The organism is Pseudomonas sp. V98_8 (assembly GCF_029967975.1).
Classification (GTDB): domain Bacteria; phylum Pseudomonadota; class Gammaproteobacteria; order Pseudomonadales; family Pseudomonadaceae; genus Aquipseudomonas; species Aquipseudomonas umsongensis.
Genome location: NZ_JASCAE010000003.1, coordinates 1 through 106313, shown reverse-complemented (window position 1 = coordinate 106313; position 106313 = coordinate 1). Strand labels below are relative to the sequence as shown.

At 57.8% G+C, this 106313-nt stretch carries 133 protein-coding genes and 1 tRNA gene (1 of these 134 running past the window's edge); 50 read left to right on the top strand and 84 right to left on the bottom strand.

Annotated features, from left to right (window positions below; all coding sequences use genetic code 11):
* From QLG10_RS03550 to QLG10_RS03530, 5 genes are all read right to left on the bottom strand, one after another.
* Window positions 1–91: the 5' portion of a hypothetical protein gene (locus QLG10_RS03550; RefSeq protein WP_110753792.1), read on the bottom strand. 137 nt of this gene lie to the left of the window's left edge; only the first 91 of its 228 coding nucleotides appear in the window; its start codon is at window positions 89–91; the stop codon falls past the left edge of the window.
* Between the two features lie 303 nt (window positions 92–394).
* Window positions 395–877, bottom strand: a complete 483-nt coding sequence (locus QLG10_RS03545) for a DUF6130 family protein (RefSeq protein ID WP_282485529.1) — start codon at window positions 875–877, stop codon at window positions 395–397.
* A gap of 12 nt (window positions 878–889) precedes the next feature.
* Complete coding sequence (locus QLG10_RS03540; protein WP_110753796.1) at window positions 890–1564, bottom strand: NAD(P)-binding domain-containing protein; 675 nt, start codon at window positions 1562–1564, stop codon at window positions 890–892.
* Window positions 1565–1782: 218 nt separating this feature from the next.
* The gene (locus tag QLG10_RS03535; protein WP_282485528.1) at window positions 1783–2304 is read right to left on the bottom strand and encodes a hypothetical protein; all 522 of its coding nucleotides are present in this window, start codon (window positions 2302–2304) and stop codon (window positions 1783–1785) included.
* Between the two features lie 93 nt (window positions 2305–2397).
* Window positions 2398–2868 carry an anti-virulence regulator CigR family protein gene (locus tag QLG10_RS03530; RefSeq protein ID WP_188263561.1) on the bottom strand — a complete coding sequence of 157 codons (471 nt, stop codon included), beginning with the start codon at window positions 2866–2868 and terminating at the stop codon, window positions 2398–2400.
* Window positions 2869–3033: 165 nt separating this feature from the next.
* Between QLG10_RS03530 and QLG10_RS03525 the strand changes: the two genes are divergently transcribed.
* Complete coding sequence (locus QLG10_RS03525) at window positions 3034–3768, top strand: metallophosphoesterase (RefSeq protein WP_188263562.1); 735 nt, start codon at window positions 3034–3036, stop codon at window positions 3766–3768.
* Between the two features lie 92 nt (window positions 3769–3860).
* Window positions 3861–4130: a hypothetical protein gene (locus tag QLG10_RS03520; RefSeq protein ID WP_248678362.1), complete on the top strand. Its 270-nt coding sequence runs from the start codon at window positions 3861–3863 to the stop codon at window positions 4128–4130.
* A gap of 69 nt (window positions 4131–4199) precedes the next feature.
* Here QLG10_RS03520 and QLG10_RS03515 read toward each other — a convergent pair whose 3' ends face one another.
* Entirely contained in the window at window positions 4200–4379 is a 180-nt protein-coding gene (locus QLG10_RS03515; RefSeq protein ID WP_248678361.1) for a hypothetical protein, read from the bottom strand.
* Between the two features lie 150 nt (window positions 4380–4529).
* Here QLG10_RS03515 and QLG10_RS03510 point away from each other — a divergent pair, with 150 nt between their 5' ends.
* Window positions 4530–4733, top strand: a complete 204-nt coding sequence (locus QLG10_RS03510; RefSeq protein WP_033044641.1) for a hypothetical protein — start codon at window positions 4530–4532, stop codon at window positions 4731–4733.
* 326 nt (window positions 4734–5059) lie between these two features.
* Here the strand turns inward: QLG10_RS03510 and QLG10_RS03505 are convergent, their stop codons facing one another.
* Complete coding sequence (locus tag QLG10_RS03505) at window positions 5060–6739, bottom strand: arylsulfatase (protein WP_282485527.1); 1680 nt, start codon at window positions 6737–6739, stop codon at window positions 5060–5062.
* 281 nt (window positions 6740–7020) lie between these two features.
* Here QLG10_RS03505 and QLG10_RS03500 point away from each other — a divergent pair, with 281 nt between their 5' ends.
* Window positions 7021–8031 carry an AraC family transcriptional regulator gene (locus tag QLG10_RS03500; protein ID WP_248678359.1) on the top strand — a complete coding sequence of 337 codons (1011 nt, stop codon included), beginning with the start codon at window positions 7021–7023 and terminating at the stop codon, window positions 8029–8031.
* 74 nt (window positions 8032–8105) lie between these two features.
* Here the strand turns inward: QLG10_RS03500 and QLG10_RS03495 are convergent, their stop codons facing one another.
* Both QLG10_RS03495 and pobA read right to left on the bottom strand, forming a co-directional pair.
* On the bottom strand, window positions 8106–9383 hold the full coding sequence (locus tag QLG10_RS03495; protein WP_110753812.1) for an OprD family porin: 1278 nt from the start codon (window positions 9381–9383) through the stop codon (window positions 8106–8108).
* A gap of 125 nt (window positions 9384–9508) precedes the next feature.
* Window positions 9509–10696 (bottom strand): 4-hydroxybenzoate 3-monooxygenase, encoded by a 1188-nt coding sequence (gene pobA / locus QLG10_RS03490; protein ID WP_110753814.1) that lies wholly within the window; start codon window positions 10694–10696, stop codon window positions 9509–9511.
* Between the two features lie 202 nt (window positions 10697–10898).
* On the opposite strand from pobA, the gene QLG10_RS03485 reads away from it, so the two are divergent.
* Window positions 10899–11783 carry a helix-turn-helix domain-containing protein gene (locus QLG10_RS03485; RefSeq protein WP_110753816.1) on the top strand — a complete coding sequence of 295 codons (885 nt, stop codon included), beginning with the start codon at window positions 10899–10901 and terminating at the stop codon, window positions 11781–11783.
* A 202-nt stretch (window positions 11784–11985) separates the two neighbouring features.
* Window positions 11986–12921 carry a transporter gene (locus tag QLG10_RS03480; protein ID WP_110753818.1) on the top strand — a complete coding sequence of 312 codons (936 nt, stop codon included), beginning with the start codon at window positions 11986–11988 and terminating at the stop codon, window positions 12919–12921.
* 63 nt (window positions 12922–12984) lie between these two features.
* Here QLG10_RS03480 and QLG10_RS03475 read toward each other — a convergent pair whose 3' ends face one another.
* Window positions 12985–14832, bottom strand: coding sequence for a sigma-54-dependent Fis family transcriptional regulator (locus tag QLG10_RS03475; protein ID WP_110753820.1), 1848 nt, complete (start codon window positions 14830–14832; stop codon window positions 12985–12987).
* A 345-nt stretch (window positions 14833–15177) separates the two neighbouring features.
* On the opposite strand from QLG10_RS03475, the gene pchA reads away from it, so the two are divergent.
* From pchA to QLG10_RS03415, 12 genes are all read left to right on the top strand, one after another.
* A complete protein-coding gene (pchA, locus tag QLG10_RS03470; protein ID WP_282485526.1) occupies window positions 15178–16662 on the top strand; it encodes a 4-hydroxybenzaldehyde dehydrogenase in 1485 nt (494 codons plus the stop codon).
* 53 nt (window positions 16663–16715) lie between these two features.
* Window positions 16716–17051, top strand: coding sequence for a cytochrome c (locus QLG10_RS03465; RefSeq protein ID WP_110753944.1), 336 nt, complete (start codon window positions 16716–16718; stop codon window positions 17049–17051).
* A 10-nt stretch (window positions 17052–17061) separates the two neighbouring features.
* Entirely contained in the window at window positions 17062–17754 is a 693-nt protein-coding gene (locus tag QLG10_RS03460) for a hypothetical protein (RefSeq protein WP_188263565.1), read from the top strand.
* Window positions 17755–17767: 13 nt separating this feature from the next.
* Complete coding sequence (locus QLG10_RS03455; protein ID WP_110753826.1) at window positions 17768–19336, top strand: FAD-binding oxidoreductase; 1569 nt, start codon at window positions 17768–17770, stop codon at window positions 19334–19336.
* A gap of 59 nt (window positions 19337–19395) precedes the next feature.
* The gene (locus tag QLG10_RS03450; RefSeq protein ID WP_110753828.1) at window positions 19396–19767 is read left to right on the top strand and encodes a cytochrome c family protein; all 372 of its coding nucleotides are present in this window, start codon (window positions 19396–19398) and stop codon (window positions 19765–19767) included.
* Between the two features lie 161 nt (window positions 19768–19928).
* On the top strand, window positions 19929–20327 hold the full coding sequence (locus tag QLG10_RS03445) for a hypothetical protein (protein ID WP_110753830.1): 399 nt from the start codon (window positions 19929–19931) through the stop codon (window positions 20325–20327).
* 107 nt (window positions 20328–20434) lie between these two features.
* Window positions 20435–20830: a hypothetical protein gene (locus QLG10_RS03440; RefSeq protein WP_020800240.1), complete on the top strand. Its 396-nt coding sequence runs from the start codon at window positions 20435–20437 to the stop codon at window positions 20828–20830.
* Window positions 20831–20980: 150 nt separating this feature from the next.
* Window positions 20981–21664 (top strand): isoprenylcysteine carboxylmethyltransferase family protein, encoded by a 684-nt coding sequence (locus QLG10_RS03435; protein WP_282485525.1) that lies wholly within the window; start codon window positions 20981–20983, stop codon window positions 21662–21664.
* Complete coding sequence (locus tag QLG10_RS03430; RefSeq protein WP_110753836.1) at window positions 21661–21930, top strand: DUF5676 family membrane protein; 270 nt, start codon at window positions 21661–21663, stop codon at window positions 21928–21930. The genes QLG10_RS03435 and QLG10_RS03430 overlap by 4 nt, the downstream gene beginning before the upstream one ends.
* 26 nt (window positions 21931–21956) lie before the next feature.
* Window positions 21957–24128 carry a heavy metal translocating P-type ATPase gene (locus QLG10_RS03425; RefSeq protein ID WP_282485623.1) on the top strand — a complete coding sequence of 724 codons (2172 nt, stop codon included), beginning with the start codon at window positions 21957–21959 and terminating at the stop codon, window positions 24126–24128.
* Window positions 24128–24346 carry a hypothetical protein gene (locus QLG10_RS03420; RefSeq protein WP_033039556.1) on the top strand — a complete coding sequence of 73 codons (219 nt, stop codon included), beginning with the start codon at window positions 24128–24130 and terminating at the stop codon, window positions 24344–24346. Before QLG10_RS03425 ends, QLG10_RS03420 begins: the two co-directional genes overlap by 1 nt.
* A 156-nt stretch (window positions 24347–24502) precedes the next feature.
* On the top strand, window positions 24503–24817 hold the full coding sequence (locus tag QLG10_RS03415) for a DUF2933 domain-containing protein (RefSeq protein ID WP_080725277.1): 315 nt from the start codon (window positions 24503–24505) through the stop codon (window positions 24815–24817).
* 135 nt (window positions 24818–24952) lie between these two features.
* On the opposite strand, the gene QLG10_RS03410 is transcribed toward QLG10_RS03415, so the two are convergent.
* A complete protein-coding gene (locus tag QLG10_RS03410) occupies window positions 24953–25597 on the bottom strand; it encodes a DUF2268 domain-containing putative Zn-dependent protease (protein WP_282485524.1) in 645 nt (214 codons plus the stop codon).
* A 186-nt stretch (window positions 25598–25783) separates the two neighbouring features.
* Between QLG10_RS03410 and QLG10_RS03405 the strand changes: the two genes are divergently transcribed.
* The 3 genes from QLG10_RS03405 (at window position 25784) to QLG10_RS03395 (ending at window position 27425) form a co-directional block, all read left to right on the top strand.
* Entirely contained in the window at window positions 25784–26218 is a 435-nt protein-coding gene (locus QLG10_RS03405; RefSeq protein ID WP_188263568.1) for a YeeE/YedE family protein, read from the top strand.
* A gap of 2 nt (window positions 26219–26220) precedes the next feature.
* A complete protein-coding gene (locus QLG10_RS03400; protein ID WP_188263569.1) occupies window positions 26221–26640 on the top strand; it encodes a DUF6691 family protein in 420 nt (139 codons plus the stop codon).
* A gap of 257 nt (window positions 26641–26897) precedes the next feature.
* Entirely contained in the window at window positions 26898–27425 is a 528-nt protein-coding gene (locus tag QLG10_RS03395; protein ID WP_282485523.1) for a hypothetical protein, read from the top strand.
* A gap of 178 nt (window positions 27426–27603) precedes the next feature.
* On the opposite strand, the gene QLG10_RS03390 is transcribed toward QLG10_RS03395, so the two are convergent.
* The 11 genes from QLG10_RS03390 to QLG10_RS03340 all read right to left on the bottom strand — a co-directional run bounded on the left by QLG10_RS03390 (window position 27604) and on the right by QLG10_RS03340 (window position 36579).
* Window positions 27604–27918, bottom strand: a complete 315-nt coding sequence (locus tag QLG10_RS03390; RefSeq protein ID WP_223193986.1) for a hypothetical protein — start codon at window positions 27916–27918, stop codon at window positions 27604–27606.
* A 19-nt stretch (window positions 27919–27937) separates the two neighbouring features.
* Window positions 27938–28138, bottom strand: a complete 201-nt coding sequence (locus QLG10_RS03385; RefSeq protein ID WP_110753849.1) for a hypothetical protein — start codon at window positions 28136–28138, stop codon at window positions 27938–27940.
* Between the two features lie 284 nt (window positions 28139–28422).
* Complete coding sequence (locus QLG10_RS03380; protein WP_110753852.1) at window positions 28423–28641, bottom strand: hypothetical protein; 219 nt, start codon at window positions 28639–28641, stop codon at window positions 28423–28425.
* Between the two features lie 336 nt (window positions 28642–28977).
* On the bottom strand, window positions 28978–29724 hold the full coding sequence (locus QLG10_RS03375; RefSeq protein ID WP_282485522.1) for a fumarylacetoacetate hydrolase family protein: 747 nt from the start codon (window positions 29722–29724) through the stop codon (window positions 28978–28980).
* The gene (gene hydA, locus QLG10_RS03370; RefSeq protein WP_188263571.1) at window positions 29721–31157 is read right to left on the bottom strand and encodes a dihydropyrimidinase; all 1437 of its coding nucleotides are present in this window, start codon (window positions 31155–31157) and stop codon (window positions 29721–29723) included. Before hydA ends, QLG10_RS03375 begins: the two co-directional genes overlap by 4 nt.
* 51 nt (window positions 31158–31208) lie before the next feature.
* Complete coding sequence (locus tag QLG10_RS03365; protein ID WP_188263572.1) at window positions 31209–32105, bottom strand: allantoinase PuuE; 897 nt, start codon at window positions 32103–32105, stop codon at window positions 31209–31211.
* 53 nt (window positions 32106–32158) lie between these two features.
* A complete protein-coding gene (locus QLG10_RS03360; RefSeq protein ID WP_110753858.1) occupies window positions 32159–33037 on the bottom strand; it encodes a MurR/RpiR family transcriptional regulator in 879 nt (292 codons plus the stop codon).
* A 36-nt stretch (window positions 33038–33073) separates the two neighbouring features.
* Window positions 33074–34309, bottom strand: coding sequence for a cysteine desulfurase-like protein (locus QLG10_RS03355; protein ID WP_110753860.1), 1236 nt, complete (start codon window positions 34307–34309; stop codon window positions 33074–33076).
* A 20-nt stretch (window positions 34310–34329) separates the two neighbouring features.
* Window positions 34330–35064 carry an amino acid ABC transporter ATP-binding protein gene (locus tag QLG10_RS03350; protein ID WP_020799004.1) on the bottom strand — a complete coding sequence of 245 codons (735 nt, stop codon included), beginning with the start codon at window positions 35062–35064 and terminating at the stop codon, window positions 34330–34332.
* Complete coding sequence (locus QLG10_RS03345; protein ID WP_020799005.1) at window positions 35061–35738, bottom strand: amino acid ABC transporter permease; 678 nt, start codon at window positions 35736–35738, stop codon at window positions 35061–35063. The genes QLG10_RS03350 and QLG10_RS03345 overlap by 4 nt, the downstream gene beginning before the upstream one ends.
* Before the next feature lie 64 nt (window positions 35739–35802).
* A complete protein-coding gene (locus QLG10_RS03340; protein ID WP_282485521.1) occupies window positions 35803–36579 on the bottom strand; it encodes a transporter substrate-binding domain-containing protein in 777 nt (258 codons plus the stop codon).
* Window positions 36580–37347: 768 nt separating this feature from the next.
* Here QLG10_RS03340 and QLG10_RS03335 point away from each other — a divergent pair.
* Complete coding sequence (locus tag QLG10_RS03335) at window positions 37348–37557, top strand: hypothetical protein (protein ID WP_282485520.1); 210 nt, start codon at window positions 37348–37350, stop codon at window positions 37555–37557.
* A gap of 60 nt (window positions 37558–37617) precedes the next feature.
* On the opposite strand, the gene QLG10_RS03330 is transcribed toward QLG10_RS03335, so the two are convergent.
* Window positions 37618–38325, bottom strand: coding sequence for a hypothetical protein (locus QLG10_RS03330; protein ID WP_282485519.1), 708 nt, complete (start codon window positions 38323–38325; stop codon window positions 37618–37620).
* A 162-nt stretch (window positions 38326–38487) separates the two neighbouring features.
* On the opposite strand from QLG10_RS03330, the gene QLG10_RS03325 reads away from it, so the two are divergent.
* Window positions 38488–38808, top strand: a complete 321-nt coding sequence (locus tag QLG10_RS03325; RefSeq protein ID WP_282485518.1) for a hypothetical protein — start codon at window positions 38488–38490, stop codon at window positions 38806–38808.
* A 2-nt stretch (window positions 38809–38810) separates the two neighbouring features.
* Window positions 38811–39506: an SOS response-associated peptidase family protein gene (locus QLG10_RS03320; RefSeq protein WP_282485517.1), complete on the top strand. Its 696-nt coding sequence runs from the start codon at window positions 38811–38813 to the stop codon at window positions 39504–39506.
* Here the strand turns inward: QLG10_RS03320 and QLG10_RS03315 are convergent.
* Window positions 39503–39733 (bottom strand): hypothetical protein, encoded by a 231-nt coding sequence (locus QLG10_RS03315; protein ID WP_282485516.1) that lies wholly within the window; start codon window positions 39731–39733, stop codon window positions 39503–39505. The genes QLG10_RS03320 and QLG10_RS03315 overlap by 4 nt on opposite strands.
* Before the next feature lie 226 nt (window positions 39734–39959).
* Here QLG10_RS03315 and QLG10_RS03310 point away from each other — a divergent pair, with 226 nt between their 5' ends.
* Window positions 39960–40478: a hypothetical protein gene (locus QLG10_RS03310; protein ID WP_282485515.1), complete on the top strand. Its 519-nt coding sequence runs from the start codon at window positions 39960–39962 to the stop codon at window positions 40476–40478.
* A 93-nt stretch (window positions 40479–40571) separates the two neighbouring features.
* Here the strand turns inward: QLG10_RS03310 and QLG10_RS03305 are convergent, their stop codons facing one another.
* Window positions 40572–41198 (bottom strand): glycoside hydrolase family 19 protein, encoded by a 627-nt coding sequence (locus tag QLG10_RS03305; protein WP_282485514.1) that lies wholly within the window; start codon window positions 41196–41198, stop codon window positions 40572–40574.
* 161 nt (window positions 41199–41359) lie between these two features.
* On the opposite strand from QLG10_RS03305, the gene QLG10_RS03300 reads away from it, so the two are divergent.
* Window positions 41360–42607 (top strand): tetratricopeptide repeat protein, encoded by a 1248-nt coding sequence (locus tag QLG10_RS03300; RefSeq protein ID WP_282485513.1) that lies wholly within the window; start codon window positions 41360–41362, stop codon window positions 42605–42607.
* Between the two features lie 36 nt (window positions 42608–42643).
* Here the strand turns inward: QLG10_RS03300 and QLG10_RS03295 are convergent, their stop codons facing one another.
* The 33 genes from QLG10_RS03295 to QLG10_RS03135 form a co-directional block, all read right to left on the bottom strand.
* The gene (locus QLG10_RS03295; RefSeq protein ID WP_282485512.1) at window positions 42644–43384 is read right to left on the bottom strand and encodes a hypothetical protein; all 741 of its coding nucleotides are present in this window, start codon (window positions 43382–43384) and stop codon (window positions 42644–42646) included.
* A 14-nt stretch (window positions 43385–43398) separates the two neighbouring features.
* A complete protein-coding gene (locus tag QLG10_RS03290) occupies window positions 43399–45303 on the bottom strand; it encodes a hypothetical protein (RefSeq protein WP_282485511.1) in 1905 nt (634 codons plus the stop codon).
* 68 nt (window positions 45304–45371) lie between these two features.
* The gene (locus QLG10_RS03285) at window positions 45372–45848 is read right to left on the bottom strand and encodes a hypothetical protein (protein WP_282485510.1); all 477 of its coding nucleotides are present in this window, start codon (window positions 45846–45848) and stop codon (window positions 45372–45374) included.
* Window positions 45849–45860: 12 nt separating this feature from the next.
* A complete protein-coding gene (locus QLG10_RS03280) occupies window positions 45861–48968 on the bottom strand; it encodes a host specificity factor TipJ family phage tail protein (protein WP_282485509.1) in 3108 nt (1035 codons plus the stop codon).
* Window positions 48910–49341, bottom strand: a complete 432-nt coding sequence (locus QLG10_RS03275) for a hypothetical protein (RefSeq protein WP_282485508.1) — start codon at window positions 49339–49341, stop codon at window positions 48910–48912. Before QLG10_RS03275 ends, QLG10_RS03280 begins: the two co-directional genes overlap by 59 nt.
* Window positions 49342–49827 carry a DUF1833 family protein gene (locus tag QLG10_RS03270; RefSeq protein ID WP_282485507.1) on the bottom strand — a complete coding sequence of 162 codons (486 nt, stop codon included), beginning with the start codon at window positions 49825–49827 and terminating at the stop codon, window positions 49342–49344.
* Window positions 49824–52223 carry a phage tail tape measure C-terminal domain-containing protein gene (locus QLG10_RS03265; RefSeq protein WP_282485506.1) on the bottom strand — a complete coding sequence of 800 codons (2400 nt, stop codon included), beginning with the start codon at window positions 52221–52223 and terminating at the stop codon, window positions 49824–49826. Before QLG10_RS03265 ends, QLG10_RS03270 begins: the two co-directional genes overlap by 4 nt.
* A 30-nt stretch (window positions 52224–52253) precedes the next feature.
* Window positions 52254–52415 (bottom strand): hypothetical protein, encoded by a 162-nt coding sequence (locus QLG10_RS03260; RefSeq protein WP_282485505.1) that lies wholly within the window; start codon window positions 52413–52415, stop codon window positions 52254–52256.
* A 62-nt stretch (window positions 52416–52477) separates the two neighbouring features.
* Complete coding sequence (locus QLG10_RS03255) at window positions 52478–52948, bottom strand: phage tail assembly chaperone family protein, TAC (RefSeq protein WP_282485504.1); 471 nt, start codon at window positions 52946–52948, stop codon at window positions 52478–52480.
* A gap of 8 nt (window positions 52949–52956) precedes the next feature.
* Window positions 52957–53451 (bottom strand): phage tail tube protein, encoded by a 495-nt coding sequence (locus tag QLG10_RS03250; RefSeq protein WP_282485503.1) that lies wholly within the window; start codon window positions 53449–53451, stop codon window positions 52957–52959.
* Between the two features lie 62 nt (window positions 53452–53513).
* Entirely contained in the window at window positions 53514–53882 is a 369-nt protein-coding gene (locus QLG10_RS03245; protein WP_282485502.1) for a DUF3168 domain-containing protein, read from the bottom strand.
* Window positions 53882–54367, bottom strand: coding sequence for an HK97-gp10 family putative phage morphogenesis protein (locus QLG10_RS03240; RefSeq protein ID WP_282485501.1), 486 nt, complete (start codon window positions 54365–54367; stop codon window positions 53882–53884). The genes QLG10_RS03245 and QLG10_RS03240 overlap by 1 nt, the downstream gene beginning before the upstream one ends.
* Window positions 54360–54698, bottom strand: a complete 339-nt coding sequence (locus QLG10_RS03235) for a phage head closure protein (protein ID WP_282485500.1) — start codon at window positions 54696–54698, stop codon at window positions 54360–54362. Before QLG10_RS03235 ends, QLG10_RS03240 begins: the two co-directional genes overlap by 8 nt.
* Window positions 54698–55174, bottom strand: a complete 477-nt coding sequence (locus tag QLG10_RS03230; RefSeq protein WP_282485499.1) for a head-tail connector protein — start codon at window positions 55172–55174, stop codon at window positions 54698–54700. Before QLG10_RS03230 ends, QLG10_RS03235 begins: the two co-directional genes overlap by 1 nt.
* A 6-nt stretch (window positions 55175–55180) precedes the next feature.
* Window positions 55181–55432: a hypothetical protein gene (locus QLG10_RS03225; protein WP_282485498.1), complete on the bottom strand. Its 252-nt coding sequence runs from the start codon at window positions 55430–55432 to the stop codon at window positions 55181–55183.
* 44 nt (window positions 55433–55476) lie between these two features.
* Window positions 55477–56685: a phage major capsid protein gene (locus QLG10_RS03220; RefSeq protein WP_282485497.1), complete on the bottom strand. Its 1209-nt coding sequence runs from the start codon at window positions 56683–56685 to the stop codon at window positions 55477–55479.
* A gap of 12 nt (window positions 56686–56697) precedes the next feature.
* Window positions 56698–57570, bottom strand: coding sequence for a head maturation protease, ClpP-related (locus QLG10_RS03215; protein ID WP_282485496.1), 873 nt, complete (start codon window positions 57568–57570; stop codon window positions 56698–56700).
* A gap of 3 nt (window positions 57571–57573) precedes the next feature.
* The gene (locus QLG10_RS03210; RefSeq protein WP_282485495.1) at window positions 57574–58872 is read right to left on the bottom strand and encodes a phage portal protein; all 1299 of its coding nucleotides are present in this window, start codon (window positions 58870–58872) and stop codon (window positions 57574–57576) included.
* Window positions 58872–60596 carry a terminase large subunit gene (locus QLG10_RS03205; protein ID WP_282485494.1) on the bottom strand — a complete coding sequence of 575 codons (1725 nt, stop codon included), beginning with the start codon at window positions 60594–60596 and terminating at the stop codon, window positions 58872–58874. Before QLG10_RS03205 ends, QLG10_RS03210 begins: the two co-directional genes overlap by 1 nt.
* Window positions 60597–61082: a phage terminase small subunit P27 family gene (locus tag QLG10_RS03200; protein WP_282485493.1), complete on the bottom strand. Its 486-nt coding sequence runs from the start codon at window positions 61080–61082 to the stop codon at window positions 60597–60599. It abuts the gene before it with no gap.
* Window positions 61083–61241: 159 nt separating this feature from the next.
* On the bottom strand, window positions 61242–61616 hold the full coding sequence (locus tag QLG10_RS03195) for an HNH endonuclease (protein ID WP_282485492.1): 375 nt from the start codon (window positions 61614–61616) through the stop codon (window positions 61242–61244).
* On the bottom strand, window positions 61607–61786 hold the full coding sequence (locus QLG10_RS03190) for a hypothetical protein (RefSeq protein WP_282485491.1): 180 nt from the start codon (window positions 61784–61786) through the stop codon (window positions 61607–61609). The genes QLG10_RS03195 and QLG10_RS03190 overlap by 10 nt, the downstream gene beginning before the upstream one ends.
* Before the next feature lie 69 nt (window positions 61787–61855).
* Window positions 61856–62050, bottom strand: a complete 195-nt coding sequence (locus QLG10_RS03185) for a hypothetical protein (protein WP_282485490.1) — start codon at window positions 62048–62050, stop codon at window positions 61856–61858.
* Window positions 62051–62053: 3 nt separating this feature from the next.
* A complete protein-coding gene (locus QLG10_RS03180) occupies window positions 62054–62383 on the bottom strand; it encodes a phage holin, lambda family (RefSeq protein ID WP_282485489.1) in 330 nt (109 codons plus the stop codon).
* Window positions 62384–62814: 431 nt separating this feature from the next.
* Entirely contained in the window at window positions 62815–63378 is a 564-nt protein-coding gene (locus tag QLG10_RS03175) for a hypothetical protein (RefSeq protein WP_282485488.1), read from the bottom strand.
* Window positions 63379–63381: 3 nt separating this feature from the next.
* Window positions 63382–63531, bottom strand: coding sequence for a hypothetical protein (locus QLG10_RS03170; RefSeq protein WP_282485487.1), 150 nt, complete (start codon window positions 63529–63531; stop codon window positions 63382–63384).
* Window positions 63532–63698: 167 nt separating this feature from the next.
* Window positions 63699–64979, bottom strand: a complete 1281-nt coding sequence (locus QLG10_RS03165) for a site-specific integrase (RefSeq protein WP_282485486.1) — start codon at window positions 64977–64979, stop codon at window positions 63699–63701.
* Window positions 64976–65407, bottom strand: coding sequence for a VRR-NUC domain-containing protein (locus QLG10_RS03160; RefSeq protein ID WP_282485485.1), 432 nt, complete (start codon window positions 65405–65407; stop codon window positions 64976–64978). The genes QLG10_RS03165 and QLG10_RS03160 overlap by 4 nt, the downstream gene beginning before the upstream one ends.
* A gap of 112 nt (window positions 65408–65519) precedes the next feature.
* Window positions 65520–65723, bottom strand: coding sequence for a hypothetical protein (locus QLG10_RS03155; RefSeq protein WP_282485484.1), 204 nt, complete (start codon window positions 65721–65723; stop codon window positions 65520–65522).
* Window positions 65716–66399, bottom strand: coding sequence for a replication protein P (locus QLG10_RS03150; RefSeq protein ID WP_282485483.1), 684 nt, complete (start codon window positions 66397–66399; stop codon window positions 65716–65718). Before QLG10_RS03150 ends, QLG10_RS03155 begins: the two co-directional genes overlap by 8 nt.
* Window positions 66396–67148, bottom strand: coding sequence for a DnaT-like ssDNA-binding domain-containing protein (locus QLG10_RS03145; RefSeq protein ID WP_282485482.1), 753 nt, complete (start codon window positions 67146–67148; stop codon window positions 66396–66398). Before QLG10_RS03145 ends, QLG10_RS03150 begins: the two co-directional genes overlap by 4 nt.
* A complete protein-coding gene (locus tag QLG10_RS03140) occupies window positions 67148–67852 on the bottom strand; it encodes a phage antirepressor KilAC domain-containing protein (protein ID WP_282485481.1) in 705 nt (234 codons plus the stop codon). Before QLG10_RS03140 ends, QLG10_RS03145 begins: the two co-directional genes overlap by 1 nt.
* A 385-nt stretch (window positions 67853–68237) precedes the next feature.
* Entirely contained in the window at window positions 68238–68498 is a 261-nt protein-coding gene (locus QLG10_RS03135; RefSeq protein ID WP_282485480.1) for a hypothetical protein, read from the bottom strand.
* 112 nt (window positions 68499–68610) lie between these two features.
* Between QLG10_RS03135 and QLG10_RS03130 the strand changes: the two genes are divergently transcribed.
* Entirely contained in the window at window positions 68611–69459 is an 849-nt protein-coding gene (locus QLG10_RS03130) for a S24 family peptidase (RefSeq protein WP_282485621.1), read from the top strand.
* A gap of 51 nt (window positions 69460–69510) precedes the next feature.
* Here QLG10_RS03130 and QLG10_RS03125 read toward each other — a convergent pair whose 3' ends face one another.
* Window positions 69511–69831 (bottom strand): DUF1654 domain-containing protein, encoded by a 321-nt coding sequence (locus QLG10_RS03125; protein ID WP_282485479.1) that lies wholly within the window; start codon window positions 69829–69831, stop codon window positions 69511–69513.
* A gap of 475 nt (window positions 69832–70306) precedes the next feature.
* On the opposite strand from QLG10_RS03125, the gene QLG10_RS03120 reads away from it, so the two are divergent.
* The 6 genes from QLG10_RS03120 (at window position 70307) to QLG10_RS03095 (ending at window position 72943) form a co-directional block, all read left to right on the top strand.
* A complete protein-coding gene (locus QLG10_RS03120) occupies window positions 70307–70690 on the top strand; it encodes a helix-turn-helix transcriptional regulator (protein WP_282485478.1) in 384 nt (127 codons plus the stop codon).
* A gap of 14 nt (window positions 70691–70704) precedes the next feature.
* Window positions 70705–70866 (top strand): hypothetical protein, encoded by a 162-nt coding sequence (locus QLG10_RS03115; RefSeq protein WP_282485477.1) that lies wholly within the window; start codon window positions 70705–70707, stop codon window positions 70864–70866.
* A 105-nt stretch (window positions 70867–70971) separates the two neighbouring features.
* A complete protein-coding gene (locus QLG10_RS03110) occupies window positions 70972–71646 on the top strand; it encodes a polysaccharide lyase family 7 protein (RefSeq protein ID WP_282485476.1) in 675 nt (224 codons plus the stop codon).
* A 314-nt stretch (window positions 71647–71960) separates the two neighbouring features.
* Entirely contained in the window at window positions 71961–72242 is a 282-nt protein-coding gene (locus QLG10_RS03105) for a hypothetical protein (protein ID WP_282485475.1), read from the top strand.
* On the top strand, window positions 72239–72553 hold the full coding sequence (locus QLG10_RS03100; protein ID WP_282485474.1) for a hypothetical protein: 315 nt from the start codon (window positions 72239–72241) through the stop codon (window positions 72551–72553). The genes QLG10_RS03105 and QLG10_RS03100 overlap by 4 nt, the downstream gene beginning before the upstream one ends.
* 81 nt (window positions 72554–72634) lie before the next feature.
* A complete protein-coding gene (locus QLG10_RS03095; RefSeq protein WP_282485473.1) occupies window positions 72635–72943 on the top strand; it encodes a hypothetical protein in 309 nt (102 codons plus the stop codon).
* A gap of 9 nt (window positions 72944–72952) precedes the next feature.
* Here QLG10_RS03095 and QLG10_RS03090 read toward each other — a convergent pair whose 3' ends face one another.
* Window positions 72953–73705, bottom strand: coding sequence for a DUF4145 domain-containing protein (locus QLG10_RS03090; protein WP_282485472.1), 753 nt, complete (start codon window positions 73703–73705; stop codon window positions 72953–72955).
* Between the two features lie 98 nt (window positions 73706–73803).
* On the opposite strand from QLG10_RS03090, the gene QLG10_RS03085 reads away from it, so the two are divergent.
* The gene (locus QLG10_RS03085) at window positions 73804–74673 is read left to right on the top strand and encodes a hypothetical protein (RefSeq protein ID WP_282485471.1); all 870 of its coding nucleotides are present in this window, start codon (window positions 73804–73806) and stop codon (window positions 74671–74673) included.
* Between the two features lie 46 nt (window positions 74674–74719).
* Here the strand turns inward: QLG10_RS03085 and QLG10_RS03080 are convergent, their stop codons facing one another.
* Complete coding sequence (locus QLG10_RS03080; RefSeq protein WP_282485470.1) at window positions 74720–74881, bottom strand: hypothetical protein; 162 nt, start codon at window positions 74879–74881, stop codon at window positions 74720–74722.
* An 85-nt stretch (window positions 74882–74966) separates the two neighbouring features.
* Here QLG10_RS03080 and QLG10_RS03075 point away from each other — a divergent pair, with 85 nt between their 5' ends.
* The 3 genes from QLG10_RS03075 to QLG10_RS03065 all read left to right on the top strand — a co-directional run bounded on the left by QLG10_RS03075 (window position 74967) and on the right by QLG10_RS03065 (window position 77779).
* The gene (locus tag QLG10_RS03075; protein ID WP_282485469.1) at window positions 74967–76772 is read left to right on the top strand and encodes a DNA cytosine methyltransferase; all 1806 of its coding nucleotides are present in this window, start codon (window positions 74967–74969) and stop codon (window positions 76770–76772) included.
* Window positions 76773–77045: 273 nt separating this feature from the next.
* Complete coding sequence (locus QLG10_RS03070) at window positions 77046–77480, top strand: hypothetical protein (protein ID WP_282485468.1); 435 nt, start codon at window positions 77046–77048, stop codon at window positions 77478–77480.
* A 2-nt stretch (window positions 77481–77482) separates the two neighbouring features.
* Window positions 77483–77779 carry a hypothetical protein gene (locus tag QLG10_RS03065; protein ID WP_282485467.1) on the top strand — a complete coding sequence of 99 codons (297 nt, stop codon included), beginning with the start codon at window positions 77483–77485 and terminating at the stop codon, window positions 77777–77779.
* A gap of 95 nt (window positions 77780–77874) precedes the next feature.
* Here QLG10_RS03065 and QLG10_RS03060 read toward each other — a convergent pair whose 3' ends face one another.
* The gene (locus QLG10_RS03060) at window positions 77875–78177 is read right to left on the bottom strand and encodes a hypothetical protein (RefSeq protein WP_349016949.1); all 303 of its coding nucleotides are present in this window, start codon (window positions 78175–78177) and stop codon (window positions 77875–77877) included.
* Window positions 78178–78249: 72 nt separating this feature from the next.
* On the opposite strand from QLG10_RS03060, the gene QLG10_RS03055 reads away from it, so the two are divergent.
* The 3 genes from QLG10_RS03055 (at window position 78250) to QLG10_RS03045 (ending at window position 80269) form a co-directional block, all read left to right on the top strand.
* Entirely contained in the window at window positions 78250–78576 is a 327-nt protein-coding gene (locus QLG10_RS03055) for a hypothetical protein (protein WP_282485466.1), read from the top strand.
* Window positions 78577–78800: 224 nt separating this feature from the next.
* Window positions 78801–79220 carry a hypothetical protein gene (locus QLG10_RS03050; RefSeq protein ID WP_282485465.1) on the top strand — a complete coding sequence of 140 codons (420 nt, stop codon included), beginning with the start codon at window positions 78801–78803 and terminating at the stop codon, window positions 79218–79220.
* Window positions 79106–80269: a tyrosine-type recombinase/integrase gene (locus tag QLG10_RS03045; RefSeq protein WP_282485617.1), complete on the top strand. Its 1164-nt coding sequence runs from the start codon at window positions 79106–79108 to the stop codon at window positions 80267–80269. Before QLG10_RS03050 ends, QLG10_RS03045 begins: the two co-directional genes overlap by 115 nt.
* Window positions 80270–80347: 78 nt before the next feature.
* Here QLG10_RS03045 and QLG10_RS03040 read toward each other — a convergent pair.
* The 9 genes from QLG10_RS03040 to thrS all read right to left on the bottom strand — a co-directional run bounded on the left by QLG10_RS03040 (window position 80348) and on the right by thrS (window position 87804).
* Window positions 80348–80424 (bottom strand) — tRNA-Pro (locus QLG10_RS03040).
* An 89-nt stretch (window positions 80425–80513) separates the two neighbouring features.
* On the bottom strand, window positions 80514–80870 hold the full coding sequence (locus QLG10_RS03035) for a MerR family transcriptional regulator (protein ID WP_003179985.1): 357 nt from the start codon (window positions 80868–80870) through the stop codon (window positions 80514–80516).
* A complete protein-coding gene (ihfA, locus tag QLG10_RS03030) occupies window positions 80851–81153 on the bottom strand; it encodes an integration host factor subunit alpha (protein WP_002553164.1) in 303 nt (100 codons plus the stop codon). Before ihfA ends, QLG10_RS03035 begins: the two co-directional genes overlap by 20 nt.
* Before the next feature lie 3 nt (window positions 81154–81156).
* The gene (gene pheT / locus QLG10_RS03025) at window positions 81157–83538 is read right to left on the bottom strand and encodes a phenylalanine--tRNA ligase subunit beta (protein ID WP_282485464.1); all 2382 of its coding nucleotides are present in this window, start codon (window positions 83536–83538) and stop codon (window positions 81157–81159) included.
* 26 nt (window positions 83539–83564) lie between these two features.
* The gene (gene pheS / locus QLG10_RS03020) at window positions 83565–84581 is read right to left on the bottom strand and encodes a phenylalanine--tRNA ligase subunit alpha (RefSeq protein WP_020799067.1); all 1017 of its coding nucleotides are present in this window, start codon (window positions 84579–84581) and stop codon (window positions 83565–83567) included.
* A 109-nt stretch (window positions 84582–84690) separates the two neighbouring features.
* Window positions 84691–85047: a 50S ribosomal protein L20 gene (gene rplT / locus QLG10_RS03015; RefSeq protein ID WP_007905879.1), complete on the bottom strand. Its 357-nt coding sequence runs from the start codon at window positions 85045–85047 to the stop codon at window positions 84691–84693.
* Window positions 85048–85075: 28 nt separating this feature from the next.
* Complete coding sequence (gene rpmI, locus QLG10_RS03010; RefSeq protein ID WP_002553160.1) at window positions 85076–85270, bottom strand: 50S ribosomal protein L35; 195 nt, start codon at window positions 85268–85270, stop codon at window positions 85076–85078.
* 60 nt (window positions 85271–85330) lie between these two features.
* Window positions 85331–85882 (bottom strand): translation initiation factor IF-3, encoded by a 552-nt coding sequence (gene infC, locus QLG10_RS03005; RefSeq protein ID WP_172435703.1) that lies wholly within the window; start codon window positions 85880–85882, stop codon window positions 85331–85333.
* Window positions 85882–87804, bottom strand: a complete 1923-nt coding sequence (thrS, locus tag QLG10_RS03000) for a threonine--tRNA ligase (protein ID WP_282485463.1) — start codon at window positions 87802–87804, stop codon at window positions 85882–85884. The genes infC and thrS overlap by 1 nt, the downstream gene beginning before the upstream one ends.
* 374 nt (window positions 87805–88178) lie before the next feature.
* On the opposite strand from thrS, the gene QLG10_RS02995 reads away from it, so the two are divergent.
* Window positions 88179–88481 (top strand): hypothetical protein, encoded by a 303-nt coding sequence (locus QLG10_RS02995; RefSeq protein WP_020799069.1) that lies wholly within the window; start codon window positions 88179–88181, stop codon window positions 88479–88481.
* Window positions 88482–88773: 292 nt separating this feature from the next.
* Window positions 88774–88986: a cold-shock protein gene (locus QLG10_RS02990; protein WP_003179963.1), complete on the top strand. Its 213-nt coding sequence runs from the start codon at window positions 88774–88776 to the stop codon at window positions 88984–88986.
* A gap of 70 nt (window positions 88987–89056) precedes the next feature.
* Here QLG10_RS02990 and QLG10_RS02985 read toward each other — a convergent pair whose 3' ends face one another.
* Both QLG10_RS02985 and QLG10_RS02980 read right to left on the bottom strand, forming a co-directional pair.
* Window positions 89057–89374: an I78 family peptidase inhibitor gene (locus QLG10_RS02985; RefSeq protein ID WP_110753868.1), complete on the bottom strand. Its 318-nt coding sequence runs from the start codon at window positions 89372–89374 to the stop codon at window positions 89057–89059.
* A 166-nt stretch (window positions 89375–89540) separates the two neighbouring features.
* Window positions 89541–89846 carry a hypothetical protein gene (locus QLG10_RS02980; protein WP_020799071.1) on the bottom strand — a complete coding sequence of 102 codons (306 nt, stop codon included), beginning with the start codon at window positions 89844–89846 and terminating at the stop codon, window positions 89541–89543.
* Window positions 89847–89980: 134 nt separating this feature from the next.
* Here QLG10_RS02980 and QLG10_RS02975 point away from each other — a divergent pair, with 134 nt between their 5' ends.
* Window positions 89981–90175, top strand: coding sequence for a hypothetical protein (locus QLG10_RS02975; RefSeq protein ID WP_020799072.1), 195 nt, complete (start codon window positions 89981–89983; stop codon window positions 90173–90175).
* Window positions 90176–90241: 66 nt separating this feature from the next.
* Here QLG10_RS02975 and QLG10_RS02970 read toward each other — a convergent pair whose 3' ends face one another.
* The 8 genes from QLG10_RS02970 to QLG10_RS02935 all read right to left on the bottom strand — a co-directional run bounded on the left by QLG10_RS02970 (window position 90242) and on the right by QLG10_RS02935 (window position 97737).
* The gene (locus QLG10_RS02970; RefSeq protein WP_282485462.1) at window positions 90242–91210 is read right to left on the bottom strand and encodes a nucleoside hydrolase; all 969 of its coding nucleotides are present in this window, start codon (window positions 91208–91210) and stop codon (window positions 90242–90244) included.
* Window positions 91210–91614 carry a D-ribose pyranase gene (gene rbsD, locus QLG10_RS02965; RefSeq protein ID WP_110753873.1) on the bottom strand — a complete coding sequence of 135 codons (405 nt, stop codon included), beginning with the start codon at window positions 91612–91614 and terminating at the stop codon, window positions 91210–91212. Before rbsD ends, QLG10_RS02970 begins: the two co-directional genes overlap by 1 nt.
* The gene (gene rbsK, locus QLG10_RS02960; RefSeq protein WP_110753875.1) at window positions 91611–92528 is read right to left on the bottom strand and encodes a ribokinase; all 918 of its coding nucleotides are present in this window, start codon (window positions 92526–92528) and stop codon (window positions 91611–91613) included. Before rbsK ends, rbsD begins: the two co-directional genes overlap by 4 nt.
* A 58-nt stretch (window positions 92529–92586) precedes the next feature.
* Window positions 92587–93606, bottom strand: coding sequence for a LacI family DNA-binding transcriptional regulator (locus QLG10_RS02955; RefSeq protein WP_282485461.1), 1020 nt, complete (start codon window positions 93604–93606; stop codon window positions 92587–92589).
* 3 nt (window positions 93607–93609) lie between these two features.
* A complete protein-coding gene (locus QLG10_RS02950) occupies window positions 93610–94587 on the bottom strand; it encodes an ABC transporter permease (RefSeq protein WP_282485460.1) in 978 nt (325 codons plus the stop codon).
* Window positions 94584–96137 (bottom strand): sugar ABC transporter ATP-binding protein, encoded by a 1554-nt coding sequence (locus tag QLG10_RS02945; RefSeq protein WP_282485459.1) that lies wholly within the window; start codon window positions 96135–96137, stop codon window positions 94584–94586. Before QLG10_RS02945 ends, QLG10_RS02950 begins: the two co-directional genes overlap by 4 nt.
* A gap of 53 nt (window positions 96138–96190) precedes the next feature.
* Window positions 96191–97147, bottom strand: coding sequence for a sugar ABC transporter substrate-binding protein (locus QLG10_RS02940; RefSeq protein WP_110753884.1), 957 nt, complete (start codon window positions 97145–97147; stop codon window positions 96191–96193).
* A 158-nt stretch (window positions 97148–97305) separates the two neighbouring features.
* A complete protein-coding gene (locus tag QLG10_RS02935) occupies window positions 97306–97737 on the bottom strand; it encodes a hypothetical protein (protein ID WP_110753886.1) in 432 nt (143 codons plus the stop codon).
* 326 nt (window positions 97738–98063) lie between these two features.
* Between QLG10_RS02935 and QLG10_RS02930 the strand changes: the two genes are divergently transcribed.
* The 3 genes from QLG10_RS02930 (at window position 98064) to QLG10_RS02920 (ending at window position 100271) form a co-directional block, all read left to right on the top strand.
* Window positions 98064–99152: an asparaginase gene (locus QLG10_RS02930; RefSeq protein ID WP_110753888.1), complete on the top strand. Its 1089-nt coding sequence runs from the start codon at window positions 98064–98066 to the stop codon at window positions 99150–99152.
* A 134-nt stretch (window positions 99153–99286) separates the two neighbouring features.
* Entirely contained in the window at window positions 99287–99577 is a 291-nt protein-coding gene (locus QLG10_RS02925) for a DUF1654 domain-containing protein (RefSeq protein WP_282485458.1), read from the top strand.
* A 4-nt stretch (window positions 99578–99581) separates the two neighbouring features.
* Window positions 99582–100271 (top strand): endonuclease I family protein, encoded by a 690-nt coding sequence (locus QLG10_RS02920; RefSeq protein WP_282485457.1) that lies wholly within the window; start codon window positions 99582–99584, stop codon window positions 100269–100271.
* 70 nt (window positions 100272–100341) lie between these two features.
* On the opposite strand, the gene QLG10_RS02915 is transcribed toward QLG10_RS02920, so the two are convergent.
* Window positions 100342–100707, bottom strand: a complete 366-nt coding sequence (locus tag QLG10_RS02915) for an SPOR domain-containing protein (RefSeq protein WP_110753892.1) — start codon at window positions 100705–100707, stop codon at window positions 100342–100344.
* Between the two features lie 251 nt (window positions 100708–100958).
* Between QLG10_RS02915 and csrA the strand changes: the two genes are divergently transcribed.
* On the top strand, window positions 100959–101150 hold the full coding sequence (gene csrA / locus QLG10_RS02910) for a carbon storage regulator CsrA (protein WP_008057174.1): 192 nt from the start codon (window positions 100959–100961) through the stop codon (window positions 101148–101150).
* Between the two features lie 95 nt (window positions 101151–101245).
* Here the strand turns inward: csrA and QLG10_RS02905 are convergent, their stop codons facing one another.
* Window positions 101246–101701 (bottom strand): DUF2214 family protein, encoded by a 456-nt coding sequence (locus QLG10_RS02905; RefSeq protein WP_110753894.1) that lies wholly within the window; start codon window positions 101699–101701, stop codon window positions 101246–101248.
* A 182-nt stretch (window positions 101702–101883) separates the two neighbouring features.
* On the opposite strand from QLG10_RS02905, the gene QLG10_RS02900 reads away from it, so the two are divergent.
* A complete protein-coding gene (locus QLG10_RS02900; protein ID WP_110753896.1) occupies window positions 101884–102636 on the top strand; it encodes a carbonic anhydrase in 753 nt (250 codons plus the stop codon).
* 62 nt (window positions 102637–102698) lie between these two features.
* Here QLG10_RS02900 and QLG10_RS02895 read toward each other — a convergent pair whose 3' ends face one another.
* On the bottom strand, window positions 102699–102893 hold the full coding sequence (locus QLG10_RS02895; protein WP_020799087.1) for a hypothetical protein: 195 nt from the start codon (window positions 102891–102893) through the stop codon (window positions 102699–102701).
* A gap of 591 nt (window positions 102894–103484) precedes the next feature.
* On the opposite strand from QLG10_RS02895, the gene QLG10_RS02890 reads away from it, so the two are divergent.
* Together QLG10_RS02890 and QLG10_RS02885 are read left to right on the top strand one after the other, a co-directional pair.
* The gene (locus tag QLG10_RS02890; protein ID WP_282485456.1) at window positions 103485–104441 is read left to right on the top strand and encodes a site-specific integrase; all 957 of its coding nucleotides are present in this window, start codon (window positions 103485–103487) and stop codon (window positions 104439–104441) included.
* Between the two features lie 700 nt (window positions 104442–105141).
* On the top strand, window positions 105142–106041 hold the full coding sequence (locus QLG10_RS02885; RefSeq protein WP_282485455.1) for a helix-turn-helix domain-containing protein: 900 nt from the start codon (window positions 105142–105144) through the stop codon (window positions 106039–106041).
* Window positions 106042–106313: the final 272 nt, after the last annotated feature.

Genomic DNA, 106313 nt, shown 5'->3' with positions numbered 1-106313 from the left:
CATACCTTTCTCCATCTTCCCAGTGAGGTCCGCAGCCTCCCAGCAAGAGCAGGCTGGAAAGGGCCAGGGTCATCATTACTGCGCGATTCATTTGAGCATCCTGAAGGTCGGAGGGTGAGAGGGTTCTGGCCAGGAAAAATTCCGCACGGCGTTGAACCCCAGACTATGACCATTCAGTAACTCAATGATTCCGTTGGCAAATACAACTGGCGGGAAGGCTTCGACAGCGGAACGCGGAGCGTCCCTGGCGGCAAGGCTAAAGCGCGGTGCCCCCTGCAGGAGCGAGCATGCTCCGGGCGGCGTTCCGACGATGGTCGTCAACGATGACGATGGCTATTTGAATGCAATGACGGACAGGCTCAGGGCGTGAGGCGGCCATGACCGGGCTCGAGCTTCACTGCTGTTTTGCTGCGTGACCATCGTCTGCGTGAGAGCCAGCCATTGGCTCCTTCTGCGGCACTGTAAAGCTCACTGTCGTACGGGTGAGGATCTTGTGCGTCGGGTCGGCCACTTCAAGCAGAACCTTGTGGGCGCCGGGGGTCAGTCCGACCAGGATGATCGGGTCTTCACTGGTGTGCGCCCACGTACCTTTCCAGTCGTCGACAGTCACGTGAAGGTGGCCCAGTCGTGGAGATACATCGGCAGCCGCCTTACCGAATACCGGCATGATCCTGGCGTGCTCTGTTCGATACTGGATAATGACGACGCCGCGGGCGAGCGGCTCAGGAAGCGGCGGATAAGCAATGAGCCTTGGCGTCGTCTCGGATTCCAATGGCAGGATTGCCGGTGGGTGATCGGTGTCGGCCGCCCCTTGACCGAGCGCTGCCGTGCAAGACAACACACTCCAGGCGATGGCCAACAGATTTGCGGAAGCCATGGTGGATTTCTCCTAAAGACCGACTTTGCGCTTGAGTTCGGCTTCGTTCCAAAGGCCGCTGAGCGGGCCGCCCGGCAACCCTTCATTGGCTCGCGCCAGCGGGAAAATAACCGGTAAAAAACCAGCGTCGCGCACCAACCGGGCACCCATGTCCCGTGCCTCGGCGTCGTCGGCGAACACGGGAATCGCCTTGTCTTTGCCCGACTGGTCTTTCATTGAAGCGTAGCCTATGGCATTGAACGCCCGCACCAGGCGTATTCCGGGCAGATATTGCTGGTCCGCGGAGGCGACTCCCATCTCCAGCGCCTTGCGCCCGACCTCTGCGTCACGGCCGCCGAACGGGTTGCTGGTGCTCAACACTACCTTGCCGTCCAACTTGCCCTGGACCTGTTCGGACAGCTCTGGCATCGCGCCATAGGGAACACTCAACACGATCACATCGCCCCATGTGGCGGCATCGCTCACCGAGCCCGCCTGAGCGTTGGGGCCAGCGCTATTGACCAGATCCGTCAGCTCCTCGGGGTGGCGCGAGGAAAACATGACCGAGTGCCCGGCCTTTACCCAGAGCGTACCCAGCGTACCGCCAACGTTACCGGAGCCGATGACGCCGATCTTCAGGGGATCCGCCATAGCCGGGCTGACGCACATGACCATGCCGGCGAACATCAAAAAGAGAATTCTGGACATACGCTGTGCTCCTGCGTTGGAAAGCAGTCTCCTCTCCACACGGAAAGAGCCTGCAACACCAAGGTGAAGACTAGCTGCTTATTGTTATTGCTGATCCTCGAGAGCGCTCGGTAAAACCCTTAACGATCTGCATCGCAAAAAAAATCCCGGAAACAGACGTCTCCGGGATTTTTTTAGAAGCCTGGCCGCTAGAAAGTCGCTTGCCTGGCAATTTCTGCTCAGTGGGATTTTTTTGGTGCGCCGGCTTTACTCAAACCTTTCGAGTTGTGATCACCCGGCGTCGATTCCGAAATGGCCCTGGCCTTGTCCAAGCCGCGCGTATCTTTGGAGTGTGCGATGCCTGAAGTCGTGGTGCCGTGGCCATTGTCACTATTACGATCACTGCCGTAGTGATTGCCACTGACGCCATGGTCGCGAACGGCCTTGCCAGCATGATCACTGCTCAAACCCTCGCCGTGCCCGTTACTGCCAGCATGACCCGAACCACTGTGGCCGGCACCGTTACCGCCGCCATTACCACCGCCATGGCCACCGCCGTTTCCGCCGCCATTTCCGCCGCCATTTCCGCCGCCGTGGCCACCACCACCACCACCACCACCACCACCACCACCACCACCACCACCACCTTCTTTCGCATAGGCGGCGTTCATGATGGACAGATCAACGGGGAGTAACGGGGCGGCTGCAAGCATCAGGGCGCATGACATTACAGCAACGAGACTCTTGTTTTTTAAAAGCATGATTGCTTCCGTGAGGGTTGATTACGCGTACCTTATGACGCGTAATCCCCCTGACAGTTCAAGTCCCGCGACGGACGGAGGCGCCAGCAGGAATCAATCAAAAGCGCCGTTAAGCACTTCATAGATCAGACCGGTAGCGATCGCCACCAGTATCAAGTCAGTGCCCGCCTGCTGCCATTCATACCCGTCATAATGCGGCAGCCTGCCGGTCAGCCGGCCATCGAGCTTTTTGGCAATCCCCGGCGGAAGCGGTTTACCGCGGGCGAGGTTCTTTTGAATGCCGGGAGGTAACGCAGGTCCAGGGGCCCAGTAGTCCCGATACCCGTCCACAATGCCAAGAATGTTTGCCCGGTTGATGCTTGGGCCATTATCCCAATCACCGCCCCCTGAATGCTTTCCCTTGTTGCCCTGGTTGCCCTGGTTGCCATGCTCCTGGCTGTTTTGCGAATTGCCCTTTGTGTTTCCTTGCCCCTTGCCATTACCAGGATCGGCCAATGCCAGCGTCGAGGCACAAACCAATGCAACACAGGCAATAGCGGCAACAAACGAGCGATATCTGAACATATCCGTTCTCTCAGAAAGGAAGTACCCCTGGAATGTATACGCTTCGCGGCGAAGCCATGCCAAATTTCAAGCAAACGGTTGTGACACGGCCCACAACCCTGGCGCATGCTTAAGCGGTGATCGACCAGCAACAAAGCAACATGTTCTGCCGTACCGGAGTACCCCATGACCACAACTATCGAGGTGCCGCGCATCCAGCGCTTTGCTGCAAACACTGCGGGTCGGGATTTCGCGGCAGGTGACATTCACGGGCACTTCAGCCGATTGCAAGCCACGCTGGATGCGGCTGGTTTCGATCCTGTTGTCGACCGGCTGTTCAGCGTCGGAGATTTGATTGATCGTGGACCTGAATGCCGGGACGCACTGGACTGGCTTGCCAAGCCATGGTTTCACCCCGTGCGCGGCAACCATGACGATTTCGTGGTGCACTTCGACACCTGCGACGTCTTTAGCTGGATCTGCAACGGCGGGTCCTGGTTCACCGGTCTATCGCCACCTGAGCAGCAAGCGTTCGCGCTGCAATTCGCCGAACTACCGATTGCTATCGAGATCGAGACGCCAGACGGATTGGTCGGGATTATTCACGCCGATTGCCCAGTGTCGTCATGGGACCAACTTCGCGCCGAACTGCAATTGCCTGAAAGTGACAAGCAGCTGCGAGCCGTACTGCTGCGCTGCATGTGGTCACGAACCCGGATTCAGGCCGGCGATACCCGCGCCGTCCATGGACTTCGCGCCCTGGTGGTCGGGCATACGCCACTCAGGCAGCCTGTGGTGCTGGGCAATGTGTACCACATCGACACCGCGGGCTGGCTGGACGGTTATTTCACACTGCTGGATCTCACCACCTTGCAGTGCATCCCGCCAATCGACCCGGAACCCGGTTTCGACTGGGCCTGACGCGCCGTTCGTCCAAAGCCCGGCACTCGCGATGCGCCGCTGTCTCTCATGTAAAAGCACGGACATCCCGCGCCTCAGAACGGAGAGCCAGCATGGACATTGACGAAAATGCACTGGGCAACATGTCACAGCAGGACGTAACGCGTACAACGGACAACGAAACCGGCCACGATCCCCGCAAAGATCAGCCGCAGGTGCCGCTGCCGCCGAACGATGAAGCGCCTGTCGATGACGATATGACAGATGTGGCGGTCAATAACTCGGTGTCGAGCGAGCATCCGCAAGCAGGCACAAGCGCTCAGGACGAAAATGACATGGAGGCTCGCGGCTTACCCGCGAGCGACCCTGAATCAGGTGCCTGAATCAGTCAGGTTCATTCCAGTTGCCCGCTCAGTGCGGGCTTTCTTTTTTCTCGAATTTACCTGCCATGATCAGTCGTCTTCTTGATCTATCTGATCCAGATAGTCAAGGTCATCATCCTCTTCTTCTTCATCTTCTTCATCGTCAAGAATGCCTTGAGCGTCTTGTTCAACCCATGCTTCTTCATCGTGGAATTCATGATCGAGCAGATGGTCGTGCTCGGGTTCTGGAATATCAATCTCATCGCTCATCTACATTTCCTGCATTGGCTGAACTGCGCATAGGGTACTGTAACTGCTGCAGCGCCTGTAACGGCGCGTTCGATGATCGCCAACCATTGCTCACTTGTTTTTGTCAGGATGATTGCGCATTGTCATTCCATCACTTCAGAAATATTGAGCATGTCAAAGAAGCAGCAGACAAACACCCCTCCAGCCACCGCTGCGGATATTGAACGATCTATCCAGGCCCTGAACAAAATGGCTGAACGACTATGGGGAGATGGCCGGGAAGCTGAGGCCAAAGCCCTTCTCGATGCCCTGGACGCCTTAAACCGGGCGCTCGACCGAATCAGGATTGGAGAGAGTCGCAAGACGCTCCATTGAGAGAACGCCGGGCTTCACGTGATGGCCACACTCCCGTCACGCCTTCGTAACACTTGGCAAGCACACTGCAGTCAGCCAAAGGGATTTGGCCACATGATTGGAAAGCCCGACCCAGTGTCGGGCTTTTTCTTTTGCGGTGAGATGATCGTTCCCGGCGGCATTCCCACGCAGAGCGTCGGAACGATCAGATCCCGGACAGACCTGCAATCAGGTCGACTGTCAAGCCGCCTCGCTCTGGCTTTTGATTTTCTCCCCCTACTTGCCGGTATTGCCATTGTTCAGTTTCACGTTGTCGCCGCTCACATAGCGGGTTTCAGGGCACCCTCTCACTTGAAACAATATTCATAGAGGCACGTCTCGAACCCATACTTGAGGTCGAACTTGCCATCGAGCACGTTGTTTTCATTCGCGTACTGCTCCCACGCAACCAACATTTCCTTCATTTTTACCGGCTCGGCCTGGGACAGGTCGCGGCTTTCGGTAGGGTCGGTCTTGAGGTTGTACAGCTGCCAGTTGGCGGTGCCGTAAGGTGGGTTGACCAGGGTGATTTTCCAATCGCCCTTGCGCAGCGCCTTGCGGCCGAACAATTCCCAGCCAATCTGACGTTCGGCCATTGCTTGACCTTCCAGCAACGGGCGCATGCTCTTGCCACTGATGGTTTGCACCGGGCGGCCGTGGAATGTTCTGCCCAGTGGCGGTACGCCGGCGAGGTCCAGCAAGGTCGGCATCAGGTCCATCACATGGACCATGTCTTTATTGACGGTGCCTTGCAGGTGGGTCTTTTTCAGCATTTTCGCGCTGATGATCGCCGGCGCACGAATTCCGCCCTCGTTGGTGAAGCCCTTGAACAGTGGGTACGGAGTGGAACTGACTTGGGCCCACTGTGCGCCATAGTCGGCATACGAGCCTTTGTGACCGAGATTCTTCAGGCTGTTATCGAACTCGCTGGCGAACCACTCCTTGTTGCCTGGCAGGTCAAGCGGGCTGTTGCCGTCGGCACCGTTGTCGGAGATAAACACAATGAAGGTGTTATCCAGCTTGCCGGTTTTCTCCAGGTACTGGAGCAGTCGACCGATGTGATAGTCCATGTTGGACACCATCGCCGCATAGATCTCCATGTTGCGCGCCTCACGTTTTCGCTGCTCATCGCTCAACTGGCTCCAGTCTGGAAGCCCCTTGGCCATGGGTGTGTTGGCCGTCGTATCCGCCGCGACGATACCCAGCTGTTTCTGGCGCTCCAGGCGTGCCTGGCGGATCGGTTCATAGCCTGCGTCGTATCGGCCCTTGTATTTATCCAGCCAGTCATCCGGAGCATGCAGCGGCCAATGCGGGGCGGTATAGGACAAGACGGCCATGAACGGCTTGTTGCTGGCTTTGTCGGCTTCGATGTAGTCAATCAGCCGATTGGTGTAGAACTCACTGGAATAGAACCCCTTGGGCACTTCCACCTGTTTGCCGTCTTCGCGATAAATCGCTTTCGGGTCTTTCGCGATGATGGCGTGCTGGTCATCGAAATGACTGGCGCCGCCTTGTACCAGAATGAAGGAGCGGTCAAAACCACGTGCCTTCGGGCTGGTTTCTTCGGTGCGACCCAGGTGCCACTTACCGGTGGTATAAGTGTTGTAGCCCGCGTCCTGAAGCACTTGCCCGACCGTGACCATGCGTTCGTTCAAGTAACCTTCGTAGCCAGGCCTGCCTTGCTGGAACGGCTGAAGCAGCTCGCCCATGTTGCCCAGGCCAGCCACGTGGCTGTCGGCACCGGAGAGCATCATCGACCGAGTCGGCGAACAGGTGGGGGCCGTATGGAAGTTGCCCAGGCGCACACCGTCCCGGGCAAGCGAGTCAAGGCTCGGGGTGCTGATTTCACCGCCGAAACTGCCCAGGTCGCTGTAACCCAGGTCATCGGCGACAATTATCAGGAAGTTCGGGCGCTCGTCTGCGGCCATGGCTGCGGGGCTGCAAACGGCAACCATCAGGACAAGCATCAGATGGGTCATCCAGCTCATACGGGCGGTTCCTCAGTTGTTATTATTGGTTGAGCCAGGAGTATGCAGAGGGCCTGACGCGGGCCGCTAACGCGGTTGCGCAAGCGCTTATCCAGCCGCGCCGTTATTTGCCCCGACAGCTAGGGAACCGGTCAGCCGTCGTTCATCATCCCTGCATTGGCGGGGGCACGGGACACCCGCTGTCGAGCCTGTTGTCCATGTACCGCAACAACAGCACCGTTGATACAGCACTCATTAACCAGACGGGGCAACCCGGACAAACAAGAATAAAGGTTACGCTGATGAATACGCCCTCTATCAGCGGCCCGCCTCCTTCAAGGAGCGAGGCCTGCCATGCCAGGAATATTCCGTTTGCAGCGGAACCGATACTGCGCTCGCGCAATATCGAAGATGCCGAGGCGCTGCTCAACAACCATCTTGAAGAACGTCGGATCAGCCTCGGAAGACAAGGAACCCTGGACATTGCTTTCACCTTGCAGACCTTGCCGCAGATGAAGTTGTTCGGGGCGCAATGGGGCGGTGAGGTGCGCGTGAGCTCCAGCCCCTTGAACAGCTGGCATGGGATTTTACCCTTGCAAGGTACGATCAGCAGTCGACCCGATGGCCTGCAAGCCAATGGCGGAGAGCTTCTGGTATTCAGTCCTGGGCATGAGGTGGATGTCATCTGGCATGAAGGGGCCAAGGCGATCGTCATTGCCCTGGATGCTGCATTACTGCTCGATCACCTGGAGCGCCACCATCAGACCCACGAGCTGCGGCTCCCGACCCGGACACTGTTGTTCGATAGCAACCATCGCGCCCTGCAGAGCCTTGGCAGCTTGCTGCGCCTGGTGGACAGCGAAACCGGCAACGCCTCGGGGCTGCTGGCAAACCCAACCAGCCAGTCTCATGTGCAGCACCTGTTTTGCGAGAACCTGCTGCAACTGATCCCCAGCTTGCATACGGAGCCACAACGTCGCCTCTTGCCGGGCACCGTGAAACGGGTGGTCGATTTTATTCATGCCCATCTCGACCAGCCACTGGACATCACGCAGCTGGTAGCCATCAGCGGTACCAGCCGACGCAGCCTGGAACAGGCGTTTCGCAATGGCCTGGGCACCAGCCCGCAACGCTATATCCAGAGTTGCCGGCTACAGGCGATTCGCAAAATACTGCTGAGGCACCAACCGGGAGACCTGCAGTTATCAGCGCTGGCGTTTCACTGGGGTTTTGCGCAACCCAGCCACTTCACCGCGGCCTACAAGCAGGCCTTTGGTGAGTTGCCATCGCAGACACTGGCCAGGCCGGCGTGAGGTTTTTCGTCGATTGCGTCCATACGTAGTCATGTCGGCCAGGTCGCTCCAGGCAGAGCGACCGCCACCATGACCTACCAGAATTTCCAGGTATAGGTGGTCATCACTCGGTTTTCATCATAGTCATTGCCATGCTTGAACTGGGCGTTGATGTTCCGCCATTCCATGCCCACATTCTTCAAGGGCCCACTCTGGATCACATACGCCAGAAACAGATCCCGCTCGCTTTCAGCGCTGTCGCTGAGGTCCCCACCGCGATCGATGCCCGTGCCGCGCAGGTAACGGGTGGTCAAGGTCAAGCCGGGCACGCCCATGGCCGCGAAATCATAGTCGTATCGCGCCTGCCAGGAACTCTCGTTGGGTTTGATGAAGGCCACGGCCGACCAGTTCACCAGATAAGGCTGCGGAGCGAAGCCATTCAGGGTCGGGAACGTGCTGTCACCCAACATGCGTTGATAACCCACGCCAACACCATGCCCTCCCTTCTTCAAGGTAATCATGGCGCCATAGGAGTGGTTGTCGATTTCGCCGTACAGGGCCTGACCCGCTTCCTTGTTGTTGAAGTAGCGCAAATCGGTCTTCAGGCGATAGCCGCCACCCAGGTCCGAGTTGAGCGTGAGGCCCAGGTAATGTTGCCGGTAAATATCCTCCAGCTGCCCGTAAAAGTAGCTGGCCGAAAGGTTGGGACCGAAGGCGTAGGTGGCACCGGCAAAGTCCAGTCCGTCGCTGGTGTAGCGCGGCCCGCCTGGTTTGGTGAACAGGTACATCTTTTCCCTGTTGGAGGATTCACGGCTGCTGATCTCGGTGAATCGCCCGCCAGTCAGGGTCAGGTTGTCTATCTCGTTGGACTTGACCAGTACACCATGGAAGGTCGTCACCAACTGCCGTGAGTCGTCCTGGAAGGCCACCGGCAACGTCGGCCGATGTTCACCGACTTTCAGCTCGGTCTTCGAAAAGCGAACTTTGCCGGTCAGTGCCGCCCGGCCGTAATCCTTGGCCTGCTCCCGGCTGCTTTGGCTATAGGGCAAGACACTGTCCGGACCACGACCGCCGCCACCGTCAAGGCGATAGGCGTATTGCGCGGCCGCATCGAGACCGAACGCCAGCGGACCCTGGGTGTAACCGGAGGTAAAGCGCAGATCAAAACCCTGGCTCCAACTACCATCGCGCGATGTTCTCGGGTTATCGCCCTTGAAGTCGCGGTCGACATAAAAGTTGCGCAATCCCAGGTTCATCTGGCTGTCTTCGACAAAGTCAGCTTGCGCAGCCAACGGCATCATCACGCCAATCAGCCCCATGGCCTTCAGGTTTTTTGCAGCAGAGTAAGCGGACCGCGGCACAGCCGCGTGCATAGGATTCATGGACACCTCTACACATTTTTATTGTTGTTGTAGAGGTTCAGTATCCGCAGTCAGCCCACAGGCCGTTATCGTCTGCGCGTGACGACTAGCTGCGCAGCGCAGGTATTGCAGGTGTTCTACTCGATAGCTTCGTAGGGCAGCCCCACGTAGTTTTCGGCAATGTTGACCAAGCCTGCGTGGGAGTTGAAGAAATACTCGCGGTCGGCCTGCTGCATCTTCTGGTCCCACGCGTCCTTGTGCTCGCCGAAGTCGTGCAGCAGGTTGGTCATGAACCAGCTGAAACGCTCTCCCTTCCAGACACGACGCAGTGCCAGCTCGGAGTATTTTTCCAGCAGGTCGGTACGCCCCTCCCGGTACACCTTGACCAGGATGCGATACAGGTAGGACACGTCCGAGGCGGCCAGATTCAAGCCCTTGGCACCGGTTGGCGGCACGATGTGGGCGGCGTCGCCGAGCAGGAACAACTTGCCGTACTGCATCGGCTCGACCACGTAGCTGCGCAGCGGCGCGATGCTTTTCTCCAGCGAAGGGCCGGTCACCAGCTTGTCCGCCACTTCGTGCGGCAGACGTGCCTTGAGTTCACCCCAGAAACGCTCATCGGACCATTCTTCGACCTTGTCGGTTAACGGCACTTGCAGGTAGTAACGGCTGCGGGTCAGCGAGCGTTGACTGCACAACACGAAACCCCGGTCGTGGTGGGCGTAGATCAACTCGTGGTTGACCGGTGGCGTGTCGGACAGCAGTCCCAGCCAGCCGAAGGGATATACGCGCTCGTAGTGGGTAAGCACCTCGGCAGGAATGCTCTTGCGGGCGACCCCGTGGAAGCCGTCGCAACCGGCGATGTAGTCGCAGTCGATTCGGTGGGTTTGGCCATCTTTCTCGTAGGTGACGTAGGGGCTGTCGCCCTTCATGTCGTGGGGCTGCACGTTTTCGACCGAATAGATGATCGGGGCACCCAGGGCGCTACGGGCCTCCATCAGATCGCGCGTGACTTCGGTCTGCCCATAGACCATGACAGTCTTGCCACCGGTCAATGTCTTGAGGTCGACATGAATACGCTTGCCGGCCACCAGCAACTCGACGCCCTCGTGGACCAGGCCTTCGGCATCCATGCGTTCGGATACACCCGCTTCGCGCAGCAGGTCGACGGTGCCTTGCTCCAGCACCCCGGCACGAATTCGGCTGAGGACATAGTCCGGTGTCTGGCGTTCGACGATGACGTTGTCGATACCGGCGTTATGCAGTAATTGGCCGAGCAGGAGTCCGGAAGGACCAGCACCGATAATAGCAACCTGAGTTTTCATTATTTTAATCTCTGATAGGCGATCACCAACCGCTTGCAAATGGCGGTCGGATTATTTTTTTTGTTTACCTCCTGCATTTTTACTGATGAAACATGCAATAAAAGGTGATTTTTCGGGATAAAATTGCACTTTTACAAATTTGGTTCGATTATCGAACGACCACACACACTGTGCATTTCCGTCCTCAAGGGTGCCGAACACGATGAAAAACAGTGTCAATAACATCCCGGTGTTCAAGCTGTATGGTGAAAACAAGGCGTGGTCCACCCCGGACTTGCTGCACTGTGAATCCATACCCAAACGCAGCAGCCTGCACCATTGGGAGATCAAGCCGCACCGCCATGCCGACCTGTTCCAGTTGCTCTATGTGCAACGCGGCCAGGCCGTGGTCGAGATCGAGGGCAAGCGCAGTGACGTACTGGAAGCGGCCATCCAGGTGATTCCCCCGCTGACCGTGCATGGTTTTCAGTTCTCGGAAAAAATCGAGGGTTATGTGCTCACCCTCGGCGCGCCACTGGTGGCCAAACTGGAGTCGCAACTGGGCGCGCCGTTGACCGTCCTGGCGTCTTGCGGGTGCTACCCGGTTGGGCGAGATCGTCGTTACATCAACACCCTGTTTGCCGCCCTGCTTGAAGAATACGAAAGCAGCGCACCGGCGCGCGATGTGCTGATGCACTCATTGGTCAGTGTGCTGATGGTCTGGACCAGCCGCCACAGTCAACTCAGCACGCCGCCGAGCAATCGTGGCGAACGCGACCAGCACTTGCTCAGCCGCTTTATCAAGTTGGTAGAGCAGCATTACCGCGAGCATCTGTCGGTGGAGGTGTTCGCTCAGCGCATCGGTGTCTCCAGCGTGCACCTGAACACCCTGTGCCGCGAACTGGCCGGGCAAACCGCGCTGCAGATCATTCACCAGCGCCTGCTGCTGGAAGCCAAGCGTAATCTGACGTACACCAACATGAGCATCAACCAGTTGTCCGACAGCCTGGGCTTCAGTGACCCGACCTATTTTTCACGCTTCTTTCGCCGTCTCGCTGGCCAGACACCGAATACCTTCCGCCACGGCATCGAGCAAAGCGGCGCGTGAACCGTCACGAACTTTGCGCACTCAGTCGAATTTTCTTAACAAGAAGCGTCACAGGTCGCGGCAACCATTAGCAACGACAATCCATCTTATTGATTTAAAAGGAATAATAATAAAATCCAAGCTGGCACAATAGTTGAGTATGGACAACCTTGCGCAGGCAACAACTGCGGTTCACCACTCATAACAATAAGGTTGTCCTCCCATGCATCACAGACTCCCCCGTTGCACGCCCCTTTCGCTCAGCGCAGCCCTGTTGTTGGCCGGCAGCGCCTCACTGGCCCAGGCTACCGAAGGCGGTGTGTCGTCCTGGCCGCTGGGCATTGAAATCTACGGCATGGGTATCCTGCCGCCGCCTGGCACCTACGGTCAGGTTTTCGTCGGCGACTACCTGGCCGATACCCTTCGCGACAACGCGGGCGACAAGGTGGCTGACATCGACCTGCGCGTCACCACCATTGTGCCTCGGTTCATCTGGGTCACCGAACAGCAGGTCCTGGGTGGCAGCCTGGGTTTCCACGCCTTGCTACCGCTCAATGACATGCGGCTGAACATCAAGAACGGCCCGCACGACCACAAGCGCGGCATCGGCGACGCTCACCTCGGCCCGGTGGTCGGGTTCCACCACAGTGACAAGTTCCACACCGCGGTGGGTATCGACTTCGTTCTGCCCACCGCCAGCGAATATGACAAGAACGACCTGATCAACCTCGGCACCAACTATTACACCGCACAAGCGGTGTATGCCATGACCTACATGGACCCCGAGGGTCTCAACGCCGATGTGCGCCTGATGTACGATTACAACTTCGAAAACCAGGACACCCACTATCAGTCCGGCCGCGAGCTGCACGCCGACTACACCCTTGGCTGGGGTTTGGGCAATGGCTGGGTCCTCGGCGTCGGTGGCCACGCTTACAAGCAGGTGAGCGATGACCAGTGCAGCGCTTCCCACTGCGCCGCCGCCGCCCAGGTCGATGCCGCCGATGGCAATCGCGGCAGCTCCTTCTCCATCGGCCCGGCCGTGCAATACGCCAGCCGGGACGGCTGGTTCCTCAGCGCCAAATGGCAGGATGAATCCGGTGTACGCAACCGTACCGATGGCCAGGCCTATTGGCTGAAGTTCACTGTCCCGCTCTGAGACTGTCGCCCACAAAAATGCCCCGTGAGCATCGAGCCCCGGGGCATTGGGTTCAGCCCGGTACTAGCTTCCCTTGAGACGATAGCTGACCTGGGCGCGACTCATGCCAAGCATCTGCGCCGCCGCGGTGATGTTGCCACCGGAGCGTTCCATGGCCAGGCGTACCAGGTGCAGTTCGATTTCCGCCAAGGGTGTATTGAGCACCCGTTGGCTTCCGGAAACGAAGGCCTGCAGACCTTCCAATACCGGCTCGCGTAGTGCGTCTGTGGTACCGCCCTCTTCGAGGGGAGACCCTGCCTTGCCGGCCCCCTCATCACGGCGTTCGCCAGCCGACAAGCGCCCCTCTGGCGTCAGGCCGATGGCCATTGCCATCAACGGCGCGCCAATCTCGGCCAGATGCACGATGTCAATGACCTCGCCATCACCGGCGGATATCACGCCACGCTCGATCAGGTTCTGCAGTTCACGAATATTGCCGGGAAACCGGTAAGTCAGCAGTGCGTTGACCAGTCTGGTGCTGAAGCCCGCCAGCCGACGTCCGTGGCGCTGGCTGAAATGACGCAGGAAGTAGCTCATCAGCAGGGGAATATCTTCGCGGCGCTCGCGCAACGGTGGCAGATGAATAGGGAACACATTCAGTCGATAGAACAAGTCTTCACGAAAACGTCCCGCCTCAACTTCGCGACGCAGGTCCAGGTTAGTCGCGGCGATGACCCGTACATCCACCCGGATCGGCGCCGTGCCACCGACGCGCTCGATTTCACCTTCCTGCAAGGCACGCAAAATCTTGCTCTGCGCACTGAAGCTCAACGTCGCTATTTCGTCGAGGAACAGCGTCCCGCCATGGGCCCGTTCGAAACGACCGGGACGCGAACGCTCAGCACCGGTAAAGGCACCACGCTCGACTCCGAACAGTTCGGCCTCCACCAGGTTTTCCGGCAAGGTCGCGCAGTTGAGCGCCACCAGCGGCTTGTGCTGCCTCGAACTGGATTGGTACAGCGAGCGGGCGAACAACTCTTTGCCGACCCCTGATTCTCCGGTCAACAACACCGTCGCCTGGGTCGGTGCGACGCGTTGCAGCAATTGAGTGGCAACCACGAACGCCGCCGAAATGCCCACCAGCGGTTTGCCATCGGCGGGCTCCTCCAGTTCGGCAACGGTGGTTTCGGTGCCCGAGGCGTAAGTGCTGCGACTGAGGAAGTCGCTCGGGTCCAGATACGCCAGGTCGGCATCGATGTCGTCCCACTGATCGGCCGGTTTGCCAACGATACGGCAGGCCGGATGCCCCATCGAGCGGCACTCCTGCTCGCGAAAGACGACCAGGCGGCCGAGCAACGACGAGGCGTAACCGCTGGCATAACCGATCTCCATCCAACAGGCCGGTTCGCCGCCCAGGCCATAGGCTGCAATGTGCTCGTCGTCTTCGAGTGAGTTGTGCCAGAGGAACTCGGAATAGAAGTGACCAACGCCCGAGTCGATTTCGAAGCGCACCACCTCGACATTGACCATGCCTTCGAGCATGTGCAGCCGTGGACCGGCGCTGTACAGGCTGGTGTCATCACCGTCCGGCCATTGCTCGCTGACCTGGGCAGCGTCACGCGCGCCGGCTTGCCAGCCGATACGCGTAAGCAGGCCACGTGCCTTGTCGAACCCCAGCGCCTCGATCAGCTCGCGGCGGATGGCCCCGAACGCAGAACCTTGCAGCAGCATCATGCGCTGGCCACACAACCACACGCTGCCATCTTGAGGAGCGAAGGCCACCGTTTCCGCCAACTGCTCAGCGGTGGGAAAGCCGCTGCTGCCGAACTGGCTGGCGCGGTCGACGATCAGGCGCTTCTGCCGGCCAAGCATCTGCTTGAGAAAATCCTCACCGGCAGAGCGACCAGTCTTGGTGTGCGTAGTACGAGTCATGGGCAGTCAACAAGAGGCAGGTAGGTAACCTGTGAGTATGCCCCGCCCTCCAGCGGGGTCAATCCGCTAGCGATCGACTCCACGACTCCTTGTCGTCCGTCTGCTCGATAACCGCACAGTTTCTGGTGACGCCCACTTAGGCGTCGAGCTTTCAACAGCGTGCGATTTTCTCTGCATAAATTTGCGCACAACGGCCTTCCAGTCGGCGCCAGAGGCAGGATTCAGCGCGACCACAATGTAACTTAACCTATTGTTTATTAAGGAAAATCACCCAACAAACAGACATGGCACGATAAATGTTAACAGGCACCTCTGCACATAAATAAAAAAAGAGGTGACCTCGTCATGACCACTACCCCTTTCGTTCGCCCTGCCTACCACAACCTTGAATTGCAGCCACTCGCCGGACAATGGCGCGCCGGCAGCGCCGGTCGAACGTTGGACGTGTTCGACCCTTTCACTCAGACACGCTTGCTGCAGATCACCCAGGCCAATCGCGAAGACCTCGATGCCGCCTACCGCAAGGCGCGCGTCACTCAGCTCGATTGGGCCACCAAAGGGCCGGCCGAACGGGGCCAGGTGCTGCTCAACGCGGTGAAAATCTTCGACGAGCGTCGTGAAGAAATCATCGACTGGATCATCCGCGAGTCCGGCAGTACGCGCATCAAGGCGCAGATCGAATGGGGCGCCGCGCGCGCCATCACCCTGGAGTCAGCCAGCCTGCCCAGCCGCGTGCATGGGCGCATTCTTGCCTCCAACATCCCCGGCAAGGAAAGCCGCGTCTACCGAACTCCCCTGGGTGTGATCGGTGTGATCAGCCCGTGGAATTTCCCCTTGCACCTGACCGCACGTTCCCTCGCACCGGCCCTGGCGCTGGGCAACGCCGTAGTGGTCAAGCCGGCCAGCGACACCCCCGTCACCGGCGGCCTGTTGCTGGCGCGCATCTTCGAGGAAGCCGGCTTGCCATCTGGCGTGCTCAGTGTCGTCGTCGGCTCCGGCGCGGAAATCGGCGACGCCTTTGTCGAGCACCCGGTCCCGGCGTTCATCTCCTTCACCGGCTCGACCCAGGTCGGCCGCAACATCGGCCGCATCGCCAGCGGCGGTGAGCATCTGAAACACGTTGCCCTGGAACTGGGTGGAAACAGTCCGTTCGTGGTCCTGGCCGATGCCGACGTCGAACAGGCCGTCAGTGCCGCCGTGGTGGGCAAATTCCTCCACCAGGGGCAAATCTGCATGGCGATAAACCGCATCATCGTCGAACAGCCGCTGCTGGAAACCTTCACCCGGCGATTCGTCGAGCGAGTCAAGGCGCTGCCCTACGGCGACCCGAACAAAGCTGAAACGGTGATAGGCCCGGTGATCAACAGCAAGCAAATGGCGGGCCTGCAAGAGAAGATCGCCACGGCCCAAGCCGAAGGCGCCACGCTGCTGGTCGGCGGTGAAGCCGACGGCAACGTCCTGCCGCCGCACGTGTTCGGCAACGTCACCGCCGACATGGACATCGCCCATGAAGAAATCTTTGGCCCTCTGGTCGGCATTCAGTCTGCCCGGGACGCCGAGCATGCCCTGGAACTGGCCAACAGCAGCGAATACGGACTCTCCAGCGCCGTATTCACCTCCAGCCTGGAGCGCGGCGTGCAGTTCGCCCGACGCATCCACGCCGGTATGACCCACGTCAACGACATCCCGGTCAATGACGAACCCAATGCGCCGTTCGGCGGTGAGAAGAACTCCGGTCTCGGTCGCTTCAACGGCGACTGGGCGATCGACGAGTTCACCACTGACCACTGGATCACCTTGCAACATGCGCCAAGGGCGTATCCGTTCTGAGCTGCATGAAGCCTCCCATGAACCCACCTGCCAATAAGAAAATGGAGTACGAAATGTCTTCACTCCTCAACAGCTCAGCTGTGAAACGGACCCTGTCTGCCTGCCTTGCCCTGCCCTTGATCGTGCTGGCTGGTCACGCCGCCGCCGATGGCGACGGCGTCTGGAAAGGCGGGGAAAACGTCTATGCCAAGGTGTGCGGCCACTGCCACGAAAAACAGGTCGGCCCGCAAATCACCGGCCGCCAGCTGCCTGCGCAGTACATCACCGCCATTGTGCGCAATGGATTTCGTGCCATGCCGGCCTTCCCTGCCTCGTTCATCGACGATAACTCGCTGCAACAGGTCGCCGAGTACATTTCCAAAACGCCTGCCCCGGCGGCCAAGCCTTGAGGAGCCTGCCATGAACGTCGAACGTCGCACGGTACTGAAGGGCTTGGCATTGAGCAGCCTGGCCGGCATGGCCGTGACCAGCTCCGGCCTGAGCATGGCCGGCAGTGTTCTGGGCGCTCAAGCCCAGCCTGTCTTGCCGACCCTGGTCCTTGTCAACAATGAGGTGGCCGAGTCGGTCTTCCTCCAGGGCATCAACGCCAGCCAGGGGGGCAAGCACGTCAAGGTCCAGCGTACCGACCTCAGCCTGGACTTCATCCTGGGCTTTGAAAAACGCCTGCGTAGCGGCCAACCGCAACGCATCATCGGCCTGGTCGACGATGCCAGTGCCGCACTGATTGTCGACCTGGCGCGCAGCGCTGGCGCGCGCGTGCAGTGGCTCGGCCAGCACCGCGCCACGCCCCACGCTTCACAGCACCGTCTGCTCAGCGCCGAAGCCGCCAGCGGCTGCGCCCCCCAACTGGGCCTGAGCCTGAACGCCTGTGGCAGCGGCTTCAGCCTGACCGAACAGCGTATGCACAGCCTGCAAGCGCCGTTGCAAGCGTCTGCCACCGCCCGCAACAGAGACAGCTCAGACCAATGGGCCGCCACGCTGGGCTACACCCTTGCAGCCCTTGGCACCACCAGCGACCGGCAGGCACCACTGATTGCCCGCCGCCCCGTGCCGCTTACCGGCAATTTCGTTTCGTTTTCGATCGAGGCTTGAAGGAGCTAATCCAATGACTGAGCAAAACAACAAGACCCTGCTCCCGCGCGGCGTCGACAGCGCAAACTTCGAGCAAGCCATCGCCAAGTTCCGCAAACTGCTGGGCGATGACAACGTCCTGGTCAAAGACGATCAACTGATCCCCTACGCCAAGATCATGATGGCCGTGGACAATGCCGGGCACACGCCGTCTGCCGCCGTCACCGCCACCACCGTCGAACAGGTGCAGGGCGTGGTGAAGATCTGCAACGAACACAAGATCCCGGTGTGGACTATCTCCACAGGTCGCAACTTCGGTTACGGCTCGGCAGCACCAGGCCAGCGCGGACAGATCATTCTCGACCTGAAGAAGATGAACAAAATCCTCCACGTCGACCCTGAACTGTGTACCGCCCTGGTCGAGCCGGGCGTGACCTATCAGCAGCTCTACGACTACATCCAGGAACACAACCTGCCCTTGATGCTGTCGTTCTCCGCACCGTCGGCCATCGCCGGCCCCTTGGGCAACACCATGGATCGCGGCGTGGGTTACACCCCCTACGGCGAACACTTCCTGATGCAGTGCGGCATGGAGGTTGTGCTGGCCAACGGCGATGTTTACCGCACCGGCATGGGCGGCGTAAAAGGCGACAACGCCTGGCAGGTATTCAAGTGGGGCTATGGCCCGACCCTGGATGGCATGTTCACCCAGGCCAACTACGGTATCTGCACGAAGATGGGCTTCTGGCTGATGCCAAAACCTCCGGTTTTCAAACCGTTCGAGATCAAGTTCGAGAACGAATCGGACATCGCCGAGATCGTCGAATTCATCCGCCCGTTGCGCATTGCCCAAGTCATTCCCAATTCGGTAGTGATCGCTGGCGTACTCTGGGAAGCCTCCACCTGCAACACCCGCCGCTCCGACTACACCAGCGAGCCGGGCGCGACCCCCGACGCGATCCTCAAGCAAATCCAGAAAGACAAGAACCTCGGCGCCTGGAACGTCTACGCCGCGCTGTATGGCACCAAGGAGCAGGTCGACGTCAACTGGAACATCGTCACCGGCGCCCTCAAGCAACTGGGCAAAGGCCGGATCGTCACCCAGGAAGAAGCGGGTGATACCCAGCCGTTCAAGTACCGCGCCCAATTGATGTCCGGCGTGCCTAACCTGCAGGAATTCGGCCTGTACAACTGGCGTGGCGGTGGCGGCTCGATGTGGTTCGCACCGGTGAGCCAGGCCCGGGGCAGCGAGTGCGACAAACAGCAGGCCCTGGCCAAGAAGACCCTCAACAAACACGGCCTGGACTACGTCGGCGAGTTCATCGTCGGCTGGCGCGACATGCACCACGTCATCGACGTTTTATATGACCGCACCAACCCCGAAGAGACCCAGCGCGCGAACGCCTGCTTCGCCGAGTTGCTGGATGTGTTCGAGAAGGAAGGCTACGCCGTCTACCGCGTCAATACCGCCTTCCAGGATCGAGTCGCGCAGAGCTACGGCCCGGTCAAACGCAAGCTTGAACATGCCATCAAGCGTGCGCTGGACCCGAACAACATCCTGGCGCCGGGCAAGTCGGGCATCGACCTCGCCAACTCATTCTGATTGCGCTTGCGGCTCCGCCAGGACTGTCCTGGCGGGGCCTTTTATTGACGGGGAACACAATGACCTACACACAATTCCTGGTGGCCGGCGCGCTGGTGCTGGCCGCCCCTCTGACACTGGCCCAAGGCGACGTCGCTCAGGGCCAAGCCCTGTTCAAGACTCAGTGCGGCTTCTGCCACAGCCCCGAAACGGGCAAGAACCTGATGGGGCCGAGCCTGCACGGCGTATTCGATCGCACCAGCGCCCAGGCCCCAGCCTTTACCTATTCCGCCGCCCTGCAAGGCGCCAGCCTGAAGTGGGATGACGCCAATCTGGACAAGTGGCTGACCAGTCCTGCCAGCCTGGTGCCGGGCAATGTGATGATGTTTGCCGGCCAGGCCGATAGGCAGAGTCGTCAGGATCTGATTGCCTATTTGAAGAGTTTGAGGTGAGTAAATTAAGCGTCGGGTCATACATCTGGGCATTGCTCCCATCCCGGTGCTGGCGTTGTTGGGCTTCACAAGTGACCTGAGTTTGATTTGGATCAAACTCTCCATTGCTTTGCCAGCTAGACTGAAGATCAACACGACGTAACAAGTCGAGGTTGTACTTCATGTACTGGTTCCATCGTCACCGCCGCAGCCTATTGCACCTTACCCTTGCGGTATGGGTGCTGGCTGTGGCCGTGATGGCAATCCAGGGGTGTCTGGCACAGCCGATACACAATTTGGCCGCCCCACACACTATCGAGCAGTATGTGGTGGATGGTCATGCGCTCCACGCCAATGGTTGCCTTCAAAACTGTGAAGACACTGCCACGGCGATAAAACCTTCATTGCAGACGCCAGCAGCGGATCCTGTCCACTGGGCGGCCCTGTTACTGCTAACAGCGGCAGTCCTGATATTGGTGCTTGATTCTGAGCAAAAATCCTCTCTGGCCACCCTTGTACTAAAACGTCCCGCGCCACCAAAAAGCCCGGTACGGCTGACATTCGTCCGTTTCAACGATTAGCCCCCCCCTGCTTCAGAGTGGCAGAGCACAGGGTTGCTCTGCCCTGCTGCGGCGCTTTTTCGCGACCAAGCCATTCTACTTATCCCTCACAATCTCAGGAGTTCATCATGCAAGTGCATTCTAAATGGGTTCTGGCTGCCGTCCTGGCTAGCAGTGCATTCATGGTCTCTGCCGAGGATGCCCATCACCCGGCCGACTCAACCGTGAGCACTGCACCGGCATCGACGGCCGTGAACAATGCCATGACCGAGCAAATGCAAAAAATGCAGGCCGCACATGACAAAGCGGCAGCGGCTGAAACGCCAGCTGAGCGCCAGGCCGCCTTGCAAGAAGGCATGAAAGCGATGAAGGACAGCATGTCCATGATGAGCAAGGAACACAGTGCAATGGGTTGCATGGGCATGTCTGGTGCGAAGGACGGCGCAGGCAAAGGAATGATGGACATGATGATGCAGATGATGGACCAGCAGTCGTCCATGATGGAAATGCCAATGAAAAAGTAAATGTGCGGTGGAGCCGCAGGTACAGAGCGCCTTACCCTGCTTGCAACTAGCAGCCTGCCCATCTGTGCAACTGTTTATGCCCCACGACCAAGGTGATCATCAGCAAAGGCACGAACGGTAAACACACCAGGCAAGTGAGGAGTACCAACCATGAGCCATACTGAATCGGCCTACGGTCTCTGGTCGCTGGTCATTATCAACTCATTAGTGTTTATCTTGTTCGCCTTCAGCTTCACCCGGCCCAAGACGCGCCGCGATTGGCGCTCCTTTGGCATGTTCTCGGCGTTCCTGGTGGCACTGTTTACCGAAATGTACGGTTTCCCGCTGACTATCTACCTGTTGATGCCCTGGCTCGCACGTAACTTCCCTGGCATCGACTTACTCTCGCACGACGCTGGGCATCTGCTCGAAACACTGATGGGCTGGAAGGTCAATCCGCATTGGGGGCCATTCCACATTTTCAGCAACCTGCTGATCGCTGGCGGCTTCTGGTTATTGGCAGCCGCCTGGCGTGTGCTCTACGAGGCCCAAGGTACTGGACAGCTAGCGGTCGACGGGCCCTATGCGCGGATCCGTCACCCGCAGTACGTCGGTTTCGTGCTGATCATGTTTGGCTTTTTGTTGCAATGGCCCACGTTGATCACCTTGGTAATGTTCCCAATTCTCCTACTGGTCTACATCAAGCTGGCGAAGCGGGAAGAACAGGAGATGCTTGCACGATTCGGCGATGCCTACCGCACTTACCGTGAACGGACACAGGCATTCCTGCCTTGGTCAGCCCGCCGCAGTCCCTCCCCTACTGGCGCCCCTCCGAACTCAGGAAAACAGCCATGAACGCCCCCTGGAAAACCGGCATTTCCTTGGCCCTGACCATGGCCATTTCCTACAGCATCTGTGCGCTGCTCTATGCGCTATGGCCGGTGCAGGGAATCGCCTTTCTCAACGCCTTGTTCCATGGACTCGACTTCGGTCGCCTGCAAGCTCCGCAAGACTACGGTGTGGCGACTTTCGTCGGGCCGCTGCTGGTCTTGAGTGTATGGGGAGCGATGGTCGGCACCTTGTTTGCGTGGTTGTCCGCCAAGTTCCATGGCAGGCCTTGATAGGCGCTTCGAATCAGGAGGCCGTGATGAACCAATCACACATGCAGCACCAACAGGCGCTGGCATCAGGAAAAATGGCAAAAGATCCGATCTGCGGGATGATGGTGGACAAGACCACCGCGTTGTCACGAGAACGTGGCGGGCGCAGCTATTACTTTTGCAGCGATACCTGCCTGCGCACCTTCGAGTCGCCGGAAAATGAACTGAAGGCGATGAAAACCCGCGTGACTATCGCCCTGACCGGGGTACTGGCCTTGGCACTGCTGCGTGCAGGCGCCTTCATTGCACTCGCCGCTGGTGCCACACTGCTGACTTGGGCGCCGATTCCGTCACTCCCCTGGTTCACATGGGGTATATGGCTATTCCTGCTGGTAACACCGGTGCAGTTCATCGGTGGCTGGGGTTTCTATAAGGGGGCGTGGAACGCCATTCGCACCCTAAACATCAACATGGATTTTCTGATCGCCCTCGGCACGTCGGTCGCCTATTTCTACAGTGTCGCGGTGTTGTTCTTTCCGGACGTCCTGCCGGTCAAGGTGTCCGAACGTGACGTCTATTTCGAGGTGTCGGCGGTCATCATCGCCTTCGTGCTGCTGGGCAGGTACATGGAGGAGATCATCAAGACACAATCCTCAGCCGCAGTACGACGCCTACTTGATCTCAAGCCTGCGATTGCGCACGTGATTCGTGATGGACGGGAGGTCGACTTGCCCGCTGAAAACGTCATGGTCGGCGAGTTTCTGGTGGTCAAGCCTGGCGAGAAGATCCCCACCGATGGCGATGTCAGTGAGGGTCAGTCAACGGTCGATGAGTCCATGCTGACCGGCGAGTCGATGCCGGTCGACAAACACCCGGGCAGCCCGGTAATCGGAGGTACGCTCAATGGCAGTGGCGTGCTCACTTTCAAGGCGAGCAGGATAGGTGCCGACACCGCACTGGCGCAGATTATCAAGATGGTCGAGGAGGCGCAGACCAGTACGGCACAGATCCAGCGGTTGGCTGACCAGGTTACCGGCTACTTTGTGCCAGCAGTGGTGGCGGTCGCGTTGTTGGCCCTTGTCGGCTGGTCTCTTGTGGGGAATTTCCCGCAGGGGTTATTGGCCTTTATCGCGGTCCTGATCATTTCCTGCCCCTGCGCATTGGGCGTGGCGACGCCCGCCGCGTTAATGGTCGGTGTTGGCAAGGGCGCCGATAACGGCATCCTTATCCGTGGCGGTGAAGTATTAGAGCGGGCTGAAAAACTGAGTACGGTAGTGTTCGACAAAACCGGCACCATTACCCGAGGAGAACCCAACGTAACCGATGTGATCCCGCTTGGTACCGCGATGGAAAACGAGGTCTTGATGCTCGCCGCCGCCGTGGAGTCCGGTTCAGAACATCCGCTCGGCGCAGCGATAGTGCGCGCCGCACGGCATCGCGGCATCAGCCTGCCGAAGGCGACCGGCATCAGTGGGATCGCCGGTCACGGCATCGAAGGCAGTATCGACAGTCGCAAAATCTGGCTGGGCAACCGACGTTTGTTCGCCCGCCAAGGTATTTCGACCGAGGCTGCCGAGGAGCACCTCATCGGCCTGGAAGCCGATGGCAAGACCGCGATGCTGGTCGGGGTCGACGACCGCTTGCTCGGGGTAATTGCTGTGGCCGATACCATAAAACCTGAAGCGCCTGAAGCCGTTGCGGCATTGCAGGCCAGCGCCATCAAGGTCGTGCTACTGAGCGGCGACAACCACCGGACTGCCGAAGCGGTCGCGCGGCAGGTCGGCATCGAGCGAGTGATTGCCGAGGTCTTGCCCGACGACAAGGCCGCAATGATCCGTCAATTGCAAAGCGAAGGGCAGGTCGTGGCCATGGTTGGCGACGGTGTCAACGATGCACCTGCCCTGGCCACCGCTGACATCGGCATCGCCATCGGCTCGGGTTCCGATGTCGCCAAGGAAACTGGCGGCATCATCCTGCTCAAGAACGATGTACGCGACGTGGTCACCGCGATCAAGCTGTCGCGCGCAACCATGGTCAAGATTAAACAGAACCTGTTCTGGGCATTCATCTACAACAGTATCGGCATTCCAATTGCGGCCTTTGGCCTGCTTAATCCCATCATCGCTGCCGCCGCTATGGCGCTCAGTTCCTTGTCGGTAATCGCCAACTCCGCGCTGCTGAAACGTGCCCGTATTGGCTTGAGTCAGGAGGTTACATAATGAATCGCGAAGTTCTGATTATCTGCCTCCTGGTGAGTGTTGTGGGCATCGCCACCGTGCTTTACCTGCTGGGGTTGACCGGAAAATCGTTTGTCATAGCAGCGATTTTCCTGCTGTGCCCGGTCGTGGTCGGGGTGCAACTTTTCCGAGGTGTCCGCCAATTCGACAAGGACATGGCCGGGGTCAATCGGCAACTGAAAAGGAAGAATCTGCCTTGATACTTTATGCGACTCACCACCCTGAATTTCCGACGCATTTGACACGTAAACCGATGCTCTGGCTCGCTATGCTCACACCTACGATAGCGCTTCAGCAAAATTGGAAGTGGCCTTGCGTCATGACCCTCTCTCCCGTTCCCTGCAAGGAGTGCCATCATGAATCAACATAACTTGCCCCAGCACCGCGCAAGGGGCACCCACTGGTACTTTTTAGGCTTCCTGGCCATCGCCGGCTATTTCCTGTTTGCCGAGCACAGGGCTCACGTCCTTCCCTATCTGCCATTCCTACTGTTACTGGCCTGTCCACTGATGCATTTTTTCATGCATCGTGGGCATGGCGGACATAAACACGGTGAGAGTAATGAACATGCCAATTGCTGTGGACATCAGCACACCAGCGCTCGCAATGGCCAAGAGGCGCACGATGGTCTACCCGATAATCAGACGAAATATCCCGATCGCCCTGCATGACGATTCAACGTCTGTGCGTAATGCCATGAAGCCAGGTGCGCAGAGCCAGGGCGTCGGCTTGAACGCCTGGTTAGATGCACAATACGAGGCGTGTCCACAGTTCGAAGATCGATTGATGACCTAAGCCCGAACGTTTTAGATAACTGCGAGCACTCCACGAAACGCTTCGGCCTCCATCTCCACGAGACTGGAAGATGTACTGCCCTCATGCTCCAGCAGGAATCGTTTGACGAGATGAAATCCAAGGGAATAGCCCAACCATCTTGGGAGGTCAGATGCACCGAAGAACCACGCGTCGTGGCCATAATCCTTGCGACTCCAGTAGCTTGCCGCCATTGCGACATGGCGTCGAATGTCAGACACATCGAGGCGCTCCCATGGTTCAGGTAAACCACCACAGACTTCCTGCGCAAAAGCGCCTGCCAGCCCCTCCGAAACAAGCGCTTCACCTAAAGACGATCCATAACCTGGCCCATCCCATCGGGCGGCATGGTGTAGCTCATGTGCAAACATTCGTTCGAGCGACGCTTCTTGGTTGGCTCTGAAAATGTCACTTGCAGGATCTACGGTCAAAAAAATAAGGCCTGGTTCCGGCGCATATCCCAGATGCCCCTTTTCTGGAATGACATGAGTGCCAGCTTTCACGATCACATCAAGTGGGCGCAACGGCATCAACGCACTTGCCTTTGCGTAGGTTGCTAACAGGCGGGTGTGAAGCCAATCACGGTGATCGATAAGCGCGCCGCGCGCATCGATGAAATGGAAATTTATGGATGTCATTATCATGCCTCCTTGCATAAATCCTTGGGTAACGCGATAAGTCGTCAACTAGATTGCGCTGATCAGCCCTGTTCCGACCGACCGAGTTGAGTTCGTTTATTGATCAGTACGAAAATGCGAGATCGATCCAAACATTAACACTTAGCACCCTTCGCTTCTGTCTACGTTTTGCGCCGGAGAAACTTCATGACTATCGACTGGCTCAACTTCACCCCCTGGTCATCCCTCGCAGGCGGCGCCTTGATCGGCTTGGCGGCCAGTCTGTTCGTGGTCGCCAACGGGCGTATTGCAGGCATAAGCGGTCTGATCGGCAGTCTTTTACAGCGTAGAAGCGAGGGGGTGAGTGAGAAAGCACTGTTTCTCCTGGGCCTGCTCATCGCGCCGCTGCTATGGGGCTTGTTCGCCACGCTGCCGCGAATTGAGTTCCACAGTGGCGGGTTCGGACTGGTGGTTGCCGGTGCATTGGTGGGCATCGGCACACGGTACGGTTCCGGTTGCACCAGTGGCCATGGGGTGTGCGGCATATCGCGCTTGTCGCGGCGATCGATGGTTGCCACCGCGTGCTTCATGTTCAGTGGTTTCGCCACGGTGTATGTCTTGCGTCATCTGCTGGGGGGCTGATCATGATCAAACTGAGCGCATTCATTGCCGGCTTGCTGTTCGGCTTCGGCCTTCTGTTGGCAGGCATGGCCAACCCGGGAAAAGTATTGGCGTTCCTGGATCTGACCGGTGCCTGGGATCCTTCCCTGGCGCTGGTCATGGTTGGCGCGATTGGTGTCGCCATTGGCCCCCTGACCTGGGCACGCCGACAATCCAGCTCGCTGCTGGGACGGCCAATGCAGCTACCGGTCAAGCGTGAACTGGACCCGCGCCTGGTTGGCGGCAGCCTGTTATTCGGCATTGGTTGGGGAATAGCCGGGATCTGTCCAGGTCCTGCTGTAGTCATACTGTTGACCGGGCACTGGCAAGCCATCGTATTCATGTTAGCCATGCTGGCGGGAATGCTGTTGTTCACTGCGCTGGAGTCCCGACGCAGCCATTGATCGGTTGGTTGCCCATGAAAGGTCGATGACGCGGGCACTGCTGCAGCGTTGGCTGGCGGGAAGATGCGTTTGCCAAAGAACCCCTTCGGTATCTGATAAATATCAAGGTTGTTTTTGACAGGCCTGTTAACTAGTGAGGGGTCACAGGCGATCGTCATGCTGAAATCCGTGATGTTGGCGAATACGGGCTAACGCACATTCCGCAAACGGTTAACTCAGAATCGGGTTCAGCTCACCCCCACCCAAGGCAGCCAGACATGAAAAATAGCAAATTGGCCGTGCTTTTCTTCGTCGCATCCCTAACCCCCGCTTGGGCCCTGGCAGCCGAGCCATCTCAACCGACCCAGACGCAGAAGCAGACGCCGAATGTTGCCGAGTTCGATAAACAGATGGCTCAGGCGCAAGACACCTTCAAGAAGATGCAGGCACAGATGGAGAAAATCCAGCAAACCCAGGATCCCCAGCAACGGCAGAAGCTCCTTCAGGAGCATTGGAAAACGATGCAACACGGGATGAGCATGATGAATGGCATGTGGGGGCCGGGAATGATGGGAAGCGCAGGTGGTGGCATGATGGGCAAAGAACACATGATGGGTGGCGACCACATGATGGGTGCTGACCACACGATGGGCTGGCACGACTACTCGAACCTGACCCCGGAGCAAAAGAGTCAACGCCAGTACATGATGGAAAGGTACACCGGGATGCAACAAATGATGATGGATCACATGATGTGGCATCAGAACTACATGCAGGGACAGCCGCCAGCCAAGCCCGGGCAGTAAGAACTCCAAAATTACAGCTGCATCGGCGAACCGCTGCGTCCCGGCTATCTCGGCCCTTAGCGGTTCGACGGCAGCAACCTCTGGAGTTACGCCACAGCGGTCAGGACGGCTGTGCGCGAGCAGGCTGGTGCCCTTCCCGTCTTTCGCCAGACTGTCGCAAAAGCAACATGAAGTGAATCTAAACGTCGATCAAGCGGGGTGCCTGGTGCGAATCGATGATTGGAATCATGCCAGATCCCTGATGATCCGCGATCCACTTCCGGGCCAGCTCCACGTCAAAGTGCCAGCCGTGGGCTTTTATCAGCACAAGCGCCGCACCGGTGATTCGATAATGCCCGCACTTCGGACAGGCCCTCTCCAGATAATCCTCATCAGCATCAATTGCCGTTGCAGGCCCGTTGCAAATCAAGCAAGTCATGAGCTTCACCTGTTTGGCTGATTGCTCAAATGTAGCTGAACTCAACACCTGATCTTCACGGCGTCTGTCGTTCATTTTAGGCTATGCCTTGCGTTCAAATGTACGCCTTGGGGACTGGCTGATTGAGGAAAGAGTTCCAGACCTCAAAAGCATCGCGATGCCTCTGAACGGCCAGATCCCAATCGATCCCCGCCGTGTCTCGTGAAGAGACCAGCAGCATCATGCTTGTAGTTGAAGCATCCAACTCAAGCAGCAGCTTGTACGTAGCAAGTCTGAACTCGTCGTTGAATGTCATAACTTATTTCCTCGAGCGTCACGCACTATCGAATGCTGATGCGAAGGCCCTTAAAGGGTGGAGTACTGCCTGAGTCATGGTCTCACCAGGGCGAGAAAGACAAACATCCACGAAAAACATCGTGCCCTACTCTCTGTATACACCTCGAATAGCGTTCGCAGGCGAAACAACCGCGCTATGTGCATCGCAAGATCGAGGCGCAGATGAAAGCCTCAAGGAAAACGACGTCAGGCTGCTGGAAAACTAAGGAGTACTTCATGGCTCAACTACAAGGAGCCATAAATTCAGGCAACTTTTAATGAGTCGACATGCACTCGCCCATCAGCCATGAGCTGAAGATACTCTCGCCATTTTTGGAAGGCTTGCTGCTGCCTGGTGGAGGCCGCGAGCCACTCTGCGCCACCAATTAGCTCGACCGAGATGGCCATCATCTGCTCAATAGCAAGATCAAGTTCATTTGCGAGCTCACGCCCATTCGGCAAATCGAGGATTAGCGGTCGCATAAGGAACCTTTCTTTTTTTGGGCTACTTCATCGACTTGCCAATTGGCTGATCGTGCGTAAGCACTGACGAACGGTTAACTTCCCCCCTCTCAACTCAATGCCGACCGCCATGCGCGACATAGGGCATTCAATGAAAAAAAATCATCAAGATGGCTCTGTCTCATAAGAACTTGGCAGAGGTCAGCAATCGAACTTAGGTTTTAAAACTGGAACGGGGTCAAAGCCGCCCGACTTCGGCAAGCCCAGTTCCAGCCAAGCCAGGCCCTTAGGTGGCCGGGATAGCCCCGTGCAGGGTCGCAGCTGTCGGCCAAAAGGGGCCAAAAGCGACCTTTAAAATCAAGTCGACAAGACAACCCGCCCTATTCCGGCAAACTCGACTTCCACTTGCATCCCGGCCGATGCCCAGTAGATACCGGTCCAGCTACCACAAGCCACCAGGTCACCGGCTCGCAAAGGGTTGCCCAGTGCCGCAGCGTGACGCGCCAACCACGGCAGCGAACTCAGCGGCTCACCGAATGGATGGCTGCCAACGCCGACAAACTCAGGCTTTCCGTCTACCACCAACACCGCCTGTTGTCTTGACCAATCCGGCATTTTCCCCAGCGTTTGCGGTGCACCGAGTACCAGCGCGCGGTTGAGTTGCTGGTCGGCCAGCCGAAGCAGTGGCGCGGCCTGAGCGCCCTGCAGCCAGCGCGTACCACACAGTTCGATGCCCGGCATCCAGACATCGACCGCCGCACGGGCCATGGCCAGATCCGTGTGCTGGTCGAGGTCGCGCGACAGGCGCACGATCAGCTCTCCCTCGATCCCGAAACCAAAGGCATCGCCCGGCGGAACCTGCCAACCGCAGGGGTGTATCGCCATTGCCGGTACCCCGGCGGCGCTGATCAGCCCTCCCGGTGCGCCGCCCAGTTTCCAGGCCGCTGGCGGCCCGTCGGCGAACCAGCCGAGGGCATTCGCGACCTGATGCTGCACGGCATAGGCTTGGGCTTCGTTAGCCAGTTCCATGGTTGGCAACGGTTGCTGGCGCCCCTCACGCCAACCACGAATCAGGGCGGCGGCGACCTGCGCGACCGCACTCACAATGGCAACTCAGTCTTGCGTCGGCGCAGTTGCGCCGGCGCCGGGCGCTCGCACGGCAGAAACCGGCCCCGCCCCGCCTCACCGCGCGGCTCGCCGTCCCAGACCACCTCACCGCGAGACAGGGTCATGGCCGGCCAGGCGCTCAGCGTCATGCCGGCGTAAGGCGTGTAATCGACGTTGTGGTGCAGCATTTCGTTGCACAGGTGCACCGGCTTTCCTTCGTTCCAGATCACCAGGTCGGCATCGGCACCAATAGCGATGCTGCCCTTGCGCGGGTACAACCCATACATCTTGGCGGCATTAGTGGAGGTCAGCGCAACAAAGCTTTGCGGGGTAATGCGCCCGCAACGCACGCCTTCGGACCAGAGCAATGCCATGCGGGTTTCGACACCGGGAATGCCGTTGGCGATCTGGTCGAACGACACTTCTTCACCGTGAGCCTTCTTGCCATCAGGGCCATCGAAGCGAAAGGGTGCGTGGTCTGACGAGAAAATCTCGAAAGAACCGTTCTCCAGGCCATCCCAGATCACCTGCTGGTTGGCGGCATCGCGCGGCGGCGGGCTGCAGACGCACTTGGCACCTTCGAAGCTGTCGTCACACCCCAGCGAGGCGGCGGTCAGGAACAGGTACTGCGGGCAGGTTTCGGCGTACACCTTCAACCCCTGACTCTGGGCCCAGCGAATCTGCTCAACGGCCTCGCGACCCGACACATGCACGATCAGGATCGGCACATCCACCAGCTCGGCAAGGGCGATGGCGCGATGGGTCGCTTCGCGCTCCACCAGCATCGGCCGCGACGCGGCGTGGTAGCGTGGCGCAGTCAGCCCGGCCGCCAGCAGCCGCTCGGTCAGCCAGGCGATGCAATCGCTGTTCTCGGCGTGGAGCATCACCATGGCGCCCTCGCGGCGCGCGACCGACAACGTCTCGAGAATCTCCCGGTCGCCCAGCTTCAGCGCATCGTAGGTCATGTAGATCTTGAACGATGTATAGCCTTCAGCAATCAAGGCCGGCAGTTCTTCACGCAGCACCTTCGGCGTGGGATCGGTGACGATCAGGTGAAAGGCATAATCGATCACCGGCTTGTTCCCCGCCCGACGATGGTAGTCATCGACGGCAGAGCGCAAGCTTTCGCCCTTCTGCTGACAGGCGAACGGGATGACGGTGGTGGTGCCACCGCAGGCCGCCGAGACCGTGCCGCTGAAGAAGTCGTCGGCCATCACCGAGCCGTCGCCGGTCGGCTGGTCGAGGTGCACGTGGCTGTCGATGCCACCGGGGGTGACATGCCGGCCTGCCGCGTCGATTTCCTGGTGACCTGGCGGCAGGTCCAGGCCAAGGGAGACGATGCGCCCATCCCGAATACCGATATCGCTGGTAAACGTGTCCGCGGCGGTCACCACCCGGGCGTTGCGAATCACCGTATCAAAAGATTGCATATCAGGCCGCCTTGAAATGACTGTGGTTGAGCGAGCGTGATTGCCACGCAATCAACCGCGCTCAAGCCAGGCACGGGCGATCTCTTCTCGCGTGGCAAACCAGACACCACCGTATTGCCTGGCATACTCGATGAATTGCTTGATCGCCCTGACCCGCCCGGGACGGCCTACCATGCGTGGGTGCAGCCCGATCGACATCATCCGTGGCCCTTCAGCGGATTCCTCGTAAAGGACTTCAAAGCTTTCTTTCATGTACTCGAAAAAGTCCGATGCCTGGGAAAGCCCCGGAGAATTCCAGTAGCGGAAATCGTTCACATCGGCGGTGTAGGGCACCACGAGGTGCCGCTTGCCCTCGACCTCGACGAAGTAGGGAACATCGTCGTTATAGGCATCGGAGTCGTAAAGGAAACCGCCCTCCTCGGCGACCAGGCGGCGGGTGTTGACGCTGGCGCCATAGCGGCAATACCAACCAACAGGACGCTTGCCACAGGTGCGCACGAAGGACTCGATGGCCAAGCGCATGTGTTCACGTTCCTGCTCTTCAGTCAGGCGAAACACTTCCTCCCAGCGATACCCGTGACTGCAAATTTCGTGACCACCGGCCACTGCAGCGCGAGCAACATCGGGATTCTGCTCAAAGGCCACAGCGCAGGCATGAAACGTTGCCCTTACCGATTGCTGATCGAGCATATCCAGAATTCGCCAGATACCCACGCGCGAGCCGTACTCATACATGGACTCCATCGCCAGATTACGTGTGCCGTCGGGTATTGAATAGCTACCCCATTCGGTCATGGACTCCTGGTCCGGGTCGCCCATGGCGAGCGAGCGTTCGGAGCCTTCTTCGTAGTTGATCACCAGGCTGATGGCCAATCGTGCGCCATTCGGCCAGGTGCCTTGCGGGCGTTTTCTACCGTAACCCACTAAATCGCGTGCAGGTGAAACCATCGGGATTGTCTCCTGAAGTGACGGGTTAAAAAGTACGTAGCGAAGGTAGCGACTTAGCAGTCGATCTCTTTCAGTCGGTCATGACTGAAGGTGCTATCCGATTGCCACTCGCTAAAGGCCAGCCCCATGGCCAGGGATTGCGCAATACAGAACGACGCGGTAAGCGAACGAAAGCCCAGCAGTTCAGCGTCGTTAACCTCAATCACGGTATCGGCCATCTGCCCGATGGGGCTCAGAACGCTGTCAGTGATCGCCACCAGCGTCACGCCTGCCTGGCGCGCCTGGCGACAAGCCTCAACGGTGTCATTGGCGTACGGCGGAAAGCTCACAGCTATCAATAAATCATCATCGGCAATGGCGCTGACCTGCTCAGGCAAGGTGCCGCCAGCACCGCTGATGTGCACGGTTCTGCGGCCCACACGACTCAATGCATAGCTCAGATACGCCGCCACCGGAAAGGCGCGACGCATGCCGATAACGAAGGTGGTTCGCGCCACTTGCAGATGAGCGATGGCCGCTTCGATATTGGCCTGCTCCCCCCCTTCAGCCAGGTGTTCCAGGGAAACGATATTGGCCTGACTGAATTCGCGCAAAATCGCGCCGACGTCACTCGGGTCCTCCAGCAACGTCTCACCGCCGTAGTGTCGAATGCGTTCACTGCGTTCGCTGTGGGAGTCGGCAGCCTGTTGCAGCGGTGCACGGAACAGCCGCTGCAAATCCTTGAAACCTGCAAAGCCAAGGGCCTGAGCCAGCCGGATATAAGCGGTAGGCGCGATACTCGAACGTTTACCCAGTTCGGCTACCGTGCTGAGTGCGATCTCATGCGGGTTGTCGATCAGGAATCGGGCAGCATCGCGCAAGCGACCGGTCAGGTGTTCGTGCTGTGCCGCTATACAGTCACGCAGCTCTGCAAGGGTTTCAGGTAAGGCCATGATGAAGGCTCGTCAAATTAGAAGGGTGTAGGCCTGTCAACGCAACGCATCGATTGCTTGATCCAGCGCAGTGATAAGACGGTCGACTTCTTCCAGCGTGTTGTAATGCGCCAACGACACTCGCACTACCCCGCCGAACCGGTCAAGCCCGAGGGCTTCGATAAGCCGCCGCGCATAGAAGTCACCAAAGCGAATGCCGATCCGGTGCTCATCCACCCTGCGCACAATGGCCTCCGACTGAACCCCCTCAACCACGAAACTGATCGTAGGTACCCGATTGCGGATATGTGCCTTGCCAATGATGCGAACGCCCTCGCGCTGGCGCAAAAACGCCAGCAAGCGCTCGGCGAGCAAATCTTCCTGCACCTCGAAGGCATCGAACGCAGCCTGCATGCACTTGCGCTCGCTGCCTTGGGCGCCAAGACGGGTGCTGATGTCGAGCAGGTAGTCGGTGATACCGATGCAACCGAATGACAACTCGTAGTTGACGTTGCCCGGCTGCAATTTGTAAGGCACCACGTCCTGGCCGATGAAAAAGTGGTTCAGGCTCGGCAATTCAAGCAACAGATGACGACGCCCCCAGAGCACGGCAAAGTGCGGGCCGAACGTTTTATAGAAGCTGTAGACGTAGAAATCGGCACCGCTGGCCTGCACATCCACCAGTCGGTGTGGCGCATAAGCGACGGCGTCCACGCACAACCTGGCGCCCACTGCATGGACACGCCGCGCCACTTCGGCGACCGGATTGACTGAACCAAGAATATTCGAGGTGTGGGTCATCGCCACATAGCGGGTATTGTCATTCAACAGAACCTGCAGGTCATCCAGTTCGAGTTCACAAGTGTCGGGATTGACTTGCCACACGCGCAAGGTCGCGCCACGGCTTTCGCACAACTTGACCCATGGACCGATGTTCGCTTCATGATCGCAATTGGTGACGATGATTTCATCGCCCGGGACGATTGACGGGGCGATGGCGCGACACAGGATTTGCAACAGGTGGGTGGTCGAGCCGCCCATGATTACTTCTTCGGGATGCTCGGCGTTGATCAATTGCATGACCGAGTGACGTGCCTGCATCACTCGCTCGCCAGCGTCGACGGAAGCCTGGTAGGACGCGCCCAGTTGCACACTGTTGTTAAGCAAGTAATCGCTGACCCTTTGCGCCACGGTGCTCAGCACCATCGAACCACCGGCGTTATCCATGTAGGCAAAACCACCGGCCAGACCTGGAAATTGCTTGCGAACGTAATCGATATCGAGAGGATTCACTCTACTTTCTCCAGCCGGATTCAGTGATGCAGGATGGCCTGCAGGAACGCTTGTGTGCGTGTTTCCTTAGGTGCGGTAAAAAACGGTTCAGGGATGTTCTGCTCAACAATGCGTCCGCTTTCCATGAAAATGACCCGATCGGCGACCCGACGGGCAAAGCCCATTTCATGAGTGACCACGACCATCGTGACACCGGAGCGAGCGAGGTTTTGCATGACATCGAGCACCTCGCCAACCATTTCCGGGTCCAGCGCGGAAGTTGGTTCATCGAACAGAATCGCCCGAGGCTCCATGGCCATGGTGCGGGCGATTGCCACACGCTGTTGTTGGCCGCCAGACAGTTGGCTGGGGTATTTGTGCGCATGATCGGCCATGCCGACCTTGACCAATAATTCCTTGGCCCGGGCATGGGCATCACGCCGACTCAAGCCCCGCACCCGGATCGGCGCCAGCGACACATTGTCGAGAACACTGAGGTGCGGGTAGAGGTTGAAGCTTTGAAACACCATGCCGACTTCGCTGCGAATGGCGGCGAGTCGCGGGCCGTTTTCGACCCGTTCGCCTGCCACACGGATATGGCCTTGCTGATAGTCTTCAAGCAGATTGATGCAGCGGATCAAGGTCGATTTCCCCGAGCCGGACGGGCCAAGAATGACTACCACTTCACCTTCTTCAACCTGCAGGTTGATATCACTCAACGCTTTGAAGCTGCCGTAGTACTTGTCTAGCTTTTCGATGTCGATCAACGTGCTCATGCGGTTTTTCCTCCCGAGGCATTACGACGCTCAACCCAGCTGACCATTTGCACCAACGGCAACAGCAGCAACAGGTACAGCAAGGCAGCCCCTACCAGCGGTGTCGGGTTGGCAGCCAACGCCTGCGCCTGGGTGGCCTGCTTCAACAAGTCAGGCATTGCGACCACCGAGGCAAGCGCCGTGTCTTTCATGACGTTGATGCAATTGCTCGTCATGGGCGGCATTACGATGCGTATGGCCTGGGGTAAAACGACGTCGCGCATGGTGTTGAAAAAACTCATGCCTTGAGATGCCGAGGCTTCAAACTGGCCACGGGGAATCGCCTCGATACCCGACCGAAAAATCTCCGCGCTGTAAGCGCAGGACACAAGCGAGAGCGCACTGGCAGCAGCTGCAAAAGACGACAGCCGGATACCCACAAAAGGCAGTGCGTAATAGATCAGTACCAGCAAAACCAGCAATGGAATGGAGCGCATGATATCGATGTAGATACGTGCCAGCGCCCGAACGGGTGCGTAGGAATACAACCTCAACAGCGCCAGCAACAGCCCACCCACCAGGCCCAGGGCAATACTTACCACTCCAAGCAGAATGGTGACGCCCAGACCACGCATCATCAGAGGAAGTGACTCGATGAGCACATTCCAATTAAAAAATGTCTGCAAAAGATCCATGGGATACCTCGGTCAATACAAGTGGCGAACGGGCGTCGCCACTTTCATGCAACAGCAGCAAGGCTTACTTGAGAACAGCGGTCACTTGCAGAGTGCTCGAGTCTTTAGCCGCGTCGGTGCCAAACCATTCTTTGTGGATCTTTCCGAGTGTGCCGTCTTCTTTCATCTTGCTGATGATATCGTTGACCTGATCGCTCATCGCCCAGCCTTTGGCGTGCATCAGCGAGTAGCGCTCACCGGTAGGAATGCGAGCGACGATGGTGTATTGCGGCTTGTCCTTGATGTAGTAGAGCACCGCGGGAATGTCGCTGAGGTAGCCATCGATGCGCCCGGAAGCCAGATCAAGCATGGCCGGCGACAGCCCCTCATAACGCGAGACGTCGGCGAACTTGTACTCGTCCTTGTGTTGGCCAATCCACATGTCACCGGTTGAGCCGGTATCGACGCCAACGACCTTATTGCTCATATCAGCCAGGCTCTTGACCTTGGACGTGGTCAACGCAGTAAGGGACTGATCGCTGTCGAAATAAGGCTGTGCGAAGGCAACTGACTCGAGGCGTTTAGGGGTGATGGTGATGGAGGAGATAGCGATCTCGACACGCTTGGATTGCACGGCACTGAACAGGCCATTGAATGGAATATTGACGAACTCGACGCTTTTCCCGGCGCGCTTGGCCACCTCTTTTACAACATCGACCTCGAAGCCGACGAACTCCCCTTTGGCGTCCTGAAACTCCCAGGGCACGTTGCCAACGTTAGCCCCTACCGTCCAGTCAGCTGACCAGGCCGGCAGTGCAACGGCGGCGGTCATGAACAATCCCAACATCACTTTCGCTTTCATGTTTGCTCCCGATTGTTTGTTTTTTTAGGTGCTAACAGCGGTTGATCTCGTGCAACGTGGGATCGAGAGTAAATCAGTGGATTATTTATTTCAATACTACTTATCTCTGAATTTTTTACTCCATCGCCGTGTTCAGTTTTCTTTAAAGGTCACGCCCTAAGGGCTGGTGACGGTCGTAACCGACCAAGGTGGCCACGCGCAGCAGACTTCGCGGCGGGCAAAAAACAGCCAGTTTCTGGTGACAGTCGACCGCCGCCCTTCGCAAGAGCCCGCAATCAGCCAAAAACAGCTTTTCGCCAACCGCCAGGTGGAACGCTGCGAGTTACGAAGTGACGCAATCTGCTCTGTGCAGTCTTGTCATCTACTGCCATTGGCCATGAGGTGAACCGTGTTGATGCAATTGACCCTGTGGGGTAAAAGACGGGGCAAAAATCAGCTCCGTGAGAAAACGATCAGCCATAAAAAAATCCAGTCACCGCTAAGTGACTGGATTTCTTAAAGAATAAATGGTCGGGACGGAGTGATTCGAACACTCGACCCCTAGCACCCCATGCACGCAGGACCCATGCAAGACCCTTTGTAATGGCCGTTTTTACTGGCGCTCGCTGCAATCGACTGCCCACAAGTGCTTAAAGGTGCGTGAGAAAGTCACGCAAAAGTCACGCACGCCTTTTTGGCCCCCCTTCCCCGGCGTTCTGCCGATCGAACATAACCCAGCCGAACCGAACCGCGACTACTACGCTTTCTCTCATCCATAGAGGAATCGCGATGCCCAACTCAGACCTTCTCCCTTCCCTGCTGTTCAAGATCAATGAAAACCAGCTCGCCCTGGAGGCCGCCATCATGGAGCTTTCGAATTGGGTTGAGCAACGCGGCGCGGCCGACGTCGCCGATAACGTCCGCGGCGCCTTGGACACCATCGACAAGAACGAGGAGTTCATCAAGCTGACGCTCGCGGTGCTGATGACCCCGGAATAAACCAAACTCGCGCCCTAGACCTCAGAAATCCACTCAAACACAGGGTTTCGCGCTTGGCTCTCAGAAACCAGGTGCACATAGCCGGCCACCTTGCTTGTAGATACGTCTGCCGCCAATGAGTCCAATTTTGACAAACACATCTTCAACTTCATGGCTACTCAAGAATTGGGAAATCTGTTCCTGATAACGGTCGTAATGGGTCAAAGTGAAATCGTCGAAGTTTGCGATCACAAATACAAGGCCTTGACCATGTTGGCTCGATATCTGCTGGTGGGCCTGGTTTAGGTCATAGTCAAGCTTGCTCAAAAAGCCTTTAGACAATTCTTGGTATATCGAGCAATCGAAGGATTCCTCAGCAGCGCGTCGAACCAACTCATCCTTTGAAATACCGATAGTCTTCACCTCGCAGTAACGGCGAATGCCGTTTTCGAGGTAGGTTAAATCGGGCGTTGTAGCCCCATTTTCCGGCAGGACTGACACGCCTTCGTAACCTTGGCGGACCAAGAATTGAAAGGCAAATGCTTCATTGAGCTGATTGAAAAAGCCCTGCTTGCGTTGGCCTTCGCGGTGATTTCGAAAATGCTCTAACGCTTTTTTGGAAAGCATCCCCCAAGACTCTGTGTCGAGGTAGGAAATCGCTCGTTCGTAGGCTTTATAAATCGCGCGAACTTGCGACGAATTGCGAAGACTCTCATTAAGAGTGTCAAAAAACTCGTCTTTTGGGTGGGCCTCAGTGACCATTCTGACTAAATCAAGCATCCGGCGCATTTCAAGCATCCATTGGTGGCTACGCAGAGCTTATCAAGATGGCACCAGTTAATCCGATTCCGCCACGAACACGCATTCTCACAAGCGCCTCGTCGCCTCATTCTGGTGAAATTATCGCGCCTCGATTACTGTATATCCAAACAGTATTAGTAAGGCGCGACCGTGGACCCCTACGAAATCGAAGACACCAGCGACTGGCTCGGCAGCCCGACCAGGCTGGAAACCGTCAAGCATTACGCAAGCATGCTCGAGGAAGACGTCCAAGACTTAAAGCGACAACTGCAGGTGGCAAAGGAAAATATTTCCACCTTGGTTGAAATGAACGACCAGCTATTGACCGAACTCCAAAAGAAGCTGGCATGGATGGCGAACCTGGAGGCGGAAACCACCGACCAGCTTTTCCAGATCCGGAGCCTGACACTGGTCCTGGATCAAAAAGAAAGGATCATTCGTGAGTTGCAAGCGGGTAATCAGAGGAACTGAGCATGTGCGGACGACTTTCCCAATACGATGGCATCCACGACTTTGTCGCGGCGCTGAGCATGCCTAACCCTCTGGTAAACAGCGCCGGCGACCAGCCGTTTGAGCGATACAACGCCGCCCCAACAACCCAGCTCGCTATCTTTCATCAGGAAGGCGAATACCTGCACGCCGACATGGTCCGCTGGGGATGGCGCCCGCATTGGGCCAAGGACCGCGCAGCACCGATCAATGCCAGGGTAGAGAAAGTCGCCCACGGCACCTTCTTTCGGGCGATCTGGCCGTACCGGGCAATCATCGCCATCAACAACTGGTTTGAATGGGTGGACGAAGGCGGACCGAAAAAACAGCCCTACCTGATACGCCGTCGGGACCGGGCGCCGATATTGTGCGCAGCGATCGGCCAATACCCGAATGCCGAGCATGAGCCCAGCGAGCACGACGGCTTCGTCATCATCACCGCAGACAGCGCTGGTGGGATGGTCGATATCCACGACCGCCGGCCCGTCACTCTATCGCCTGAACTGGCCCGCGAGTGGCTCGACCCAGCCACGCCCAAGGAGCGAGCCGAACAAATGGTGATGCACCAGGGCGAGCCAACGGAGGCGTTTGAGTGGTTCAAGGTAGATCGGGCAATAGGCAACGTGCGTAATCAGGGGCCTGATTTGATCAAGCCAGCCGAGGAAGACGGTTTGTTCTAAGTTGCGGCAAGTGCCCTCAGCCGCTCTTCAGTCGCGGAATCGAAGATGATATAGAGCCGATCAATGGTTGCCTCACTCAACGCGCGGGCCGACTCCAGGCCAAGAACGAACCCCTCAGCGCGTGCGCCAGCTTTCGCCGCAACAATCATCGAATCTGCCTGGGCGATCTGAGCAAGAAGCTTGTCGGCTTCGCGCTCAATCTTTGGACTCAGCTCGACACATTCCATTCCGCCACCTTTTAATTTGAGCCATCGGATGCATGATAGCGGGAAGCATGGGAAAAATTGAAGAACTCACCAAGCACCCGGGCGGATCGGCTGCGTCTGGATAATGTGACTCTTCAAGCGGAACTGATACGCTGAGTCAGGCATTCGCCCGGCCATTGATTGCACGCCGCAATCATTGCCCTTGTCGAGACACTCATGCGCCCTAGCAAAAATATAAGGACATTACTTGACCATTCCTTTTCATAACGAATCTGATAAGACCTACCACGCATGCCTCGGCCTGTATATCGCAACGTGGTCCGCAGCAGAGCACGGAATATTTTTTAACCTAAAGACATTGTCCTTAGTAACCAAAAAAAAATTTCATACAAAACCAATCAGACTCCAAAGAAAGTTTGAGCTTTTTCTTGAAGCGTTCGACCACCCTTGGCTATCTGAAGAAAAGGAAGAGGCTCAGGCGCTAATTGGATTTTTCAAGGCTGAATCACAGTTCCGCGATTCTTTGGTACATGGAGTAAATGTCCATATCCTGAAGCCTCGGGGGGATTGGTTCGCTCAGCAATGGTTACCAGAACGAAGCGAGGAACCTACCGACCAAAACATATTGGTTGTTGATCAGGGAACTCTCGAGAAGCACTATCATGATCTTGGCCATGCAATGCTGTGCATGATGGGGCTTGGCAGGCGTGTACTAGACATTATCGAGAAAAAAGTATCTGAAGCAGAAGCAGAAGCAAGTCTTTAAATTGCATTCCACAATCAGATAACAAGCCGGGGGCCGATCATTAGCATCGCCTCCGAGCAGAAAGGCCAGGGGGGCTGCCCATAATGACAGGAGCTACTCCAGCACCTGCAGCGCTCGGTCATACAGAGCTTTACGTTCAGCGGCGCCATGCGGCGCCGTCCCTGTTTTGCCAGTGTTGATAATGCTCCCAATGTCCAGGAAATGGCCGGCGTCTGATAGTTCGTTCAAGCCATGCTTCGACCAATACCAGGCCGCCGAAAGCGCGGCATACCCAGGCTGCTCCAATAACTCGGGCTTAGTCAGCAGGTCTAGACCCAGGGCCGAACCGCACGCCTGATAGTTGACCCAGCCCGTCACCTGGATCAGCCCGCGCCCACGGTACTTCCATCCGTCACCAGTAACAGCAGGGCCATTGCCCATGCGCGAGGCGTAAACGATGTTCGCAATCTGCTCGGGTTTGCGGGCAACAGCCGCAGCCGACACTCGGCTGAACCGGTTCGGCCAAGTCTTGACCAAACCCTCGGCGCTGTAGTTCAGGTTCTCGACCACCGTGCGCAGCTGTCCGGACTCATGACCGACTTGTGCCAGGAACGAGGCGACACGAAGTCGGCCTTCAATCTTGAACCGCGCCATCGCTTCATTCAGAGCGGGCACAAAAACGCCGGCAACTGGGCCGGCGTTCGGGAAAATCTGCAGCAGTTGCCGCGCTGTGATTGGCATGTTTTCTCCAAGCGAAAAAAATTCGCATTCATCGGGCTGTATAAATCTTTGTTTTTGAGATAGCTTTGCGCCAGCACAAACAGGAATGAGCGGTATTTTCGTGCAGCATCTTGCTACGGTTCGGCGCGAAAATATTTACATAAAAGCTGCGGCTAACGAAAATGATCAGCAAATTAATTAATAAATTTAAACCTAAGAAACTAGAAAAAATTGAGCCACCGATAGAAATTGACTACGGAATCTTCAATGAAGATGGACAATTTCACAAACTCAAAAAATGCCAAAACTCTACGAAATTACTTGTTGTATTTACTTGGATGGGAGCTTCTCCAGGGAGGTTCGCATTCTACAAAACCCTGAATTCAATTAAAGAAAACATACTTTTTTTGAATGACAAAAATAACGAATGGTATCAGAACGGGATCCCTGGAATTGCTGCGAACGTAGATGACACCTGTACCAAAATCAAAGAACTTGCTGACAAATTAAATGCTGCCGAAATAATTACAATCGGCAGCAGCATGGGCGCATACGGTGCGTTACTGTATGGTGCAAAACTCGGTTCCAGATCGCTTGCATTCAGCCCTGAAACAATACTAAACCTACCCGGCAGCAGATCAGAAAAAAACATCCCGGCACACATAGAAAAAAAATACAATGATTTGCGCCCACACATCAAAGGCTCATCCTTAGAAGCCAGCGTAATCACTGGGGAGCTGGACACTATTGATTTGATTTGTGCGAGCCACATTGCGAACCTCGAAAACATAAAGGTTATTTCGCTCAAGGGTGTTGCCCACGGAGTCCCAGAATTTTTACACCGCAAGTTTGGTATAGATAGTGTTATAGACCAATTCATCAAGACAAATACGCTGCCCGACATAGCAGAGCGCGGCGACTTGGCAAACTATCCGCATGCGATAAAACTAATTGCTGAGGCAGGAGAGCACATCTGGCAAAAGCAGTTTCGTGATGCCGCCAACAAGATGGAAACCCTAGCCAAAGAATTCCCAAATTCGGATGCCATACTTCATAAGATAGGGGCTTCTAGACTTAAGCTAAAAGACCCTAAATCGGCTGAGCGCGTTTTCCGTAAAGCCGTACAAATAAGTCCTTATTGTGCGGAGGCGCATCATCAACTTGGTGTATCGCTACGATCTCTTGGGAGGTATGAAGAAGCCTGTGATGCTCAGAGAGAAGCGCTAAAGATCTCTGAAAAAATGCCAGCCGCAACATTACATTTAGGCATGGCACTTCAGGATGCAGGCAATATTTACGACGCAGAGACGACTCTGAAGTCAGGCTACGAAAACAACCCAAAGAATCCTAAGTTCAAAGAGGCCTACATCTCCTGCTTACATGAAGTAGTAAAGAGCAGACAAAGACTAATCATCGAGCTGACACATTGAAACATGCAGCCCGGCGACCGGGCTGAATTTTAAGCTTCAGACTATCAGCCCTCTTCGTGCAATGTACGCTCGGATATCTAGCACCGTGCTGGCAATTTCGGTATCAGTAAGAGCTACGCTATGAGCTTGGAAAACCGCAACATCCGCCGCCCCATCAAACGCGCTCACACCACTGCCGATACGAATCTTCGCAGTTGCCGTGCGACGCGGGGTTGATGCGCTGATCGTTGCACTGTTGCCAACGGTATGGTCTCTCAGAGTAACGCCTGTCGGTCCGACACTCAGCGAGAACAAGGCCCAGCTATTGGCAACCGAGGGTTTGGTAATCCCCGCAAGCTTCAGTTCATTTGTAGCTGCGTCTGAGCCATAGCTTGCACCACCGCTCAAACGAGTAGGGGACGTAAGGTAGAATGCCAGTCCGAACGATGGACCGCCATCGAGGTTGACGCCCTGGTAGTTACTGAAAAACATCGGGCGGTCGGCAGTCACACTTCCGTCAGCGGCAGTTCTGCACACAATGAAAAAGGTCATCTCCGCAACTTCGGAGATCTGTGTCTGCACAAAGTTGACGCGGCTCTTCACCGCCAATGCCAGCGAACTCGGTACGGGCGCTCCAACGATCGAGCCTTGGGGTTTGCCAGACGCATAGTTACGCGCAGCCTTTGCCAGTGTTGTATTGAGGAAGAATATGCCTTCCAGGCCACGCCGCACTGGAGCAGCGTACTCTGTAGCGTACTGCTCCGCATCAACGCCCTTTGCGATTAGTCGAACACCCATTGTTACATCCTCTATTAGAATCCAGTTTTCCGGTCATATTGGAACATGACGCAGGGGTTATGCAGGGCAAAGATATTGCCCAGCGGGGATACAGCCGTGTCGAAAAGACCATGGGTGTCTCTTAGATTGCCGCGCGCGCCTTCGACCGGCCCAGACGCTGCAGTGTCTCCATTTCGGCCGAGTGCGTAGACCAGAACCGCACTTTCTGATGCGGCCCGGCTCAGTACAATTCGAACTGTGTCCTTGCTAAATACCTCGACGCTGGATATTAGCGAAGTTACCACGACACCAGTTTCTCTAATATCGAAGCCGAAGTTTGGGGCCAGAGCTGCGAGCGCGCTATCCAGCACGAGACATCCGCAGGGGACATGAAACTTGATGTCAATGTGATCATTTACCCAGTCAACAGCAATAGGCTCTAACGGACGCCACTTTCCATTTCGCCGAATCATGGTTTCGTACATCGCCCGACTGTGATATTCACCGAGTAACCAGCTTGACTCATTGGTCAGGTGAAGTTTATCGGGACCAGTTTTGCAAATGTACGCAGGGACCGATATAACCACGTCAGGACGATGGCGACTGGCTCGCCACTGCGCTAGAGCTACCGGCATCCTGTCGAGACCGTACAGCCTGTGCGCTGCGACCTGATAGGTGAAAAGATAGGGGCGTGAACGCTGGCCCGTAATACCGACGATCTCGCGGGTCATGTTGTCGAATAGCTCGAGCTCGTACTGCATGTACTGATAAGGCGAACTGGTGTACGGAGGCGAGTTGCTATAATTGCTCTCTCCCTGGACCCAGTGATACGCCCAGACGGAGTAGCTCTTCCCCATAGACAGAGAAGTCGAATGAGCATCTTTGATCAACTGCAAGGTTTTTTCGAAATAGCCTTCGCTAGCCCCTGGCATCAGTTGCTCAATAGCTCGGCCACCTCGACCAGTCGAGGATCCGATCAGACTCCAGTCTGTGGCCAACTCGCCATCTGATACTGCTCGCCGAACCACGCCGTTACAGATTGCTGATACCGGCGTTTCTCCCTCGGTACCGAAGTCATTCTCAACCATCGGCGCATATGCATTCGGCACATATCCAGAATCACCCGGGCGAGTCTTAATCCCGCCAGCGAGCATCAGGTTCGCGTATGGCTGAGAGAGAGAAATGGCGGGTTGAGAAAATGCGCCCCGTATGAGGGATTGACCGTAGCCTACAACATGGATGTGATCGGTGCGTTGCTGCTGGTCGAGTAATGCTACCGTCGGTGAGACTGGCGCTTCGGTTTCTTGCCCGAAATACACGACGTCCGGGCCAATCTTGCCGACAACGAAACCGTTGCCATCTACAAATTCAATGCCATCAAAGTCGCCCGGCCGAATTACCAGCCCGTTGATCAAGCTTTCACTGAAGCCCAGGCGCGTAGAGGTGAATCCATCCTCACCACTCAGTTCCAGACCGTCACCAATGCTCTGCAATCGAGCCCCCAGCAAGTCCAGGGTGCCATCGAGAAGCAACCTAGCAATAACGAACCGTTTCTCATCTTCAAATGAATGCGAGACGACATCAGGATCGGAAGCGTAGTCCACCAGCGCCTGCATCGATGACAACGCGACGGCTGAAGGGTAGCGCTTCTTTTCTAATGCAGCCCCCGCTTCGTTTTTGTAGAGGATCAGATAACCGTCGACCGCTGGATCTTCAACGCTGAAGTATCCTCCAGGAACAGATGAAGCTAGCCCCAATGCAACCGAAGTGAAGATCTGCGCCCCGCTCATCTGCACCGACAGGTCGGCCAGGACTTTCGCATTTGTAGGGCGCATCACCCCGCCACCCACATCGATCATCTCCGGCACTTCCGACAGAAACAACTCATTGGCCGTATCGATCGTTTCCTTCAGCCGCGCAAGATCCGATGGTCCGCTCATATTTACTCCAGATGAAAAAAAGCCCACTCAGTGGTGGGCTGCAAAAAATTGATATGTGATTGGGGCAGCTATGTCGCTCCGGGCCAGGACCTGGTGTACCAGCGATTCAACTCCCCTCGAAGCCGCGCATTCATCACGGCCACATCCATTCCCGCCATCATGTCGGTCAGCACTGCTTCGCTGATGATGGGCATTTCGAACAGTGAGAGAACGGCCGTGTATCGCCAGTGGTCCGCACCTACAAGATCAGGTCCTTTGTAGATGCCTGTGAACTGCGCCCGGGTAGGCATGAGGCCGAGCGGGCTTTTCAGTGGGCACATGAACCAATCGGCCCAGCCAATCCCCCATTTGCACCACCCCTCAAACATCTGTGCTTGTTTGGCGTTGCACAGCCACGAAACGGACACCTCGGTTGGGACGTTCAGGTAACGCCGTCGATTGCGCGCCCGCCCAGTCACAAATGGTGTGCGCGCGATCGGATCGGTCGGCGTGAACCCATAACCATCACGCAATGGAAGCGGAATCCCATCAGGCATTGTCAGCATGTTCCGCAATCCTTATGTGGGAGCGAAGTTATCGTCATCCGCATAAACACGCGGGTCGTAGTTGACGGCCTCCACGTCCGCCGAGTGGTCGCCTGGTTCAATTGAGGTGATAAGCACCGGATAGCACCAGCGAGTTGATTCGCCGAATAGCAAATGCGGTGGGTCAATGCCCCAGGACAAGTCCGGAGCGAAGTCGAGTGCCGGAATCGCCAGGCGGAACTCATCGATTCTCGATGCCGCCCAAGGGCCGCTCAGCGATCCGTCAGGCCGACGCAGCGCCAACACATGTGAGGCGCCCGAAGTCCAAACGAATCGCTCCGTACTTTCCAGAATCACCGGTCCGACTCCATCGGTATAGTCCACGAGGATCGCCGACTGTCCATACCCTGGAATGTCGTCTGCAACGGCGTCATAGCTGAGGTAGCCGCTATTGAGGGCGTCGAGTTCGGTACTCCAGCTGTAGGTCTTGTTGCGGTAAACCTGCGCCCGCCGCAAGCGCATGCCGTAGCGCCAGGCTCTGTCGCGGTTCGTTATGCCTTTCACGGTGACCGTTTGCACGGTCTTGCCGGCATCACCTGGAAGTCTGCACTCAACCACCTCCGTAGCCCGCGTCACGGTGTCGACATACTTGATGTCCACGCCGTCGTAGGCGTCCGGCTCCAGCAGCGTGAAATTGCGCTTCAGCTCTTCGGTCATGTTTTGCGGCGTATACATGTGGCCGATCTGCGTCCGCGGCTCATCCCGCACCGGGGTAACCCGGCCGCGTTCTAGGGTGAACTCAGCGAAGCCGGCCAGCAGCGCGTCATTGAGGCACTCCTTGACCGTGCTGTCGTCCTCGACCGGGAAGTCGAAGTGATCAGCCCGGCTGCTCCAGATCGCGCCGTAGTGCGCCAGCTCCTCCACATCCATATCGTCATCGGTTCCGCCGACCGACTTCAGCACGTAGTTGACCCAGGGCACGATGTCGCGCGTTGCGGTTGGCACGCTCCAGGCGCCATCGACCAGCACCGGAAGCTTGCGGGTGGCTACCACGGATACCTGGCTTTGCGACTGAGCAGACAGCTTGTCTCCACCGCGCACGTACAGCGCCATCACCGTGCAGCCCTCGTACCGCGTCGGCGCCTTGTCGATCCGGCCGCGCAGGCCGTACCACTGGACCCGATTGAACTTGAAGTTCTCCGGCGACTCCTCGCCAATACGCCGGATTCGGACTTCCGGACGGATGTAGGCCGGAGCGGTGATAGCCCGGGTGTATCCCTGCTGATCCGCACTCATCGCCTCAAAGCGATAGGGAACGCTTGTCCAGGCTCCAGCCGTGGCGGCATCCCGATATTGGACTTCGACGCGAGCCCAGTGGGAACGCTTGTTGCCATTCTTCTCGGTGTATCTCACCAAGCCTTGCGGGAAGAAGAAGTCGACTTCAAATCGGCGAATGGTCTCACCTTCCGGGCAGGCATAGAACGGCCCCGACCAGTCACCTTCAGTGGTCGAACCGTCGAGGGTGATCGATGCCGTGTTCGTCTCGATGTCGTCGAACCCCGGCCAATCCTCATCTTCGGCGCCGGTATCGGTAAGACGAATGACGGTGATCGCCGACGGCCCGTGGCTTTCATCAACACCTTCGGTGGCTTCGTCATCATCAACCGAATCATCCGAGACAGAGCTGATCCGGTACCGGAGATCCCTATAGCCGATGCAGGACCAGAGCAGGCCCGTCTGCAAACCGATCGCCGGCGCGCCGCCATCGTAGGCGAGCGTGATCTTTGCCGGTACCGCATCGGTGGCCGCGACCGTCTTCACGCCCGTGACAAAGACCGGGGCCGCGCCAAAAACCGCTGTCACGGATCCACCCAATGAAAGCGCGGTACCGCTATATGGCGAAGTGGCCTCTGCTATACGCAGGAATCCGCCCGAGGCACTGGCCATAAGGCCGGAGCCCGTCAACTCGGAGTTCACGGCAATGACCAGGCCGGCAAGGTCGGTCGCGCTCGCGTCGAGCTCCACGGTGAAAGTACTGGAGCCGTGGCTCACGGTGAAGGTCAGTGGAGTCACGTCGAAATCATACCGCGCGGGAGCGGTGTTGCCGGTCACTCGCGAAGCGCTACCGGTCACTGCCGGGACACCAGGCACGTAGGGGGCATAGGTGGCCACCACATAGTCGCCGGCGTTGGCGCCTGTGATTTCGATCTTCATGCCCACGAACGGGTTGAGCATTGGCACATGGTCGCCACTGATGACCGTCGCCGAGCCGTCAGCCGGCGCAACGAACAGATAGGGATACATAACCTCGATACGGGTAATCAGACCAGCGTCCCAGCCATACGGAAACCAGCCAGCCGACGGCGGGACCGAAACCACGAACTCACTGAACTGTACCGTCTCGGCAGTCAATTGCTGATCGATGTTCGTGGTGGTGGTTAACGTCAGGCCGGCGCTACCTGTCGAGGTCGAGCCGACTTCGTCCGAGTTGTGCCACCATAACCGAGCAGGTTCCGCTGCTACCGACTCACCTGGGCCATAGATCGTGTAGCTGGCCGTACTGCCCAGCGAGGCGATCGGTGTTCCGCCGATTCGCACCTGGCCTGCTGGGATGTCGAACTCACCCACCCCAATGCACAACAGCATCTCGACCCACTGAACCTTTGGATCAGTACCAAAATACCTGCGTGTTGGCGTCAAGTAGTCCGGGAAAATCTCATTTTTGCCCGAGCACTCTCGAATCACGTCGCCGAGCTTAACCTGATTGGCGGTGGTCTTTGCCAGACCCAGCCCTTTGCCAGCGCCATTGTTGGCCGAGTTCGGTGTCATCAACGGCTTCTGGGTGAGCATGATCACGCCAACGGCGACAATGGCTGCAACCACAGCCCAGACGGCGATCTCAAGGCCAGTGCCCTTTGGCTCCGGGAAGATGCGCACTGTGTCGACCGGAGCGAACTCGACCTTGGACCAACTGCCCGGATCGATGAAAACGCCATTGACCTCAACGCTGATCGGCGGCGACTCCATGGCGCGGTAGGTTCTTACGTTTCCGATCAGCCACGCCTCGATGGTCATCACGCGATCAGTCTTGTAACGCTCCAACGGCTGGCCTTCCAGCTTGCTCGGATAGAGTTCGATCACGGTGATAGCTCACTGTCAGATATTGGTCTTGGAATTTGCGCAGCGGCTTGATGGTTGCGCCGGATGACTTCATCTCCATCCCGTGAAGGCGGCCGTCGACCTCAACGATGACCGCGACGTGGAAGCAGACGCGCCCACGCCATATGCAGGCGATCGCACCAACCTGCGGCTCACACCGCTCCATTGCATCAGCACCTTCATTCACCGCCCGAGTGAACTCCTTGGGCATGGTGTTGCGGACGTAGCCCCAGCTCGGCAGCAGCGGCAGCCCGTACACCTCGTGCCGAACAAGCCTGACCAGGCCCCAACAATCCAGGCGCGCGTGGCTGCGCCCGCCGTCCTCGTAGGAGGCGCGCAGATATTTCTCTAACATTTAGATGTACCGAAGGCAGGGGGCGAACGCTAAGTCGTACTTGCGGCGCGGCCAGGCGAGATTGATCAGGTCGAAGTAACCAGCGTTGAGCTGGACGCTTGCCCCTTGCATGAACCCGTTCAGCACTGTCATGCGGTAGGGGCGCTCTGCCGGCGCGGTCAGATCGCTGGAGACGTACATCCGGAATACCAGGCTGATTCTGGCCCGAGCATCGAGTGCCTTATCGATCAGTTGCTGAGCCTCGCCCGTGACGTTGTCGATGGCGAAGGTCAGCGTCTGGTTACCGCTGTTGTCGCGCTTGGGCAGCGCCGCGGCAAACCCCGATGCGGTGAACTTCACCGTGGCGCCGGTTTCCGTCTTGGCAGTGATGTCATCAAAGCCGTGACAGAGGTAGATAGGCGCCGGCCAAGCCGAGCACCTTAGCTCCAGCGTGGGAATGATCACAGCCTTGCCGCCTGAGGCGTAAAGCGTTTCAAGTGCCGTCATCGCCCAACTCTCTTCAGTCCGTAGGTTTGCTCAAAGGCTTTAGCGGCTGCAGTCTGCGAACGGATGTTCGAGACAAATACGTCCATCATCTGCTTCCCATCTGGACCGGTGCTTGTTTGCACCTGGCCAGCACGGCTCGCGTCCTCGTAGAGGTTGACCGTCGACGCACCTGTCTGAGTGGAGTTCTTCGAAACGCTATCGAGGGTCCGATCCAGCTTCGCGCTGGTCTCCGCCGTGGTGACTCGCTCACCCTTCTTCAAATTCCAGGTACCGTCGGCAGGGACATAGTCGATGCCGTCATGCGCCTGGCCATCCAGAGAAGCGCCTACGGCGGTCATCAGCACTCCAGCGGCGCCGGCCGCCGCGATTGCTGCGCCTGGAGCAATCGCCGGTCCAACAAAGGGAACGCCGATCATGGCGGTGAACGCGCTGAGCGCAGCCATGGCCACTTGAGCGGCCGCATACGACATGAGCGCATGCCCCATGGACTGAATGAATGACGACGCCAACCCCTGGATATCCAACTTTCCAGTCTCAGCCCACTCGGTCATTGCGTCGGTGAGATTTTGGAATGTGTCCGCACCCACGTTTTGCATGTTGCTGTACAGATCCATGGAGGCTTGGGCTTGTGTGGCAAATCCGCTGATGAAGCCAGCGGTGCCGTTTTGCTGCAGCCTGTCGAGGTCCTGGTAATACTGCTGCTGCATTGCCAAACGATCCGCCATAGAACTTTCCAGAACAGAGGTTTCCTGCTCGTAAACGGACTCGCTGATCTTGTTCGCATTTCGCTGCTTCAGCAGGTCGGCCATCTGGTCCTGGTAGTCCTGCTCAATGCCGAGCATCTCCAGAGCCCTTTGCTTCACCTCGTCGCTGTTGTAGGCATCGGCAAAATCGACGTTAAGGCCACGCTGATCAATCTCCAACTGATGGCTGACTGAGGTCTTGAACAGGCTCACGGCCTGCGCATCCTCATTGGCCTTTTTCAGCTGTTTCAGCTGATCCAGCTCGGCGGCGAGCTGCTTCAGCTTTTCCTGCCGCTGATCGCTCAGCCCCCTCAGGTTCCCGGACTCGACCTCGAACTGGAGCTTGGCAACCTCGGTGGCCTCTTTGCGCTTGTCCGTCTCGGTGTTTATTAGCGCGATTTGCCGCTTGTATCCTTCCTCGGTGGTTTCGAATAGGGATTGCAGTTTCTTCGCAGCAGCCTCCGCAGCTTTGGCCGCGGCCTCCGCTTCCGCAGTGGGCGCCTTGAACGTGCCCTTTGCCCCCTCTTTGTTGACCAAGGCCAGGGCATTGGCGATTTCCTTGATCTTGCCGCTGGCCTGTCCAGTCGATCCAGCCTGATCAACCCGTACCCACAACTTGTTGTAGCGCTCGTCCAGTTTGTCGAGATCGTTACCGACAGCGCCCGCCAGCTTCGACGAGTTCTCGCGAATCCGGTCGATTGCCTCGGATGGCTTAGACAGGTCCACCCCATCGAACGCGCCACCGATGATGTTTACCAGGCCAGTGATCGACTTACCGGTCAGCTCAAAGGCATAGGCCACGGCCAAAGCTGTCTTGGCACCCACCTCCAGAATCATCCGCAGGCCTTCGGAGAGCACGGATACAGATTCCGTGTCCTGGCTCAGGTCGAAGAGGATGTCGGAATAATCGCTCAGCGTAGGCATAAGCGCCGACGCGAGTTGATTCTTGATGCCCGCCATCGATTGCTGGGCCAGCCAACCAGCGGCCGCAAGGTTCTGCGTAGCCGTGATGGTCTTCTGGCCCATGATCGCGCCGGCCTTCTCGGCAGCATCACCCAGGACTGCAAAGCCAGCACCGTTATCACGCAGCAACGGCAGCAGCATGGTTGCGTCGTTGGCCAGCGACTCCATCTGCTGAGTCATTTCCGCCTGGCTGAGCCCGGCTTTTTCCAAGCTGCTCGCAAAGAGCTGCAGGGCCTGCGGGCCGGAGAGATTGCGAAACTGCTCAGCCGTCACGCCCACCTGTGGCGCGATCGTCTTGAAGAAGTCTTGAAGCTCTCCCCCGCCATTCAGCAGGAAGTCACCAACCTTGTCGTTGACGTCCTTGAGGATGTCCGCGAACTTGTCGGACTCGATGCCCACCGCCTTCGCACCAGCCGCATACCGCTGGAACTCGTCAGTGTTGCTGCCGGCGACCGCTGCCAGACGCGAAATTTCATTGCCAGCATTGACCGTGGAAACGGTAAACGCTGCAAGGGCTGCCACCCCGGCAACTGCAGCTGTTCCGATGGCGGCACCGACCGCCGTCGCATTTTTCTCGACCTCCTTGCGCCACTTCGCGGAACTCCGCTCGGCCTTGTCCATGCCAGCGACGAAGCCGCCAACCTTGGCAATGACATCCAGGGTCAGGGTGCCCAGAGACCTAGAAGCCATACCCTTCTCCAATGAAACGAAACAAATAAATCAGGCCCAGGTGCTCATCGCTTCGACAAGCGAAATGACCCGGTCGTCAGTGTCGTGCGGTGCGAAATCCGCTACGGTGTAGGGCATAGGTCGCTTTTTTGGATCACGATTTTGGTTCGCGATCAGCGCCGCAAGCAGCGCCACGGAACGCTCAATGCGCATGCCGACATGCAGAGAGCCGCGTCGCTCCCGAAATCTCACCCAGGACCGAAACTCGCGCAGCGTCAGGTTTTCCTTGGCTTGCGCGATCGTGGTGCCGCCGACACCTGAGAGGACGAGTTCGTGCCAGAGCTCTTCGAGGTCGGTGAGCTCGTCGTCTTTCCCAGGTCGTTCACCTCCTGAATCGCGAGCAGCAGTGCCACCGACAGCCTGCCGTCAAGGGAACCCAGGCGCTTGGTGCTTTCCGGATCCTTCTCAAGCTCGACCGGATCAAGGGGGCCATGAGTAATGTCCATCGGGCTGGAGAACACGGGGTTGCCACTCTCGTCGCAGATCGACGCAGCGATCTTGCCGGCAATGCTGTCCTGCTTGCCGTTGAAGGACAGCACATCACTCACCGCCGTCTGGTAGCCCATTGGACGTACAAAGACGGTAGCGGTGAAATCGCGACTGCCCTGACGCCACTTGATTTCCTTTTCAACTGGGCGCCCTGTGAAGGATCCGGCACCCTTCAACGCTTCAAGTGTCAATTTCATGGATTACCTCAGGCGCTTGTTTTAGGGATCCAGGCGGAGCCGCCAGATCGTTGGACGGTAACGGCAGAGGTCACTACCGCGTTGCCGGCAAAGTCGAATGGGAAGTCCGAGACGAATCCCTGGAAGACGAACCAGGTACGAGACTCCGGCAGTTCGAAGCCATCGCCTGCAGTGTTCAATGTTGGAGCGGCAGTACCGTCCGACCAGCCGACTGCCCAGTCCACGCTGGTATCACCCTCAGCTTCAGACAATTGATGCAGTCGGATATGGCTCGCATTTTTGGGGTCTGCGTTGAGCGTGATGGACGCCTGACCCGGGGTGCGCAAACCCTTCTTGTAACTGCGCACCGTATCCTCAAGACAGGTGTCTTCAATCTGGTCCGCCGGCGCACCACCCGGGTTGAATGCGGTAGCGCATTCGATGGCGAGCACGGTCTTTGGGCCGGTACCGGAAAGAGGTGGCACGAGTGCGTAAATCTTGGTTCCTTGGGAAAGGATCGACATGGCGTTCTCCAAATGTCGGTCATAAAAAACCCGCACATGGCGGGCTTGGGGTGGGGATTGATCTATCTGGGTACAAGCCAGTCGACGTCGAAGCTCGACCGGTAAAGCTTTGTTGCGGCATCTTTGGTCTCACCGCCCCAGCGGACCACGTTGGCTTTCAGCTCAATGGCGTGGGCTATGGCATCGGTAACTGACCGGGCAGAAGTTGCGGTGACGGCATACACGTCCACCTGCAACGTGAAACCGTCGATGTCAGGGCGCCCGGCCAGGTAGTTCTCCGGGCTGCCCGTGATCAGTTGCCATACTGCATAAGGCTTAGCCACTCCCTCTGGCGCCTCGCCGAAGGGGTACAGCCGGTGAGGCGTGACCCCAAGCACCGCTTGGACGGCGGCATCAGCGGCGCACACGGCGAAGATTGGTGCTGCTGGCATCAGCTACTCCTTGAAGCCTTCGCTGCACGCTTGATCGCACGATCGATGGCTTTCTCGTATTCGGTGACGAATGTGTTGGTTGCTTCGCTGATGTTGTCCGCCAGCGCCTTACGTATGAACGGTTGAGCAGCCATGTTGGCGGTACCGAACTCGAAAAGACGCCAGTGCGGCGTAGGCGAATTGGCCGCTGTTTCGCCACCATTTTTCAGCACGGCACCGTACAGCACGCCAATTCTAAAACCGAGATCGCCGCTCGACTTGAACAACCGACCATTCCAGCGGAGTGCAATGTTGTCCGCGATGGAGCGCCCAGTCTCGGTATCGTCAATTCGCCGCGCGCCTTTCCTGGCCTTTTCAGCGACAACCTGGGCAGCCTTACGCAAAGCCGAACGCCCACCCTTGCGCTTTACGTCATAGCTGACGGCTTCGAGTTTGCCGAGCAACGAGTCCAGGCCGGCGATACTGAACTCCACACCATCAGCCATCATTTACTCCCTTCGCCACCAGGATGGTGAGGTACTCAAGGCCCGACACCGGATCGGGCATCGGCTGACCCTGGATGTTGTAAACGTCGCCACGGTGCAGAATGCGCATCGTTGGCAGCACCCCGGCGCGGTAGCGAATCACAATGCGTCCTGACGCTTCGGACTGGCCCGCCTGGGCTGCGATCAGATCGCGTGCGCTTAGTGGCTCAACCGCAGCAGGAACCGCCTCCCACACCGGCACCCAACCGGGAAGCATTTCGCCAGTTCCCGGATCCTGAATCATCCCGGGCTGTTGGAATGTGATGCGCTGTCGAAGTCGCCCGGCCCGCATCAGACACCCATCCGGATGCGGTATGGCATCAGCAGGGATTTGGAAGCCAGAGGCAATTCAGTCGCGATGGTCCCGGTCACCACCTCTTCACGATTCGCAAACAGGTGACCCAGTTTCAGCAGACACGCTGCCGTGATTGCCGCGTTGATTACAATCCCGTACTCGTCCATGTCGATGGATTCGAAACTGTCAGCGAGCGACTGTCTTGCCCGCTCGCGCAGTCGACAGCGGAATTCGTGGTTCTCAGGTAAATCAGCTACCGCTTTGGCCGCGGCGTAAACATCGCGTGCCGCACGGGTGCGTTGGATTATTTGGGATTTGGCGGCATCCATAGCGGCCTGATCAACAAAAAACCGGCGCTGCAGGAACTGCTGGCCGGCCTCTTCGGCAGCATCGAGCTGAGCCTGGACAAGCACCTGGTCTTCCGGCTCCGCCAGCAAATGCTTCATCGCCAGTTCAATGTCGATCACACTCATGCTCAGTCAGCCCTTTTTATTATCGGTGGCCTTTGCCTTGGGGGCAGACTTTGGATCGGCCACGCTGGTGGAGGTCATAGGTGTTGGTTCGGTTTCCGAATCAGTCAGATCCACCACCGCCTCATCCTTGCCTTCGTCCAGCTCGGCATAACCTTTCTGAAGCAGCTGCCGCCCGTGCTGTTCCCCGGTTAGAAACGAGGTGCCTTCGACCAGAGTTTTACCGCCGAGGTACAGCGGCTTGAGGGTCTTCAATTTCATGTCGGCCTCCGAAGAGGAGCCGCCGCTCGGGCGGCCCCTCTATATCAAGGGGTTGGAGTGGCAAAGGTGCCGTAGATGAAGGCTTCCGGACGCTTGACCGCCAGCGCAAGACGTTCCTCGCAACGAATCGAGATCATGTTCTTCTCGAAGTCATCGGCGTTCTCGGTGGAGATCACCACGTTGGCATCCTCGCGATCGAAGATCTGGGCGCCGGTTTGGAAAGCACCAGTCAAGAACTTGCCGAGGAACGCCGCCAGTTCCGTGGCCACAACCGGCAGACCCCAAAGTGTAGGTCCGGCGAGGCTCAGCGGATTACCGATGATGTAGCGACCCAGGGTGTCCTTGGTCAGTTCGATCTTCGCCCAGTCGGTGAAGTGGAGCACGTGCCCGCTGGCTGGCAAGCGTGCCAATTGAGACTGGAGCATGGCCAGGCGCAGCTGGTCGATCTGGGTCATCGCATCGGGCTCGAAGGCTGCCGAGTAAGCTTCGGCCTGCGGCACGATCCCGTGCAGGTGCACACCAGTGCCGTCGCCGAACAGGATCTCCGACTCTTCGGCGTATTTCAGGCCGTAGCGCATTTCGGCGTCGATGGTCGACTGCAGCTGAGCGAAGTCATCCAGGATCTGCTTCGAAGCCTTGAACATGTGCGCGATGGTAGTCACCGGGGTGATCTTGGTATCGAACGCGATGTCGCTGTACGGCTTGGCGGTGTTTTCCGCAACCACGCGGGCCGCGTTGGTGAAGCCGGTCTGCTGCACCCAGAAGATCGCCGGCGAGGAGGTGCGACCAGGTGCGATCAGATCACGGATGAACAGGCGCTGTTTCGGCATTACGTCGATGCCTGGCAGACGCTGAGGCTCGACTACGCCCTCGGCAACGCCGGTGCTCAGCAACGCAGCGTTCACCGGGACGCTGACGCGACGGTTACCCTGGATGCTTTTGGCAAACTCGGCCAGGGCCTCACTCTTGATGACGGTACCGCCTAGTGTTTCGCGGGGACCCGCGGCAGCCTGAGTGGGGATGCGCGCAAACTCCTGTTCCAGTTCGCCGAGCTGGGCTTTCAGTTGCTTCTCGGCCTCGGTCAGGCTGTTGAACTTCAGTGCCATCTCGTCGACAGCGGCCTTTGTTTCAGCGGACAGGGTACCGGCCTTTTTTGCCTCGCCGAGGGCGGATTCGGCTTTCGCGCTGAATTCGCTGGAAGCCTTTTCCAGTTCGGCGCTCATTTTCGCAAGCAGTTGGGCTTGTTCAGACATGACTCTTTTCCTCTATTTGGACGCGGCTGCCGAGAACCGAGCGAGTGCTCGTTCCATGTCGGCTATTGGTTCGGCCAGACTGGCCAGGGTGTCGGCAGCGTTTTGCGTACCGGAGTCGGCAGCGCAAGGCGTACCCGACTTGATTTCTTGAATGAGGGATCGCCGCTCACTGCGGGGCATACCCTGCTTAGCGAGCAGTAAATCGAGTTTCCGGGCTGCCACCAGAGCCGCTTGGGCCTTGCCACCCTCCTTGATCGAATCAGACTCGAGCAGCGAATCGGCGAAACCCTGTTCAACCGCGGCTGAACCTCCGATCCACGTCTCAGCATCCATGAGGGCCTGCATGGCCTTGAGGTCGCCACCGGTGCGCGCTGAGTAGATATCGCCCATCGCAGCATCGAACGGCTCCATCATGTCAGCCACTTTGCGGAACTGATGGCGGTTGCCAGCGGCGATCGTCCAGCCGTTATGAATCATCAGGAAGCCAGAGCGCGCTACCTGAAGGTCATCAGCGGCCATGGCGATAATCGAAGCAGCTGAGGCGGCCAGGCCCAGCACCTTCACGGTCACATGCCCCTTGTACTCGCGGAGGATGTTGTAAATTGCAAGCCCCTCGAACATGTCGCCACCAGGGGAATTCATGTTCACGGTGACGTCCGCGCCGTCCATGCTGCGCAGCGCGGCGGAGATCCGCTTGGCGGTAACGCCCTCCCCTGACCATGGATCAAAGCCGATCGCATCGAGCATGGATATGGTGTTCTTGGCATCCGCATCGGCAGCCTGGATGGTTGAATTCCACCGCTCCATTGCCTGAGGCATCAGATCGAAGGAAACGCCCGCACACGGGCGACCCACCGGCGCTGCCGGAAGGCTACGAATTGTCATGGGTCAGTCTCCAGAGCTGCCGGGGGATCGGCCTTTATCGGTTGGGGTGAGCCAGTCGGACAGCGCGGCTCTCACTCGCTCGCCGCTATCTGCGCCCTGGCCGAGCTGCTCGATCGGCAACAGGTTCGATTGCACGGTGTAAACGTCCCCACCGGGGATCGGTGGAAGATTTTCCAGGCGCCGAACTTCGTTGCGGCTCATCCACCCGTTCTGCAGGCAGATGTTGTAATAGCTGGCTCGACCTTGGCTGTCGGCACGCAGTAGGCCCTCGACAGCGAACTCCGCAAAATAGCGGTCATCGCGGTCCAGCAGGCAACGCCCAATCTCCTGCTCAATGTTCTCGAGCAGAGGCCGTAGACAGTTGGTGAGGAACTGAAGGTTCTGGCCTTCGACGCTCGATGCCCAACTGCTCTGCTTGTCCATGTGGCCTACCATGAACGGCGGCACCCGGAACCAGCGACAGACCTCTTCGATGCCGTAGGCTCGGGATTCCAGCATCTGTGCGGCCTCAGGGTTCATGGTGATGCCTTGGTACTTGAGGCCCGCCTCGGCCACCATGATCTTGCCAGCGTTCTTTGAGCCCATGAATGCCTGAAGGCTCGCTCGAAGCTGCTCGCGCTGCTCCGGCTTGAGGGCGGTGTCGCTACTCAATATCCCTGAAGCCTGCATGCCCTGGGCAAACACCTTAGCGGCGGCTTCTTCAGCGGAAATGGCGGCACCCATGATCTCTTTGCCAGTGGACACCGGCAGCATCCCGCAAACTCCATCCAGGCCGAAGCCGCGGATATGCATCAGGTCCGCCTCGGGGATAACCCTTGGCTTACCATCCAGCGTGTATTTGTACTCCAGGCGGCCTGTGTCCAGACGCTTGACGGTCACCAGTTGGGGCAGAAGTGGATTTAGTGCGATGATCCGGTTACCAACCCGCTTCTTCTCGACGAATGCATTACCGCGTAGGCAGATACTTGCCACCACCATCAGCATGAAACGACCAGGCGTCATCTCTGCGTTTGGGCGTTTCGTGAGAATGTCGTACAGCGGGTGGCTGGTAGCCGCCGTGCGGCCGCCATCGGCGCCTCGCTCGTATAGGCGGAGCGGCAGGGTCGAAACAGTTTCGGAGAGCAAGCGAACGCAGGACCAAACCGCAGACAGCTGCAGGGCCTTGTCCACCGTGACCACCTGGCCGCTCGCAGAAGTCCCGAACCACTCCTGCCAGAACGCCTTGTCATTCAGGCCCACGGGCACGCCGAGCCAGCTCTGCAGGGCCGACCTGACCCGCCCAGGCTTCTTTTCGCGCGCCATTAAATGCCTACCATGATTGGGTTTTCGTAGAAGCCGCTCGTATCAGGCTCACCAGCATTCGCCAGCACCCTACCTACGGCCATAATCAGCGCTACCGCGCCATCGATTTTGTTGTCGTCGCCCTGCTTTATCGGCCGGACCACATCGTCGTTGCCCGGCAGAAACTTCCCGATTACGTTGCCGATACACCAGGTCATGATCGGGTTGCCGTCATGATGGAACCGGCCAGCCGTGATGGCGGCTTCGAGCTCCTTCATGGCGTCCGACATGTTCGTGTAGTTCTGGGTGATCGTGATCGGGTTGAAGCCTTCGTCGTCGAGGTCGTGGCTCAGGCCAGTAGCACCATGGGGGTCGATGGGCGACTCCCGTAGCGGCGCATGGCGGTTGGCTTCCTTCGTGTCCTCGAGGATCTCGCGGTAATCGATCTCGGCGCCGTCGGTTACGTCCAGGTGTTTGGAGTTGATCCATGCCTGGAAGCGTTCGGACATGCGCTTGTTGTCGGTGTTGTACGCGGTGTCATAAGGCACCCAGAACTTGGGACCAACGCTGTAATAGTGGGTCTTGCCATCGATAACCCTCCAGAACAAACGAGCCCTGGAGTTCATATCGAGCTTCCGCGCCAAGTCGAACCCCGCATTCCATTCCTGGCCGGCGAACTGCTCCAGCGTAAGCGTCGTGTCCTCGCACTCTCGCCAGCTCTCCATGTTGAAAAAGCCGGACTTGGCACTCACCCACAGGTTCAAGTGCTTGGTCTTGAACGTGTTGGTGAACCGCGCCGAGCGAATCGCCCGGGCCTGCTGGCTTTCCAGATATTCCTGAAACACCGACACGCCGTGGTTCGGATTGGCCTTGGCCAGCATCTTCGGATCGGTCCAGTCGTCGCCCTCGTCCAGCGTCCAGATGAAGCCAAACAGCTCGTCGTCGGGCACCGTGCCTTCCAGCATCTCAATGACCTGGCGGCGTTTGTCGTAGCACGGGCCCTCAATATCTGCGCCGGCGGTGGTGATGATGAACATCAGCGGCTGCCGACGGGCGCCCATGCCGGTGAGCATGGTGTCGTACTGGGCCGAAGTGCGGTGCTCGTGGTATTCGTCCACGATCGCGCAGCTGGGTGACGCGCCGTCGCCAGGGTCGCCGATCAGCGGCTCAAAGCGGCTGAAGTCGGATGGGATGTTCATGTTCGAGGCGTTGACCTCGATGCCCGCAGCCTGGATCAGCATGGGAGACTTGCTCACCATCAGCTTGGCCGGCCGGAAAACCTCCCATGCCTGCTTCTCAGTGGTAGCGCCGGAGTAGACTTCGGCACCGAACTCGCCATCAGCCACGAACATGCTGATGCCGACGCCGGCCGCGATCACCGACTTGCCGTTTTTGCGCGGCACCTCCCAGTAGCTTTCACGAAACCGGCGGTGTCCGCCCTTCTTCTTGACCCAGCCAAAGGTGACGGCCATGCCGAAGAGCTGCCAGGGTTCCAGGCTGATCAGCTGACGCTTGAACGCCCATTCGCCTTTGGTGTGCGGCAAGAGCTGGATCAGCTTCAGCTTTTTCTCGGCCTTGGGCGGATCGAACTTGTAGCGGTAACCGCGCTTGCGGCTGGCGGCCACATCGTCGAAGTGCCGTTGGATGGCCTGATGAATGTAGCGGCAGGCTGGAACCTTCCCGCGGAGCACGGACCTTCCCCACGCCATCGCCTTGTCGACGTTGGGGTGCAGAGCTTTGGTCATTTATGTGCTCAGTAGTTGGGCAAATTCGTTGGTGACTTTCTCCTTGTTGCCGCCTATCAACCTGGTGCGGCTGGCCGGATCAAGGCCGAGCATTGAACCGAAGGTCACCATCTGCCGCATGGTTTCGTTGGCAGCGGTCAATGCAGGATTCTTCATCGGGCCGCCGGTGGCCCCAGCGACCACGATGCCGTTAGAGCGCACCGACTCTTGAGCCATGCGCCAGTTGTCATAGGCAACGCAGAAGGCTTCGACGTTATGTAGGTCGGTGATCGCGACCACGTTTTCGCGCAGCAGCTCCGGCACGACCATGTTCCACATGGTGGCCGCGCGCTCGCTAAGCCACTCGGGCGGATCGATTTCAGTGATCTTGGAAAACTGGGGCTCGGCCTTGTTGAGGGCGCGCTTGCCCGGGTTCCCGGCCAACTCTTTCTTGGCCGTCGGCTTGGGTTTGCGACCACGGCCGGCGACCGTGGCGGTGCCTCCCATCGCGCAACTCCTGGATTTTTAATTTCGCGGGTGTGAAAAAACGATTGAGGGCGCGGTCTAGAAAAAATATCCCCCAGACTTTCGACCCTCCCCCTCCCCACGAGCGCGATTCGCTCTCATTTGGTCGGATTTCACTGTTTTTTCGGGGTTTTTCTGCTTTCAGCGTCTCGCATTGCCGAATCCGCCGTCGTCGGCGGCCGTTTTGGCCGAGTGACACGGCCCGCACAGGCTCTGCCAGTTGGTCTTGTCCCAGAACAGGACCATGTCACCTTTGTGTGGGGTGACGTGGTCGACATCGGTGGCCACGACGACCAACCCGCGAGCCGAGCAGTGACAGCAGAGCGGATGCTTGGCCAGCCAGCCCGCCCTCGCCTGCTGCCATTTGTAGTTGTAGTGGCGCTTCGTGCTGCTTTCCCGTGGCTTTGCCCTGGCTGCGCTCTTCAGCAGGTGCACGTGGGCATCACAGTAGCGAGGGTTGCGGGTCAGCACGTTGCAGCCTTGGGCGTTGCACGGCTTCTGCGGTCTCAGCGGCATGGCGTGCCATCCATGTACGTGAGGGGCTGGGCATCAGAGTCTTCAGGCTCGCCCTCGGCCATCGCCTGGATCAGCAGGCTCTGTTGCTCTGCCATCCGCTCGAGGATCGCTGTCTGCTTCTTCTGTTCTCTCAGTATCTCGGCGAGATAGGAGATCGCTTGCCCGCTCATATGCCACTGCACTCCACTTCTTGATCCATTCACGCCGGGCCGCGCATCCAGTGCACGCCATCACCAGCGCTACTTGGCCAGCTTCGGCTGCAGCACGACCCGGGCAATCATCACCAGGAGGCCGAGCACGCCATATGCAATTGGCGGCAACACTGCCTGAAGTGATGGCATCAGTTGCTCAGCCACACCAAGGGCGGCGATTGCACCACCAGCCTGAACGCTGGTCATGCTCAGCGCTTGTTTCCAGTTGTCGATCAGTTGCATGGGTCACTCCTGCCGCTTGGGCAATTTGAAGTCGGTGAAGCGATCAGCCAAGGCGGCAACCTTCTTCACGCCGAGGGTGCCGATACAGGCGCCGACGGCAGCTGCAAGGCTCGATGGGAGGTTGAAGTATTCGAGCAGGGGGAAGGCCCCGGCTGTAATCGCACCACACAGGCAGGACTCAAGCAGGGCCTGTCGCCGCCCCCCTCCTCCGTAGATAACGCGCAGAAAGGCAATCCAGCACGATAGCGTTGCGGCATAGAACATCGGGGAGTGTTGGGTGAGCCAGGCCATGACGATGAGCCAGGTGTCTGGTTTGTCGGGCATGTTTGGCATCCAGATTCCTCCCTTTCGGGGAGCGAAATAGATTCGGTTCCAGCAGTACACCCAACACGTGTCGATGAGTATCGTGGATCCGAAAACGAAAAAGCCCCGGCAAATGCCAGGGCTTTGAATATCTTGTTGAGTTAGATTTGGAGTTGTGTTGCCAGGTCGTGATCTAAGTAAGGCAAGCGTCGCAAATGTAGTCACCATCACGGTAGGTAGTTGCAGGACGTCCGCAGTTACCGCAACGCTCGTCCTCCGAGTAGTGCAACTCATCACAAGCTTCGCACTGGCAATCATCTGGATGACTAGAAATGTCCATTCGTATCTCTGAATTCTTATTATAAAAAAACCCGGCTCAACGGCCGGGCTTCTGATGTCGTCTCTCATAACGCGCAAGATAGACATGATGGGGTTAATTTACGGCCATTCGGCCATCATGGTCAAGCGGCGTCTACGAAGATTTCCTCCAGATCGAAAACCTCGGTGGCTCGGATCACAGCAGCCTCTTCCAACTGCTCCAGGCGCTTGTGTATGCCACCACGCCAGTTACGGCGGGTACGTTCTGGTGAGCCGGCCACATCCCAGGTATTCATGTCGTAAAACTCGGCGGGCAGCACGATCATGTCGGTGGAACGCTTGCCGGCCTGGACCCCCTTCAGCTTCGGGATGGCCCAGGCAGTGAGTGCCTTATAAACGAACAGCTCCGGCGCCGGGGAAACCATGCGAGACACCAAGCGACCAATAGCGCCCACCTTGTTGGCTTTGTGCGTCGAATACTTGGCGACCAGCACGTCCCACTGAGCTGACTCGAGCTCACGGTGCAGGAGCGCATATAGGCAGCAGTCATAATCGAACTTGTCGCGCACTGAGAGCGAACTGCCGGTACCGCCCGAGCGAAGATCAGCGTCGATCAGCTTCTGCCACGACTGCTTGGTGCTGTTGTCGATGTTGTCGGCGGCCAGTACGCGAACCAACGTGCTCATCACATCCTTATAGATGCCCATGTCTCAATCCCCTTTAAACGACGAGCCGCCTGGCCCGCGACGATTTGGTTGCTGATATTCATCAACGATGCAGCGTGCTGGGTTGTTGCCGACCAACTGGCTGCGCTCCCGACGAACCATCCTGCCCAACTGAACCACCAGGTCTTCGATCAACAGCGGCTCCTGGGTCTGGGCATGAACGAAGCCAGAAGAGTGACAACCGATGCAGTCGAGTTCGTGAAACACCCCTTTGATGACCCCGTTCCCGGCACAGGACGGGCACTCGGTGAGCGGTATCAAACTGCGCACAAGGGCGGGGCCGTGAGTCCTTTTGTCCATTTTTAAACCTCGCCTATGGTTGATTCTTGAATGGCCTCGCAGGCCTTGTGTTCTGCGGCTTCCAGCGCGTTACCGGAATCTCCGAATCTAAAGCCGGTCAATCCGTGAATCAGGGCTAAACCCTTCTGGTCTAGATGCGCGTGCCACTGCTCCAGGGCATCACGTTTACGCCCCATCACGTCCGACTGGATGTACACCTTCACGTTGTGACCCATGGCGTGGTTAATCAGCAGCTCACCGATCAGGTGGTCGATGCCGAGGTCTGCCCAACCGGTACGGGCCACTTTGCGCAGGTCATGACTGGTCCACTCGCCCTGCCCCAACCGAGCGAACACGGCGCTGGCCTGGCCTTCGCTCAGGGCCTTGCCGTTGCGCGCCGGGAACAGGAACTGGCCGTCGTAGCCCTTGGCGTACTGGCCTTCGCGGTAACTGACGAGCAGCGCGCAAACTTGCTCGGTCAATGGCAAGTGATGCTCAACACCCGTCTTGGTGTGCTCGGCCGGAATGAACCACTCGCGCTCAGCCAGGCTGATGTGCGACCAGCGTGCCTGCCGGGTTTCGCCGATGCGCGTGCCGTGGCAGAGCATCATCAAGGCGAGCATGGCATCGAGTGGTGCAGCCTCCATAACCGCGGCCAACTGCTCCAGCAGACCCGACAGTTGCACCCCACGCAGGCGCGACGGCTTGATCCCGACCTTGGCTTTCGAGAAGTCGTTGAACTTGATGGTCGCCATCGGGTTAGCCGAGATCAGCCCCAGCTTGAACGCCTGCCGGAAGGCCAGGGCCAGCAACTGAAACACCGAGCGCACGTAGTCGATGGAAATACTTTCCTGCAGCGGCCACATGAGCTGGCTGTCGAGTGTTGCCTTGTCGACGCCGGTCAGGGGCAGATCGCCCAGGCGGGGCATCAGGTGGCATTTGATGGCAGAGGCGCCGGTCTTCTTGCGCTTGCTCGAGAGATTGCGGTCGCGAGACATGCGCTCGGCGTACCAGGTCAGCAGTTCGCCAACAGTGACCCACTTCGACAGGTTCGCCCCGGTACCGGCCTCCAGGCGAAGACGGATAGCCGGCAGCGCCGCGACCACCTGCTTGGTGTTGAGATCCGGGTAGGCGCCGATTCGCTTCCACTCGCCCTTCAACACCAGGTACCAAGACGCACGTTCGCGAGCCCGGGTGAAGCGCAGGTACAGGCCGCGATTCTCGATGTCGCGCAGATCACGCACGTCGCCGGCAGCCTGCCGTTTGATTTCGGCATCGCTGATCTTCACGGCAGCACTGGTCATGCGGCCACCACGGTAGGAGCCATGCGGAGGTAGGCGCGGATCTGCTCCACCGTGTCGAAGTGCCCGCGGCACACTACCGCCAGATAACCCTGGTCATTGAGCTTGCGAATGCGTTCATGCTGGCTGGACGAAATCGCGGCGTCGTTAGGCGGTGTCGCCTTGAATTCGATGTACAGGCCGAAGAAGCCCCCGCGAGCCATCGGCAGGACCAGATCGGGGATGCCGGCTTTTACGCCCTGGGCCTTCAACTTCGCAGCTACCGCCTTGACGCGATGGCCGCCATTCGGGACGTGATAGATAAGATCAGCGACCTCCGGCATGCGGGCACGAAGCTCAGCCATCAACGCCGCTTGCTCCATTCCCTCACGGTCGACTGGCTTGGCGCGCACCGACTTCTGCTTGAACTGCTTCATGGCGACAGGCGTCATTCGCGATTACCCCGCGAAATGCGGGCACGGCGTTCGAGACGGCGGATGCCCCACCAAAGGCCCGCGGCGACAGCCGTCAGGAAAGCGATGTACAGATGAAGCAGGATGTCGTTCATGCCTTCTCTCCAGTGGTGATGTCGATTACTTCGAAAGTGTTCGGCCACATCAGGCCGCCGAACTTCTCGGCAGCAGAGCGATGCTCGAACAGCGCTACAGCGCGATCTGGTTTATCGGTGAGATCCAACTTGTAGGCGCAGCAGTGCACGGCATACCGGTACTCGGCCGGGTCGGTGGGTGCGAGATACGGGTTAGGCACGGGCACCTCCCAGTTTCGCGCGCAGCTGAGCAAGAGCTCCCTGGCCAACTTCTGGCGTCACCCTTCCTGCTGCACGGGCAGGTAGAGCCTTGGGCATCTCCTGGAGTGGCAAGCCGGCAAGCAATCGTCGGATGGTGATCGTGTAGTTGCGTTCGAACAGCTTCAAGCTGAGCGGGGTATCGAGCTTATTCAGGCTTTCGAATCCGCATTCCTTCGCGGTGTGCCACACCGCATCATGCGACCACTTGCCCTGGCCAGCCATGCCCGGGTGAGCATTGCGACAGGCCTCGCGGTGCGCCGCAGCGAGCGGTGGCAGACCAAGCATTTCGGGGGTTGGCTTGCACCATTCGATGAACTGGCCAGGGCTTGGAATGAAGTCACCGGGCTGTTTACGAACCTGCGTCATGCCAAAGTCGATCTGACCCTGAGTGCAGATGCCTTCCTCGAGAAATGCTTGAAACCATTGGCGCTTAGAAGCCTGGTAGGTTTCTTTGTCGGGCCATGCCTGGCGCCACGCCGAGCGAATGGAGCGCAGCTCCTTGAACAACTCGTTGATGGCTGTCACCAACGTGCTATGGGCTCCATTCGCCACCGGAGGTACATCGCCCGCCGCGATGAACTCACCGGATTGGGCTTTCGCCCATAGGTCTTGAGCAATCACAGAGACGGTCTTCATGAGTTAACCCCGTTCTGCCATTCGGTGTCGTCATCATCAAAGTCTGACGCAGGCGCCTGCTTCGGCTTGAATTGCTTCACATTCGAAGCGGCAGCAGCCCGGGCCTTGTCGTTGTTCACCCACTTGACCAGCATGCCCACCCATTCAGCCTGGGTGTTGACCTGGTGCTGAGGCTCGTAGTGACCAGTGAATGCGACGCGGACTTGCTCAGTGAACAGGTCAAGGGACAAACCGCGGTGCAAGGCGTAGGTTTTCAGCAGCGTTTGATCCGGTACCCAGTCGAGGGTCATTTCGCTGGGCATGCGAGGGTCGACGGCCTCCTGCGCAGAGAGAGGTTCTTTATTCTTCTCTAAATCTTCTTTAGGTAACGCACCGCTAACGTTCGCAGCGTTACTTTTACCGTTACTCGCCTTGTGATTCGCAACGCGTTTTGCCGTGAGAAGCCTGTTTTTAGCGGTCTTCCCGTTGTGCCGCTCGAAATGCGGAAGACTGATCACACCCTCGACCTCGATCATCCAGGCGACCGACTTCATGTGTTCGCAGAAGCCGATAACGCCGACGAGACGATCAAGTAACTTTTTGCTAACGCTCGGAGCGTTACCGTTTTCGGTTTGTTGGTCGAACCATCCCCACACGCGCATCAATTTGCCGACAACAGCGTCGGGGTCGATATCGGCCAAGTCCGCAATCTGGCAAACCTCAGGCTTGTCCAGGGTGGTGAGTTCGAATTTGATCCAGTCGCCGGCCATTACGCGGCCTCCTGCAGAAGTTCAGCGAGGCGGGTTAGGCCTTTCGGGGTGACCATAGGGTCGAAGGCAGCTCGCTCGATTCCGGCTTCAGGATCCGGCTTGAGGGCTGTAACTTTGTGGGTCATGTGACCTGAGGTGATGCGCGGCTGATAGGCAACCCAGCGCTTGCACCCGTGGCGCCGGAAGATCCAGCGGTGCTGCTCCAGCCAAGCGAACAGGCGCGCCGGAGCCATACTGAGCAGCTTGGCTGCGTCAGTGATGCAGATCGCGCCACCGGCTGCAGCGAGCCTGTTGATGGCGGTGACCTTCGGGGCCTGCATTGATATGACAAGTTGAAGCTCGCCGTTCTTGTCTGCGAGATCTGCGGCAAGTCGGAGGGCTTCTGGGAGAGATTGAGGGATCGAGACAGCCTGTCGCGACATGTTTTCAAGCTCGCCTAAACGTGTCACGACACGATGACGAAGTGGGATGCTGTAACCGGTCAACAGGGTTTCAGTCAGGACGCGATCAAGGTGGAATTCAGCGGTGTAGTCACGCCCGTCCTTCACTTCCTGGAGATGGCGCAGATCTGCGCCATCATCCGACAGCGCCTTGCGCATCACGCGGATGTCACGAATAACGTCCTTGTGCTGCTTTCCAGTGAGATTGGCGATCTCACGGCTCGACATGGTGACCGTATTGCTTGGAGCGACGATCGTGTTCATAATGGCCCCTCAGTGTTTTGCGTTTTGAAAGAGCCGGGTTGCAGCCCGGCTTTTTTGTGCCTGCGATTCAGGGGATTACTTTTCCGCAGACGCGACCAATCCCGCCGACTGAGCTACTGCCCTCAGCGTTCAATGTCCCCATGCGTCCTGTTGTGTTGCCGTCCATTTCCCTTCTCCTAATGTTCTTCCTGGTAGGTCTTTTCTACTGGATGAATCAACAGCTATTCAGGTGCACTACCTAGATTTCCCGCCAAATTCGATACTGTCGTCCATGGGCCTTCAGGCTATTTCTCTACGTTCCGAAGGTCTTCCTTGAGTAAATCGAGGTGGTGCTGCATGGCTTCCAATCGCTCCAGCGTGTTTTCGGTGGTAGGCACAGCCCCCGCTATGCCGCAGACTTTTTTGGGTGGGCTTCGGCAGCGCGAAGCACCTTGTGGGCGAGCTCAATAAGGTCAGGCCGCAAACCAGCGATAGTGATCTCGCCGTCAGAGGCGTCTTGAAGACGCTCAGCAAGTTCGGCAGATGCTTTCCGATGACCGCCAGCAAGCTGCCAGAGATGTCCGACGGTGGTCTTCGCTGCTTCGGCTACTAGCTGACGTCGGTCGGCTGTTGCGCTGGCGAGCCAATCTCGCAAGTGGTCATTCATAGGGGTTCTCCTAATACGTAGGAGAAATTTAGCTTAGGGCTAATATCAGAGCAAGGAATATTTAGCTGTGAGCACATTTAGCATTGAGCTAAAGAATGGCATTCTTGCTCGCATGGATATCTACGCGATTCGCAAACGCCAATTGATCAATTTGATCGGCGATCAAAAAAAAGGCGCCTGTGCCGAGCGATGGGGGATGGCGCCTGCGCACTTGAGCCAAATCCTTTCGGAAAAGACCGCCAAGAATTTGGGCGATGACGTAGCTCGTCGGATTGAGGTGGTTGAGAAGCTTCCCAGGGGGTGGTTTGACTCTCTACCGACCGACGATGAGTCGGTCGGGCCTGGTTCGAAAGAGATCATCACAGCGCCGGCCGCAGAATCAAATTCATCGGCCGCAGACCAAGTAAAACGAATGCTTGGAAAAGTGAAGGGGCTTTCGATTGAGGCACGGGATCGAATTGTCGCCGCTGCCGAAGAACCTGACGATGGGTTGCCCAATCAACTCTCGGTGAGCATCGCAAGCCTACGCCCGACCAATGACGAGATCGTCATCCCTCAGTACGACATTCGAGCTGCCATGGGCCATGGCCAGGTTCCACCGGACTATACGGAGGTTGTTCGAAATCTGGTGGTACGCGAGGAAATCCTGCGCGAAAAAGGCATCACATATACGTCCAAGACATCTCTGGGGATGATCAATGGATGGGGCCAGAGCATGGAAGGCACCATTAATGACAAGGATTTGGTCATTGTCGATAAAGGAGTGCGGGATTTCATCGGAGAAGGAATCTACGTTTTGACCTGGCATAACGATCTTTATATCAAGCGGGTCATGCGCCTCGACGAAGAACATTACCGGCTTATCTCTGACAATCCGCACTATGAAAACCAGACAGCCCGGATCGATGACGTAACCATTCACGCGAAGGTGTTGCTGATCTGGAACGCCAGAAAAGCCTAACCGATCTTTATAAGTCAAAGCCCGCTTCTTCAGCGGGCTTTTTTGTGCTCGTCAGAAAGGCGCTGGCTCTTCCACCGCATCGAATTCTTCATGAGCTTCTACGCGCGGATCTTCATCCGCCGGAGCTTCCCACCGCAGCGTAACCGACTCGTCCTCATCGTTGAACGTCATCTCAATACCGTCAACATCGGTGAGCGCATCCATCACCTCATCCCATTCTCTATCCCCATCGGTATCTAGCCGATGAATCGTCGCCCACTTCCGATCCTGCGCTATTGGGTGGTTGATCATGTTTGAGACTCTGAGAGTCAGGCGCTCCACTCCAGACATCGGCTTCGACTCTTGCGGTTTTTTCTTCTGCGGGCTTGCCATCAGCTACTCCTTTATTACTGTATGTATGTACAGCCTTTCAGAATATTAGCTTGATGCTAATCCACGCGTAAAGACCGAGGGTGAATTCCTGCCTGCAACTCCTCCAAAACTGAATTTTTCACCCAAAGCTAAATTATTTAGCTTCCACCTATTGACTGATCTTTAGCTCGTGGCTAAATTTACTTCAACGCCACCGAACAGGCGCCAGAGCAGAAACAGCTCGCCGCTCTTTAACAGTCAGCGCAACAAATACAACAGACCGCATTGCCTCTACCGGCGACCGGCGAGCAGACAGGCCCGAAAGCCTGCCCACGACAGGAACACCCTGGACGGTTGCTCGATGGCGAAACGCCTTAACCGTGTGAATGACCCGGCAAGCAATGCGCCCCGCCCCTCCGGCGGCAATAGGACGGAAAGTTTCACTGATGCACCTGGTTGACCGGGTGCATTGGGAAAACAACCGGGAGTCAAAACGATGGAAACAGAAATCGTAAATGGCACATGGAAGGGTCACCTCGGTCGTGGCCTGGCACCGCGAGAGCTTCAGTTTCTTCTCTGGGTTGCCCTTGGGCTCACCGCAAAGGAAATCGCACGGGAGGTAGGCATCTCGCCGGCCACCGTAGCGAAGCGCCTCACCAACGCAATGTTCAAGCTCGGCGTTACCCGCCGCGCCGCACTGGTGGCCGAAGCGATGCGCCGCCAAATCATTTCCCCGATGTGCTTTGTTCTGGCAGCGCTGATCGCCATGCACGCAATGCTCGATGGCGACTCAATGCGCCGTGATCGTCGAGTCCCTGAGCGCCGAATCGCCCAGGTCCGGACGGTAAAGCGCGCTGAAGCCTACGACCACCACGCATAACCCTGGAGAACTCCATGAAGCACACATTTGCTGTCGATCTGCTCGACAGCTGCGCCACCAACTACGAACGCAACGCCGCCATCCAGGAGAAGGAAGGCCGGTATGAGGACGCGGCCAACAGCCGGAAGGTCGCCTCGGACTACCGGCTGGCAATCGAATCGCTCCAGGCTGAATAAGCATCACTTCTGCCCATTCACTGAGTGGGCAGCGGGATGTAGGCCTACATCAAGCGAAGGGCTCAACAGAGCACAGGTGACATCAAATGAAATAAGGAATCGACAATGACTGTAGATATCAGCAGTTTCATCATCGCCACCCCGCTTCCAATTTCCGACACAAACCCTATCTCCCTGGACTTGATCGGCTGGCGAGCGTTGATCGAATGCCCAAGCGTCATCTCGATGCTTCCCGACGGATCGCTGCAGATGACAGCGCCAACTTTGGGCGCTTCCAGTAAAAGCGTCCATCGGACTCGGTGTGAATGGAAAGAGCCTGGCTATTGGCTGTTTGCCAGTGCCGCAGACCATTGGTGCCGTCAAGAAATGCGGCTGACGAAGGTCAATTCGTTGCAGAAGGTGGTGATCGGCCAAATTCATGTGCAGGGCTCTGAACGCCCACCGGTAAAGGTGTTCTGGAACAAAGGCAAAATCACCATGGGGTTCCGGTCGAGCTACCTGCAAGACGATCCGGTCAACTCGACGGTGTTGGAAAACGTGCCGCTCGGCGCACTCTTCAAGATCAACATTCACGCGAACTCAAGCGGTGCTGTATCGGTATCTGCCAGCTGCAACGGCGCCAAATCCACCTCCGCAATCATGCGCCTCGACAACACCTGGGACACGAAAACTCTCGCCTTCCACGGCGGCGTGTACAACCAGATCGACTACTCCGAATCAACCGATCCTGAGGACGGTTCGATTTGCGTGATCACTGACCTATCCATCACTCACGGGTAAGACCCGGAGCCACGTCAGCCTGCTGATACCTGCTAGATGCGGATGATTCTGCACTGCGCAATGCGGCCCCCTGCATCCGGCGGAACCGGAATCCAATTGCACCTAACCGGAATAGTTTTTCCACTTCACTCCTACAGAGGGTGACCGCCATGAAATAGACCATCACTCGTAATCACTGCATCTGCGAAAGGCCCGAACGTCCACGGGCCTTTCTTTTGCCCGCCTTTATCCGTCAGCACTCTCCCCTGCGCCCAACGGCAACCAGCAGGCGGCCGAGTGCTGACGAATACACGCAACCCACCGAGGAACCAGCCATGCAATCACTCCTGCAGCAGCGCTTCGCCGGTCTTCAGGCCCTGCGCCTTCGCTCAGTTATCGCGACGTCCGAATTCTATTCAATGATCGGCCGGGAGCTGCCCGTGCAACAGATTCGCTACCAGGTCGTCTCCAAGGGCAAGGCATATCACATCATTGAGCTCGCCACTCGTAAGGTGAAGGGCTTCCGCTGGACTTGGAAGGAAGCCGTGAACTTCGCCCAGCAACTGGAAGCGCGCGCCGACGGCATCAAGGTCTCACTTTCAGGGGACCGCAAATGATCGGCGCACCAATGCCCAACCCGCGGGACTCGATCATTGCGAACCTGAACCAGCAGTTGGATCAGTTCTTCGGAGCAGGCCGCACGGTGCAGGAGATTGCTGCCGGCGTAACTGGTGAGAAGGAGGCCATGTTTGGCACCTCTCACAGCAACAAGCTGCGGATCGAGCGCAACAAGCAGGCGCCGCGCCTGAAGGAGCTCGCCGCCACAGGCAAGACGGTGATCCAGGCCGCCAAGGAAATGGGCATGGAAACAAAGCGCGCCAGGCTGATCGCCCGTGAGAACGACATCAAGTTCGCGGGGCCGCCGTGAGACGCATCAGCAACCAGGTGCGCCAGCGCCGACGACAGACATGGCTGGTTCTACCAGCCCACGGAATTGAAGAGGCAGGCCATGGCCAAGAGCAACGCGGATATTCAGCGGGACAAGCGCGCCAAGGAGAAAGCCCTGCTCGACAAGATCGGCGCCGAGAAGCGATCGCTGATTGTGTCGAAGGCATTGGATGATGCCCTTAATGTCTTGGGAGAGCGCCACGGCTTCGAGGAATGGCAGGAGACGGTGTCAACTTTCCTGATCAACCTGGCTTCAGCGTCAGCCGAAGAATCTGCTCGCTTCGTCAATCTGTCGCGACCTAAATTCGTTGCTAACGAAAAGCAGTCGCGACAGCTAAAGCGGTTTGCGAAGACTGGCGTTGAGACTTGAGTGTTTTGCCTAAAGAACATCCGGCTCTACAGGGAGCTGCCCATTGGGTAAGGCAGGGGGCAGGGAAAAGGGATTTTTGGGCCTTTCAATGAATGTCAGTTTCACCCTTTCTGGCATAACATAAGTGCCCGTGAGTATGTACTCTACAATTTCCAAGGCTAACAATAACTGGTCTCTAGAATGCGCTTCGGCTTCGTGAGCTGCTTTGTTTCCGAGCAATCTAATTTTATGCAGTGCAGCAGCGCCCTCTTTGGTTACGAGCGATTTTTTGTGCAGATCATCAATCTGTTGATATAAATTATCCCCTGCGGCCTTAACTTCCTTACATACGGCATCCAAAATAGCCCTGATGCCTATACCTCCGATGATGGACAGGTCATTCTCAACAGCTGTTTTCGCCTCCTGATACAGTTGGGCAATTCTATAAGGGATGAGATTTCGATCTATACCCTTCAATCCAGTCGAACGACCTGGATAAAATTTTACTGTCTCGTAGGGATACCTTCCATCTACGTCGTATTCATAATCTTCAGAGTTTGAAGCAATAGTCCTGAACGAAACTAGCTCGCATCCTACACACTGAATGATCTGACTTGTCTCAGTCCAGTAATAATGATTTCGGGAGTCGCTTTCGTCTGAGCCAGACTCAACGTAGGACGCGATGACCTTGTGATTTGTTTCACGACAACATTGCCTACATTCAATTTTATGTAGCAATTCGTCGGGATTTTCCAACTTGTATTCTTGGCTACGTTCGCCCACTGCCCTACTCCTCTACGGTTTCATGCCGTTTAGCACACAAATACCCCACTTCAACGAATCACGCCAGCCGGCGAGGCAATCGGCTGTCTGGAGCAGTTATGAATCCCTATCTGATCACGGGGCCGGCCCAGATCGGCATCAGTGGTGGCCGCACCAGCGCCCACATGGTCTACAAAATTCTCGAAGCGCATGGCGGCGCCCTACCGGAAGACGTGCACCTGTTCTTCCAGAACACCGGCAAGGAGCGTGAGGAGACGCTGGTCTTCATTGACCAGATCGCCAAGCGATGGAACGTGAACATCGTTTGGATGGAATGGTGCAGAGTGTACGGGCAACCGGACGACGCACCCTGGTACAAGCTGGTGGACTTCGAAACAGCCGGTCGCAACGGCGAGCCATTCACCATGATGCTCGAGTATTACGCTGCGTACCGGAAGGCAGAGAAGAGCCTGCCACCGGTGTTGCCGAACTTCTCGAACAACATGTGCACCGCGTACCTGAAGGTGAAGATCGGCGAGAAGCACATGCGCGCCCTTGGCTACACCGAATGGGATTGTGTCGTCGGCATTCGCTACGACGAGCCGAAACGATATCACCGCATGATGGCCGCCAATGATCGCGGCGGCACCCGCTGGGACAACCGCTGCCCCTCCTATACGGCCGGGGTAACTAAGGAGGATGTCGGTGAGTTCTGGGCCGCTCAGCCGTTCGACCTGGGCATGAATTCGGACTTCGGCAACTGCGACCTGTGCTGGAAGAAGAACGAAGGCAAGCTGATCAAGACCATCATGGAAGACCCGTCGAGGGTGCTCTGGTGGTCCGGAACGGAAGAGCGTTTTGGCCAGGTGTTCCGACAGGATCGGGCTGATTACAAAACAATGGGTTGGTCTGCAGAGCAACGATCCCGACAGACTGACTTCGATTTCGAATATCTCGCCGAAGACATCGACTGCTTCTGTGGGGATTGAACACAGCCCACCCGCAGCAAGCGAATGGGCTGTGGCTTGTTCAGAATCAATTATCCGATACGAGCTTCTTTACTTCATCTTTCGGGTATACGGCCTGAACAGTGTTATCCGGTCCGTGAACCACGTACTGATCACCTTGCTCCACGACTTTAACGGCCTTGTCGTAGATGTGGGTGTTGCCTTCGGTATCTTCAATCGCTACAGCCATTTTACTTCTCCTCAGCTGGCTCCATGCCAGCGCCGAGCATTCATACCCCAATTTTACAAATCACGCCAGCCGGCGAGGATCCCTCATGTCCGCACAACAGAAATTGCCCCAGTTCATCAACCGTCAGCCAAGCATGGGCCTGCCATTCGAAAAGGAACTGGTGGTGGACCTGTTCGCCGGTGGCGGCGGTGCCAGCACCGGGATAGCCAGGGCATACCGGGAGCCGGATGTCGCGGTAAACCACAACCCTATCGCCCTGGCTGTTCACCGCGCCAACCACCCGCAGACGGCGCACTATGTCGCTGACGTATTCGAGGTGGATCCGGTCCATGCCACCGGCGGCCAGCCGGTTGGCATTCTCTGGGCCTCGCCGGATTGCCGGCATCACAGCAAGGCCAAGGGCGGTGCACCGCGAGACCGCGGTGTTCGTGGGCTTGCCTGGGTAGTGGTTCGCTGGGCGCATGCCACCCGGCCGCGCCTGATGTTCCTGGAGAACGTCGAAGAGTTCTGCGACTGGGGCCCGATCGACGAAGACGGCCAACCGATCAAGGCCGAGCGTGGCCGGACCTTCAAGGCATTCATCGCCGCGCTCAGCACCGGGCTCGCCGCCGATCACCCGGACATGCCAGAGATCCTGCAATCAATCGGCGAATACGTGCCTGCGGAAAGCCTGGTGCGCGGCCTTGGTTACAACGTCGAATGGCGCGAGCGCATCGCGGCCAACGCTGGCACCCCGACCATCCGTAAGCGCCTGTATCTGGTGGCCCGCAGCGACGGCAAGCCGATAGTCTGGCCAGCGCCGAGGCGCCACAAATTGCCAACGGCGAAGCAGCAGCCTTGGCGCACCGCCGCTGAATGCATCGACTGGAGCAACCTGGGCCGTACGATCTTTCGTGACAAGCCGATGGCCGTGAACACTATGCGGCGTGTGGCCAAGGGCTGCTGGCGGCACGTGCTGACCAGCGCGAAGCCGTTCATTGTCCCAATGCGCGGCACATCTGAAGCGCACACCAGCACCCACGGCGTCGACGAAGCACTGTCGACCATCAGCGCCGGCGGCACGCATCACGCACTGGTGCAGCCGGTAGCGGCACCGTTCCTCACCGAGTGCGCCAACGGTTCAGCGCAGCGCAACTTCAACGTACAGGAGCCGTTGCGAACTCAAGTGGCGCAGGTAAAGGGTGGTCACTTCGCGATGGCGGCGGCGAACATGGTGACATTGCGAAAGGGCTCGATCGGCGCCGACGTCGCCGGCCCGCTTGGCGTGGTTGCCACCAGCACCGGACATCACGCGGTTTCGGCTGCATTCTTCGAGCAAGCAAACGGCGGGTTCTACGATGGCGACGGCCGCGCCGCCGACGCGCCGCTTTCCACTATTTGCCAATCCGGCGCTAATCAGCGCCTGGCCAACGCATACCTGGTGAAGTATTACGGCAACGAGAAGGACGGCATATCGCTCACCGAGCCGATGCACACTCTGCCAACAAAGGACAGGGTGGCACTGGTCGAGGTGGTGCAGGTACCGGACACGCTAACGCCAGAACAGTTGGAAGGTGCCCGCCGTTGCGCCGCCTTCATGCATGAGCATCTGCCGGAGCACTTCAAAGAACCGGCAGAAATGGTAATGGTCGGCGGTTATGTGCTGGTCGACATCACCCTGCGCATGCTGCAGCCGCCTGAGCTGAAGGCAGCCCAGGGCTTCGACAAAGGCTACATCATCGATCGCGGGTTGTTCGTCGACCCGGTCACCGGTGCCGAAGAATGGCGCGAAATAAACAAGACGGACCAGGTCCGTTTGATCGGCAACAGTGTGTGCCCGGATGAGGCCGAGGCCTTGGTAAGCGCCAACGCTTCCGACATCATTGAGCTCTACCAGAGGCTCGCGGCCTGACTCACGCAAACCACAACTGCCAGGGCATCGTATTGAGCCATTCGATGAATCGTCCAAAAAGGGTCACTACTTGGTCGACCAGGAGTTGTAACAGCAGCTCTTCGAGAAGTCGAAACATCAGCGTTTAAAGCCTATCAACGAGCCGGCATATCCGGCGACCGCTGATGTTACTGCGTCCAAAAAAATCAAAAGGCGATTTACGTAATTAGTTGTGGCAGCAGCTCCCTTTCCCATCTCCCCACCGCCCGGGCATGACCCGGCATAGGACGCCCCATGCCCACAGAAAACAAGCCAGCCGAGCCCAGCTTTGACCTGAATACTTCAGAAGGCGGCCGCGGATTCATCGCCAATCTGTTTGTGACAGTGCTAAGGCGGCACGACTTCACGACCTACATCAAAGAGCGATTGGCCGCCGACTTCGCTTGCACGCTTTCCAAATTCATTGCCTGTGCCCAAGCCCGCGAGGCGGAGCTTCAGCTGCGCATGAACGCAGCGGATCAGCGGATTGATGAGCTGGAGCGTGCGCTGGGCGGCATGCTCTTCGCGTTCGATGACGGTATAGGCCGGGAGTGGTCTGCCGATCTGCTGGACTTTGCGCGCAAACAGGCGACGGCCGTTGAGTTCAATCCGGAGGCGGGCGAACGCTATCACGGCATTCCTGGAACATCCTTCCAGCGACTTAACATGCTGGCCAACCAAGGCGAATGACCATGACCCACAAATGCTACCGGCGCGACCCGGACGTAAAAGCCGTCACCGACATTGTGACGGACGAGCAGATGCAGAACTCATTCCTCGGCACCAACTTCGGTCACGACGACTTCCGCGGCCTGCTGGCCCAAGGCTGCATCAAGGCGCTGGCCGGCTGGCACCAGGGTCATACGCTGACGACCATTCTGGATGAGCTTCGCCTGATCAGCTGGAACAAACAGACCAGCAAAATCAAGGTCACCGCCAAAGGCCGCCACTACATTTGGCTCGCGTTCAAAGGACGCCCGGGCGTTTGAATCTCGATAGGACTAAATCTGTACTCCATCCCAATTTGCAGTAACTCCCTCCCCCTTCAAAGTCAGCCGCTATAGCGGGGGGCAGAATGAGCAGCTCAGATAGCAGGCGGGGGATTAGCGGCATCGGCTACGAGTGGGACATTCATAAAGGCGTCCCAGCACTGATAGGCGTCGTGCTGCCTCTTGGTGGCAATTTCCCATTCAGGTCCCGAAACACACTTGGATGACACAAGCATCATCATTCCCATGGTTGCGGCGTCGAGTTCTAACAAAAGTTCGTGTGATTTCATCCTGAAGTCGTCGATAGATGCCATGTCCGTGCCCTGGGCGGAACACACCGCCATCGAATAACAGTTGTCACTCAAGCGGTTGAGTGCGACGTGGGGGAGATAGTTCATGCCCATTCAACCGTAGCTACCACCCCCCTCTTTCCCTTAAAAGTCAGCCGCTATAGCGGCAAGGACGAAGTCATGCCCGAAGAAATCAAATTGATCCAGCCAGCACCGGTCGCGCGCGATGAAATGGGTTCGTTTCAGCACCCAGGTATGCCCGACTTCGACGAGGGCGACGGTGACAAGTGCAAAGCATGGATTGCCGAACAGCGCCTGATGGTGGCGATGGTAAGCCTTGAGTATGCCGACGAAGCCGTTGCCGATCGCTACTTCGAATCCGGCGACCCTGACTACAGCTACTGGGACCCAGACAAGCCAGAGGGCGAAGGCTGGTTCTGCCTGGCGATCCACGACACCGACGATGGCCCGGTCTGCTGGTGGGCACGCCGCGAGGTGACACCATGATCCTGCTCGCAGCGCCAGCCCTCGCATGGTTCGCCTACGTGTACTGCTACAACGGGCCGCGGTGATGGAGGGGGTCCACCCCGCCAGCTACCTTCAGGGGAGAAAGCGTGTGCGCAACTGGCGAGGTGAACCAATAAACCTTAGATCACCCTCCCGGCCTGCCTAACACCCCTCGTCTGATTCCCATCTCCACCTTCAGCCGCCATGCGCGGCATGGAGCACTTATGTCTGCAGAACTGTCGCAGGTGCCTTCCCGGCCCCGACGCGAAAGCATCCTCCCCCGCTTCATCCGAGCCGGCGCCGCGCCCATCTACCTTGGCATGTGCCGCGCCGAATTCGACAAAACCGTGCGCCCATATGTCAGCGAGTTCCCGATCGGTGAGCGCGGTGTCGGCTTCGACCGGCAGGAGCTCGATGACTGGGCGACGGCGTATGTCGAGGCCAAAGCGATTGATAAAAAACGCGCCCCGGAGCAACAATTGCCCCGCAGCGAGCGCCTGAAAGGAGATAAATCATGGCGCGAAAATCGATCACAGGCCTCTCCGAGCGGAAAGGCATCTGGCATATCGACAAGAAAATCAACGGAGAACGACTTTACGAAAGCACTGGAACTGGTGACCGGGAAGAAGCTGAACGCTACCTGATCTTCAGGCTGGAGCAGATCCGCCAGCAAAAGGTGTACGGCGTAAAGAAGGTCAGGATCTGGCGGGAGGCGGCGACCCGCTTCCTGCTGGAATTCAAGGACCAGCCTTCAATCAAGTTATCGGCACACCACCTTTCTCAACTGGACCCGTTCATTGGCGACATACCGCTCACCCACATTGATGATGAAGCCCTGGCGCCGTTCATCAAAGACAGGTTGGCGACCAAGAAGTTGGCGGATGGCAAGGTAAAGAAGGGTGTGAGCAACAGAACGGTGAACATCTCGATCGAGCGTGTGGTTCGGGTTTTGTCGTTGTGTGCCAGGAAGTGGCGAGACGATGAGCGAAGGCCGTGGCTGGATAGCGTGCCAATGCTCACGAAGCTGGAAGAGAAAAAATCGAGCCGCAAGCCCTACCCGATGTCATGGCAGGAGCAGTCGATTCTATTTGCGGAGTTGCCAGCCCACCTGCAAACCATGGCGTTGTTCAAGGTGAACACCGGCACGCGGGAGCAGGAAGTCTGCAAGCTGCGATGGGATTGGGAGATTGCGGTACCGGAGCTCGGGACCAGCGTATTCCTGATCCCGGCTGATTTCGGTGGCAGACACGAACGGTCCGGGGTGAAAAACGGTGATGAGCGACTGGTCGTGCTCAACAGCGTAGCCAGGTCAATCATCGAGCAGCAGCGTGGCCTGAGCAAGGAGTGGGTTTTCCCTTACAACGGTACTGCGATGCACCGGATGAACGACTCGGCCTGGAAGAAGGCGCGGGTAAGAGCGGCGAAACTCTGGCAGGAGGAAAACCTTCGCCCCGCTCACCCAGGTTATGCATCCATTAGGATTCACGACCTCAAACACACATTTGGCCGTCGGCTACGCGCAGCAGGCGTCACCGAGGAAGACCGAAAGGCACTTCTAGGCCACAAGAACGGCAGCATCACCAGTCACTACTCAGGCGCTGAACTCGAGCATCTGGTTGAAGCTGCAAACATGGTATCAGCAACCGATTCGCGTGGACCGGTCCTGACAATCTTGAAGAGGAAACAGGCGTGAGAAATCGGGAAGTCACGCAAAAGTCACGCACATGAAAAAGCCCAACTCGCGAAAGTTGGGCTAAGTCATTGAAAAATATGGTCGGGACGGAGTGATTCGAACACTCGACCCCTAGCACCCCATGCTAGTGCGCTACCGGACTGCGCTACGCCCCGACTAGGCGTGTTACCTGTTCCTCATCTCGAGGAACGCTCAAGAATATATCGCAAGCTTTTGAAAACTGGAAGTATTTAAAAGCATAAATTTATTTCTTGAGCACAACCAGCACGTCTTCGAGCTCGGCAATCATCTGCCGGATCATCTGTTTGTACTGGGTGGTGTCATCTTTGGCTTCATCGCCGGACAGGCGCAAGCGTGCCCCGCCGATGGTGAAACCCTGATCGTACAGCAGCGCGCGGATCTGCCGGATCATCAGCACGTCCTGGCGCTGATAATACCGGCGGTTTCCGCGGCGTTTGACGGGGTTGAGTTGAGGAAACTCCTGCTCCCAGTAGCGCAGCACGTGTGGTTTTACCGCACACAGCTCGCTGACTTCACCAATGGTGAAGTAGCGTTTGCCTGGGATGACGGGAAGTTCGTCGTTATGACTTGGTTCCAGCATAAGCCTCAACTCGGGCCTTCAACTTCTGCCCTGGACGAAAGGTGACCACACGGCGAGCCGTGATCGGGATTTCTTCCCCCGTTTTCGGGTTGCGGCCAGGCCGCTGGCGTTTGTCCCGAAGGTCGAAATTGCCGAAACCGGACAATTTGACCTGCTCGTTGTCTTCAAGAGCGTGCCTGATTTCCTCGAAAAACAGCTCTACCAATTCCTTGGCTTCCCGCTTGTTCAGGCCCAGCTCTTCATACAGACGTTCCGCCATCTCAGCTTTCGTCAAAGCCCCCATACGTCACTTCCTTAACGTGGCGTCCAACCTTTGTTCGAGCGAGGTGAGGATGTTTTGCGTCGTAGAATTCACCTCATCGTCATTAAGAGTGCGCGATGGATGCTGCCAGGTCAAGCCAACTGCGAGGCTTTTTCTATCAGGATCAATGCCTTTACCCTGATACACGTCAAATAGCCTGAGGTCTGTCAGCCATTCGCCTGCATTTTCACGGATTACGTCGAGTACTGCCGCGGCAGCGACGTCTTTGTGCGCAATCAGTGCAAGGTCACGACGCACTTCAGGAAAGCGCGACAACTCTTGGAATTTAGGCATTTTGCCCGAGGCCACTTCCGCCAGGACCAGCTCGAAAACGAAGACTGGACGATCCAGGCCCAAGGTTTTCGACAGCTCTGGATGGATGGCGCCAACAAAACCGACCAGGCGACCTTCGCGCTCGATGCGCGCGGTTTGACCCGGGTGCAGCGCAGGGTGTTTGCCCGGCACGAAACTGAAGGCATCCAGAGCACCGGCAAAGCCCAACACCGCTTCCACGTCAGCCTTGACGTCGAAGAAGTCGACCGTATCGCGACCCTGCGCCCAACCTTCCGGCAGACGGCTGCCGCACACGACGCCGGCGAGCATCGGCTCTTGCTTGAGCCCTTCGAGCTGACCGACGAAACGCAGGCCGCTTTCGAACAGACGAACGCGATCCTGCTGGCGGTTCAGGTTGTGCGACAGCGCCTTGACCAGGCCGGGCCACAAGGACGAGCGCATGGCGGCCATGTCGTTCGAGATCGGGTTGGCCAGCAGCAGCGGCTCGACACCTGGATTGAACAGCTCGAACTGTTTCGGATCGATGAAGCTGTAGGTAATCGCTTCCTGGTAACCACGGGCGACCAGCAGACGGCGCAGTTCAGGCAGGTCACTACGGGCTTCGGCCTTAGCTTGCGGTGCCAGGCGCGCTTGCGGGTAACGAACCGGCAGGCGGTTGTAGCCGTACAGGCGAGCCAGTTCTTCGATCAGGTCGACTTCCAGGCTGATATCGAAACGATGGCTTGGCACTTCTACGCGCCACTGCCCTGCCCCATCGGCAGTAACGGTCAGGCCCAAGGCGTTGAGCAGACGCTCGACTTCGGCCGCATCCATTTCCATGCCCAGCATCTGGGTGATGCGCTGGGCACGCAGGGTGACCGGGGCAATCTTCGGCAGGTGCTGTTCGCTGACGGTCTCGATGATCGGGCCGGCTTCGCCACCGGTGATTTCCAGCAGCAGGCCAGTGGCGCGCTCCATGGCTTCACGGGCCAGTTGCCAGTCCACACCGCGCTCGTAGCGGTGCGATGCGTCGGTGTGCAGGCCATAGGAACGGGCCTTGCCAGCGACAGCGATCTGATCGAAGAACGCGCTTTCCAGGAAGATATCGCGAGTGGTCGCGGTGTTCACGCCACTGTGCTCGCCGCCCATGACGCCGGCGATTGCCAGGGCACGGGTATGGTCGGCGATCACCAGCGTATCGCTACGCAGGCTGACTTCCTGGCCGTCGAGCAGAACCAGTTTCTCGCCTTCCTCGGCCATGCGCACGCGGATGCCGCCATTGATTTCGGCGAGATCGAAGGCGTGCAGCGGTTGACCCAGCTCCAGCATCACGTAGTTGGTGATATCGACGGCGGCGTCGATGCTGCGCACGTCGGCACGGCGCAGGCGCTCGACCATCCACAGCGGAGTTGCCTTGGACAGGTCGACGTTACGGATCACGCGACCCAGGTAACGCGGGCAGGCGGCAGGGGCCAGCACTTCCACCGAACGCACTTCATCGTGCACAGCCGCGACAGTGGCGACTACCGGACGAGTGACCGGCGTGGCATACAGCGCGCCGACTTCGCGGGCCAGGCCGGCCAGGGACAGGCAGTCACCACGGTTCGGCGTCAGGTCGACTTCGATGCTGGCGTCGTCCAGGCCCAGGTACTCACGAATGTCCTGGCCTACCGGCGCATCGGCCGGCAGTTCCATCAGGCCGTCGTTGCCCTCGCCCACTTGCAGCTCGGCTTGGGAGCACAGCATGCCGTTGGATTCGACGCCACGCAGCTTGGCTTTCTTGATCTTGAAGTCGCCTGGCAGTTCGGCACCGAGGGTGGCGAACGGGATCTTCAGGCCCGGGCGCACGTTTGGCGCGCCGCAAACCACCTGGAAGGTCTCCGAGCCATTGCTGACCTGACAAACGCGCAGCTTGTCGGCGTCCGGGTGCTGCTCGGTGCTCAGCACCTCGCCAACGATCACACCGGTGAATTCGCCGGCGGCCGGCGTCACGCTATCGACTTCAAGACCGGCCATCGACAGACGGGCAACCAGCTCGTCGCGACTTACCTGCGGGCTTACCCAGCCACGCAGCCATTGTTCACTGAATTTCATCCTGCTCTCCTAAGAATTCGTTACGACTAGCGAAATTGCGCGAGGAACCGCAAGTCGTTGTCGAAGAACAGACGCAAGTCGTTCACGCCGTAACGCAGCATGGCCAGACGCTCGACGCCCATGCCGAAGGCGAAGCCCGAAAACTCTTCCGGGTCGATCCCGGACATGCGCAGCACGTTCGGGTGAACCATGCCGCAGCCCATCACTTCCAGCCAGCCGGTCTGCTTGCAGACGCGGCAGCCTTTGCCGCTGCACATCACGCATTCCATGTCGACTTCGGCCGACGGCTCGGTGAACGGGAAGTAGGAAGGACGGAAACGCACGGCCAGTTCTTTCTCGAAGAACACCCGCAGGAATTCTTCGATGGTGCCTTTGAGGTCGGCGAAATTGATGTCGCGATCGACCAGCAGGCCTTCGACCTGGTGGAACATCGGCGAGTGGGTGATATCCGAGTCGCTACGGTACACACGGCCTGGGCAGACGATGCGGATCGGTGGCTGTTTCGACTCCATGGTGCGGACCTGTACCGGGGAGGTATGGGTGCGCAGCAACATGTTGGCATTGAAATAGAAGGTGTCATGCATCGACCGGGCCGGGTGATGGCCAGGGATGTTGAGCGCTTCGAAGTTGTGGTAGTCGTCTTCGACCTCAGGGCCCTCGGCAATGCCGTAGCCGATATGGGTGAAGAACTGTTCGATACGTTCCAGAGTGCGAGTAACCGGATGCAGACCACCCGAGGCCTGGCCACGGCCAGGCAGGGTCACGTCAATGGACTCGGCAGACAGTTTGGCGGCCATGTCGGCCTCTTCAAACAGTGCCTTGCGGGCATTGAGGACCTCTGTGACACGCTCCTTGGCAACGTTGATCAGGGCGCCGACTTGCGGACGCTCTTCTGCCGGCAAATTCCCCAGGGTCTTCATCACCTGAGTCAACTCGCCCTTCTTGCCAAGGTAGTGAACCCGGATTTGCTCCAGGGCATTGATATCTTCAGCGCTTTGCACAGCCTCTAGTGCTTGAGAGACGAGCGCATCCAGGTTTTCCATGTACAGACTCCAGATACAAAATAGGGGAAGAGCTTGAAGGCTCTTCCCCTATTTATGACGTTTAACACCTGACCCCACAGAGGTGAGGCCCGGTGACTGTCGGGGGTACTTAAGCCAAGGTGGCTTTAGCTTTCTCGACAATCGCAGCAAACGCCGCTTTTTCGTTCACTGCCAGATCAGCCAGAACCTTACGGTCGATCTCGATGGACGCTTTTTTCAGGCCGGCGATGAAACGGCTGTAGGACAGACCGTTGATACGAGCACCAGCGTTGATACGAGCGATCCACAGAGCGCGGAACTGACGTTTTTTCTGACGACGGTCACGGTAGGCGTATTGGCCTGCCTTGATTACCGCTTGCTTGGCAACACGGAATACGCGGGAGCGTGCGCCGTAGTAGCCTTTAGCAAGTTTCAGAATTTTTTTGTGACGCTTACGGGCAATGACGCCACGCTTTACACGAGCCATGAGTTACTTCCTCTATTCTTGACTAAAATTAACGAAGGCGCAGCATGCGCTCGACTTTTGCCACGTCAGACGGATGCAGCAAGCTGCTACCGCGCAGTTGACGCTTACGCTTGGTCGACATTTTGGTCAGGATGTGGCTCTTGAAAGCGTGCTTGTGCTTGATACCGTTAGCAGTTTTCAGAAACCGCTTAGCAGCACCACTTTTGGTCTTCATTTTTGGCATGTTCGGATACTCCGCATTCAGTTGATAAACATAATCAGAAGGCCTGCCGTGCCCTGTTGATTACTTCTTCTTTTTCGGGGCGATGACCATGATCAGCTGGCGTCCTTCCATCTTAGGATGCTGTTCGACCGAACCGTACTCCAGCAAGTCACCTTCAACTCGCTTGAGCAGTTCCATCCCCAGCTCCTGGTGGGCCATCTCACGGCCGCGGAATCGCAAGGATACCTTGGCCCTGTCCCCATCACTCAGGAAACGTACCAGGTTGCGCAGTTTTACCTGGTAATCCCCTTCCTCCGTCCCTGGACGAAACTTGATTTCTTTAACCTGGATCTGCTTCTGGTTTTTCTTGGCCGCAGCAATCTGCTTCTTCTTCTCGAAGATCGATTTGCCGTAGTCCATCAGTTTGCAAACAGGTGGTACTGCATCGGCGGAAATCTCCACCAGATCCAGCTTGGCCTCTTCAGCCTTAAGAAGCGCGTCTTCAATTGACACAATCCCGAGCTGTTCACCTTCAGCCCCAATTAACCGAACCTCGCGTGCCGAGATATTCTCGTTGATCGGGGCTTTCGGTGCAGTTCGTTTATCTTGTCTCATTTCACGCTTAATAATAATTACTCCGAATCTTGGCGACCACGCCGGGAAACCGCTTGCGCGAGGAACTCAGCGAACTGGGCGACGGGCATAGAGCCCAGGTCAGCACCTTCACGAGTACGCACAGCGACAGTCTGCATCTCGACTTCCCGATCTCCGATAACCAAGAGATAGGGAACCTTGAGCAAGGTATGCTCGCGGATTTTAAAGCCGATCTTTTCATTTCTCAAGTCAGACTTGGCACGAAACCCGCTTTCGTTGAGAGTTTTTTCCACTTCAGCAGCAAAATCTGCCTGCTTATCAGTGATATTCATGATCACTGCCTGGGTCGGAGCCAGCCACGCAGGGAATGCACCCTCGTAGTGCTCGATCAGGATTCCAACGAAACGTTCGAAGGAGCCCAGGATCGCCCGATGCAACATCACCGGATGCTTGCGGCTGTTGTCTTCGGAGACGAATTCGGCACCCAGACGCACAGGCAGGTTAAAATCGAGCTGCAGAGTACCACACTGCCAGACACGGCCAAGGCAATCTTTTAGCGAGAATTCGATCTTCGGACCGTAGAACGCTCCCTCACCCGGCTGCAGATCATACGGCAGGCCAGCACTATCAAGGGCTGCAGCCAAGGCCGCTTCGGCGCGATCCCACAGCTCGTCGGAACCCACGCGTTTTTCCGGACGAGTGGACAGCTTCATCTCGACATCTTTAAAGCCGAAATCGGCGTAGACGTCCATGGTCAGCTTGATGAACGCAGCGGATTCAGCCTGCATCTGCTCTTCGGTGCAGAAGATGTGGGCGTCGTCCTGGGTGAATGCGCGCACACGCATGATGCCGTGCAGCGCACCCGATGGCTCGTTACGGTGGCAGGCACCGAACTCGGCCAGGCGCATCGGCAGCTCGCGGTAGCTTTTCAGGCCCTGGTTGAACACTTGCACGTGGCAAGGGCAGTTCATTGGCTTGATGGCGTAGTCGCGGTTTTCCGACTGGGTGGTGAACATGTTGTCGGCGTAGTTGGCCCAGTGCCCGGATTTCTCCCACAGGCTGCGGTCAACGACCTGGGGCGTCTTGATCTCCAGGTAGCCGTTGTCGCGCTGCACCTTGCGCATGTACTGCTCGAGCACCTGGTACAGGGTCCAGCCGTTCGGGTGCCAGAACACCATGCCCGGCGACTCTTCCTGGGTGTGGAACAGGCCCAGGCGCTTGCCGATCTTGCGGTGATCGCGCTTTTCAGCTTCTTCGATGCGCTGGATGTAGGCTGCCAGCTGCTTCTTGTCGGCCCACGCGGTGCCGTAGACGCGCTGCAATTGCTCGTTCTTGGCATCGCCACGCCAGTAGGCGCCGGACAGCTTGGTCAGCTTGAACGATTTCAGGAAACGCGTGTTCGGCACGTGCGGACCGCGGCACATGTCGACGTATTCTTCGTGATAGTACAGGCCCATGGCCTGCTCGTTCGGCATGTCCTCGACCAGGCGCAGCTTGTAGTCCTCGCCGCGGGCCTTGAACACTTCGATCACTTCGGCGCGCGGAGTGACTTTCTTGATCACGTCGTAATCTTTTTCGATCAGCTGCTGCATGCGCTGTTCGATGGCGGCCAGGTCGTCCGGGGTGAAAGGACGCTCGAAGGCGATGTCGTAATAGAAGCCTTCGTCGATGACCGGACCAACGACCATCTTGGCCGTCGGGTACAGTTGCTTGACCGCATGACCGACCAGGTGGGCGCAAGAGTGGCGAATGATCTCCAGCCCCTCTTCATCCTTTGGCGTGATGATTTGCAGCGTGGCGTCGCTGCTGATGATGTCGCTGGCGTCGACCAGCTTGCCATCGACCTTGCCCGCTACCGTGGCCTTGGCCAGGCCGGCACCAATGGATGCGGCGACCTCGGCTACGGAAACCGGGTGATCGAATGAACGTTGACTGCCGTCGGGAAGAGTAATAGTTGGCATGGCGCCTCCTCTCCTAGTGGTGACCCCTACCAAAGGTCACGTGGGTTGGGATGAGCCAGTACAAGATCCGATCCAGGCCATTCAATGACGAACGCCTGCCTTACAGCGGCAGGAGCCTTGCGGCCAACCGGAAAATCGAATCAGAGTGACTGGGATTCAAATCAGGGTTATTCGGACATCTGCCGCGGCCGGGACTGAAGGTCGACCGGCGCCTGCGAACGCCCGAGCGAGGCATGCTAGCACAGATGAACGGTCATGGCGGCGTCGAGGCCTTGCGTCGAGGCGAAACTGCGGTTTTTGTGCCAGAGTGCTGAACTTGAACCGCGTTTTACCCCTCAGATAACAAGACATTCCCCCATAAGGAGCATCCCGGCATGCGTCTAAATCGCTTATTCGCTGTAGTCGCACCCATCGTCCTGCTGCTTCCGCTGGCCGCCCACGCCGACTGGCCGAAGGGTGAGCGCGAGAAGTACATGGCCCAGTGCACCCAGGCCGCCACGCCACAGATCGGCGCCGCAGCGGCAAAATCCCACTGCGCCTGCGGCGCCGACGCTATCAAGTCGTACCCGGCCAAAGACCTGCAGGCACTGATGGACAACCAGGCCAGCGACACTCTGAAACAAGAGGCCTTGGGCAAGATAGCCAAGTGCAAGGCCGCCCCTGCGGCGAAAAAATAAGCCTGAAAACGTGCTGTAAAAGCGTTTTCAGCCGGTGAAAACCCTCGGGAAAACGCTTTTTCCTACAAATTGTGCAGGTTTTACAGGTTTTTTTCTTACCTTTACTTTGGGCTAAAAGCCTTTAAATACGGGGCTTTCAGCCCAATCAGCGAACAAAGAATGTGCGACTGCAGGGCAAACAACCGCTGCGGGGGGCTCCCAAAGCGAACATTTCGACTATGATACTCGGGTGTGCCCAGTTGGCCTGAGCAGCACAGTACTACTGAAAATATATGTTTCTTGGAGATACACCATGTCTAATCGCCAAACCGGCACCGTTAAATGGTTCAACGATGAAAAAGGCTTCGGCTTCATCACTCCTCAAGGTGGCGGTGACGACCTGTTCGTACACTTCAAAGCTATCGAAAGCGACGGTTTCAAAAGCCTGAAAGAAGGCCAGACTGTTTCCTTCGTGGCTGAGAAAGGCCAAAAGGGTATGCAAGCTGCTCAAGTTCGCCCAGAGTAATTTCCAGGCGCACTAAAAAAACCCCGTCCATGTGACGGGGTTTTTTGTGGGCGCTATAAAGCTTGTTCGATCAGCCGCAGTTGACGCGGGTGACGACCCGATTGGCATCGGTGTTGAGATTCAGGCGGTCAGAACGATACTCCAGCGTCACCATGTCGTTTGGCTGCAGGAATCGCGCGTTCTGCGCGCCTGCACGGGTGCGCGCCTGCTCGAGCAGCTGGGGCGACGCTTGCTTGCCGATGGCGAATTCGGCCGCCTTGGCCTCGCAACGGCTATGACCGGACTCAGTGGTAGTGGCCGGGTCAGTCGGCTCGGTGGTTCCCGTGCTGCAACCGGCCAGCATGGCAGCAGCCAGCACAGTACCCAATGACGCGAGCTTCCAAGGCATGACGCCTCCTTATTCGATGATTTAGCTGAATTCTTGCGACCGCCATTTCGGCGTTTGGTTTCACGGGGAGCCAGGCACCCCCGTCCTTCACAACGGACAAACGGCAAGTTTGCCTGAGCAACGCCCTGCCCTTCATCATTCAATCGTGACTGAATATGAACGGCATTCAATAAACGTCAATGTAGTCAAAGGCCGGTTTTGGCCAGTTATCCTTCAACGCATTGTAGATTTGCATGACCCAGACTTCGTCACTGGCCGCCACCCGTCCGACATAGCCAGACCCTTTCGCCCAGGTTTCCAGGCGAAACAGCAAGCCGTCGATATCGCTGCCACCCACGACACCCGAAGAAATATAGGCGATGCCGCCCTTGGTCACGCGCAATTGCGTGTGCTCATCGTCGCTGGCTGCTGCCAACATTTGGCGCACCGCTTCAAGAGTCAAGCCATCGGGAGTGTTCAAATCGATCTGCACAGCACAATCCTGGAATAGCCATCAAAGACCAAGTGTCGCATAGCCCTGCGCACATGCCTAAGTCGCAGTGCCAAAAGCATCGCAAAGTGATTAACTCGGCACTCACCATTCTCCCTGACTCCCGAGCCCTGTCCATGACCACCGTGAGCATCGAAGCCGACATCAAGATCAAATGGCCAGACGGCCATATTTCCTACAGCCCCGGTAGCCCGGAAGAGCTGGCCATCATTGGCATCGACCTGCTGGTCAAGGATCTGGGCACCGAAGCGGCACGCTCTTTTATCGACCAGATCTTCGAAAAACACTCGCGCACCGGGCATTCGCAGTGAGAGAAAGCCTCTGGGCGTGAAGGCAGCCTGGTACTCGCTTCCCTGTAAGAGCGAGCATGCTCGCCCCTACAGGCGCGCCAGGCGCTCGATCAACAAATCGAAGAAGCCTTGGGCGTCACCGCTGTCAACCCAGAAGGCGTTCTTCGGCGCGTTGAGACTGTCATACCAGTCGACGATGGTCTGGCCAAACGTCGGACCTTCGCGGCTGTCGGCCACCACGTTGACCGAACGGCCACTGAACAGCGCCGGCTTGAGCAGGTAGGCGATAACCGTGGCGTCATGCACCGGGCCACCGGGAATGCCATAGCGCTCCATGTCACCACCAATACACGCTTGCAGGATATCGCCCACCAGCTTGCCGGCCTTGTTGTTCAACGCCGCTATCTGCTCGAGGCGCGCGTCACTGGTAAGAATCTTGTGGGTCACGTCCAGCGGCAGGTAGACCAGGTCTGCGCCACTCTTGAGGACCACCTCGGCCGCGTGTGGATCGGCGAACAGGTTGAATTCGGCCACCGGCGAGATGTTACCGCCGTTGAAATGCGCACCGCCCATGACCACCACCTGCTTGATGCCCTGGACAATCTGCGGCTCGCGCAGCAGCGCCAGGGCGAGGTTGGTCTGCGGCCCCAGCATGGCGATGGTCATGCTATGGGGCGTGGCGGCCAGTAACGTGTCGATGAGGAAGTCGATCGCACTACCCTCGGCCAGCCCCCTCTTCGGCTCATGGACCACAACACCCGGCAAACCTTCCTCGCCGTGGACGTGCTCGGCATAGACAGGCTTGCGCACCAGCGGCTTCGATGCCCCGGCATACACCGGCACGTGTTCACACCCGGCCCACTCGAGGGCGAGCCGTGCATTGCGCGAGGTTTTGTCCAGGCGTACGTTGCCGGCGACGGTGGTCAATGCGCGCACGTTCAGTTCTTGCGGCGACGCCAGGGCAAACAGCAAGGCAATCACGTCGTCGGCACCGGGATCGGTATCGATAATCAAGTCGATCGGTTGTGCCGACTGGGCGCCGGTGGTGTTACTCATCAGAACGTTACCCCGGCCACCAGCACGATATTGCAATAAGGCTGGCATTCGCCGGTGCGCACAATCGCCCGCGCCTGTTGACTGAGAGCCTTGAATCGCTCATGGCTGAGCAGTTCGCGCCGCCCCAATGCACCTTCGACCTCCAGCGCGTCCAGGGTCGCCAGTACCGACGGCCGTTTCTCGAGGATTTCTTGCGCCAGCACATGGCTTTCGACCTGCATTTCGCTGAGCACGACTTTCAGGGTAGTGACGAAATCCGGAACGCCCTGGGTCAAGGCCAGGTCGATCAGTTCGACGCCTGGCGGTACGGGCAGACCCGCATCGCCGATCACCACCTTGTCGCCATGGCCCAGGGAAGCGATAAGCCGCGACAGCGCGACATTGAGTAGAGGAGTCTTTTTCATGGTGTTTTAAACGCCTGCACATCGGCCAGGGTGGGAATCGAGGGTTGCGCGCCAGCCCGGGTGACCGACAATGCGGCGCCGACCTGGCCGAAACGTATCGCTTGCGCTTCGCTCATCCCGGCCACCAACGCCGCGGCGAAGCCACCAACGAAGGTATCGCCGGCCGCCGTGGTGTCGAGCGCCTTCACGCTCGGCGCCGGGAAATGTTCGAAGCCTTTGCCATCGGCAAACAACGACCCCTGGGCGCCGAGGGTGATGATGACCTTGCCGGCGCCCATTTCGATCAGTCGAGTAGCCGCGATCTGCGCCGTTTGCAGAGAGTCCACCGGCAAGCCGCTGAGCGCTGCCGCTTCACTCTCGTTGGGAATCAGGTAGTCGATGGACGCATACCACTGCGGCGGCAGCGGTCGACTGGCCGGCGCAGGGTTGAGGATAACGGTCTTGCCCAGCTCACGACCGCGCTTGAGCGCATGGCCAACCGTTGCGTCAGGTATTTCCAGCTGACAGATGATCACATCCGCCTCCTGCAGCGCCGCATCGAAACAGCCGAGCACCGCTGGCGTCAGTGCGCCGTTGGCCCCGGCGACAATCACGATGGCGTTCTGGCTGTTGTCGTCGACCACGATCAAGGCCACGCCACTGGTACCTTCCACGGCGCTGACCGCCCGACAATCGATGCCCTCGTCCAACAATGCCTGGCGCAACACCTGGCCGTAGGCATCGCTGCCCACGCAGCCCACCATCGACACCTGCGCGCCGAGGCGCGCTGCCGCCACGGCCTGGTTCGCACCCTTGCCGCCACAGACCGTCGCAAAGGACTGGCCGATCAGTGTTTCTCCACCACGGGGCAAGCGCGACGCCCGGGTCACCAGGTCCATGTTCAAGCTGCCGACTACCACTACTTTTGCGGACATACATTACTACTCATCAAGACTGTTTCAGCGCTGCTCGGGATTTAGCGATGCTTTTCATTTAACGATACTGTGCGAACACCCCGGCCAACGGCGCGGTCGATTCGCGCAAGACGATGCTGGGGGTCACGATACGTTGTTCGGTTGCCAGGTCCGGCTTGGCAATCCGGCGCAGCAGCACCCCGGCCGCCATTTCGCCCAGTTGCAGGATCGACTGGCCCACGGTGGTCAGTGCCGGATAGACATAGCGGCTCATCTGGATATCGTCGAAGCCGATGACGGAAAGGTCCGTCGGTACGCGGATATTGCGCTCGGCGGCGGCACGCAGCACGCCGATACCGATCATGTCGTTGGCGGCGAAAATCGCACTGGGCGGATTGTTTTCCAGAAGCACAGCGGCGGCGCTGTAGCCACCAGTGCTGGTGAAATCGCTTTCGAGCATGCGCCCGCGCGCAAGACGGATACCCGCCTCTTCAAGGGCCCGGCAAAAGCCGGCCAAGCGCATCTGCGCCACACTGGTGGTTGCAGGGCCGCTGATGGTGGCGATATCCCGATGCCCCAACTCCAGCAGATGCCGCGTGGCCAGGTAGGCGCCGTACTCGTGATCGATGCGCACAAGGTCCGCGTCGACGCCTTCGAGCCCTCGGTCAACGATCACCATCGGCGTGCGTACGGCCGCCAGGCCTTGGGCCAACCCACCATCACCACCGGCCGAAGCGACGATCAGGCCGTCGATGCGCTTCTCCAGCAATACCCGCAGGTAACTGCGCTGCTTGTCCGGGTTGTCGTCCGAATTGCACAGGATCACACAGTAGCCACTTCGCTCGCAGTAGTCCTCGATACCCCGCGCCAGCTCGGCGAAATACGGGTTGAGGCTGTTGGGCACCAGCAGGCCGATGGTTGCCGTGGTCTTGGCCTTGAGGGACCGGGCGACGGCGCTGGGCACATAGTCGAGGGTCTTGATTGCGGCCTCGACCTTGACCCGTACTTCTTCACTCACCGGCCGGGTCTTGTTCACCACATGGGAAACCGTGGTGTAGGAAATCCCCGCCAATGCTGCTACATCCTTGATCGTTGCCATGACTCAGGTCCGCCGGCTTGCGCGCTGACTGCGATAAGTATCCAGCACTACCGCCACCACGATCACGGCGCCAGTGATGATGCGTTTGGTCGGCTCGGTGGCGCCGATCTGCGCCAGGCCAGCCGCCAATACCGAAATGATCAGCACGCCGAAGAAGGTGCTGATGACCGAGCCGCGCCCACCCATCAGACTGGTGCCGCCAATCACCACGGCGGCGATCACTTGCAGCTCCAGCCCGGAGCCGGCATTGGGGTCCGCCGCTTCCAGTCGAGAAATCTGGAACAGCGCGGCAATACCGGCCAGCAACCCCATCAGGCTGAACACCAGGATCTTGTAGGGCTTGGGGTTGATCCCCGCCAGGCGCACCGCCTCTTCGTTGGTGCCGATGCCGATCAGGTAGCGCCCGAACACGGTACGGGTCAACACGGCCTGGGCGATGAAAATGATCAGCAAGGCGATGATGAACGAGGGCGAAATCCCGAAGGCGATCGGATTGGACAGCCAGGCAAAGGCGTCGCCGATGTAGGCTGTGCGCGAACCGGTCATCTGGTACGCCACGCCCCGGGCCATCTCCAGCACACCCAGGGACACGATGAACGAAGGAATGCGCCAGGCCACGGTGATCGAACCGGTGACGGTCCCCGCCAACGCGGCAGCCGCCATGCCGAGCAACGCCGCCGGCAGCACGCTCCAGCCCCAACCGAGAACCGCCACGCTGACCGTCGACGCGGCCAGCGCCAACACCGACCCCACCGACAGGTCGATGCCGCCGATGATCAGCACGAAGGTCATCCCGACCGCCAGGACCATCAAGTCCGGAATCTGGTTGGCAAGGGTGCTGAAGGTGTTGTAGGAGAGGAAATGGCTGCTCAGGAGCGAGAACAGCACCACCATGGCCAGCAAGGCACCGGCCAGCCCCAGGTAAGTGCCCAGCCCATAGAAATTGCCGCTGCGTGGGCCGGCCGTAGTTACGGTTTTCATTGAAGATCCCTAGGCGCCGCTTCGTTGAGCAGCGCATCACGTTTTTGGTAGCCGGCGAACGCGGCGGCAAGCAAATCGTCCTGGGTCCAGCTGTCGCGCTCGAAGGTGTCGATCAGACGCCCCGCCGAGAGCACGCCGATGCGGTCGCAGATCAACATCAGTTCGCGCAGGTCACTGGACACCACCACCAAGGCCTTGCCCTGGCGGGTCAATTCACCGAGCAGCGCGTAAATGTCGAACTTGGCGCCGACATCGATGCCCCGGGTCGGCTCGTCAAACAGCAGCACCGAGCAATCACGCTCCAGCCAGCGACCGATGACTACCTTCTGCTGGTTACCACCGGACAACTCGGACACCAACTGCGCCGGCCCGGAACTGCGGATACGCATGGCGTCGATCTGCCGCTGGGCCAGCCCCGCTTCGGCGTCAGGATTGACCAGGCCACCGCTGGAAATAACCGGCATGTTACCCAGCGCAATGTTCGCGCCGATCGATTGCGTCAGCAGCAGGCCCTCGCCCTTGCGGTCTTCGGTGATCAAGGCGATGCCATGCCCAACCGCGTCCACCGGCGAACGGATACTCACCACCTTTGCGGGAGAACCGAGCGCCACCGTGCCGCTGTCCGCGGTGTCGGCCCCGAAGATCAATCGCAGCAATTCGGTGCGCCCTGCCCCGATCAATCCGGAAATGCCGAAGATCTCACCAGCCCGCACCTCGAAGGACACGTCACGTACTTTGTCGGCGCGGGTCAGCCCCTTGACCGTCAAGGCCGTGGCGCCGATGTCCCGCAGCCCCATGTCGATATGTTCACCCAGTTCGCGCCCGACCATCAGCGTGACCAGTTGCTCACTGTTGTAGTTGGCCATCGGCTCGACACACACCAGGTGACCGTCACGCAGGACCGCAATGCGCTGGGCCACCCGCGCAAGCTCTTCGAGGCGGTGGGAAATATAGATGATCGACACGCCCCGGGCCTGCAGGCGTGTAATCTGTTCGAAGAGCATTTCGACTTCACGGGCGGTGAGCATCGCGGTCGGCTCATCGAGGATCAGCACGTGGCAATCACCGATCAGGTTGCGCGCGATCTCGACCATCTGCTGATGACCGATGCCCAGCTCGCCCACCAGGGTGTCCGGGTCGATCGCATCGAGCCCGACCTGAGCCATGGCCTCGATCGCAGCCAGGCGCAGTTGCTTGCGATTGATCCAGCCAGCAGTGCTGGGCAGTTTGTGCAGGAACAGGTTTTCCGCCACCGACAGGGTCGGCAACAGATTGAGCTCCTGCATGACCATGCGGATCCCCAGCTCTTCGGCCTGGGTGCGACTGCCCGGGCGGTAATCGCGCCCCTGAAACTGCATCTGGCCAGTAGTCGGCGTGACCAGCCCGCCGATAATCTTCGACAACGTACTTTTGCCGGCGCCGTTCTCGCCGGTCAGCGCGAGCACCTCACCGCGCATGAGCGTGAGGTTGATGCCGGCCAGGACCGGCTGCGCGTAAGTCTTGCCAATGTCGCTGACCGAGAGGACAGCGTGCGGGGCGCTAACAGACATAAGGCTCTCCAGGCGCTCGCCGGGATGGCGAGCGTCATTGCGTCGCCGGAAATTTACTGTGTAACCAGCTCTACCGGAGTTTCGATCACGCCGTTGGCGCCGCTGTCGACTTTCTCGCCCTTGATGATCTTCAACGCGGTCTCGATGCCGAACACCGCCTGCTTGGCGGCAAACTGATCGGCGGTGGCCAGGACGCGGCCATCCTTGAGCATCGGCTTGATGGCATTGATGTTGTCGTAACCGACCACCTGGACCTGGCCAGCCTTGCCCGCGGCACGCACGGCAGACACCACGCCCACCGCCATGCTGTCGTTGCCGGCGAGCAGGGCCTTGATGTTCGGGTATTCGCTGAGCATCGAGGACGCCACCTGGTTGCCCTTGTTGATTTCCCAGTCGCCCGATTGCACGGACACGACCTTGATCTGCGCCGCCTCCATCGCATCCTTGAAACCTGCGGTACGGGCTTGGGCATTGGTGGTGGTGGACACCCCCTCGATGATGCCGACTTCGTCACCGGCCTTGAGCTTTTTGGCCAGGTACTCACCCACCAGGCGCGCGCCTTTGCGGTTATCCGGGCCTACGAACGGCACACTGATGTTCTTGCTCTTGACCACGGCCGGGTCGAGCTGGTTGTCGATGTTGATCACGGTAATGCCGGCGTCGACGGCTTTTTTGATCACCGGCACCATGGCCTTGGAATCAGCCGGCGCGATCACCAGCGCATTGACCCTCGACACAATCATTTGCTCGACGATGCGGATCTGGTTGGCCGTGTCCGTTTCGTCCTTGATGCCGTTGGAGATGAGCTCGAACTCATCGGAGTGATCTTTCTGATACGCCTTGGCGCCGTCTTCCATGGTCAGGAAGAATTCGTTGGCCAGGGACTTCATCACCAGCGCGACTTTTGGCTTTTCAGGCGCCTGTGCGAACGCCGAAGAAACAGGCAGCGCGGCGGTTGCGCCAGCCAGTATTGCGACAGCAAGAAGACGTCCAGCGAATGGCAGCTTCATGGGTTCACTCCGATCTTATGATTATTGTGAGCAACGTCGGGGCGGCATATAGAGATGTCGCAAACGTTTGCGAACCCTGACTATGCGAAGCTTGCCGGAATTTGTCAACGACCGTCATACCTCGTCCGCAGGTTGCATATAGCTACCAGCACACCTGGTCACGCCGTAGTGCTGACAATACTGCCGGAACCGGTCAACTCTTTTGCCAGGCTGGCGGCCACCTGCATCAATGCCGACAACGTATCGGCAATCTGTGACTGGAGCGCCATCACGGCCACGGCCTTGGCCTCTTCAGACTGAAAAGACGCGGCCTGGGCAGCCGCCAGTTGCTGCTGTTGCTCACGCAGTTGCTCTTGCAGTTCCTGCATGCGCTTGAGCAGCAATTGCGCCGCAACGCTTTGCTGGCTGCCGGTGCCTTCGGCGTTTTCACCCGCCTGCGCGCCCTGCTCCATTCGGACAGGCTTTTCATCCTGCACGGGCTCAACGGACTGCTGCACCGATGCCGCGTCACTCAAGGTATCTGCGGCAGCCGCTGATTTCCCGCCGATATTAACAACCGCTGAATGTGGCAAACCGACCGTCAACGACATGTGAACTCCTTGTAGATGATTCTTCACTGAAGCATCGACCTGCCGGCCGATTTCTTTAACGCCGATATTTAAATGGGAGCCGTAATCCTTTTCGGAAAGCCGAATGAAAAATCCACGAACAGTCGGAAAGCCGGACAACACAGGAAGATCGCCGCTCAACCACTTGTTTAAATTTATAAACAAATCAACGTGTTACGATTTTTTTCTGATTCCGGTTGTAACTGGTACGGGTCGTGCTTTTTCTCCTGCACCCCACGGCTTCAGATCCATTTGGGGCGCATCTAGATGAACCTGCATCAGCACCGTCACTACAAGAGAGAAAAATAATGACATCTGCTTTGAAAAACCTTATTCCGGGCACCTTGGCCCTCTTGCTGCTCCTGCCCGCCGCCCTTCAGGCAAAAGAAGTCGAAACTCAACAGAAACTGGCGAATGTCGTGGTCCTGGCGACCGGCGGCACCATCGCCGGTGCAGGCGCCAGCGCCGCCAACAGCGCCACCTATCAAGCGGCGAAAGTCGGCATCGAACAATTGATTGCCGCGGTACCGCAGCTCAGCGAACTGGCCAATGTCCGCGGCGAACAGGTCATGCAGATCGCCTCCGAAAGCATCACCAACGACAACCTGTTGCAACTGGGCCGTCGTGTTGCCGAACTGGCGGACAGCAAGGACGTCGATGGCATCGTGATCACCCACGGCACCGACACCCTGGAAGAAACCGCATATTTCCTCAACCTGGTGGAAAAAACCGACAAGCCCATCATTGTCGTGGGCTCCATGCGCCCGGGTACCGCAATGTCCGCCGACGGCATGCTGAACCTGTACAACGCCGTCGCCGTGGCCAGCAGCAAGGACGCGCGTGGCAAAGGCGTGCTGGTGACCATGAACGACGAAATCCAGTCGGGTCGCGATGTCAGCAAAATGATCAACATCAAGACCGAAGCGTTTAAAAGCGCCTGGGGCCCTCTCGGTATGGTGGTCGAAGGCAAATCCTACTGGTTCCGCCTCCCGTCCAAGCGCCACACCATGGACTCGGAATTCGACATCAAGAACATCCAGAGCTTGCCTGACGTCGAAATCGCCTACTCCTACGGCAACGTAAGCGACACCGCCTACAAGGCACTGGCCCAGTCGGGTGCCAAGGCCATCATCCATGCCGGCACCGGCAATGGCTCAGTCTCTTCCCGGGTCGTTCCAGCCTTGCAAGCCCTGCGCAAGGATGGCGTGCAGATCATCCGCTCTTCCCACGTCAATGCCGGTGGTTTTGTCCTGCGTAACGCCGAACAGCCTGACGACAAATATGACTGGGTGGTGGCGCATGACCTGAACCCGCAGAAAGCCCGGATCCTGGCGATGGTCGCGCTGACCAAGACCAATGACAGCAAAGAGCTGCAGCGGATGTTCTGGGAATATTGATTCGCCCCTCGCCCGACCGACTCCGGTCGGGCATCTCTCGTCACTCCCGCCTGACAAAAAAACTCGTTTGTTCCTACACCAATCGGTAAAAACCACTGTCAGAGGATTCTCTTGAATTTTAAGCAGTTGCGAAAATGCTTACAGTTAAATACTGTATGCACGTACAGCTTAATAAGGATAATCCTGTGGACACCACCTCCGCCTCACCAGACACCTATGTGCGCATGGGCCTGCGCGTTCAGAAAATCATCAACGGCCCAACCGCTCAAAAAGCCAGGGCAGCCCTGATCTTCCGCCTTCCAGACGAGCCCGTGGATGAATGGGAACGCCTGCTCGAAGAAATCGACGAGAACGACAACGTCACCCTCGCCTACCGCGACGATGGTGGTGTGCAGATTTTCTGGGTAGTGCCGAAGGAAGACTGAGTCGATGAGTGTCCGTTGTTTTGCCCTGCTGCTCCTGTTGCTCGCGATGGGGGCCCAGGCTGATGCGCCACGCACGTTCAGCGAGGCCAAGAAAGTCGCCTGGAAGCTGTATGCACCGCAATCCACCGAGTTTTATTGCGGCTGCAAATACACCGGTAACAAAGTGAACCTCGCGGCCTGCGGTTATGTGCCACGCAAAAACGCCAAGCGTGCCGCCCGCATCGAGTGGGAACACATTGTTCCGGCGTGGCAAATCGGGCATCAGCGCCAGTGCTGGCAGGAGGGCGGGCGTAAAAACTGTACGCGATACGACCCGACCTACCAAAAGGCCGAAGCCGACCTGCACAACCTGGTGCCCAGCATTGGCGAGGTTAATGGTGACCGCAGCAACTTCAGTTTCGGCTGGCTACCGGAGCAATCGGGCCAATACGGTTCGTGCCTGACCCAGGTCGACTTCAAGGCGAAGAAAGTCATGCCCCGCCCGTCCATTCGCGGCATGATCGCCCGAACCTATTTCTACATGAGCAAGCAATATGGTTTGCGCCTGTCGAAACAGGACCAGCAGCTGTACCAGGCATGGGACAAGACCTACCCGGTGCAAGCCTGGGAACGCCAGCGCAACCAGAGCGTTGCGTGTGTCATGGGGCGCGGCAACGAGTTCGTCGGCCCGGTCGACATGAAAGCCTGCGGCTGAACGCCAGCGGTAAAAAAAGGCCTGGGGGTTGAACACCCCAGGCCTTTTTTTTAGCCGCCCGGCTGGGCCCTCACTGAGCCGTCGGGCGCTCCAGCACCAGCACTTCGATGTTCTGTTTCTTCGCCTTGATGAGCGCGGCATTTACCTGCGCCTGTTTGGCATCGGCTTCTTCCCTGGAGTTGTAAGGCCCCATCAGGATGCGAGTCTTGCCATTTTCCCTGACCACGTTGGACATGAAGCTATGCTCGATCAGCCAGCCGCTGAGATCGCTGACGGCCTGGGGCGTTTCGCCCCGTACTTCGAGATCCCACTGTGGCCCCGCCACCTGCGCCGACGTTGTCGCCGCTGCAGGCTGCGGCTTTGGTGCCTCCTCGCGCTTGCCCTCACCGCATCCCGCCAGAGCCAATACCGCGATTGCCAAGACCATTTTGCGCACAGCGTTTCCCTCTGAATGCTTAAAGCGGGGGATTTTAGCATTCATGAATACTTCGCGAGTGCCGTAAAATGGGCGCAAAACAACGAGAATGATAGTGACGGCCTCTGTATAGTTACACCTTGGGAATTAATGCTGTATCTGCGCGTCAGAAAGAGGCACCCAAACCGTGAGACTTCGCACTAATCTATACATAACACCGACCTCTGCACTGTCCGAATCAGGTGCCCCACGAAGCAATCAAGGAGAAGACCATGCTGATACTCACCCGCAAAGTCGGTGAAAGCATAAACATTGGTGATGACATTACGATCACCATCCTGGGCGTAAGCGGCCAGCAAGTCCGGATTGGCATCAATGCCCCCAAAGACGTCGCAGTGCATCGCGAAGAAATTTACCAGCGCATTCAGGCCGGCCTGACCGCCCCGGAAAAGCCACAAACCTGAATCCTGTCGTAGTCAGTAGCCAGCCCGTTCGCCCCGCAACGACGGCTGGCTAAAGATTCCAGCGCAACACGCCTGCGCTTTCCCTTCACTTTCTGTCAGCCGAATGTGAAACCCCGCGCCATCCCGCTCGCCGCCACCATCATCAGCAACACCAGCACCGCCTCGATATGGCTGATTCGTGCAAATAGCGTTGCACGCCAGGTATCGATAGCCGCCCCACGCGACCGTGCAACCCGCCATTTGATCAACGTCACCATGGGCGCAATTTCCAGTAGCAGGATAAGCACCAACAACGTCATCTTGAGATGAAACAACGGCTGGTGCAGGTAGTAATCCGTGCCTTTTTCTAAGCCGCCAAAAGCGCGCATGCCGCCGGTAACCAGCAGGACAAGGGCAGAAATGCCCCATATGTTGTCTGCGATCAATACATCTCGAGCCTCGCCTGCGCCGACAGCCAGGCGCCGAAAAGCCGTGCCACGCACCAGGACAGCCCAGAATCCAAGCGCAAACGCCAAAAGATGAATCGCTGCGAGCAACCAGTGAGTCAGCATCGGGAAACTCCTGTAAGGACGAAGTTGAATCAGCCTGTCAGTAGTAGCCCATGAACCCGGGGTTTGCCGCAAAAACATAATGTTACAGGTCTACTAGACTCCAACACTCCAGTGCCGAGGCTCTTCGAGGCACTACGCCAACCGCTGTCATTCCCACCGAAGTGACCTGAGTACACAACATCATGTGTGAATCATGTGATTCAAACTCAACAGCAACTACCCACGAGCGTCGTCGTTTCCTTCGCCTTGCCGGATTGGGAGCAGGTGCCCTGCTATTGGCGGGCGCCTTGCCGAGCCGAATAATCCAGGCAGCCGAGAAAACCTCCGCCCCTCCAAAACCCAAAAACGTCATCAGCCCGGATGAGGCCCTGAAAAGGTTGATGGCGGGCAACGAACGCTATGTCAGCGGTAACTCCGAAACCCACGACTTCAAGGATGAGCGAGAAGCATTGGTTTCCGGTCAGAATCCTTTCGTGGCGGTGCTGAGTTGCTCTGACTCGCGCATCGCCCCGGAATACGCGTTCGATACCGCACGGGGCGATCTTTTCGCCGTTCGCCTGGCCGGCAACTTCGTCACCGACGAAGGCCTTGCAAGCCTCGAATACGGCGTGGCCGTGCTCGGCGCCCCCCTGATCCTGGTATTGGGCCATGAACGCTGCGGTGCCATCGAGGCTGGCGTTAAAGCCGTCAAGGATCACACGGTGTTCCCCGGGAAGATCCCTGCACTGACAGATGCACTCAAATCCTCTGTCGAGCAGGTCAGCGGTCGTCCAGGTGACCTGGTGGAAAACGCGACCGTGCAAAACATCAAGAACTCGATCGAACGCCTCAAGCAAGCCACGCCCCTGCTGACCGATGCGCTCAGCAAGGGCCAGCTGAAAATAGTGGGGGGCATTTATCGCCTGGCGACAGGTAAAGTCGAACTGGTTACCTGAATTGTCCAGCATGATTGCCAGGTCGCCGATGTGAAGAGCCCAGCGCGAAGGCTGGGCTCAGGTCATTTCCTGCATTCAATCATCTTGTCCGCGAGCGCCTTGGCCCTTTCAATCAACAGATTCTGCCTGTCTTCATGGGTGACCGCGCCAACGACGGGCGCCGTCAGATGGCTTTCGGCGATCAACGCGGCGCAGAAATATTGATCCCACACAGCCTTGTGATCGGATGCCTGTCTGTTCATTTGGTCGGAGATCATATGCGACTCCTTCAGATGAGATAACACTGCCTATATTACGCCTGAATCGCGGTAGCAAGGGACGGCTGTCACTTGCAGAGGTTCCAACTACAAAATCCACCGCAGCAGCACGTGGCGGGCTATCCAGGGAGACGCTTCGACCATCGTCCATTGAAGCAAAAGGCAAATGGACAGGTACGCCGCAAAGAACTTGATCGTCGCCCGCCTCCCCATCGTCACTCTCCCGCCTCAATGAACCCACGAATAGTCCGCTCGCCTGTCCTGCTTTGATGCAATTGGTTGCAGGCAGTTCAATGCGAGACGAATTGCTTTTCATTTGGGCTTGGCGGGATTGAAGCAGATCAGTAATGCGGGGGGCTTTGGCGCTTTGGGTGCGAGTTTTGAAACCACGGCTCAAATCCTGGACAACAAAAAAGGGCCCACCTTTCGGTGAGCCCTTCCAGACCGCCCAGCAGAGCGGATTTTGTTTGGTAGGCGCGATTGGACTCGAACCAACGACCCCCACCATGTCAAGGTCTGCTAGGAGCAAGGTCCAAGCCCCGCTGCTCTTGGATTTCACAGAACGCCCATTCACATCATGAGGCGTTAAAAATGGCTAATTTCCGCTTACTCCCGTCCGGCAACTGGAACGCTCAGGTACGGATTAAAGGTAAACCTCCCCAGTCGAAAACCTTCACTACGAAAGCCGAAGCAGAGTCATGGGCGAATCAGATCGAAGCCGTGACGATGGATCGCAAGCACCATACTGTATATACGCTGGGCATGACCTACTGCGAAACCATGCTCAAGGGAAAAGGCAGCTACGACCATGCCCTGAAAATCGTGGAGCATCTGGGCAGGCACTTCACCCAGCCCATTCACGAAATCACCCCGCAGATGATCAATGACTTCAAGATCATGCGATTGAAAAAGGTGAAGCCGTCCACGTGCAGGACGCAGCTCGCATTCATGTCGCGGTTTTACCGATTCGCTAAACGCGGCTTACTGATCGACATTCACAACCCGGTCAGTGACATCGCCCTGCCCAAGCCCGATAAGTCTTCAGACAAAGTAATCCGTGCAAGCGAGCTTGAGCGGCTTCTGGCGAAGCTGTCTCCGACAATGAGACTGATAGTCGAACTGGCCTACGAGACTGCGATGCGGCGATCTGAAATCCTGAAGCTGACAAAAGACTGCCTACACCTCAAGGATCGCATTGCCGATGTGATCGACGGGAAAAACGGGACAAGGTCCGTCCCCCTCACTCACCGTGCAGTGGAAATACTTCAGCTTGCTCAACTCTCGGCCACTGTGGCGGGACATGCAAACGGTCAAGTATTCACCGTCACACCACATGCCGTATCACAGGCTGTGCGATTGGCGCGAGTGAAGGCGGGCTTAGACAGCAGTGTTCGATTGCACCAGCTCAGACATACAAGAATAACGAATGTCGCAAAGAAGGGATTCAACAACGCCCAGATCATGATCGTTTCAGGGCACCGGGATACACGCTCCGTCGCACGGTACTCGCATCTGAATGTCAGGGACGTTCTTCACCTCATTGACTGATTGAATTCCCGAGACTGCCTAGCCAGAATGCATCAGTTTTGGTTGGGCAGTTCATTAGCAAACTCAGCTACTCGACGTTCCATCGCGCACCAAAAGTAGAGTTCTTTGATATCGCCGTTGCTGGCACTATTAACACAGGTCGGGGCACTACTTTGCTCCAGGTAGCAAGGCTTTGGAGCTGTGCAAATAGAAGAAATGGAAAGAGTGGAAGCATTTATAAAAGAAACCAACGCTACTTTACGGAAGTTTTAAGGAAGCAAAGAGGTAACCGACGATAAGGTTTAATAGTCGATGAGCGACACCTGCTATTCAAGCCCCTGCAAGCCCCCTATAAGCTCGCTAGAGGCTGAGGACAGCTAAACCAACCCGCATGCACGAAGCAACAACAATAACGCCATAGCAGGCCTTGCACGCTATCCTGTAGGCAAAGCTAGTTAAGCTGAAATTCTACCAACAGTTCACCCATTACTATTTTCTTGAAAGCCCATTACCGCCATGTATTATCCGCATAACCAGCCACTGAAGCTGGCACCCGCAATACCTCTCCCTATCTGATCACTACTCGCCATGTTCAAGCCAATAGGCCGCTGAGCAGAGCGGGCTTCGTGCTGTCTGCGATATGGGCTTATGCGTTCCTAACTTACAATAGCCGGAACACACCGAGGGCTTGCCTATGAAATAAACCAATAGGAATTACTATATGAAGACGAGCACTATCACAGCTACAACCATCGAATGTCCCATCCAGAAACTGCGTGAAATGATGGCAGCAGCACGCACCGCAACCATCGGGGACGCTATCTACGACAAAGTCACTAAAGAGTATTATGGTGACTATATAAGGATGCCATATTTACCAGAGCCCGCCACGGAAAAGCCTGTAGAGGCTAACCCCATCAAGGACTACTGGTACGTCGATGAAGATGGCAGCCCCCTGCCCGTGGAATGCAAAAAAACGCACTCCAGGCATCTCGCTCCAGTTGTTGAACTGATCCCGAAGCAAGCTATTGAGCAGACCGAGGCAAAGTCTAAGGCAGGAAGAAAAGCTCCGGTCATTAATAATCTGCTGGCCACCGCATTAAACGCCCTCAAGTTTGAAGGACATTCTATGGCTTGGCTGGACGACTTTGCTTTCGGGGCAATCTGTACCGGACCTGGTGTAATAAATGGTAAACACAGCGTTGCTCTCGCAGATGTGAAACGGTTGCTGCGCCTGCCCGAACTTTCAGTGGCAACAGCAGCAGAGCACCTTCTCAACCATGACAGCCAGCCGATGGGTCCGCGACAGCTACAAAGAGTGGTTGAAGCGGCAAGAACCGCTCTGCGTGGCATTGCACTGCACCTAGAACGCAACCCACAAATTCTTCGAACCGTTGATGTGGATATCGACTTCGACAAGTTCTGGGCATCCAACGACGACCAGACTAAATCAAACGCCACCGCACAGCCCCCTAAGAAGCAGCTGGCGCTAGAGATGATAAGGGAGGGAATTCCAATTAAGACCACCGCAAGGAAACTTGGCATATCCAAGAATACGGTCAAGAAGTGGGATCGCGAGGCGCAGGCAGCGGGGGTAGTGACAGGGGTCAATGATCGTTAATTAGCGACAGATATATATAGGTACATATAGAGTGAAACTCGCCATGCACAACATAGTGAACGAATCGCCAAAGCGCGACTTAGAGATTAACCACCTCTATAATCTATTAACTTTGTGACGGGAACGTCACCAATTATAACCTATGCCTCAGGCACACCTATTACAGCGCTAGTCAATTAAGGAAAAGAGGGCAAGAAGCCCTCCCTGCTTTTTGCTCTTGCTCTTGCTCTTGCTCTTGCTCTTGCTCTTGCTCTTGCTCTTGCTCTTGCTCT

Bases quoted from the DNA above. Each gene is read 5' to 3' on its own strand.
- QLG10_RS03060 (WP_349016949.1), bottom strand. From the start codon at position 78,177: ATGAACTATCTCCCCCACGTCGCACTCAACCGCTTGAGTGACAACTGT.
- QLG10_RS03290 (WP_282485511.1), bottom strand. From the start codon at position 45,303: ATGAGCGGACCATCGGATCTTGCGCGGCTGAAGGAAACGATCGATACG.
- csrA (WP_008057174.1), top strand. From the start codon at position 100,959: ATGCTGATACTCACCCGCAAAGTCGGTGAAAGCATAAACATTGGTGAT.
- QLG10_RS03165 (WP_282485486.1), bottom strand. From the start codon at position 64,979: ATGACCAGTGCTGCCGTGAAGATCAGCGATGCCGAAATCAAACGGCAG.
- QLG10_RS03525 (WP_188263562.1), top strand. From the start codon at position 3,034: ATGACCACAACTATCGAGGTGCCGCGCATCCAGCGCTTTGCTGCAAAC.
- QLG10_RS03240 (WP_282485501.1), bottom strand. From the start codon at position 54,367: ATGGCTGATGGTGTGGAGTTCAGTATCGCCGGCCTGGACTCGTTGCTC.
- QLG10_RS03265 (WP_282485506.1), bottom strand. From the start codon at position 52,223: ATGGCTTCTAGGTCTCTGGGCACCCTGACCCTGGATGTCATTGCCAAG.
- QLG10_RS03360 (WP_110753858.1), bottom strand. From the start codon at position 33,037: ATGGCCTTACCTGAAACCCTTGCAGAGCTGCGTGACTGTATAGCGGCA.
- QLG10_RS03175 (WP_282485488.1), bottom strand. From the start codon at position 63,378: ATGGGCATCTATAAGGATGTGATGAGCACGTTGGTTCGCGTACTGGCC.
- QLG10_RS03460 (WP_188263565.1), top strand. From the start codon at position 17,062: ATGAACGTCGAACGTCGCACGGTACTGAAGGGCTTGGCATTGAGCAGC.
- QLG10_RS03365 (WP_188263572.1), bottom strand. From the start codon at position 32,105: ATGGTTTCACCTGCACGCGATTTAGTGGGTTACGGTAGAAAACGCCCG.
- QLG10_RS03215 (WP_282485496.1), bottom strand. From the start codon at position 57,570: ATGACAATTCGTAGCCTTCCGGCAGCGCCGGTGGGTCGCCCGTGTGCG.
- QLG10_RS03285 (WP_282485510.1), bottom strand. From the start codon at position 45,848: ATGCTGACAATGCCTGATGGGATTCCGCTTCCATTGCGTGATGGTTAT.
- QLG10_RS03420 (WP_033039556.1), top strand. From the start codon at position 24,128: ATGAATCGCGAAGTTCTGATTATCTGCCTCCTGGTGAGTGTTGTGGGC.
- QLG10_RS03450 (WP_110753828.1), top strand. From the start codon at position 19,396: ATGACCTACACACAATTCCTGGTGGCCGGCGCGCTGGTGCTGGCCGCC.
- QLG10_RS02955 (WP_282485461.1), bottom strand. From the start codon at position 93,606: ATGGCAACGATCAAGGATGTAGCAGCATTGGCGGGGATTTCCTACACC.
- QLG10_RS03340 (WP_282485521.1), bottom strand. From the start codon at position 36,579: ATGAAAGCGAAAGTGATGTTGGGATTGTTCATGACCGCCGCCGTTGCA.
- QLG10_RS03395 (WP_282485523.1), top strand. From the start codon at position 26,898: ATGAAAAATAGCAAATTGGCCGTGCTTTTCTTCGTCGCATCCCTAACC.
- QLG10_RS02985 (WP_110753868.1), bottom strand. From the start codon at position 89,374: ATGCCTTGGAAGCTCGCGTCATTGGGTACTGTGCTGGCTGCTGCCATG.
- QLG10_RS03480 (WP_110753818.1), top strand. From the start codon at position 11,986: ATGCATCACAGACTCCCCCGTTGCACGCCCCTTTCGCTCAGCGCAGCC.
- QLG10_RS03035 (WP_003179985.1), bottom strand. From the start codon at position 80,870: ATGCTGGAACCAAGTCATAACGACGAACTTCCCGTCATCCCAGGCAAA.
- QLG10_RS03465 (WP_110753944.1), top strand. From the start codon at position 16,716: ATGTCTTCACTCCTCAACAGCTCAGCTGTGAAACGGACCCTGTCTGCC.
- rbsK (WP_110753875.1), bottom strand. From the start codon at position 92,528: ATGTCCGCAAAAGTAGTGGTAGTCGGCAGCTTGAACATGGACCTGGTG.
- QLG10_RS03100 (WP_282485474.1), top strand. From the start codon at position 72,239: ATGATCGGCGCACCAATGCCCAACCCGCGGGACTCGATCATTGCGAAC.
- QLG10_RS03275 (WP_282485508.1), bottom strand. From the start codon at position 49,341: ATGTTAGAGAAATATCTGCGCGCCTCCTACGAGGACGGCGGGCGCAGC.
- QLG10_RS03430 (WP_110753836.1), top strand. From the start codon at position 21,661: ATGAACGCCCCCTGGAAAACCGGCATTTCCTTGGCCCTGACCATGGCC.
- QLG10_RS03530 (WP_188263561.1), bottom strand. From the start codon at position 2,868: ATGTTCAGATATCGCTCGTTTGTTGCCGCTATTGCCTGTGTTGCATTG.
- QLG10_RS03230 (WP_282485499.1), bottom strand. From the start codon at position 55,174: ATGAGTGTGATCGACATTGAACTGGCGATGAAGCATTTGCTGGCGGAG.
- QLG10_RS02905 (WP_110753894.1), bottom strand. From the start codon at position 101,701: ATGCTGACTCACTGGTTGCTCGCAGCGATTCATCTTTTGGCGTTTGCG.
- QLG10_RS03125 (WP_282485479.1), bottom strand. From the start codon at position 69,831: ATGGCAAGCCCGCAGAAGAAAAAACCGCAAGAGTCGAAGCCGATGTCT.
- QLG10_RS03070 (WP_282485468.1), top strand. From the start codon at position 77,046: ATGCCCACAGAAAACAAGCCAGCCGAGCCCAGCTTTGACCTGAATACT.
- ihfA (WP_002553164.1), bottom strand. From the start codon at position 81,153: ATGGGGGCTTTGACGAAAGCTGAGATGGCGGAACGTCTGTATGAAGAG.
- QLG10_RS03385 (WP_110753849.1), bottom strand. From the start codon at position 28,138: ATGACATTCAACGACGAGTTCAGACTTGCTACGTACAAGCTGCTGCTT.
- QLG10_RS03545 (WP_282485529.1), bottom strand. From the start codon at position 877: ATGGCTTCCGCAAATCTGTTGGCCATCGCCTGGAGTGTGTTGTCTTGC.
- QLG10_RS03180 (WP_282485489.1), bottom strand. From the start codon at position 62,383: ATGCCAAACATGCCCGACAAACCAGACACCTGGCTCATCGTCATGGCC.
- QLG10_RS03050 (WP_282485465.1), top strand. From the start codon at position 78,801: ATGTCTGCAGAACTGTCGCAGGTGCCTTCCCGGCCCCGACGCGAAAGC.
- QLG10_RS03185 (WP_282485490.1), bottom strand. From the start codon at position 62,050: ATGCAACTGATCGACAACTGGAAACAAGCGCTGAGCATGACCAGCGTT.
- thrS (WP_282485463.1), bottom strand. From the start codon at position 87,804: ATGCCAACTATTACTCTTCCCGACGGCAGTCAACGTTCATTCGATCAC.
- QLG10_RS02995 (WP_020799069.1), top strand. From the start codon at position 88,179: ATGCGTCTAAATCGCTTATTCGCTGTAGTCGCACCCATCGTCCTGCTG.
- QLG10_RS02950 (WP_282485460.1), bottom strand. From the start codon at position 94,587: ATGAAAACCGTAACTACGGCCGGCCCACGCAGCGGCAATTTCTATGGG.
- QLG10_RS03145 (WP_282485482.1), bottom strand. From the start codon at position 67,148: ATGGCCGGCGACTGGATCAAATTCGAACTCACCACCCTGGACAAGCCT.
- QLG10_RS02975 (WP_020799072.1), top strand. From the start codon at position 89,981: ATGACCACCGTGAGCATCGAAGCCGACATCAAGATCAAATGGCCAGAC.
- QLG10_RS03510 (WP_033044641.1), top strand. From the start codon at position 4,530: ATGTCAAAGAAGCAGCAGACAAACACCCCTCCAGCCACCGCTGCGGAT.
- QLG10_RS03200 (WP_282485493.1), bottom strand. From the start codon at position 61,082: ATGGGAGGCACCGCCACGGTCGCCGGCCGTGGTCGCAAACCCAAGCCG.
- QLG10_RS03345 (WP_020799005.1), bottom strand. From the start codon at position 35,738: ATGGATCTTTTGCAGACATTTTTTAATTGGAATGTGCTCATCGAGTCA.
- QLG10_RS03210 (WP_282485495.1), bottom strand. From the start codon at position 58,872: ATGGCGCGCGAAAAGAAGCCTGGGCGGGTCAGGTCGGCCCTGCAGAGC.
- QLG10_RS02895 (WP_020799087.1), bottom strand. From the start codon at position 102,893: ATGATCTCCGACCAAATGAACAGACAGGCATCCGATCACAAGGCTGTG.
- QLG10_RS02900 (WP_110753896.1), top strand. From the start codon at position 101,884: ATGTGTGAATCATGTGATTCAAACTCAACAGCAACTACCCACGAGCGT.
- QLG10_RS03085 (WP_282485471.1), top strand. From the start codon at position 73,804: ATGAATCCCTATCTGATCACGGGGCCGGCCCAGATCGGCATCAGTGGT.
- QLG10_RS03095 (WP_282485473.1), top strand. From the start codon at position 72,635: ATGGCCAAGAGCAACGCGGATATTCAGCGGGACAAGCGCGCCAAGGAG.
- QLG10_RS03055 (WP_282485466.1), top strand. From the start codon at position 78,250: ATGCCCGAAGAAATCAAATTGATCCAGCCAGCACCGGTCGCGCGCGAT.
- QLG10_RS03150 (WP_282485483.1), bottom strand. From the start codon at position 66,399: ATGAAGACCGTCTCTGTGATTGCTCAAGACCTATGGGCGAAAGCCCAA.
- QLG10_RS03080 (WP_282485470.1), bottom strand. From the start codon at position 74,881: ATGGCTGTAGCGATTGAAGATACCGAAGGCAACACCCACATCTACGAC.
- QLG10_RS03495 (WP_110753812.1), bottom strand. From the start codon at position 9,383: ATGCACGCGGCTGTGCCGCGGTCCGCTTACTCTGCTGCAAAAAACCTG.
- QLG10_RS03245 (WP_282485502.1), bottom strand. From the start codon at position 53,882: ATGCCAGCAGCACCAATCTTCGCCGTGTGCGCCGCTGATGCCGCCGTC.
- QLG10_RS03455 (WP_110753826.1), top strand. From the start codon at position 17,768: ATGACTGAGCAAAACAACAAGACCCTGCTCCCGCGCGGCGTCGACAGC.
- QLG10_RS03435 (WP_282485525.1), top strand. From the start codon at position 20,981: ATGAGCCATACTGAATCGGCCTACGGTCTCTGGTCGCTGGTCATTATC.
- rplT (WP_007905879.1), bottom strand. From the start codon at position 85,047: ATGGCTCGTGTAAAGCGTGGCGTCATTGCCCGTAAGCGTCACAAAAAA.
- pheS (WP_020799067.1), bottom strand. From the start codon at position 84,581: ATGGAAAACCTGGATGCGCTCGTCTCTCAAGCACTAGAGGCTGTGCAA.
- QLG10_RS03250 (WP_282485503.1), bottom strand. From the start codon at position 53,451: ATGTCGATCCTTTCCCAAGGAACCAAGATTTACGCACTCGTGCCACCT.
- QLG10_RS03380 (WP_110753852.1), bottom strand. From the start codon at position 28,641: ATGCGACCGCTAATCCTCGATTTGCCGAATGGGCGTGAGCTCGCAAAT.
- QLG10_RS03225 (WP_282485498.1), bottom strand. From the start codon at position 55,432: ATGAAATTGAAGACCCTCAAGCCGCTGTACCTCGGCGGTAAAACTCTG.
- QLG10_RS03195 (WP_282485492.1), bottom strand. From the start codon at position 61,616: ATGCCGCTGAGACCGCAGAAGCCGTGCAACGCCCAAGGCTGCAACGTG.
- QLG10_RS03330 (WP_282485519.1), bottom strand. From the start codon at position 38,325: ATGCGCCGGATGCTTGATTTAGTCAGAATGGTCACTGAGGCCCACCCA.
- QLG10_RS02920 (WP_282485457.1), top strand. From the start codon at position 99,582: ATGAGTGTCCGTTGTTTTGCCCTGCTGCTCCTGTTGCTCGCGATGGGG.
- QLG10_RS03485 (WP_110753816.1), top strand. From the start codon at position 10,899: ATGAAAAACAGTGTCAATAACATCCCGGTGTTCAAGCTGTATGGTGAA.
- QLG10_RS03255 (WP_282485504.1), bottom strand. From the start codon at position 52,948: ATGAAATTGACACTTGAAGCGTTGAAGGGTGCCGGATCCTTCACAGGG.
- QLG10_RS03300 (WP_282485513.1), top strand. From the start codon at position 41,360: ATGATCAGCAAATTAATTAATAAATTTAAACCTAAGAAACTAGAAAAA.
- pheT (WP_282485464.1), bottom strand. From the start codon at position 83,538: ATGAAATTCAGTGAACAATGGCTGCGTGGCTGGGTAAGCCCGCAGGTA.
- QLG10_RS02935 (WP_110753886.1), bottom strand. From the start codon at position 97,737: ATGTCGTTGACGGTCGGTTTGCCACATTCAGCGGTTGTTAATATCGGC.
- QLG10_RS02925 (WP_282485458.1), top strand. From the start codon at position 99,287: ATGCTTACAGTTAAATACTGTATGCACGTACAGCTTAATAAGGATAAT.
- QLG10_RS03505 (WP_282485527.1), bottom strand. From the start codon at position 6,739: ATGAGCTGGATGACCCATCTGATGCTTGTCCTGATGGTTGCCGTTTGC.
- QLG10_RS03220 (WP_282485497.1), bottom strand. From the start codon at position 56,685: ATGTCTGAACAAGCCCAACTGCTTGCGAAAATGAGCGCCGAACTGGAA.
- QLG10_RS03415 (WP_080725277.1), top strand. From the start codon at position 24,503: ATGAATCAACATAACTTGCCCCAGCACCGCGCAAGGGGCACCCACTGG.
- QLG10_RS03130 (WP_282485621.1), top strand. From the start codon at position 68,611: ATGGATATCTACGCGATTCGCAAACGCCAATTGATCAATTTGATCGGC.
- QLG10_RS03475 (WP_110753820.1), bottom strand. From the start codon at position 14,832: ATGACTCGTACTACGCACACCAAGACTGGTCGCTCTGCCGGTGAGGAT.
- QLG10_RS03205 (WP_282485494.1), bottom strand. From the start codon at position 60,596: ATGACCAAAGCTCTGCACCCCAACGTCGACAAGGCGATGGCGTGGGGA.
- QLG10_RS02970 (WP_282485462.1), bottom strand. From the start codon at position 91,210: ATGAGTAACACCACCGGCGCCCAGTCGGCACAACCGATCGACTTGATT.
- rbsD (WP_110753873.1), bottom strand. From the start codon at position 91,614: ATGAAAAAGACTCCTCTACTCAATGTCGCGCTGTCGCGGCTTATCGCT.
- QLG10_RS03315 (WP_282485516.1), bottom strand. From the start codon at position 39,733: ATGGAATGTGTCGAGCTGAGTCCAAAGATTGAGCGCGAAGCCGACAAG.
- QLG10_RS03120 (WP_282485478.1), top strand. From the start codon at position 70,307: ATGGAAACAGAAATCGTAAATGGCACATGGAAGGGTCACCTCGGTCGT.
- QLG10_RS03425 (WP_282485623.1), top strand. From the start codon at position 21,957: ATGAACCAATCACACATGCAGCACCAACAGGCGCTGGCATCAGGAAAA.
- QLG10_RS02940 (WP_110753884.1), bottom strand. From the start codon at position 97,147: ATGAAGCTGCCATTCGCTGGACGTCTTCTTGCTGTCGCAATACTGGCT.
- QLG10_RS03160 (WP_282485485.1), bottom strand. From the start codon at position 65,407: ATGACGCCTGTCGCCATGAAGCAGTTCAAGCAGAAGTCGGTGCGCGCC.
- QLG10_RS03065 (WP_282485467.1), top strand. From the start codon at position 77,483: ATGACCCACAAATGCTACCGGCGCGACCCGGACGTAAAAGCCGTCACC.
- QLG10_RS03390 (WP_223193986.1), bottom strand. From the start codon at position 27,918: ATGAACGACAGACGCCGTGAAGATCAGGTGTTGAGTTCAGCTACATTT.
- pobA (WP_110753814.1), bottom strand. From the start codon at position 10,696: ATGAAAACTCAGGTTGCTATTATCGGTGCTGGTCCTTCCGGACTCCTG.
- QLG10_RS03445 (WP_110753830.1), top strand. From the start codon at position 19,929: ATGTACTGGTTCCATCGTCACCGCCGCAGCCTATTGCACCTTACCCTT.
- QLG10_RS03110 (WP_282485476.1), top strand. From the start codon at position 70,972: ATGACTGTAGATATCAGCAGTTTCATCATCGCCACCCCGCTTCCAATT.
- QLG10_RS03105 (WP_282485475.1), top strand. From the start codon at position 71,961: ATGCAATCACTCCTGCAGCAGCGCTTCGCCGGTCTTCAGGCCCTGCGC.
- QLG10_RS03500 (WP_248678359.1), top strand. From the start codon at position 7,021: ATGAATACGCCCTCTATCAGCGGCCCGCCTCCTTCAAGGAGCGAGGCC.
- rpmI (WP_002553160.1), bottom strand. From the start codon at position 85,270: ATGCCAAAAATGAAGACCAAAAGTGGTGCTGCTAAGCGGTTTCTGAAA.
- QLG10_RS03075 (WP_282485469.1), top strand. From the start codon at position 74,967: ATGTCCGCACAACAGAAATTGCCCCAGTTCATCAACCGTCAGCCAAGC.
- QLG10_RS02890 (WP_282485456.1), top strand. From the start codon at position 103,485: ATGGCTAATTTCCGCTTACTCCCGTCCGGCAACTGGAACGCTCAGGTA.
- QLG10_RS03260 (WP_282485505.1), bottom strand. From the start codon at position 52,415: ATGCGCATTGAGCGTTCCGTGGCGCTGCTTGCGGCGCTGATCGCGAAC.
- QLG10_RS02945 (WP_282485459.1), bottom strand. From the start codon at position 96,137: ATGTCTGTTAGCGCCCCGCACGCTGTCCTCTCGGTCAGCGACATTGGC.
- QLG10_RS03535 (WP_282485528.1), bottom strand. From the start codon at position 2,304: ATGCTTTTAAAAAACAAGAGTCTCGTTGCTGTAATGTCATGCGCCCTG.
- QLG10_RS03540 (WP_110753796.1), bottom strand. From the start codon at position 1,564: ATGTCCAGAATTCTCTTTTTGATGTTCGCCGGCATGGTCATGTGCGTC.
- QLG10_RS02885 (WP_282485455.1), top strand. From the start codon at position 105,142: ATGAAGACGAGCACTATCACAGCTACAACCATCGAATGTCCCATCCAG.
- QLG10_RS03520 (WP_248678362.1), top strand. From the start codon at position 3,861: ATGGACATTGACGAAAATGCACTGGGCAACATGTCACAGCAGGACGTA.
- QLG10_RS03440 (WP_020800240.1), top strand. From the start codon at position 20,435: ATGCAAGTGCATTCTAAATGGGTTCTGGCTGCCGTCCTGGCTAGCAGT.
- QLG10_RS03190 (WP_282485491.1), bottom strand. From the start codon at position 61,786: ATGAGCGGGCAAGCGATCTCCTATCTCGCCGAGATACTGAGAGAACAG.
- QLG10_RS03305 (WP_282485514.1), bottom strand. From the start codon at position 41,198: ATGCCAATCACAGCGCGGCAACTGCTGCAGATTTTCCCGAACGCCGGC.
- QLG10_RS03350 (WP_020799004.1), bottom strand. From the start codon at position 35,064: ATGAGCACGTTGATCGACATCGAAAAGCTAGACAAGTACTACGGCAGC.
- QLG10_RS03320 (WP_282485517.1), top strand. From the start codon at position 38,811: ATGTGCGGACGACTTTCCCAATACGATGGCATCCACGACTTTGTCGCG.
- QLG10_RS03270 (WP_282485507.1), bottom strand. From the start codon at position 49,827: ATGACGGCACTTGAAACGCTTTACGCCTCAGGCGGCAAGGCTGTGATC.
- pchA (WP_282485526.1), top strand. From the start codon at position 15,178: ATGACCACTACCCCTTTCGTTCGCCCTGCCTACCACAACCTTGAATTG.
- QLG10_RS02990 (WP_003179963.1), top strand. From the start codon at position 88,774: ATGTCTAATCGCCAAACCGGCACCGTTAAATGGTTCAACGATGAAAAA.
- QLG10_RS03140 (WP_282485481.1), bottom strand. From the start codon at position 67,852: ATGAACACGATCGTCGCTCCAAGCAATACGGTCACCATGTCGAGCCGT.
- QLG10_RS02930 (WP_110753888.1), top strand. From the start codon at position 98,064: ATGACATCTGCTTTGAAAAACCTTATTCCGGGCACCTTGGCCCTCTTG.
- QLG10_RS03405 (WP_188263568.1), top strand. From the start codon at position 25,784: ATGACTATCGACTGGCTCAACTTCACCCCCTGGTCATCCCTCGCAGGC.
- QLG10_RS03410 (WP_282485524.1), bottom strand. From the start codon at position 25,597: ATGACATCCATAAATTTCCATTTCATCGATGCGCGCGGCGCGCTTATC.
- QLG10_RS03115 (WP_282485477.1), top strand. From the start codon at position 70,705: ATGAAGCACACATTTGCTGTCGATCTGCTCGACAGCTGCGCCACCAAC.
- QLG10_RS03515 (WP_248678361.1), bottom strand. From the start codon at position 4,379: ATGAGCGATGAGATTGATATTCCAGAACCCGAGCACGACCATCTGCTC.
- QLG10_RS03135 (WP_282485480.1), bottom strand. From the start codon at position 68,498: ATGAATGACCACTTGCGAGATTGGCTCGCCAGCGCAACAGCCGACCGA.
- QLG10_RS03235 (WP_282485500.1), bottom strand. From the start codon at position 54,698: ATGCGGGCCGGGCGACTTCGACAGCGCATCACATTCCAACAGCCCGGG.
- hydA (WP_188263571.1), bottom strand. From the start codon at position 31,157: ATGCAATCTTTTGATACGGTGATTCGCAACGCCCGGGTGGTGACCGCC.
- QLG10_RS03295 (WP_282485512.1), bottom strand. From the start codon at position 43,384: ATGGGTGTTCGACTAATCGCAAAGGGCGTTGATGCGGAGCAGTACGCT.
- QLG10_RS03400 (WP_188263569.1), top strand. From the start codon at position 26,221: ATGATCAAACTGAGCGCATTCATTGCCGGCTTGCTGTTCGGCTTCGGC.
- QLG10_RS03335 (WP_282485520.1), top strand. From the start codon at position 37,348: ATGCCCAACTCAGACCTTCTCCCTTCCCTGCTGTTCAAGATCAATGAA.